Annotated in this window: 73 protein-coding genes, 2 tRNA genes and 1 rRNA gene; 43 read left to right on the plus strand and 33 right to left on the minus strand. The window is 50.8% G+C overall.

Features of this window, described 5'->3' with window-relative positions; genetic code table 11:
* Nucleotides 1-394 precede the first annotated feature (394 nt).
* From T433_RS14810 to T433_RS0106050, 12 genes are all read left to right on the plus strand, one after another.
* On the plus strand, nt 395-2,266 hold the full coding sequence (locus tag T433_RS14810; protein ID WP_044109343.1) for an ELWxxDGT repeat protein: 1,872 nt from the start codon (nt 395-397) through the stop codon (nt 2,264-2,266).
* Nucleotides 2,263-5,358, plus strand: a complete 3,096-nt coding sequence (locus tag T433_RS0106000) for a SusC/RagA family TonB-linked outer membrane protein (protein WP_027455220.1) — start codon at nt 2,263-2,265, stop codon at nt 5,356-5,358. The genes T433_RS14810 and T433_RS0106000 overlap by 4 nt, the downstream gene beginning before the upstream one ends.
* A gap of 47 nt (nt 5,359-5,405) precedes the next feature.
* Nucleotides 5,406-7,091, plus strand: a complete 1,686-nt coding sequence (locus T433_RS0106005; RefSeq protein ID WP_081778390.1) for a RagB/SusD family nutrient uptake outer membrane protein — start codon at nt 5,406-5,408, stop codon at nt 7,089-7,091.
* Between the two features lie 13 nt (nt 7,092-7,104).
* Nucleotides 7,105-8,085, plus strand: a complete 981-nt coding sequence (locus T433_RS0106010) for a DUF5017 domain-containing protein (protein ID WP_027455222.1) — start codon at nt 7,105-7,107, stop codon at nt 8,083-8,085.
* An 80-nt stretch (nt 8,086-8,165) separates the two neighbouring features.
* Nucleotides 8,166-12,158, plus strand: coding sequence for a hybrid sensor histidine kinase/response regulator transcription factor (locus T433_RS0106015; RefSeq protein ID WP_027455223.1), 3,993 nt, complete (start codon nt 8,166-8,168; stop codon nt 12,156-12,158).
* A 156-nt stretch (nt 12,159-12,314) separates the two neighbouring features.
* On the plus strand, nt 12,315-15,539 hold the full coding sequence (locus T433_RS15875) for a family 43 glycosylhydrolase (RefSeq protein WP_162164179.1): 3,225 nt from the start codon (nt 12,315-12,317) through the stop codon (nt 15,537-15,539).
* A complete protein-coding gene (locus T433_RS14820; protein ID WP_052357016.1) occupies nt 15,536-16,702 on the plus strand; it encodes a family 43 glycosylhydrolase in 1,167 nt (388 codons plus the stop codon). The genes T433_RS15875 and T433_RS14820 overlap by 4 nt, the downstream gene beginning before the upstream one ends.
* A gap of 1 nt (nt 16,703) precedes the next feature.
* Entirely contained in the window at nt 16,704-18,737 is a 2,034-nt protein-coding gene (locus T433_RS0106030) for an alpha-L-arabinofuranosidase C-terminal domain-containing protein (RefSeq protein WP_027455225.1), read from the plus strand.
* Entirely contained in the window at nt 18,734-20,266 is a 1,533-nt protein-coding gene (locus T433_RS0106035) for a sulfatase-like hydrolase/transferase (protein WP_052357018.1), read from the plus strand. Before T433_RS0106030 ends, T433_RS0106035 begins: the two co-directional genes overlap by 4 nt.
* A 73-nt stretch (nt 20,267-20,339) precedes the next feature.
* Nucleotides 20,340-20,528 carry a hypothetical protein gene (locus T433_RS0106040; protein ID WP_027455227.1) on the plus strand — a complete coding sequence of 63 codons (189 nt, stop codon included), beginning with the start codon at nt 20,340-20,342 and terminating at the stop codon, nt 20,526-20,528.
* Nucleotides 20,529-20,658: 130 nt separating this feature from the next.
* The gene (locus tag T433_RS15880) at nt 20,659-22,506 is read left to right on the plus strand and encodes a hypothetical protein (protein WP_155808407.1); all 1,848 of its coding nucleotides are present in this window, start codon (nt 20,659-20,661) and stop codon (nt 22,504-22,506) included.
* A gap of 18 nt (nt 22,507-22,524) precedes the next feature.
* The gene (locus T433_RS0106050; RefSeq protein WP_027455229.1) at nt 22,525-22,722 is read left to right on the plus strand and encodes a hypothetical protein; all 198 of its coding nucleotides are present in this window, start codon (nt 22,525-22,527) and stop codon (nt 22,720-22,722) included.
* A gap of 574 nt (nt 22,723-23,296) precedes the next feature.
* On the opposite strand, the gene T433_RS0106055 is transcribed toward T433_RS0106050, so the two are convergent.
* The 9 genes from T433_RS0106055 to T433_RS0106095 all read right to left on the minus strand — a co-directional run bounded on the left by T433_RS0106055 (nt 23,297) and on the right by T433_RS0106095 (nt 36,584).
* Nucleotides 23,297-24,028 carry a hypothetical protein gene (locus T433_RS0106055; protein ID WP_211249744.1) on the minus strand — a complete coding sequence of 244 codons (732 nt, stop codon included), beginning with the start codon at nt 24,026-24,028 and terminating at the stop codon, nt 23,297-23,299.
* Between the two features lie 183 nt (nt 24,029-24,211).
* The gene (locus T433_RS0106060) at nt 24,212-24,460 is read right to left on the minus strand and encodes a hypothetical protein (RefSeq protein ID WP_027455231.1); all 249 of its coding nucleotides are present in this window, start codon (nt 24,458-24,460) and stop codon (nt 24,212-24,214) included.
* Nucleotides 24,461-24,467: 7 nt separating this feature from the next.
* The gene (locus T433_RS16195) at nt 24,468-25,199 is read right to left on the minus strand and encodes a tail fiber domain-containing protein (RefSeq protein ID WP_081778391.1); all 732 of its coding nucleotides are present in this window, start codon (nt 25,197-25,199) and stop codon (nt 24,468-24,470) included.
* Between the two features lie 201 nt (nt 25,200-25,400).
* Nucleotides 25,401-27,296: an alpha-amylase family glycosyl hydrolase gene (locus T433_RS0106070; protein WP_027455233.1), complete on the minus strand. Its 1,896-nt coding sequence runs from the start codon at nt 27,294-27,296 to the stop codon at nt 25,401-25,403.
* Nucleotides 27,297-27,300: 4 nt separating this feature from the next.
* On the minus strand, nt 27,301-29,184 hold the full coding sequence (gene pulA, locus T433_RS0106075; RefSeq protein WP_027455234.1) for a type I pullulanase: 1,884 nt from the start codon (nt 29,182-29,184) through the stop codon (nt 27,301-27,303).
* Nucleotides 29,185-29,188: 4 nt separating this feature from the next.
* Nucleotides 29,189-31,405, minus strand: a complete 2,217-nt coding sequence (locus tag T433_RS0106080) for a glycoside hydrolase family 97 protein (protein WP_027455235.1) — start codon at nt 31,403-31,405, stop codon at nt 29,189-29,191.
* 43 nt (nt 31,406-31,448) lie between these two features.
* The gene (locus tag T433_RS0106085) at nt 31,449-34,061 is read right to left on the minus strand and encodes a 4-alpha-glucanotransferase (protein ID WP_027455236.1); all 2,613 of its coding nucleotides are present in this window, start codon (nt 34,059-34,061) and stop codon (nt 31,449-31,451) included.
* Between the two features lie 113 nt (nt 34,062-34,174).
* A complete protein-coding gene (locus T433_RS0106090; protein WP_027455237.1) occupies nt 34,175-35,482 on the minus strand; it encodes an MFS transporter in 1,308 nt (435 codons plus the stop codon).
* A 76-nt stretch (nt 35,483-35,558) separates the two neighbouring features.
* On the minus strand, nt 35,559-36,584 hold the full coding sequence (locus T433_RS0106095; RefSeq protein ID WP_027451097.1) for a LacI family DNA-binding transcriptional regulator: 1,026 nt from the start codon (nt 36,582-36,584) through the stop codon (nt 35,559-35,561).
* A 291-nt stretch (nt 36,585-36,875) separates the two neighbouring features.
* Here T433_RS0106095 and T433_RS0106100 point away from each other — a divergent pair, with 291 nt between their 5' ends.
* The 7 genes from T433_RS0106100 (at nt 36,876) to T433_RS14830 (ending at nt 49,977) form a co-directional block, all read left to right on the plus strand.
* On the plus strand, nt 36,876-39,935 hold the full coding sequence (locus T433_RS0106100; RefSeq protein WP_027455238.1) for a SusC/RagA family TonB-linked outer membrane protein: 3,060 nt from the start codon (nt 36,876-36,878) through the stop codon (nt 39,933-39,935).
* Nucleotides 39,936-39,973: 38 nt separating this feature from the next.
* Nucleotides 39,974-41,659 carry a RagB/SusD family nutrient uptake outer membrane protein gene (locus T433_RS0106105; RefSeq protein WP_027455239.1) on the plus strand — a complete coding sequence of 562 codons (1,686 nt, stop codon included), beginning with the start codon at nt 39,974-39,976 and terminating at the stop codon, nt 41,657-41,659.
* A 25-nt stretch (nt 41,660-41,684) separates the two neighbouring features.
* Nucleotides 41,685-42,902: a SusF/SusE family carbohydrate-binding protein gene (locus T433_RS0106110; RefSeq protein WP_081778392.1), complete on the plus strand. Its 1,218-nt coding sequence runs from the start codon at nt 41,685-41,687 to the stop codon at nt 42,900-42,902.
* Nucleotides 42,903-42,926: 24 nt separating this feature from the next.
* Nucleotides 42,927-44,096: an Outer membrane protein SusF domain-containing protein gene (locus tag T433_RS0106115; RefSeq protein WP_155808409.1), complete on the plus strand. Its 1,170-nt coding sequence runs from the start codon at nt 42,927-42,929 to the stop codon at nt 44,094-44,096.
* A 231-nt stretch (nt 44,097-44,327) separates the two neighbouring features.
* Entirely contained in the window at nt 44,328-45,509 is a 1,182-nt protein-coding gene (locus T433_RS0106120; RefSeq protein ID WP_155808410.1) for a pullulanase X25 domain-containing protein, read from the plus strand.
* Nucleotides 45,510-45,709: 200 nt separating this feature from the next.
* Complete coding sequence (locus T433_RS0106125; protein ID WP_027455243.1) at nt 45,710-47,728, plus strand: chitobiase/beta-hexosaminidase C-terminal domain-containing protein; 2,019 nt, start codon at nt 45,710-45,712, stop codon at nt 47,726-47,728.
* Between the two features lie 179 nt (nt 47,729-47,907).
* Nucleotides 47,908-49,977 (plus strand): starch-binding protein, encoded by a 2,070-nt coding sequence (locus T433_RS14830; RefSeq protein ID WP_052357020.1) that lies wholly within the window; start codon nt 47,908-47,910, stop codon nt 49,975-49,977.
* Nucleotides 49,978-50,030: 53 nt separating this feature from the next.
* On the opposite strand, the gene T433_RS0106135 is transcribed toward T433_RS14830, so the two are convergent.
* Nucleotides 50,031-50,819 (minus strand): glycosyltransferase family 2 protein, encoded by a 789-nt coding sequence (locus T433_RS0106135; protein ID WP_027455244.1) that lies wholly within the window; start codon nt 50,817-50,819, stop codon nt 50,031-50,033.
* Nucleotides 50,816-52,090, minus strand: coding sequence for a glycosyltransferase family 4 protein (locus T433_RS0106140; RefSeq protein WP_027455245.1), 1,275 nt, complete (start codon nt 52,088-52,090; stop codon nt 50,816-50,818). The genes T433_RS0106135 and T433_RS0106140 overlap by 4 nt, the downstream gene beginning before the upstream one ends.
* A 529-nt stretch (nt 52,091-52,619) precedes the next feature.
* Between T433_RS0106140 and T433_RS0106145 the strand changes: the two genes are divergently transcribed.
* Complete coding sequence (locus T433_RS0106145) at nt 52,620-53,045, plus strand: hypothetical protein (protein ID WP_027455246.1); 426 nt, start codon at nt 52,620-52,622, stop codon at nt 53,043-53,045.
* Between the two features lie 87 nt (nt 53,046-53,132).
* Here T433_RS0106145 and T433_RS0106150 read toward each other — a convergent pair whose 3' ends face one another.
* From T433_RS0106150 to rplM, 10 genes are all read right to left on the minus strand, one after another.
* Entirely contained in the window at nt 53,133-55,913 is a 2,781-nt protein-coding gene (locus tag T433_RS0106150; RefSeq protein WP_027455247.1) for an insulinase family protein, read from the minus strand.
* Nucleotides 55,914-56,421: 508 nt separating this feature from the next.
* Nucleotides 56,422-61,620: a CotH kinase family protein gene (locus T433_RS0106155; RefSeq protein WP_081778394.1), complete on the minus strand. Its 5,199-nt coding sequence runs from the start codon at nt 61,618-61,620 to the stop codon at nt 56,422-56,424.
* Between the two features lie 93 nt (nt 61,621-61,713).
* Nucleotides 61,714-62,190 (minus strand): 2-C-methyl-D-erythritol 2,4-cyclodiphosphate synthase, encoded by a 477-nt coding sequence (gene ispF, locus T433_RS0106160; protein WP_027451107.1) that lies wholly within the window; start codon nt 62,188-62,190, stop codon nt 61,714-61,716.
* A 20-nt stretch (nt 62,191-62,210) separates the two neighbouring features.
* Nucleotides 62,211-63,386: a type IX secretion system outer membrane channel protein PorV gene (gene porV, locus T433_RS0106165; protein WP_027451108.1), complete on the minus strand. Its 1,176-nt coding sequence runs from the start codon at nt 63,384-63,386 to the stop codon at nt 62,211-62,213.
* Between the two features lie 30 nt (nt 63,387-63,416).
* Entirely contained in the window at nt 63,417-66,944 is a 3,528-nt protein-coding gene (gene porU / locus T433_RS0106170; protein WP_027455249.1) for a type IX secretion system sortase PorU, read from the minus strand.
* A 6-nt stretch (nt 66,945-66,950) separates the two neighbouring features.
* On the minus strand, nt 66,951-67,568 hold the full coding sequence (locus T433_RS0106175) for a fumarylacetoacetate hydrolase family protein (protein ID WP_027451110.1): 618 nt from the start codon (nt 67,566-67,568) through the stop codon (nt 66,951-66,953).
* A gap of 82 nt (nt 67,569-67,650) precedes the next feature.
* Nucleotides 67,651-68,649: a translation elongation factor Ts gene (gene tsf / locus T433_RS0106180; protein ID WP_027455250.1), complete on the minus strand. Its 999-nt coding sequence runs from the start codon at nt 68,647-68,649 to the stop codon at nt 67,651-67,653.
* Nucleotides 68,650-68,688: 39 nt separating this feature from the next.
* Complete coding sequence (gene rpsB / locus T433_RS0106185; protein WP_027455251.1) at nt 68,689-69,516, minus strand: 30S ribosomal protein S2; 828 nt, start codon at nt 69,514-69,516, stop codon at nt 68,689-68,691.
* 235 nt (nt 69,517-69,751) lie between these two features.
* Nucleotides 69,752-70,138: a 30S ribosomal protein S9 gene (gene rpsI, locus T433_RS0106190; protein ID WP_027451113.1), complete on the minus strand. Its 387-nt coding sequence runs from the start codon at nt 70,136-70,138 to the stop codon at nt 69,752-69,754.
* A 9-nt stretch (nt 70,139-70,147) separates the two neighbouring features.
* Entirely contained in the window at nt 70,148-70,609 is a 462-nt protein-coding gene (gene rplM / locus T433_RS0106195; RefSeq protein WP_027455252.1) for a 50S ribosomal protein L13, read from the minus strand.
* 444 nt (nt 70,610-71,053) lie between these two features.
* Here rplM and argS point away from each other — a divergent pair, with 444 nt between their 5' ends.
* Together argS and T433_RS0106205 are read left to right on the plus strand one after the other, a co-directional pair.
* On the plus strand, nt 71,054-72,838 hold the full coding sequence (gene argS / locus T433_RS0106200; RefSeq protein ID WP_027451115.1) for an arginine--tRNA ligase: 1,785 nt from the start codon (nt 71,054-71,056) through the stop codon (nt 72,836-72,838).
* 1 nt (nt 72,839) lies between these two features.
* Nucleotides 72,840-73,298 carry an RNase H family protein gene (locus T433_RS0106205; RefSeq protein ID WP_044109349.1) on the plus strand — a complete coding sequence of 153 codons (459 nt, stop codon included), beginning with the start codon at nt 72,840-72,842 and terminating at the stop codon, nt 73,296-73,298.
* A 396-nt stretch (nt 73,299-73,694) separates the two neighbouring features.
* On the opposite strand, the gene ribD is transcribed toward T433_RS0106205, so the two are convergent.
* Nucleotides 73,695-74,615, minus strand: a complete 921-nt coding sequence (gene ribD, locus T433_RS0106210; RefSeq protein ID WP_044109352.1) for a bifunctional diaminohydroxyphosphoribosylaminopyrimidine deaminase/5-amino-6-(5-phosphoribosylamino)uracil reductase RibD — start codon at nt 74,613-74,615, stop codon at nt 73,695-73,697.
* Nucleotides 74,616-74,808: 193 nt separating this feature from the next.
* On the opposite strand from ribD, the gene prmC reads away from it, so the two are divergent.
* The 20 genes from prmC to glmM all read left to right on the plus strand — a co-directional run bounded on the left by prmC (nt 74,809) and on the right by glmM (nt 93,076).
* On the plus strand, nt 74,809-75,642 hold the full coding sequence (gene prmC / locus T433_RS0106215) for a peptide chain release factor N(5)-glutamine methyltransferase (RefSeq protein WP_027455255.1): 834 nt from the start codon (nt 74,809-74,811) through the stop codon (nt 75,640-75,642).
* Entirely contained in the window at nt 75,633-76,121 is a 489-nt protein-coding gene (locus T433_RS0106220) for a regulatory protein RecX (RefSeq protein WP_027455256.1), read from the plus strand. Before prmC ends, T433_RS0106220 begins: the two co-directional genes overlap by 10 nt.
* A complete protein-coding gene (locus tag T433_RS0106225; protein ID WP_027455257.1) occupies nt 76,099-76,797 on the plus strand; it encodes a ComF family protein in 699 nt (232 codons plus the stop codon). Before T433_RS0106220 ends, T433_RS0106225 begins: the two co-directional genes overlap by 23 nt.
* 79 nt (nt 76,798-76,876) lie before the next feature.
* On the plus strand, nt 76,877-77,506 hold the full coding sequence (gene pyrE / locus T433_RS0106230; RefSeq protein WP_027451122.1) for an orotate phosphoribosyltransferase: 630 nt from the start codon (nt 76,877-76,879) through the stop codon (nt 77,504-77,506).
* Between the two features lie 6 nt (nt 77,507-77,512).
* On the plus strand, nt 77,513-77,926 hold the full coding sequence (locus tag T433_RS0106235; protein ID WP_027451123.1) for an SRPBCC family protein: 414 nt from the start codon (nt 77,513-77,515) through the stop codon (nt 77,924-77,926).
* A 55-nt stretch (nt 77,927-77,981) separates the two neighbouring features.
* A complete protein-coding gene (gene argH, locus T433_RS0106240; RefSeq protein ID WP_027451124.1) occupies nt 77,982-79,325 on the plus strand; it encodes an argininosuccinate lyase in 1,344 nt (447 codons plus the stop codon).
* A complete protein-coding gene (locus tag T433_RS0106245) occupies nt 79,313-79,876 on the plus strand; it encodes a hypothetical protein (protein ID WP_027451125.1) in 564 nt (187 codons plus the stop codon). The genes argH and T433_RS0106245 overlap by 13 nt, the downstream gene beginning before the upstream one ends.
* A gap of 92 nt (nt 79,877-79,968) precedes the next feature.
* Nucleotides 79,969-80,053 (plus strand) — tRNA-Leu (locus tag T433_RS0106250).
* Between the two features lie 88 nt (nt 80,054-80,141).
* Nucleotides 80,142-81,833, plus strand: coding sequence for a tetratricopeptide repeat protein (locus tag T433_RS0106255; RefSeq protein ID WP_027455258.1), 1,692 nt, complete (start codon nt 80,142-80,144; stop codon nt 81,831-81,833).
* Nucleotides 81,830-82,831, plus strand: coding sequence for a DUF4369 domain-containing protein (locus tag T433_RS0106260; protein WP_027455259.1), 1,002 nt, complete (start codon nt 81,830-81,832; stop codon nt 82,829-82,831). Before T433_RS0106255 ends, T433_RS0106260 begins: the two co-directional genes overlap by 4 nt.
* 29 nt (nt 82,832-82,860) lie before the next feature.
* Entirely contained in the window at nt 82,861-84,432 is a 1,572-nt protein-coding gene (locus T433_RS0106265) for a YifB family Mg chelatase-like AAA ATPase (protein ID WP_027451128.1), read from the plus strand.
* Nucleotides 84,433-84,540: 108 nt separating this feature from the next.
* Nucleotides 84,541-84,915, plus strand: coding sequence for a RidA family protein (locus T433_RS0106270; protein WP_027455260.1), 375 nt, complete (start codon nt 84,541-84,543; stop codon nt 84,913-84,915).
* Between the two features lie 9 nt (nt 84,916-84,924).
* Nucleotides 84,925-86,061, plus strand: coding sequence for a sensor histidine kinase (locus T433_RS0106275; RefSeq protein ID WP_027451130.1), 1,137 nt, complete (start codon nt 84,925-84,927; stop codon nt 86,059-86,061).
* Nucleotides 86,062-86,118: 57 nt separating this feature from the next.
* Nucleotides 86,119-86,643, plus strand: coding sequence for a YceD family protein (locus tag T433_RS0106280; protein ID WP_027455261.1), 525 nt, complete (start codon nt 86,119-86,121; stop codon nt 86,641-86,643).
* Between the two features lie 21 nt (nt 86,644-86,664).
* Nucleotides 86,665-86,856 (plus strand): 50S ribosomal protein L32, encoded by a 192-nt coding sequence (gene rpmF / locus T433_RS16200; protein ID WP_081778395.1) that lies wholly within the window; start codon nt 86,665-86,667, stop codon nt 86,854-86,856.
* Nucleotides 86,857-86,858: 2 nt separating this feature from the next.
* Nucleotides 86,859-87,860, plus strand: coding sequence for a beta-ketoacyl-ACP synthase III (locus tag T433_RS0106285; protein ID WP_027451132.1), 1,002 nt, complete (start codon nt 86,859-86,861; stop codon nt 87,858-87,860).
* Nucleotides 87,861-88,022: 162 nt separating this feature from the next.
* The gene (locus T433_RS14835) at nt 88,023-89,690 is read left to right on the plus strand and encodes a hypothetical protein (protein ID WP_052357021.1); all 1,668 of its coding nucleotides are present in this window, start codon (nt 88,023-88,025) and stop codon (nt 89,688-89,690) included.
* 233 nt (nt 89,691-89,923) lie between these two features.
* Nucleotides 89,924-90,961, plus strand: coding sequence for a DHH family phosphoesterase (locus T433_RS0106295; RefSeq protein WP_027455262.1), 1,038 nt, complete (start codon nt 89,924-89,926; stop codon nt 90,959-90,961).
* Nucleotides 90,962-91,073: 112 nt separating this feature from the next.
* A complete protein-coding gene (gene bamK / locus T433_RS0106300; protein WP_027451134.1) occupies nt 91,074-91,706 on the plus strand; it encodes a BamK family beta-barrel-assembly machinery protein in 633 nt (210 codons plus the stop codon).
* Nucleotides 91,703-93,076, plus strand: a complete 1,374-nt coding sequence (glmM, locus tag T433_RS0106305; RefSeq protein ID WP_027455263.1) for a phosphoglucosamine mutase — start codon at nt 91,703-91,705, stop codon at nt 93,074-93,076. The genes bamK and glmM overlap by 4 nt, the downstream gene beginning before the upstream one ends.
* A gap of 111 nt (nt 93,077-93,187) precedes the next feature.
* On the opposite strand, the gene T433_RS0106310 is transcribed toward glmM, so the two are convergent.
* From T433_RS0106310 to T433_RS0106335, 6 genes are read right to left on the minus strand one after another with little or no spacing between them, the layout of a single operon-like run.
* Nucleotides 93,188-93,850 (minus strand): Crp/Fnr family transcriptional regulator, encoded by a 663-nt coding sequence (locus T433_RS0106310; protein ID WP_044109356.1) that lies wholly within the window; start codon nt 93,848-93,850, stop codon nt 93,188-93,190.
* Between the two features lie 8 nt (nt 93,851-93,858).
* On the minus strand, nt 93,859-94,797 hold the full coding sequence (locus T433_RS0106315; protein ID WP_027455265.1) for an FAD:protein FMN transferase: 939 nt from the start codon (nt 94,795-94,797) through the stop codon (nt 93,859-93,861).
* A 2-nt stretch (nt 94,798-94,799) separates the two neighbouring features.
* Nucleotides 94,800-95,489 carry a DUF6048 family protein gene (locus T433_RS0106320; protein ID WP_027451138.1) on the minus strand — a complete coding sequence of 230 codons (690 nt, stop codon included), beginning with the start codon at nt 95,487-95,489 and terminating at the stop codon, nt 94,800-94,802.
* On the minus strand, nt 95,440-95,916 hold the full coding sequence (locus T433_RS0106325) for a DUF6452 family protein (RefSeq protein ID WP_248616494.1): 477 nt from the start codon (nt 95,914-95,916) through the stop codon (nt 95,440-95,442). The genes T433_RS0106320 and T433_RS0106325 overlap by 50 nt, the downstream gene beginning before the upstream one ends.
* Nucleotides 95,913-96,866 (minus strand): glycosyltransferase family 2 protein, encoded by a 954-nt coding sequence (locus T433_RS0106330; protein WP_027455267.1) that lies wholly within the window; start codon nt 96,864-96,866, stop codon nt 95,913-95,915. Before T433_RS0106330 ends, T433_RS0106325 begins: the two co-directional genes overlap by 4 nt.
* Before the next feature lie 28 nt (nt 96,867-96,894).
* Entirely contained in the window at nt 96,895-97,434 is a 540-nt protein-coding gene (locus T433_RS0106335; RefSeq protein ID WP_027451141.1) for a DUF4199 domain-containing protein, read from the minus strand.
* Between the two features lie 270 nt (nt 97,435-97,704).
* On the opposite strand from T433_RS0106335, the gene T433_RS0106340 reads away from it, so the two are divergent.
* Nucleotides 97,705-97,778: transfer RNA gene (locus tag T433_RS0106340), tRNA-Thr, on the plus strand.
* Between the two features lie 48 nt (nt 97,779-97,826).
* Here the strand turns inward: T433_RS0106340 and hemG are convergent.
* From hemG to rrf, 5 genes are all read right to left on the minus strand, one after another.
* On the minus strand, nt 97,827-99,182 hold the full coding sequence (gene hemG, locus T433_RS0106345; RefSeq protein WP_027455268.1) for a protoporphyrinogen oxidase: 1,356 nt from the start codon (nt 99,180-99,182) through the stop codon (nt 97,827-97,829).
* Nucleotides 99,183-100,547: an oxygen-independent coproporphyrinogen III oxidase gene (gene hemN / locus T433_RS0106350; protein ID WP_027455269.1), complete on the minus strand. Its 1,365-nt coding sequence runs from the start codon at nt 100,545-100,547 to the stop codon at nt 99,183-99,185. It abuts the gene before it with no gap.
* Between the two features lie 2 nt (nt 100,548-100,549).
* A complete protein-coding gene (locus T433_RS0106355; protein WP_027455270.1) occupies nt 100,550-101,758 on the minus strand; it encodes an MFS transporter in 1,209 nt (402 codons plus the stop codon).
* 32 nt (nt 101,759-101,790) lie between these two features.
* Entirely contained in the window at nt 101,791-103,866 is a 2,076-nt protein-coding gene (locus T433_RS0106360; protein ID WP_081778396.1) for a TonB-dependent receptor, read from the minus strand.
* A 207-nt stretch (nt 103,867-104,073) separates the two neighbouring features.
* Nucleotides 104,074-104,186 (minus strand): 5S ribosomal RNA (gene rrf / locus T433_RS0106365).
* Between the last annotated feature and the right edge of the window lie 187 nt (nt 104,187-104,373).

A 104,373-nucleotide genomic window follows, 5' to 3' on the forward strand; every position in this document is an offset into this window, starting at 1 on the left:
GTAAGTTGAGCAAAAACGTATTTGTCCTGGAACATAGCAGTCAAATGTATTTGACTTCAAAATCACAAAATCAAGTCCGTTTCATTTCAAAAAAAACTACATAATAGACTGAATTTCAATCATTTCAAAGAGCGATTAGTCCACTTTAACGGGACAGTAGTGAAATAAGTTAGTTCCTCAGGAAAGAGGAACTTTTTTTTGCCCGTTAACTATAAGGATTAGTAATGTTTTTCAGTTCGGTCTGTTTTTCCTTTTTTTCAGAACAATATTACTGAGGACATCTAGAAAATATGCCTAACTTAGCAGCGGAAAAGTCAATAACCCCTAGGCTAAGGGGCTGCGAAGGAAATATTACCAGACTAACTGTATAGTATTAACTAAAAACTTTGTAATTATGAGAAAGACATTTCTACTTTTAGCAATGGGTCTTGCCGCCAGTACCGGCATGAAAGCCCAGACACTGCCTGAAGGCATGGAGATGCTTACACCTGAGGGTGTGACAGTAACCACAATGACCGACCGTTCCTTTGACAAGTCGAAGAATATTGTCATTTCCGGCAGTGCACAAGCTGGATGGAAGGTATTCTTCACTGCCAAGGAAGATACTCACGGCGAAGAACTATGGGTGTCGGACGGAACGCCTGCCGGCACGAAGATGGTGAAAGACATCTACCCTGGCGCCATCAGCTCGAACGTGCAGTACATCACCCGTTTCAACGACAAAGTGGTGTTCCAGGCCACGGGCAACGACGAGGACGGTTGTGAGCTGTGGATATCGGACGGCACAGAGGCCGGCACCTACATGCTGATGGACATCAACGAGATAGGCGGCTCCGACCCTGCCGGTTTCACGCAGGTGAACGAGACACAGTTCATCTTCGGTGCCATCGACTTCGAGAGTATGATGTACGGTGACGAGCCACAGCACTGGCTGTGGGTGAGTGACGGTACCCCTGAGGGCACTAAGCTGCTGAAGGACTGTTGGGTGAAATATCCTGGCACGCACACGGCTAACGACCAGTATCACTTCTGCCGCGTAGGCCGCAAGGTGTTCTTCAAGGGCGACACGAAGGACGGTGAGTTCACCGAGACGCTGTGGGTGACCGACGGTACCGAGGCTGGCACCATCATGCTGGGCGACATCAATACGACCATCGTCGATGAGAGCACGAGCAAGACCAACAGTGCCCAGATAGACTGGATGACGAACGTGAACAACAAGTGGCTCTTCTTCAAGGCTGTGTCGGAAGAATACGGTTCGGAGCCCTGGTACTCTGACGGCACGCTCGATGGCACACGCATGATAGGCGACTTCACCGAGGGCGAGAATGCCAATGGCATTAAGAACGGCGACGGTGTGTTTACCACCTGTGTGATGGGCGACTATGTCTATTACCGCGGTATGTCGCCCGACAACTCGTATGGTATAGAGCTGATTCGTACCGACGGCACCAAGGAAGGCACCTCGCTGGTGCTCGACATCAACAAGGTGCCCAACGAAACCGGTACCAATAGTGGTACGCCCGACGTGTTCCCCTACTGCGTCTTCGACGGCTATGTATGGGGTAAGGGCCAGTGGGGAGTAAACACCTCCTATGACTTCTGCCGTGGCCTGGAGATTTTCTATACCGACGGTACTCCCGAAGGCTCGGCCATGCACAGCGACCTGAACCCCGGAACGGGTGCCGGCGCCCAGTGGGAGGGCACCGTATGCGGCGGTTCGATGTATTTCCGCGGACAGAACCAAGTACCTGCCGGTACACAGACCTGGGAGCTGTTCCGTCTGGACAACAAAGCCGACGAGATGCCTGTGCTGGTGATGGATCTGGCCGAGGGCATCGACTATGTGCACACGTTGCGCAACTTCAACAACGACCTCGTGTTCACCTCCGTGGCCTATCCGCGCCTGTTTAAGTACCACTATCGCAAGCCTGGCTTCAATGCCGATAAGGACATGCCCTCCATGGAGCTCGACTTCGACGGTATGTCGAACGTCTATAATGGTCATGCCACGGCTATCCAGGCCGTCAAGGACAACGGCAAGGCCCTCGTCACCGTCAAGCGTGGCAGCGGTGCGCTGACACTTCAGACCACCGAGGGTGTCAACGGCTATCAGTTGTGTGATGTCTCCGGCCGTACCCTTGCCCGTGTGAAGCACGTAGGCACAGAGGTCGTCGTTCCTACCATCGGCATGACTCATGGTGTCTATGTCGTCAAGGTTGCTACACAGACAGGACGTGAAATCACCGTTAAGATAACGTTATGAAAAGACTTCTCAGCTTATGCTCATTGCTATGCATTGCCATGATAGCAATGGGACAGGGCCTGAAAGGTGTCGTCGTCGACGAGGCGACACAGGAGCCCCTGATGGGTGTCACCGTGGCGACCGAGAAAGGTCACACTGGCGTCATTACCAACATTGACGGTGAGTTCACCATCGCCGTCAGTGTTGGCACACCCCTGAAGGTGAGCTATATGGGCTATGCCACGCAGAGCGTGAAGGCCTCGGCCAACATGCGTATTGTCCTCAAGGAGACATCGCAGGAGCTGTCCGACGTGGTGGTCATCGGCTATGGTGTGCAGCGCAAGAGCGACATCACCGGTGCCATCTCCTCGGTCAGTGCCAAGGACCTCACCGCAGCCCCCGTTGCCAATACCGTGCAGGCCCTGGCAGGACGTGCTGCCGGCGTGCAGGTAATGACCAACACCGGTGCCCCTGGCGGCAGTACCACCATCAAGATCCGTGGTACAGGAACTGTCAACGACTCTGACCCGCTGTACGTCGTCGACGGATTCATCGTGAACAACATCGACCACCTGAACCCCTACGACATCCAGAACGTAGAGGTGTTGAAGGATGCTGCCTCCAGCTCCATCTATGGTGCACGAAGTGCCAACGGTGTGGTGCTCATCACCACCAAGGGCGGTCAGTCGGGCAAGATGAAGATCACCCTCGACACCTACTGGGGCATATCCAACCCCTGGAAGGAAATCAAGGTGATGGGTGTGGAGGACTTCGCACTAATGCGCGACTACAATACTGGTCTGAGCAATTACTCCTCCGACGGCCAGCTCTACTACAGCAAGGACGCCGAGGGCAACTACTATTTTGACGAAGGCAAGAAGCACCGTCTGGACTCCATCTCGGCCAACAGCCCCGACAGCTGGTGGAATGCCGTCACCCGCACTGGCTTCAAGCACCAGTACAACCTCTCGGTGAGCGGTGGTACCGACAAGACCAAGTTCATGGTCAGCGGCAACTACTACGGCGAGAACGGTGTGGTGCGCACCTCCGACTATGAGCGTGTCTCGCTCCGCATGAACCTCACCAACAAGCTGACACGCTGGCTGTCGCTGCGCACTTCGCTGCTCTACACCTCCGACGACCGCTCGCTCGTTCCCGAGGGCCAGAACTCGGTGCTGAAGCGGGCCCTCAACCAGAGTCCCCTCGTCTGCACGTACAATACCAAGGGCTACTGGACTGAGGACCATCCGCTGGCACAGTTGGCCAGGAACCACAACCAGGCCAAGTCCAACCGTATCGATGCCAACATCGATCTCACAGCCAATATCAACAAGTACCTCACCTACCAGTTCAAGTTCTCCGACTACGCCAATTTCTACAACACCTATGGCTTTGGCGAGGTGGGCAAGCTGGAGGAGGAATTTGTCATTCCCGGCGATATGACATCGGTGAATCGCGTGTCGAGAAAGACCAACAAGTGGGAAGTCAACAACCTGCTGACATTCCAGATGAAGACAGGTGCACACAATATCGGCATCACTGTCGGTCAGACAGCCGAGCAGCAGAGCATTGAGAATATCTCGGCCTCGAAGCAGGGCACCTCGTCGAACGAGGAGAACCTGCGCTACCTCTCGGCCGCCTTCTTCGGCGACCGCACTTCGGGAGGACTCACCGAGTGGTCGGCCCTGGGATACCTGGGACGTGTGAACTACAGCTTCAATGACACCTATCTGCTACAGGTCAACTTCCGTGCCGACGCCTCGTCGAAGTTCCACAAGAACGAGCGCTGGGGCTATTTCCCCTCGGCATCCGTAGGATGGCGCTTCTTCAACGAGCCCTTCATGGAGTCGCTCAAGTGGCTCAGCAACGGTAAGCTGCGTCTCGGATGGGGTATTCTGGGTAACAACCGCATTGGCGACTATGCCCGCTACACCATACTGAACAACGACCTGAACTATTCCTATGGCACCGGTGCCCACGTCACCCAGTCGGGTGTCGCTGCCACCTCGATGGGCAACGACCATATCAAGTGGGAGAAGACCAAGTCGTACAACATCGGTCTCGACCTCGGCTTCCTCGGCAACCGGCTGACAGCCAGCCTCGAGCTCTATACCAAGCGCACCGACGACATGCTGCTCAATGTTCCCGTCACCAATGCCGCAGGCCTGGTGACAGCACCAATGGTCAATGCCGGTTCGGTAGATAACAAGGGACTCGAGATTCAGATGGCCTGGAAAGACCAGGTGGGCAAGGACTTCCGTTACGATGTGGGCTTTAACATTTCGTTCAATAAGAACAAAGTGGTGTCCCTGGGCACAGGCAACGAGCCCGTCTATGGTGCCTACATCAGTGAGAACAGCATTCTGAACTATGTCACCAAGACCGAGGTGGGCCGACCCATCGCCTGTTTCTTTGGCTATGTCACCGACGGCATCTTCCAGAATATGGACGAGATTGAGCACTCTGCCCAGAACGACGGTGTCACCAAGCCTGGCGACTTCCGTTTCAAGGACCTGAACAACGACGGAAAGATTGACTCCGAAGACCGCACCTATCTGGGTTCGCCCCATCCCGACTTCACCTTCGGCGTGCCCATGACCTTCGGCTACAAGGACTTGGAACTCACCGTGTTCCTACAGGGACAGGTAGGCAACGACATCTTCAATGTCATGGAGTACTACCTCAACTCCAATCACGGCACAGGCAACGTCTATGCCGAGTTGCGACAGAACCACTGGGCTGGCGACTACGTGGCCAACCGCTTCTTCTGGCCCGCCAACCCCACGGCCTCCGTGCCCGACCTGCGCCAGGCCGACAACTCCAAGAACTACCGTGCCAGCGACTTCTATGTCAAGAACGGCTCCTACATACGTCTGAAGGATGTGCGACTCAGCTACAACGTACCACAGCATCTGGTCAGCAAACTCCATCTGCAGGGGCTGCAGGCCTACATCTCGGCCTACAACCTGCTGACCTTCACCAAGTACAACGGACTGGATCCCGAGGTAGGCCGCAACAGCGGTTCGGAGTCCAACAACCTCTACATGGGAGTCGATCACGGTAACTATCCTCAGGCACGCAACTTCACCTTCGGTCTGAACCTGACGTTCTGAGAAATGTAAAAATTTTAAATACCAATAATGTAAATGACTCGACGATTATGAAAAGAATAAAACCATTTATATTTTGTAATTTTTACATTGTAGTGGCAGCACTGTTGTTCACCTCCTGTAGCGACTTCCTCGAGAAGGAGGTGCAGGGAGCCTCTACCCCCGACAGCTTCTATAAGACGAAATACGAGCTGCAGGAAGGGCTCAATGCCGTCTATGACATATTGCAGAGCAACCAGTTCACCAACTGCGCATGGATTTTCGGCGAGGCCTGCGGCGATGATGTCGTAGGAACCGACGAGAACGGCACGTCGCAGATAGCCGAACTGGTGAACTTCCGCTTCGATACCTCCAACGATTGGCTGTTGCGTCGCTATCAGATCATGTATCGTGGCATCAACCGTGCCAACCAGCTCATCTCACATATCAACAGTGTGAAGTTCTCCAGCGACGATGCCAGCAACTACACCACGGTGCAGGCCATCCTCGGTCAGGCCAAGTTCCTGCGTGCCTACTTCTACTTCGAGCTCGTCCGCACCTTCGGCGGTGTGCCCATCCGTCCTGAGACCGAGGACATCAACCACCTCACCATTCCCCGCTCCAGCAAGGAGGAAGTCTATGCCTATATAGAAAAGGATTTGCGCGAGGCTGCCTGTATGCTCGATGCCAAATATACCGATGCCTCCAGTGGCAAGGTGGGCTGCGGAGCCTGTGTGGCCCTGCTGATGAAGGTGCTGATGTACGAGGCTACGCCTGGCGAGCATTCCAACAAATGGGAGGAGATGGCCCTGCTCGGCGACTATTTCATCACCGGACGTACGCTCACCTACCGTGACATCCTGCACCTCGACCAGTACGACGAGACCTGGGACCAGCTGATGCGCCGCTTGTGGTTCAAGCCACGCGAGAAACTGCTCTCAGGCGAGGTCTATACCACCGAGGACACCGCCCTGCCTGCCCTAGCCAACATCTATTCGCTGGTGTCGAAGTCCAGCTACGACGGCTCCACGCTCCATTACCGTGACCTGTATTATCAGGCTGGCGAGTTCTGCTCGCGCTCGGTCTTTGAGATCGTCTTCAAGGAGAGTGCCACAGGCAAGAGCGACGATGACAACGAGGGTATGGGCATCATGAACGACCTGTTCTGGAACCGCCTCTGGGCCTCCACCTCGTTCCGCAATGCCGTGGCCAACGACCCGCGCCGCGATGTTATCATCCTGCTCCATGCCAGTGCCACCTTCGACAACGAGCGTCTGGAGGTGCCCGCCACACGCTATGGGTGCATGAAATGGTACACGCCCAAGAACGAGCGTCCGCTGGACGAGAACGACAATGCCAAGAACCGCCGTGTCATCATCTACTCTGATGTGGTGCTGATGTATGCCGAGGCCCTCAACGAGGTTGGTCGCCGCGAGGAGGCCCTCACCCAGCTGAACAGAGTGAAGGCAGTAGCCAACGAGATCACCAATGTCTCCACGCTCTACACTGCCGGCACCTATCTCGAGATGCGTTCACAGATATGGACCGAGCGTCGCATAGAGCTCTGCCATCTGTGGGACCGCTATTTTGACATCGTGCGTCAGGGACGTGCTGCCACCATCCTCCACAACCTGGCTTCCGAGCAGGTGTGGGGACGTGGAAAGAACTACATCGAGGGCATACACGAGCTGTTCCCTATCCCTCAGACCGAGGTCGATGTCACCAATGGTGTCGTTGAACAAAATCCAGGTTACTAACATTTACACATCTATGAAGAAATATCTAAATATCGTCTGTTTGACACTTGTCGCTGCCCTGTTTGCTGCCTGCAGCGACGAGGAGGTGCTGATGCCCACAGCCGACTTCACTGTTTCGGCCACCGACGTAAGCATTAACCAGACCGTCACTTTCGCCTTTACAGGCAGCAATGCCGTTCAGGCAGTGGTGTTCCCGGGTGATGCAGGCCACGACTGGGACCTGGTCAACCAGGGCAGCACTGGTCTTGTCATGAGCAAGGGCGTAGCCACTTATGCCTATCCCACTGCAGGTGTCTATACCGCCACTATCGTAGCCACCAACTACGACAAGGAAGGGCGCGAGAGCAAGATGGCTGTTGCCAAGGTCACCATCACCGTGACCGATGATAACAACCAGCTCAGGTCGGTCATCCTGCAGAAGGATCTTTACAACAAGGAAATGGCAGCCGAGATAGGCGACGACTACGTGCTGGTGACCATGCCCTACAAGGTGAGGGTCAACAACCGCGATGTTGCCGTCAAGGCCAATGCACAGCGTCTGGGCATTACGGCCATGTCGCCCAATGCCACTATCGACATCAGTGGTGAGCCCTATTCCGACAAGACGAAGTACGACCTCACCGCCTCACCGACCATTGGCGTCACAGCAGCCTCCGGTCTGGTAAAGACCTATCAGGTCTATACACTCAGCTATCCTGTGTTCGAGACGTTCTCCATTGACGGTGTCGCAGGTACGACGACCTATTCAGCCTATAGCTACGACAAGACCTTTGTCAGCGTGACACTGCCCTCAGGCACCGACCTGACCCGCCTGAAGCCAGTCTTCAGTTCGGCTGATGCCCTAAGTGTGAGCATCGATGGCCAACCGCAGACTTCGGGCATGTCTGAGGTGGATTTCTCCCAGACCGTCACCTACACACTGACCAACCAACTGGCAGACCATCCCGAATGCAGATGCGAGAGCCAGGTAGTGGTGGAAGTGACTGTTAAATAAACACAAATCTTTGTCATGCCGTGGCCTTTAGTGCCATGGCATGACTATTTTTGCATTCAAAACTAAACAACTATTGCTCTATGCGACGACTGATCCTTCTGCTTACCATAGCCTCAGTGGCTGTATGTGCCCAACCCTTAGTTCCGCGTGCAGCCTACAATCAGCCCATTCTGTTTTCGCATCTCACCACGGGCAACGGACTGCTGCAAAGCCATATCACCTGCATCCTGCAAGACAGCCGCGGACTCATCTGGTTTGGCACCCGCAACGGACTCTACCGTTACAACGGCTACGACTTCCAGCCATTCCTGCGCAGCATCAACGACAGCACGTCGCTGCCCGACAACTTCATCCGCTCACTCTGTCAGGACCGTCAGGGCCGCATCTGGATAGGCACCGACAAGGGCGTGTGCCGCTACCGTACCGAAAGCAACGATTTCCTGCGCTATGGCGGCATGACAGGACAGGTACAATCCATCGTTCAGCATGCCGACGGCAATATCTACTGTTCGTCGGGAATTCTCTACGTCATCGACACCAGCCGACAGCAGCTCGTAGCAGTCACCATGCCCGACGGGCAGACAGTCATCAAAGGAGCTAATGTGCTGGCTGCCGACCGCAACGCACTGCTATGGGTAGGGGGGCGCCAGGGACTGCATGCCTACAGGCCGCAAGGCAAGAGCCGGCTGACCGAGGTGTCGCTCAGGAATGCCGAGGAAAGACTCGACACCGACTTCATCACCGCACTCTACTGCGATGACCACGATCATATATGGGCAGGAAAGAACGGACGCGACCTGATAAGCTACGACCAGACCACTGGAGCCGTCAGCCACTACGAGACAGGTACGCCCATGACCAACAATGTAGTGCGTGCCATAGATGCCGACCGTCAGGGACGCATCTGGGTGGGCACCGAGCGCGGCCTTGTCATCATCAGTCCCGACGGACATACCGAGGCCCTCAGACAAGACTATGCCAACCCCTTCTCGCTGAGCGACAACGCCGTCTACTCCATTCTGTGCGACAACGATGACAACGTGTGGATAGGCACCTACTTCGGAGGCGTAAACCTTTATAGCAGTGCATCGACACGCATCAAGTACTATGCTCCGGGTAACCAACCTGGACAGCTGGGAGGAAAAGCCGTCAGACAAATGGCCGAAGAACCACCCCAACGGCTGTGGATAGCCACCGAGGACGGCGGACTCAACCTGCTGGACCGCACCAGCGACAATATCAGCCGCGTCAACATCAGTGGCATGTCGTCGGACAACATCCACTCGCTGATTATCGACAACCACCGCAACCTATGGATAGGAACGTTCATGGGCGGACTGACACGCTACAATCTTGACACCCATGATGCTTATACCTACGACAGGCACAACTCACCACTGGCAGAGAACAACATCTTTGCCCTCTGCACCGATCGCGACAGCGACCTGTGGATAGGAACCACCAACGGACTCTATCATTACGACAACGCATCGCAGCAGATAGAACCCATACACCAGCAGCCCCTCGACCATGCCTTCGTCTTCCACCTGGACAGCGACAAGGACGGCATCGTATGGGTTGGCACGCGATACAACGGACTCATCAGCTACGACAAGACGACGGGAACAACCCACCACTACAAGGCAGGATCTGCCCCGGGACAGATCACCGACGGCTACATCACCACACTTCTCGTCACACGTAGCGGACAGCTCTGGGTAGGTACCAACAACGGCGGACTCTTTCTCAAAAAGGAGAACGCCTCCTTCGAGTCCATGATACGCAGCGGCGTGCTGGCCGAACTGTGCATCTACGGCCTCACCGAATCGGCTGACGGGAGCCTGTGGATAACGGCTGGTAAGAGCATCTATCGGCTCGATCCCGAAAGTCGGACGGCAACCATGCTCAGCGAAGGCGACGACCTGCCCACAGGCCATTTCAACTACATCTCCGCGCTCTGTGACTCACAGGGCACGCTCTGGTTTGGAGCGGTTGACGGACTCGTGTCCTTCCGGCCAGAGCAAGTGATGTCCGAGCCTACCTTTCCACCAGTACAGTTCCTGCCACTGACACTCGACGCCGACAAGGAGTGCGACATAGATGCGCTCGATTGCATCACGCTCAGTTACGACGAGGCCGCCACCATCGGCATAGCTTTCGCGGCCATACAGCCTGCCCATACGCAGGGAATTGTCTATGAAGTGAAGATGGAAGGCCTGGGCAGCGAATGGCAGTATGTAGGCACCCAACGTAAGCTATACTATTCGCACCTCCCCTCGGGGCGTTATGTCTTTTCTGTTCGCGCCTCTTCTACACGCGGCGTCTTCTCTGATAGTAACATACGCTCTATTACCATCATCATCCGTCCGCCGTTCTATGCAACATGGTGGGCTTACACGGCCTACGCCCTCCTCCTCGGTGTCTTCCTCTGGTGGCTCTTCCGACACTATCGCCGCCGACAGCATGAAAAACGCATGGCCTATGAGATGCGTATCGAAAAAGAAAAACTGGAAAAGCTGGATCAGATGAAGCAGGCTTTCTTCACCGATATCTCGCACGAGTTCAAGACACCTCTCTCGCTCATTATTGCCCCTGCCCGCAAGCTGCTCCATGAAGTGAAAAGCGGAAAGTCAAAAGAGAACATTGAAACCATTCTGAAAGGCGCCGGCACCATGCAGTCGCTGCTCGACGAGCTGGTCGAGGCAGGAGGGCTGCGCGACATCCACCAACAGCTGAAGATGGTGTATGGCAATCCCCTTGCCCTTGTCAACGATGTGTCGGGCCGTTTCCAACCCCTGGCCGACGAAAAAGATATGGTTTACAACATTGAGATAGAGGATTGGGAGGCAGAAGGTTCCTATTCGCCCGAGGCAGTAGAGAAAATCGTAGCCAACCTGCTGTCCAATGCCTTCAAGTTCACACCACAGGGCGGTACTGTAGAGCTGTCTGCCACACTGAGTCCTCATGGCGAACTATGTATCACTGTCAGCGATACAGGCATAGGAATGGACGAGGAAACCGTGACACATATTTTCGAGAAATTCTACCAGGCCAATGCCGACGGCAACAAGTCACAGGGATGGGGCGTCGGCCTGGCCGTAACCAAAGGTCTGGTTGAAGCCCATGGAGGTATGATAACCGTGGAATCGGAACCTGGACGCGGGTCCGTATTCACCGCTACGTTGCAGATGCAACCTGCAGCCTCAGCCCTAAAGAATGCTGATGACGAGAAAACTGTGGTAGCGACAACTGGTGACGAGGTAGAGCCTCAGCACACTGATGAGGGACTCAGCACCGTGCTCTTGGTCGAGGACAACCCTGACATGCTGCGGTTCCTGACCAGCATCTTTGAAGAGGAATTTCAGTTATTCACAGCCAACGACGGGCAGCAGGCTCTCGACCAGATCAGGGCCGCTCATCTGCCGGATATCATCGTCAGTGATGTGATGATGCCTCGTCTCAGCGGTACAGAGTTGTGCCGTGCCGTAAAAAGCGATATACTGACGGCCCACATTCCCGTCATACTGCTGACGGCCAAGGGCGGCACCCTGGCCACACGCGAAGGCTATGAGCTGGGGGCCGATGCCTACATAGAGAAGCCCTTCGACCCCGCCGTCCTACTGCTGCAGGTGAAGAACACCCTGAAGACGCGCGACAACAACCGCCGACTGTTCAACGAGTCGTCGACACTCGACATCAGCGTGATGGCCAACAACCGCTATGACGAGAAGCTGCTGCGCGATATCCGCAGTATCGTTGAGGAGAATATCGGTAACAGCGACTTCTGTGTGAACGATGTGTGCATGGGGGTGGGTGTGAGCCGTACGAAGCTGCATGTGAAACTGAAGAGTCTGATCAATATGTCTATTGGCGAATATATCCGTGAGACGCGTGTCAGGAAGGCGAAGGAGCTGCTACTTGCAGGACATACGCCCACCGACACTGCCTATGCCACGGGATTCTCAGACCCCAACTACTTTGCCAAGTGTTTCAAGAAGTCGACGGGACAGCTTCCACGTGAGTTCGTGGCCCAGCAACAGGCGAAAAAAAATGAAGATACAGACGAAAAGTAGCGTTTCTGTCCACTCCCTAACATTATTCCCTGTATTAAGAACATTTTTCCCTGTGTATAGGGTATCATTATCCTAACTTTGCAAGCGAAAAGTATTTTAAAAAGGATCAGCACCATGAACTTGCGAACAATTATCCGGCCAGTGGTCGCGGCTGGCATGACAATACTGACCGCGACTGCCCAGCAGGGCTTTGTCAATCCCGTGCATAACATGCGTGACGGCTGCGTAGAACGTCATCGTGGCTATTTCTATATCATGGGTGAAGAGACGAAGGGCACCATCTCCAGATCAAAGGACATGGTGTCGTGGTCCAATCCTGTGAAAGCGGTAACCACCGACGGTGCCACATGGCTGAACGACCCGCAGTGGACGCAGGCATATACTTATAAACAGGTGCAGGCGGGCGACCTGATCTACCGTAATGGTGTATGGCACAGCTACTTCAACGGCATTGGCCATTGCTACTGCGACGAACCGCAGGGCAACTATAAAGAGCAAACGCTGACGGAGCCCTTCGACGACTACGGCATTGATGTGCAGGTATTCCAGGACGAAGACGGTGAGATATACTGGGTGAAGAAGCGCAACCCTACCGACCCGCATCCCATGACACGTGCTGCCAGCAATATTGACGGGCCTGAGGTGTGGGCTTTCCGCATGAACTCGCCTTTCTCGCGCTGGGACATCACCGAGGGCAGAGTGCAGATGACTCACCAGCGCGGACACCCCACCAGCCTGAATCATATCAACTTCGAGGGTCCGGAGTTAGCGCGCTACCATGACAAATACTATATATTCTATGCTGTGAACCGCATGGGACCACGCTCGGGCATGTACCAGGTGGGGTGCGCCATCAGCGACCAGCCCATGAACTTCAACAACTCGAAGAAGCTGCCACATCCGGTGATCACCCGCAACACCGAACAGCAGCTCATTGACTATAAGCCCATCGCCCCTACGGCCGAGCATGGCGGTTGGGATGCACGGTACACCATGAGCCAGCCTTCGGGCAGCTGGACATCCGCCGACTATGACGACTCGTCATGGAAGCAAGGTCAGGGCGGTTTCGGTTATCAGGAGTTTGATTTGTTTTCCGGAACGACGATGACCAATGCCAGGGTGCGTGCCCGCAAGACTTTCTGGAAGACCACCAATATCTACATACGGCGCACGTTCACACTCGATGAGGTGCCCTCGCACATGGGCATGAAACTGTGGGTGAACGGTACGGCGACCTTCTATATCAACGGTCACGACTTCAAGGTGACATCATCCAACAATACCTATTCCGTACGTATGATAGACCCGTCGTGGCTGAAGCCAGGAGAGAATATCGTGGCAGTGGCAGGTGTGAGTTCCAACACATCAAATACCAGCCAACAGCTCATCGACTTCGGCTTCTACGACACGGGCGACGAGGATATGTATCCCGTGATGATCGGTCCGGCACAGCCCAACTTCACTGCCGGTCCCAACGGCTTTGAGCGGTGGATGGTTTACAAGTCTTATATCGAAGGGCAGCAGAAACAGAGTATCGATCGCATACACTTCTACGGCCAGGAACCCGTGGTGGAGTCTACAGTGAAAGGGTCGGCAGGCTACCATCCTGCACCGGCACAGCCCACCATGATCAACTATCTCGACTATGCGCTGTACTATCCGTTCCGTTTCCTGGGCGGATCGGAATGGAAGGTGGTCGATAAGGTGATGGCACCAACGGCTGCCACGGGCGGCGAGCTGCTGCTGCGAAAACCCGCCGAGGCCAACTACCGCTTCGAAGTGCCTCTGCGACTGCAGGGCAGCAACGACTGGGGCGGTGCCTATGCCTACTATAAGGATGAACAGAACTGGGTGCGCGTGGAGATAGGACGTGAAGGCAAGTGGCGACTGACCAACAGCATAGATGGAACAGTCACCACGACTGAGAAGCCCCTGCCCGCCAAGTTCCGCTTCCTGGAAGACCACCCGTTGGTGGCCGACTATGCTGAGCCATGGCACACACTGACCATATATAAGAACGTGGACCGGCTTCACGTGATGCTCGACGAATTCAACCTGACCATTGACGGTGATGCCGTGATAGGACACAGCGGCGCTGGAACAGTAGGACTGGTGGCCTCGTCGCCGACGGTGAGTTTTGATGCCATACAATATACCGCGGGCTGGGACGAATGGAACAGTCATGTGCTGGGCTGGACGCCCCAGGGTGGCACGTGGACAGTGGATGACGGCGGACTGTCGCAGCAGTCGACGGAAGCTGTCGAGGCCCTCGCACTGAAGGGCGACCCAGCATGGAACTATGAGTTCTCTGCCTATATGACTACCGACGGTCTGGCTACGGCTGGCGAGGCAGGCTTCTATCCTGTCTATGTCGATGGACAGAACTATGTGCGTGCTACCATCAATTACGGCAAGAAGGCACTGGACATCACATCGTGCGAACAGGGCATCGTGACCAGCCAGCAGACGGTTCCATTGAACCATAAGACCATGCGGCAGTATTCGTTCTCGACATCATCGGCCTATCCCACCAACTCGTACATCTACGAACTGCGTAATGAGACGGAGGTGTCGGGTATCGACGTGCTGTGGCTGGAAGGACCCTATCCCTACCTGAACCAGACATTCGACCTGCCCACAAAAGTGATTGTGATGGCAAGGGAAGGCAGTTCGTGGAAGCAAGTGGAGGCAACGCTGCAGGGCGAGCCGAAGCTGGGTGTGATGAACACCTACACGTTTGCACCGGTGAAGACCTCGGCAGTAAGACTGTACCTGACGCCCAAGTCGGGAACGCATGCACGTCCGTTCTGCATCTATGTACACGAAGACGTGGCGGCGGGCTATCACCTGAGGGCACGGCGTGAGCGCGACGGCGTGAGGATCATGGTTGACGGCCAGCTCATGGCCACGGTACAGGGCAACTGGCAGCCGTCGGTGCCCGCACTGGCAACGAAGGGCCTGACCGCTCACTTCAACAACATGCTCTGCTACCAGACAGGGGGTGTCAGGGTGGAAAGCATCAGCATAGCCGAGACGGGGTGCACTGTAGGCAAAAGCCAGCAGCTGAAGGCCACCATCCTGCCTGCCGATGCCACTAACACGATGCTAAGCTGGGTGAGCAGCACCCCCGACGTGCTGTCAGTCGATGACAACGGCATCATCACCCGCCATGCCGAGGGGGCAGTTACCATCACTGCCTATGCTGCCGACGGTGGTTCGGCCAAGGGCAGCGTGGTCGTCGGCGATGCCACGAAGGTGGAGAGCGTGATGACTGTCCCCACCTGGCACAAGAGGGCACTGATCTACAATCTGGCAGGGCAGCGTACGGCGAAAAGAAAAGGGTTATTCATCGTTGACGGGAAAAAAAACATTATAAAATGACAAGCAAAAAGACAACGCTATTCTTCAAGACTGGCATGCTGGCCGCCATGCTCATGGCATGGCCTGCGGCCTCGGCACCGACCATCGGCGACGCCCCCTACGGACAGGCACGCACCGCCGACCGCCATACGCGCCTGCCACTGGCCACGGAGCCCGTGATGGACTACTGGATGCGCGACACATGGATGACGCTGGGCCCCGACGGCTACTACTACATGACGGGCACGACGGCCGACCCCACAAGGGCATTTCCCGGTCAGACTCACTGCTGGGACTGGAACGACGGCATCTACGTGTTCCGCTCTAAGGACATGAAGGAGTGGACACCATTGGGCCGCGTGTGGTCGCTCGACGACGACGGCACCTGGCAGCGTGAAGCCAAGGTGTTTGGGGAGGACGAACACTACCCAAAACGCTCGCTCAACGGCGACGTGATGGACAACCGCTTCCGAGCTGTGTGGGCACCCGAGCTGCACTACCTGAAAAGTCAGAAGTGCTGGTTCATCGTGGCCTGCATGAACAACTCGAAGACGGGCGGCAAGGGCTCGTTTGTGCTCAGGAGCACGACGGGCGGCCCCGAGGGTCCCTACGTGAACATCAAGGCCAACGAGGAGGAACCGCTGTTCGACAATATCGACGGCTCGCTGTTTGAAGATGAAGACGGAACGGTCTATTTCATAGGCCACAACCACTATATAGCCAGGATGAAAGCCGACATGTCGGGGCTGGACGAACCGCTGCGCAGGATGCAGGAGATAGCCTATCATCCTGAACCCTACATCGAAGGGGCCTTCATCTGCAAGGAAGGGGGACGCTATCACCTGGTGCAGGCTATATGGTCGCACCGTCTCGACGACGGGACGGCCACCTACTGCCCCGCAGTAGATGACAACCGCACCCGCTACAGCTACGACTGCATCATCGCATCGGCCGACAATATCTATGGTCCATACGGGCCCCGCTATAACGCCATCACCGGCGGCGGGCACAACAACCTGTTCCGCGACAAGCAGGGGCAGTGGTGGGCCACCATCTTCTTCAATCCACGGGGCGCTCAGGCCAAGGAGTACAAACAGACATGCCGACCGGGCGTGGTGCCTATGAAGTTCAGGAAGGGACGCTTCGCCATCGACTATAAGAGAGTAACGAAAAAAACACAATGATATGAAGACAAACAAATGTTTTACCGCCGTAGTGCTGACAGCACTAATGGCCACAGGCATCCAGGCCCAGAACCATAGTGTGACCATCACCACGGCAAAGGCAAAGAAGGTGTCGCGCATGATCTATGGCTGGCACTATGAGGAGATAGGCAACATCGGCGATGGCGGACTCTATGCCGAGATGGTACGCAACCGTGGTTTCGAGGAAGCCAACCTCCCCGGAGGACTTGTCATCGAGAACGGACAGTATAAGGACGTGCCCAATCCTGGGCACCCCAACAAGCGCGTCTATCAGATAGACCCGCTGGTGGGATGGGTTACCACACCGCTGTCCAACAGTCCCATACGCATCACCTGCACCGACCGACACCCGCTGAACGACCAGAACCCGCACTCGATGGCTGTCAACGTCATCAGCAACGACCTGGGGCGTGCCGCCATCCACAACCAGGGCTACAACGGCATGGCTTTCAAGCAGGGCGTGGCCTGCCGCCTGTCGTTCTATGCCCGTAGCGAGGGCTACGAGGGTACCGTCGCCTTCCGACTCTCCGACGAGGAGGGACGGGCCGTGTCGGAAGCTAAGTCGTTCACCATCGGGAAAGGCCAATGGACGAAATACGAGTGTGAACTCGTGCCGACAAAGAACATTGCTGCCGGCATGCTCACCATCGTTCCCTCGCAGCGCGGACGCTTCCAGTTAGACATGGTGTCGATGTTCCCGTCGGACACCTACGACGGCGGACGCTCAGTGTTCCGTGCCGACGTGCTGCAGAACCTCATCGACTACCGTCCCCACTTCCTGCGCTTCCCTGGCGGCTGCATCGTCCATGGCGTTAACGAGGAGACGATGTACCACTGGAAGAAGACCATCGGCGACATAGCCCAGAGGCCTGGACAGTGGTGCAAGTGGGAGCCCCACTACCGTACCGACGGACTGGGCTACCATGAGTTCTACGAGCTGTGCGAATACATGGGCTGCGATGCCATGTATGTCACCCCGACGGGCATGGCCTGCACGGAATGGGTGCACCGCGACGACCAGGGTCATTTCTTCCACAAGGAGACCGACGTGAACTATTATATCAACGACCTGCTCGACGCCATCGAATATGCCATAGGGCCTGTCGACAGCCGATGGGGAGCCGAGCGCGCCAAGAACGGACATCCCGAACCCTTCCCGCTGAAGTATGTCGAGATAGGCAACGAGGACTTCGGTCCTGTCTATTACGAGAAGTACCACCAGATCTACTCGGCAGTGAAGCAGCGCTATCCCCAGCTGCGCTTCATCGCCAACAGCCCGCTGGGCACCGAGGGCGAGAAAGAGCGTTTCATGGATGAGTTCATAGACAAGAGCGAGGTGGAAATCTATGACGAGCACTACTACAAGGACATTCCCTGGGCTGTGAAAAATTTCCATAAGTACGATGTATACAAGCGGCGCGGCATTGACATCTTCATCGGTGAGCTGGGCATACAGAGCAACGGCGTGGGCGGACCGTCGGGCCGCTACCCGGGCAGCATCCTGGCCGAGGGCATCTTCAAGATGGGACTGGAGCGCAACGGTGACATGAACCCCATCATGGCCGACCGCCCACTGATGCGCAACTGGGAATCCATAGACCGCAACGACATGCAGCCGCTGATACTCAACAGCAGCACGGTGAGCGCCCGCACGTTCAATTACTATCTGTGCAAGATGCTGCGTGACAACCCCGTGGACCAGGTATTCGACGTGGCCAACAGTGAGGGCGAACAGACGCTCTTCGTCACCGCAGGTCGCGACCTGCAGCGCAAGCAGATGGTGGTGAAGATCATCAATCTGAGCGAACAGCCTCAGGCGTTTGAACTGAAAACCGACAAGAACTTCAAGAATCGCCAGACGGAAGTTCTGACCCTCACTGCCACACCCGACCAGCGGGTGACACCGCTGACGCCCGATGCTGTCAGCACAGTCACTACAACAACTACTGTCAGCAAGGGTGATAAGATTACCCTGCCCGGCAACGCATTCGTCATCTACAGAATAAGCCTATGAGAAAGAACACCACAACGGTGCTGGCGGCACTCGCGGCAGCAGTGCCCGCACTGGCACAGCAGGAGAAGCCTAACGTCATCGTCATCATGGCCGACGACCTGGGATGGGGCGACGTGAGTGCCTATGGCAACACTACCATCCACACACCCAACATCGACCGCCTGGCCACTGAGGGTGTCTGTCTGAGTGACGGCCATGCCTCCTCGGCCACCTCTACACCATCGCGCTACGGTCTGTTTACGGGCATGTATCCGTGGAAGAACGAACAGGCGAAGATTCTGCCTGGCGATGCGCCGCTGCTCATCTCACCCCAGCAGTTCACCATGCCCCGCATGTTCCAGCAGGCAGGCTATGCCACGGCTGCCGTGGGCAAATGGCACCTCGGCATGGGCACCGGCAAGATTGACTGGAACAGCCACATAGCCCCGGGGGCACGCGAGATAGGTTTTGACTACTCGTGCATCATCGCTGCTACTGTCGATCGTGTGCCGACGGTCTATGTGGAGAACGGCGACGTGGTGGGACGCGATGCCAACGATCCTATCTACGTGGACTACGACACGCCCTTCCCTGGCGAACCCACAGCGCTGACCAACCCCGAGCTGGTGAAGATGCAGTGGAGCCACGGTCACCAGAATACCGTCGTCAACGGCATTCCCCGCATCGGCTATATGAAAGGGGGCGAGCGGGCACGGTGGAAGGACGACGAGATGGCCCAGTATTTCCTTGACCGTTCCTGCTGGTTCATCGACTCGGTAAGCAGGCTGAACGAGCCCTTCTTCCTCTACTACGGCCTGCACCAGCCTCATGTGCCCCGCACGGCTGATCCACGCTTTGTAGGCTCCACGCAACTCGGTCCCCGAGGCGATGTGGTGGTCGAGGCCGACTGGTGCGTGGGACAGATTATCAAGAAGCTGGAAGAGAGCCATTTGCTGGATAACACGCTCATCGTCTTCACCTCCGACAACGGACCAGTGCTCGACGACGGCTATGAGGACGGCTCGCGCGATACCCGTTTCATGCACGACCCCAACGGCTCGCTGCGAGGGGGCAAGTACAGCCTCTTCGATGCCGGCACACGCGTTCCTTTCTTCGTCTATTGGAAAGGGCACACACGTCATGTCAACAGTCCGGTGCTCGTGTCACAGCAGGACCTGCTGGCATCGTTCGGACGACTGATCAACCAGCCCGTCCCCGACTCGCTCGACTCGAAGGACATGCTCGACACCTTCCTCGGACAGCGCATGAAGCACCGCGACGACCTCGTGGTGGAAGCCAGCGGACGACTGGCCTACCGCTGGCGTCAGTATGCACTGGTGCCGCCCTATCGTGGCCCTGAGACCAACGAGACGGGCAACGAGCTGGGTGTGGTCAGCGACTGGGCCCTCTACGACCTGCAGGCCGACCCTACGCAGCACACCGATCTCGCCCGCCAGAAGCCTGCCCTGCTCAGGCGGCTGAAGAAGAAATTCCTCCGGCAGGTCAGCGGCTACTATAATCCCGACCGCGAACAAGAAACGCTAAAGTAATGACAAACAGAACTCTCTTCTCACTCTTGGGGGGCGTCACTCTCATGCCTATGATGGGAGCAAAGGGGTGCTGATGGATACCCAGAACCCTGAGCAAACCATCCAAAACATCCGACAGCCCGTCAGCCATTACGGCAGGGGAGCAGGAGGCATGCATGACCAGTGCGGTAGCGGTCTCTACGATATGCAGGGGCGTCTACTGAGCACTGCCCCACTGTCGGGCCTGTACATCACAGGAGGGAAAAAAGTGGGCATAAAATGACTTTTGCCCATACGGTCTGAAGAATGAAACAATTTTCTTGAAAATAAAAACAAATTTACCATGACAGCCCTGTGAAATCACCTAAATTTGGAGCAGGAATTATTACTATACTAACAAACAAAAAAAGCCTATGAAGAAAATGATTTTATTAGCGGGAGTGATGATGGTCTCCCTGGATATGACGGCTCAGACATCGCCATACACCGGTACGACACCACAGAAAGGTGTCTTCTATCTCTACAATGTGCAGAGCGGACTATGGCTGCAGAACAACGACAGCAAGTGCAACTTCTTCCAGCCCTTAGGCAACCTGGGCACACGTGGCCTTGATATTAATATGGTGGCCAGCGGCGAAGGGTACTTCTTGGGCGGCGGCTTCGGCAAGAACTCCCTGAACTCCGCCCCCCAAACCTATTTCGACAGTGAAAAGGCAGCTAACAGGGTATGGATATTCGAAGCTGGCGATGCCTCCGTATCCAATGGCTACACCATCCACTGTGGCAGCACTTATCTGAGGGCCGTGAAATATGCGCATAGCTTTTCAGCCAACAATCTTTTTACACAACCTTTAGACAACGGGCAGCGCTTCTATCTGGAGCTTCCCGATAACTCAAACATCAGCACACCGACGCTGCTGAACACATGGCAGATAGTCAGCAAGGAGGAACGACTGGCAAAGATGGTGGCCGATGCCTCGAGAACTACACCACAGGATGCCTCCTGGCTGGTGCCTAATGCCGATTTTGCCAATAAAAACGAGCGCGCTACTCTGTGGACCAATGACGGATTCACGCTCAAAGGTGAAGGTGAGAATGGTCAATCCTGGCGTATGGGCAACAGCATCATGCAGAACTTAAACCCAGGTACAGGTATTCCCGATAAGAAAGAACTCTCCATCCAACTCACCGGTCTGCCCAACGGCATCTACCACTTCAACCTCCAGGGCTTCTACCTCGGTGGATTCTACGATGCTGTGGCTGATTTAATAAACAATGGTTCCAATGAGCAGCGGGTGTTCTATTTTGCCAACAACGAGAAGAAAGCCCTCATGTCGCCCTTCGACGAGCCCATGTGCAAGGGACATACCTCTGGTGACGGCACCTACCCCCTGACCGTCCAGAAGACCTACGATATAGGAAAATACACCTTCCCCCCTCATAACGATGCTGTGCTGGCATCGGTGGTGGTCAACCGCTACTGTGGCTATGTGAACGAGGAAATCGAGGTCGTGGTGACCGACGGCACTCTGAAGCTCGGCATCATCAAGGAAGGCGATGCCGTGGCCAACGAATGGACAGTGGTCGACAACTTCCACCTCACCTATCTGGGCACCGACCAGACCATCGACGAGAACACAACCTGCAGCGTGGCACCTGCCAGCGATATCACCGTGAAACTGAACCGCACACTGTCGGCCGACTACTGGAACACGTTCTGCGTGCCCTTCTCGATGACGGCCACACAGGTGACTAAAGCCTTCGGCAGCGATACCAAGATCACAAAGATGAAGAGTGTTGAGGGCGACGTGATGTATTTCGAGGAGGCAACCACCATCGAGGCTGGCATGCCCTGTCTCATCAAGCCTGCCACGACCACCGGTCCTTACATCACCCTCAGCGGCATCACCATGACCGACACCGAGGCGCAGAGCATGGGCAACGGCGACTACAAGTTCACGGGTACCTACAGCCCCGTTGAGCTGAAGACCAACGGCACCAACCTCTTCCTGCAGACCAATGGCAACCTGGCCGCTCCTGCCGATGCCACCAAGACCATGAAGGGCATGCGCGCCTACTTCAAGGTGCCTGCCAGTGCTACTGCTGCCCGCATCGTCTTCGACGACGGTACGACAACGGGCATCGACCTCACTGCTCCCGCTCATCGGTCTGCGGAAAGCATCTACACCCTCGACGGACGGAAAGTCGGCGACAGCAAGGGCATCGTCGTCAGCAAGGGCAAAAAGTATATCAGAAAGTAATCATGGAAGGAGGTTATTATGAAAAAACAATATCAGAAACCGCAGACAGAGATGGTTCTGCTACAGTCAGAACCCTTTATGAACCTCTCGGCAAGTGGACGTACCGTCACCTTCGACACGCCCGAAACCGATGGCGATGCCAGCAATGCCGCCTCGCGCACCTACAACGTCTGGGACGATGACGAGGACAGCGAGCGGGACGAGAACGAAGTATGATGAATAAGTATAGTTTAAAAGTTATTTAGTTTAGGTAGTAATTGATTTAATTTCAAATGCTGCGGTAAGTCTTGCCTATGTACTTACCGCAGCTCTGTTTGATAGCACCAACCAGAAGCTCACCGACTTTATCTTTGCCAGCGACCTGCTGAAAGATATGCGTGCAGCCATTCTTAAGAACGAATAAAGGGTATCTGCCCCACCCGTTCAGCAGCTATTAGCACGCAAAAGTTACGCTTTTAAACGCTTATACCGTAACTATTGCAAGCCAAGAGTGCCCCTTTTAGCTTGCAATAGTTATACTTTTGGTGTTCATCTAAAGTCTAGAAAGGTCATTTCTAGAGTCTAGAAACGGTCATTCTAAAGTCTAGAAGTTACTATTCTAAAGTCTAGAAATGACATTTTCAGACTCTAGAACAAAAGCAATAGCAAAAGAATCATATCGCAATAGCAAAAGAATAGCGGCACTATTCGGTGTGAATAGCGCCGCCAAATGATATGAATTCAGGCCCCAAACTTTGGGGTTCACTTCAGACCTGTCCCGATAATCTATTGTTTTAGGACCAAAACCCTATTATTTCGAAACAAACTTCTTCCCGTTCTTAATGTACAGGCCTTTAGCTGGAACAGCATTCAGACGACGGCCTTGGAGGTCGAAGACAGCTCCTTCTCCTTTGGAGAGGGCTGGGGAGAGGTCCTCAATCCGGTCAACACCAGGCTCAGAACGGAAGTCCTTTTGGGTGAAGATGCACTTACCATCCTCATAGCAAGAAAGGAGTTCATAAGATCTGCCATCATTTAGCACAGACATAGTTGACACAAAGGGACCTCCAATGTGCCCAACGCCTTCTACCCAGATAGGCTCATAGCCACCAAAAGGTTCAAGCTCAAATCGACGAAACTGCTGACCGTTTGCCGTAACGGTATCAATACTATGGACAAAAGTATTCTCAATGGGGAAGTCTTTCGACAATTTCTCACCTGCATTCACAGAAAAATCATAGAGCACATATTCCTTTTCGCAATCTTCTCTGAGTGCATAAACCTTTCTATCAGATTCTCTGAGGAATTGTGGATATAAAGCAGATTCAAATACATCTATATGTATCTGCTTTTCCATGTTCTCTGAGGCTTCTGATGGATATGTTAGTATAAGTTCTTTATCAATTGAAAGTGTTTCTTTCAATATCTTTTTGTAAACTTGCTCTGATATAATGGTATCACCTGTTATACACAGATTAAATGTTGTTGTCTGATCATAGAAAGCGTCTATCTCGCCAACCTGTTCAAATATCCGTTCTGCCATTTGACATTTCCAATACTTGCCATCCTTCAAAAATGGCCTATACAAAATATCTGATTGTGCCACAGCCAATGTCGTACAACACAAGAGACACATAAGTGTAAATAATGATTTTATTTTCACCATTGTTTGTTCGATTTGGTTTTTATAAAAACAAAAATAATATATTGACTCATAATGCATGACTTATTTAATTTCAAATTCAGCACCCAACTTACAATCAAAACCATTTTTAATCACAACACCATTATTGCTGAATATTGTCACTTTCGCATCTGGCTCGATGACAACATTTCCATATGGTATAGTATCCGTAACGTCATAGCCGATTCGCAATGAATCCCCTATATAATTCGCATCTTGGGTTATCAATTCATTTTGAATGACATTTACTCCACAATGAAGCACTAAAGGTATGTAATCATGCTTGTTCAAAGCAATGTCACATTTTGATGGTGGAAGTGGAATTGTAATAATTGATGCCGAGATAGCCGCCTTGGTCCTTGACTACCAGATTGGGATAGATCTCCTGCAGTTCCTGGGCTATAAGGCCGAAATGTAGATTCTTCTCTGCCTCTATCTTGTCGGTATAGTTATATCTTACGACATTCATCGCCATGACATTGTCAAGGGCGCTCATACCTCTCTTTGTACTCTCCAGTGGAGCGATGTTTTCTTTAAGGGCAATGTCTGAGGAGGATACAACAGAGGTTGCAGACAAAGTTCCGTATATAGATACTGGCCCAGAGAAAAGACCTGCGTAAGAGCCATAAACTGGAGGAGCATATGAGTTAGCACATATTCCATAAATAGCAGCACCTTTACTGTTATCTATTTGTCCCCAAACGCCAAAGTTGTCATTAGTTCCAGGACAACCGCCTACACGACCAAGCACGCCAATGTTTGATGTGCTGGAAGAAACGGATTCCGTAGCATCGCCATAGATGGCAATACGACTGCCGTAAACCGAGGTGTTACCCCTTAACGTTGATACAAAGTTGCAATGCCTATAAAAGCTATTGTTATTGGGTGTACCTATCGCTACCCTGTTCTTAAGAGAAGACACACCACCTGGCATATACACACCACCAAGGCTGTCAACAGATAGCTGAGCATTTACAACAGAAACAATTCCAAATAGGCAGGTCATGATTAACAGAACTCTTGTTTTCATTATTACTTATTTTTAGGTTTATGTTATTTAATTATTGTATTGATGCTGCAAATATATAAAACAATGTGATTGGTTATAAAAGAAATGCAAGAAATTGTAAAAATATTACAATTAATTAACAAAAATAGCAGATAAGATTTCCGTTAATCAAAGCGCCGCTTTTCGATGGGAAAAGCGGCGCTTTGATTAACGGAAATGGAACTAATCTCCTAAGAATTCCAGAACCAACGTTTGGCGAGGCTTCAGCTTCAAGTCCTTCGACAAATCGTAGATGCGTCCTGTGAGTACATCTTGCACTTTGGTGGCCGAACCGATGACCTCGGCATAACGCTTCACTGGCATCACTGCAGGACGAGACGTGCCGTTCATGATGGTCATCACCGTGTTGCGGTGCCAACTGCGACTGATGACATAGATACCATTATATGGTATGAACTGCTTCTGCATGCCACGGATAATCGTCTCGTTGCCATTGCGCCAATGCAACAGGTTGCTCAACCATGAGAACATCTGATTCTCTTTGGCCGTGCGCCCCTCCTTGGTGAATGCGCTGTGCTGGTCGCCAGGGAAACCTCCGGGGAAGTCCTTGCGCACATACCCATCGCTGCGGTCCATGGTGCCCGTCATCATGATCTCGGTGCCATAGTACAACTGCGGAATGCGTCGCACGGTGAGCAACAGCGCCAGGGCTTGCTTCAAGGCCAACGAGTCTTCGCCATTAGCCAAGAAACGATGGGTGTCGTGGTTGTCAAGGAAGGCCATCACCGACGAAGGGTTGGGATACAGATAGTCGTAGGCAAACGAGTTGTAAAGGCGGTTCATGCCTCTCCACCAGCCATCGGTCTCCTCGCGCTTGGCAGAGTCCATAGCCTCCTGGAACGAGAAATCCATCACGGTTTTCAGATAGCTATTGGTATCGGACAATTTTGAGTCTTTTTGCCATGAGGCGGTATAGGCTGGCTTAGTGACCCACGTCTCGCCGACGGTATTGAAGTTAGGATACTCGTCGTCCAGTTCTTTCATCCACTGCGCCATGGGCTCGCGGAAGGCATAGGGATAGGTATCCATGCGGATGCCGTCGATGTCGGCTGTCTCTATCCACCAGATGGAGTTCTGGATGAGATAGCGCATCAGGTGGGGGTTGTGCTGATTCAGGTCGGGCATCGTGGAGACGAACCATGCGTTCTGCGTCTCCTGCTTATCAACCTCGGCAGCATAAGGATCGACCACGGGTGTCAGCTTATAACTGGTCTGCTGGAAACTGGTGCCACGGGAATCGCTGGTGCCTCCCGACTCCTTCAACCATTCTGACTGGTTGAACCAATCTTTCGAAGGCATGTCGCTGACCCACGGATGTTCGAAACCGCAGTGATTGAAAATCATGTCCATCACGACCTTCAAGCCGCGCTGATGGCAATCGGCAATCAGACGACAATAGTCATCGTTGGTGCCAAAGCGAGGATCCACACGGTAGTAGTTGGTACAGGCATAACCATGATAGGTGGACCATGTTTCCATCATGTCGGGTGAGTCATTCTCCAAAATGGGCGTAAACCAAAGGGCTGTGACACCCAGTTCGTTGAAATAGTCCAGATGTTCACGCAAGCCTTCCAAGTCGCCACCATGACGCAGTGATGGTGCCTGGCGGTCTTCACGATACTGACGCAGGCCTTTCACCTGCGATTGATGGTGAGTGCCCTGAGCAAAGCGGTCGGGCATCAACAGATAGAGCACATCGCTGATATCGAAACCACGATGGTCTTCACCTTTCATCTTGCGGGCTTTCAACTGGTACTGCACTTTCTTCTTGTCGAAGTTCAGCGTCAGCATGCCAGGCTTGGCATCACCCACGTTCATATAGACTAACAGGTAGTTGGGCGAGTCGAGGCGCACCAAGCTATCGATACGCACACCAGGATAGTCGGTGGTGACAGAGGCAACATCGCGTATGCCCTTGCCATAGACCATCAGCTGAACCTGTGGATTCTTTAATCCCACGTACCAATCGGTAGGTTCGATACGGTCAACAGAAACCTTTGCCGCATGAGAGGCGGTGAACTGTGCCACAAGGGCCAGCATCAATATGATTCGTTTCATTTGCTTAGTTATGAATGATTAATGCAGATTGAGGATCTACCAACACGCGGTTGCTGTGCACCTCGCCCAGTCCTTTCTCGCAGATCTGGCCATCGCAGCACACCACCTGATAACGGCCTTTGGGGATATCCACCATTTTTGCCTCGCGGTTGGCATTGAGGACGACGATGATGTCGTTCCACTCGTCGCCACCGGCATGGCCTTTCAGTGCATAAGCCACCACGCAGTCGTCGTTGGTATCGAGGAACGTGAGATGCTTGTTGACCAGCGCTGCATCGCCCAGACGGAAAGCCGGATGATTCTTTCTGAGTGCGATGAGGTTCTTATAGTAGTTGAACACCTGCGGGTATTGCTGCTTACGGTGCCAGTCTATCTGGTTGACACTGTCGGGCGACTCAAAAGAGTTGTGCACGCCCTTTTTGTCGCGCAACAGTTCTTCGCCGCTCAACATAAAGGGGATGCCCTGAGAGGTAAACACGGCAGTCTGTGCCAGCAGGTCGAGACGCACCAGTTCGTCGTCCTTGATGCCTGGTATGCTGGAACGCAAGCGGTCGGTGAGACACATGTCGTCATGACAGCTCACATACGCCATCATCTGTGTAGGCTCAAGAGCATAAGGAGCGTCAGAGTAGTTCACCTTGGTATAGTCCACCTGTGGATGAACGATCATGCCAGCAATGCCGGCCTTTAAGCTTTCCTCCATGCCAGGGATGCCGGCAAGGAAAGCACCCTTACTATCATCGGAGAAGGGGCCGCGCAATGCATCGCGCATGTCATCGGAGAAAGCAGCAATGCCAGGCAGCTGACGGATGTTGGCCTTCATGCCCAACTGCTCGTTGGGGATGGCACATGCACCGGCACTCCATCCTTCGCCATACATGAAGATGGCAGGGTCTATCTTGTCGAGGGCAGCACGTATCTGCTTCATGGTCTCAATATCGTGAACACCCATCAGGTCGAAACGGAAACCATCGATGTGGTACTCGTTGACCCAGTATTTCACACTCTCGATCATGAACCGGCGCATCATGGGGCGCTCGCTGGCCGTCTCGTTGCCACAACCAGAGCCATTGGAATACTGGCCGTCGGTGGTCTTACGATAGAAATAGTCGGGATAGGTCTTCTGGAAATTGCTGTTGTCGATGTTGTACGTATGGTTATACACCACATCCAGAATCACGGCGATGCCGGCCTGATGGAGCGCCTGCACCATCTGCTTAAACTCGGTGATGCGTGTGGTGGGGGTGTAGGGGTCGGTGGAATAGCCGCCCTCGGGCACGTTGTAGTTCACCGGGTCGTAGCCCCAGTTGTACTGAGGCTCGTCGAGACGGGTCTCGTCCACCGAACCATAGTCGTAGGAAGGCAGGATGTGCACCGCATTGATGCCCAACTCCTTGAGATAATCGATGGCCCACAGCTCTGTTAGTGCCAGATATTTGCCGGGATATTTAGCCGACTCGTTGGCCACCGAGAAGTCGCGGTGGTGCATCTCATAGACGATGATATCCTTGAAAGGACGACGCACGGGGATATCCGCATCCCAGTCTTTGGGATTGGTTTCGGCCATATCCACGACAACGCCCTTCTGGCCGTTGACAGTGACGGCCTTGGCAAAGACACCTGGCGAGGCCTGGCCGTTGACCAGGAACTCGTAGGTCTTGCCTTTCTGGTCGCCCACAGCAGTAGCAGTCCAAATGGTGTCGGCCAATTGCTCCATCTGAAGGGTATCCTCCCCTATCACCACCTGACAGGTGGCGTTAGAAGGTGCAAAAAGTTTGAATACCGTCTGACGGGGGGTATAGGTCACCTCATCGAACGTGAAACACTCTTTCACTGGTTCACACGCAACAATCAACGCTGCCATTCCTGCTAATACTGCTTTTTTCATAGGCTTATCTTGCTATGAGCGATACGGCAAAGCCACCTCCAGGAGCTTCGGTGAGCTTCAGCACATCACCCTGTTTAACAACTTTCTTGGTAATTACATATGCTTTTGGATTTGTCTCGTAATGGGCATTCTTGGCGTCGGCATAGATGGTACAGTCGTACTTGCGTCCCTTGTCGAGGAAGTCGAGCTTGATGACTGACTTATGACCGTTTTCATCGCACTTGCCACCAACGAACCAGTTGTTGGTGCCTTTTGCCTTACGAGCCACTGTGATATAGTCGGCAGGCTCGGCCTCGAGATATTTTGACTCGTCCCAGTCCACGGCCACGTCCTTGATAAACTGGAAGGCATCCATATACTTGGCGTAGTTCTCGGGCAGGTCGGCAGCCATCTGCAGCGGACTGTAGAAGGTGACGTAGAGTGCCAGCTGACCTACCAGCGTGGTGTGAACATAGTTGGGGTTGTCGCTCCAGGTCTTCAGCTGGGTCTCGAGCACACCGGGGGTGTAGTCCATCGGACCACCCTGCAGACGGGTGAAGGGCAGAATGACGGTGTGGTCGGGACGAGAACCGCCGAAGGCCTCATACTCGGTACCACGGGCAGCCTCGTTGCCCACCAGGTTTGGATAGGTACGACACAAACCTGTAGGACGTACGGCCTCGTGAGCATTGACCATGACATGATGCTTGGCAGCCTCCTTGATGCACAACAGGTAGTGGTCGTTCATGGACTGGCTATAGTGATGGTCGCCACGTGGGATGATGTCGCCCACATAACCACTCTTCACGGCATCGTAGCCATACTTGTTCATCAGGCTATAGGCCTTCTCCATGTGGCGCTCGTAGTTCTGCGTAGAAGAACTGGTCTCGTGGTGCATCATCAGTTTCACGCCCTTAGAATGCGCATAGTCGTTCAGCATCTTGATATCGAAGTCGGGATAAGGGGTCACGAAGTCGAAGACATCACGCTTCCACATGTTGGCCCAATCTTCCCAACCGATGTTCCAACCTTCTACCAGCACCTGGTCCAGTCCGTTCTCGGCAGCGAAGTCGATATAGCGCTTCACCTTCTCATTGTTGGCTGCATGGCGACCATTGGGCTTCACGCTGTTCCAATCCACCTTATCTATATATACAGAGGGATAGTCGTCAGTGTAGTTCCATGAGCTCTTGCCCACAATCATCTCCCACCACACACCGCAGTATTTCGTGGGGTGAATCCAAGAGGTATCATCAAGCGCGCAAGGCTCGTTGAGGTTCAGGATGAGGTTTGACGACAGCATATCGCGGGCATCATCGCTGACCATCACCGTGCGCCAGGGCGACTGACAAGGTGTCTGCATGCAACCCTTCAGGCCAGTGGCATCGGGTGTGAGGTGGCTGACGAAGGTGAAGGGCTTTGGCAACGGACAAACAGAGGGCTTTGGCCAGGGTGTGTATGCGTTGCTGTTGCCTTCGAGCTTGGTAGAGAAGGCCTTGGTCTGCTCATCAATCAGTTCCAGATGCATAGTGGCATAATTCACACAGGCAGCCTCGTGGATGTTGATATACAAGCCATCGGCCGACTTCATCTGCAGGGACGTCTGCACACCAGTCTCAGAGAACACTGCTACCGACGAGTTGCCCCAGTTCACGGCCTGCTTCAGACGACCTCTGATCTCAGAGAGCTTTGTCTCCTGAGTCTCTGTCTCCTGAGTGTCATAGTCGCCAGCCAACCACCAGGCGGTGTGGTCGCCAGTCATGGCAAACTCGGTCTTCTCTTCTTGAATCAGGAAATAGTTCAGGTTCTTCTGCTGTGGGAACTCATAACGGAAACCGATACCGTCGTTATAGACGCGGAAGCGAACCACGATCTCGCGCTGTTCCTTTTCCTGCAGCAACGTTGCGGCATACTCATTATAATGGTTCAGAATGGCACTGGTCTCGCCCCATACCGGGCGCCAAGTCTCGCTGAATTCTGAAGTTTCCTCTTTCTTGATCTTGAAACCATCCAAGAGGTTGGTCTCATCCATACCTTTGGATGCATGCTTGTCCTTGGCCAGTTCGAGTCCCAAGTGCGAGGGGGCTACAACGGTTTTCCCCTTGTAGCTCATCTCATAGACAGGACGGCCATTGCCATCTACAGAGAAGTTTACTACCACATTGCCGTTAGGCGATTTTACCTCAGCGGCTATCGCCATCACGGGCACAGCCAACACTGCGAAGAGTGCTTTAATTTTCATACTTACAATCTAGCTTTTTGATATATTATTAAAAAGAGTTATTTCATCTTCCTCCACGGCGTATCAACATGGCCACCTCGCGGTTGAAGGCGTCGGCCTGCATCAACTGTTCGATGGTGAGATGCATGCGATAGCGCCAGTAGTGACGTGGATTAGCGGGGATGTTGATACGCTCGGCATCGGCATCGGGCAGGCGCAACTGCTCGTTGATGCTCAGCCAGTCTTGAAGTGACAACAGGCAAAGCATGGATGGCGACATGAGGTGCATGGACACAATCTCCTCGGCGAGATAGCCTGTCAGGGGATGTGGTGCCGGACCATCATGGTGCAGCATCTGGTTGTAATAGGCCTGCGTCTGCTCGTAGTCTTCATCCCACCACTGGCGCAGTGTGGCCATGTCGTGTGTGGAAATGGTGGCCACCGAGCGATAGGGATTATGCTGCAGATGACCGAAACGCACGGTGGGGTTCTTTGGCATGGACTGTATCTCGAGCGAGAGTATGCGCAACTCGTCCATCACCCAGGGTACGCAGTCGGGCACCATGCCCAGGTCTTCTGCACAAACCAGCATGCGAGTGGCTTGGGTCAGCAGGGGCAACTTCTTCATGGCCTCGGTATACCAGAACTGGTTGTTGCGACGATAGAAGTAATCGTTGTAAAGACGATTGAAAGCATCCTTGTCGTTGTCCCACAGGGCCTCGTAGATAAAATCGTTTTGAACGCCAATGCGGGGATGGAACTTATGCGCATCCTTGCGGTCGCGCACAAAGAGTACGTCGCTAATGAGGGCATACAGTCCGTCGCGCAGGGCATCCTCGTTCTTATCCTTTGCCCATGCTTCCACCTTGCGCTGGGTGTCAAATTCGGGTTTCATCTCCCAGATGTCATCGTGCAGGTGGTTCAGGAAGTGTTCCTTCACGTAGGAAGCTCGTTCGCCAAAGGTGCGCTGCAGTGTCCAGTCGGCAATGAAGGGGCGTGTGAAGAACTCTTCCTGGAAGTGTAGGCCGTAGGCTTCTATCTCTTCTTTAGTCATGCCCAGCGCTGGCGAGAACTGACCCAACAAGCCATGAACGGCATCGATGGGTATCTCCCAGATACGGAAGAAGCCCAGCACGTGGTCAATGCGATAAGCATCGAAATACTCCTGCATCTTGCGGAAGCGGCGCACCCACCACTGACAACCATCACTGAGCATCTCGTCCCAGTTGTAGGTGGGGAAGCCCCAGTTCTGTCCGTTGACAGAGAAGGCATCGGGCGGAGCACCTGCCTGTCCGTTCAGATTGAAATAGCGTGGCTCTACCCAAGCCTCAACGCCATAGCGCGAGATGCCGATGGGGATGTCACCCTTCAGGATAACGCCCTGTTGGCGGGCATGATCGTGAGCGGCACGCATCTGTTGGTCGAGATTATACTGAACGAAATACCAGAACTCTACGGTTTTCTGGTCGGCCTTAGGCAACTTAGCTGGCCACTCTGAGAACTGGGCCGTGGCGTATTTATCACGATAATAGCAGAACCGGGCATAGGGTTCCAGCCAGTCTTTATTGTTTTCAAAGAAGGTCTTATAGGTGGCACGGCGCTTGATGCCGGTCCACTCTTGTGCAAAAACAGCCTGCAGATAGTCCATCTTCGCCTTGTTCACACGCTCATAGTCTATCTGTGGCAGTGCGTTCAACTCCTGACGAAGTTGTTCGAACGAAGCACGCTGGGCCTCGTCTTTCAGCGCTGGCAACTGTCGCAGATCGGTGTATTGCGGATGAAGCGCATAGATGCTGATGGAGTTATAGGGATAGGAGTCCTGCCAAGTGTGCGTAATCGTGGTATCGTTGATGGGCAGCACCTGCAGGATGCGCTGCTGCGTTTTGGCACACCAGTCAACCATCAGCTTCAGATCGCCGAAGTCGCCCACGCCAAAACTGCCTTCTGAGCGCAAAGAGAAGACGGGCACAACCGTACCGGCACCCTTCCACGAAGGAATAGAGAACCAGGCTTGGTTCAACTCATAGACCACCACTTCGCCATGTGACATTTCTGAATTCAACAACACACGATTGCTACCATTCTCCCAAACCACGGGCTCGCCCATGATGATAAACTTGAACTCGAACATCTCGGGCAGCCTGTCGGCATCCAGACTGATGACCCACTCGTGGTATGCATGCTCTGTCATCGGACGTGCCTTGGCACAATCCCAATAACCCAGATAGGATGCATTGCCCACAATGGCCAGTTGAGAACCGGTTTGCAACTGGGGTGCACGCACCTTTAAGCGTATCGTATGCGCATACTCGGTGTTGGTGCTCGGTTTGCACTCACGAGCCATCACACAGTCTGTAAAGGCTGATGAATAGAGGAAGCTATCCTCTGGGATATCAATCCAGTGGTCAAAGACTCTGTAGCAAGCGCCTTTCACGGACGTCAACTCCAGTCTATGAGGCTCAACAAGCCACTCATGGCGCATCACCTTGTTTCCGCGACATACACTATAGTAGTAGTCAAAACAACCTTTCTCTGAGCAAGAGATCTCAGCCGTCCAGTGCAATCCGTCGCTCGTTGACATGGTATGAACTTCCGTCTGGTTGTCATCTACTATGATATTCATCACCAATTGTTCGCCAAATGATGTCTGATAATCAAGGTTGAATAGTAATTTCATACGCTTATTTAGTTATAATTGCTACAAAAATAGCAATTTTATGGATTACTATTTTGCTTCTATGGATATATTTCGAATTTTGTTGCACGTAAACGTTTGCACAATGCCAAATATTAGTCGGAAGATTTACCCCTAATAATAGTTACACAGAGTGCACCCACTGCCAGCATAGCGCCTGCAATGAACATCATGTTGTACTGATGACTGCCCACCAGCGAGAGGATGACACCACCCAACAGGGCTGCCGCAATCTGAGGCAAACAGATGGTGCAGTTGAACAAGCCAAGATAGGCGCCCATGTGTCCGTAGCCCTGAAGGGCATTGGTGACCAGTGCAAACGGCATGGCCAACATGGCTGCCCATGCGCAACCGATTAGCAAGAAGGGGACAAAGAGCACATACTGATCGTGTACAAAGGGGACTAGCGCGAAGCCCAGGCCACCCAGCAGCAGACTGAAGGCATAGGCAAATTTCACATTTTTGAACTGAGGCAGTACCATGGCCCACAATACTGCGCCTAACGTTTGCACACCAAAGACAATACCTGTCCAGTTGCCTGCCTCCTGATAGCCTGCCGAAGCGACATCCGTTGTGCCCCATACGGTATCAGAGATAGTGCCCGTGGTATAGTTCCACATATACAGGAAGGCGGCCCATGAGAAGAACTGCACCAGTCCTACCTGCCAGAATGCAGCTGGCGCCTTGCGCAACAGCGCAATCCAGTTGGCACTTTCTTCCTTCTGTTCAGAAGGTGCGTTATACTCTACATATTCCTGTGGCGTCCACTCCTTCACCTTGAGGGTCGTATAGATCACACAGAGGATCAGGATAAGTGCACCTATATAAAAGGAATAGATAACCGAATCGGGCACCACACCCGTAGGAGCGGTGTTGGCGATACCTACAGCCGTGAAGATGAAAGGAAAAGCAAAGCCGATGAGTCCGCCGGCATTACACAAGAACGACTGGATGGAATAAGCCTTCGTCTTCTGTTTCTCATTGACCATATCGCCCACCAACATCTTGAAAGGCTGCATAGCCATATTAATAGAGGTGTCGAGAAACATCAGGGCACAGGCGCCAAACCACAAGGCGGCACCCACCGAAAGACCGAAAGAACCCGCATTGGGCAGTAGCAACATGACGAGAACAGCCATTGCTGCACCGACGAACAGATAAGGAATACGACGACCGAAACGCGTCCAGGTATTGTCGCTAAGCGTGCCGACAATGGGTTGCACAAGCATGCCCATCAATGGAGGCAGCACCCAGAAGAAACTGAGTGAATGAGGATCAGCACCTAGCGTGGCAAAGATGCGAGAGATGTTTGCACTCTGCAGCGAATAAGCTATTTGTACGCCAAAGAAACCAAAGCTCAGGTTCCAGAGCTTCCAAAAGTTTAAATTAGGTTTTTGTTTCATATTGTTTTGTTTCTTAGTCATCAGTACTTCGTTTGGTTCCCTCAGGAACGCTCGTTGGCCAACATCCCGTCAGTGTTCACCTCGTGGTGCCCCTGACAATCAGGCGTGTTCTGACCAGTCGCCTCTCTACATGATCTCTTGGGATAGTGCCTTCTACATAACCAATGAGGATATTGGCAGCCTCCTCGCCCACCATCTCGCCGCGCTGCTCTACCGTGGTAAGCATCGGGTCGCAAGACGTGGCCCTGATGCCATTGGTAAAGCCACAGATAGACACATCTTCGGGCACACGCATACCCATATGTTTCACCGTGTAGAGTATGCCTAAAGCTGTATCATCGTTGATGGCAAAGAAGGCATCGGGATAGACGTCACCATCGAAAAGCGTCGGTGTCATCAACTCGGCATCGTGACGTGTGTCACAGATGCGTGTCATCGATTCGTCAAACGGGATCTTATTCTTCAACAGCGCATCCTTATAGCCATTGAAACGGTTCTTGGACGTTTCCAGGTTCAGCGGTGAACCGAAATAGGCAATGCGACGACAACCTGTGCGGATGAGATAGCTCACGGCATTGAAGGCACCCATATAGTCATCTACCACTACCCGACTGGCGTTGATGCCCGTACATATTCTATCATAGAAAACCAGGGGCACACCAGCTTCTATCAACCTGTTGAAGTGATCGTAATTATGAGTATCCTTCGATTGAGACACAATGACACCACAAACTTTCATCTCAATGAACGACTGACACAGCTTGGTCTCCGTCTCGTAGTGCTCGTTGCTCACTGCCACCACGATATGGTAGCCATGGGCTGCCGCCTCCTCCTCGATACCTTTCAGGACAGAAGAGAAATAATAGTGTACCAGTTCTGGCAGAATCACACCGATCAGTTTCTGAGGTTTAACCTTTGACAAACGCAACATCTCTGCCAAATGGTTGGGAACGAAATTATGCTCGCGTGCAAACTGTTGTATGCGCAAGCGCTGCTCCTTTGATATGCGGGGAGAATCTTTCAAGGCTCGCGACACCGTAGCAACGGAGATGCCCAGTTCCCTTGCTATGTCTTTCATTGTCAACGAAGTATTCTCTTTCATGTCGTTTTGGATATTCATAGTTTTATGATGTTGCAAAATTATTAAATAATTAAATCGGGTGTTCTCCTATGAACTTATTTCGTTAGCAAATAAAATTGCAAACGTTTGCACCACTTACTATAACGATTTTAATCATTAAAAAGTATCAACGGATTGAAAAAAATCTATCTTTGCAACGGATTTCTAACTATAACAGCTAAAACGATAAAGACAAACAAAGGCCCATTTGAACAACAATAAACAATAACATATTATACTAATAACTAACTTTTAATTAATTAAACTATTGTAATGATGAAGCAGGTAAACATTAAATTACCATTCAGGATGTTAGCCCTTGTTGTGGGCCTTTTCCTGGCTATGGGAGCCTTTGCACAGAACATTACGGTGAAAGGTCATGTGAAAGATGCTACAGGTGAAGCTATCATCGGCGCAACTGTACGCGTGGCTGGCACACAAAATGCCACCATTACCGACTTCGACGGTAACTTCACGCTGCAAGCCAAGCAGGGAGCCGACATCCAGATTTCCTATGTAGGTTATCAGATGGCCACCGTGAAAGCTGCTGCAAACTTAGAGGTAGTCCTTAAGGACGACACCGCAGTTCTTGAAAACGTCGTAGTTATTGGTTACGGACGCGCAAAGAAAAGCGACCTGACCGGCTCTGTTACAGCCATCAAACCTGATGAAAAGAACCACGGCCTGAACGTCAATGCACAAGACATGATCAGTGGTAAGATTGCCGGTGTGAGTGTCATCTCTGGTGACGGTCGTCCCGGCGGTGGCGCCCAGATTCGTATTCGTGGCGGTTCTTCTCTGAACGCCTCTAACGACCCTTTGATAGTTATCGATGGTTTGGCCATGGACAACTATGGTGTACAGGGTTTGTCCAACCCCCTCTCTATGGTAAACCCGAACGATATCGAGTCGTTCACCGTGCTGAAGGACGCTTCAGCTACCGCAATTTATGGTAGCCGTGCATCAAATGGTGTCATCATTATTACTACCAAGAAAGGACGCTCTGGACAGAAGCCCACGTTCAATTATAACAGCAACGTATCTATCGCTAGCGTGAAGAAGACTACTGATGTCCTTGATGGTCCTGGTTTGATGAGCTATATCAAAAAACTCTATGGAGAGGACAGCGATGCATATGCCGAGCTTGGCTATTATGATGCAAACGGAAACAAGCAGTATGCCAACACTGATTGGCAAGATGAGATTTTCCGGACAGCTCTCTCTACAGACCACAACTTAACGATGTCTGGTGGCATGAAGAACATGCCCTATCGTGTCTCTATAGGTTATACCAATCAATCAGGTGTAGTCAAGACCGACAAATTTGAGCGCTTTACAGGTAGTTTCAACCTCTCTCCCAGTCTACTGAAATTGAACATCAACGGTAAGGGTATGATAGCAAAAAATCATTATGCGCCTGGTGTAGTAGGAGCAGCTATAGCTATGGATCCTACGAAGGCCGTTAAGAGCGATTATCCTGTTTATCGTGACTATTTTGGTGGCTATGTTCAGAACTTTACTGGTGCAAGCTATGATGGCGCAGCAAACTGGAAATACACCAACAAGGGAACAGGAAACCCTGTTGCTGCATTAAATCAGACTAACGACCGTGCTACCTCAAAGTCTTTGATTGGTAATATTGAAGCCGACTATTCTATTCATGGCTTCGAAGACCTGCATTTGCACATGAATGCCGCCATGGATCTTTCAACTGGTAAGCAGGATACAGACAGGCAGCCAAACTCTGCCGTTGCCAACTACTATGGTTGGACAAACTGGAGCACGATGGACACGTATAACCTGCAGCTATCATTATACGCACAATACATGAAGGATTTTGCTGATGTACATCACTTTGACGCAATGGCCGGTTATGAGTGGCAGCATTTCCACAAGCAGACAGACTGGTTCGGCCATGGAACCTACCCTGCTGGCAACACAAAATATGCAGAGGGTACTTATTACGATGCTCCTAAGGCAGACCAGATTACAATGTATAAGACAGAGAACTTCCTTGTATCTTTCTTCGGCCGTTTGAATTACTCATTGATGGACCGCTACATGCTGACCTTCACACTTCGTGCTGACGGTTCTTCACGTTTCAATTGGATGAAGGGAAATCCAAACCAGCAATGGGGTTACTTCCCTGCCATGGCCTTGGCATGGAAGATGAAGGAAGAGTCTTTCCTCAAGAACATTGACGTGCTCACCGATGCCAAGCTCCGCTTAGGTTGGGGTATCACCGGTCAGCAGGAAGGTATTGGAGATTACACCTACATTCCTGTATTCAAGCCAAACACAAACTCACATGCCTTATATCCTGTACTGGATAATGGTACGACTTACCGTCCTGAGGCCTTCAACGCCCATCTGACATGGGAGAAAACAACAACATGGAATGCCGGTATTGACTTATCATTCTTGAACAACCGACTTGAATTTAATTTAGACTGGTACTACCGTAAGACTACCGATCTGATTAACACCGTATTTGTAGCAGCCGGTTCTAACTTCCGCAACAAGGTGACTAGCAATATCGGTTCACTACACAACACCGGTTTCGAGTTCATGACAACCGTACGCCCTATTCAGACCAAGGACTGGCAGTGGGAAGTTAGTTACAACTTCACCTATAACCACAACGAGATTGACGAGTTGATAGATGGTGTCGGCGCGGATTACTTCGTTGAGACTGGTGGTGGACTGACTGGTACGGGTGGTAACATCCAGGCCCATACCGTAGGTAAGCCAGTCAGTGCCTTCCACGTTTACCAGCAGGTTTACGACCAAAATGGCAAGCCAATCCCCAACGCATTTGTTGACCGCAATGGTAATGGCTATCTGGATAGTGGCGACCGCTACTATTACTACAAGCCTGCAGCTGATGTGCTGATGGGTCTGTCTTCAAAAGTACAATACAAGAATTGGGACCTTGGTTTCTCTATGCGTGCAAGCTTGGGCAACTACGTGTTTAACAGCACAGCTTCAGGTTCCAGCAATGTCGGCGCTGGTTCAGTTTACACCAATGGTAACCTGAACAACCTGCGCACTGTAGCGGTAGAACGAGGCTTTACTAATGTTTCGCAGCAGCAGTATGCTTCAGACTACTTTGTAGAGAATGCTTCGTTCTTGAAGCTGGATAACATAACTTTAGGTTATAGCTTTAACAAGCTGTTTGGTACTTCGATAAACGGACGTGCATATGCAACTGTGCAAAATGTTATGACGATTACCAACTATACAGGAATTGATCCTGAGGTAGCCAGTGGCGTTGATGGCGACATTTACCCACGTCCTATCACGACGATTCTTGGTGTCAGCTTGAACTTCTAACACAGTATTAAGGTAAAACAGTAAAAAGAATAAAAGTTATGAAACTGAAATATATAACAACTGTGGTCGCTATTGCCTGCGGAATGTTTTTCACGTCATGCGTGAAAGACTTGGAGGTTGAAAATATTAATCCCCAAGATCTGTCAGACTTCAACCAAGACTATATCTTCAACAAAATCTATAGTAATCTTGTTCTCACTGGACAGACAGGTCCTAATGGTAGTTCCGACTTGGACGACATCGATGAAGGTACTTCAAATATGACACGTCTTATTTGGTATCTTAATGTGCTCACTACAGACGAAGGACACTGCTGGTGGAACGACCCTGGTATTCCTGAGTTGAATCATAACTCATGGACAAACTCGAATGTGCTGACTAAGGCACTATATTACCGACTCATGTTTGGTGTGACACTATGTAATTTCTATCTGGACAGTGCCACGGGATCTGACGCAGCGACTCTTCAGAAGCGTGCCGAAGCTCGTTTCATGCGCGCATTCCATTATTTCTATCTGATGGACCTCTATGCCAATCCACCGTTCCTGACTAAATTGTCGAGCGAAAAAGCGCCTCAGATTCAGCGCGCAGACCTCTTCAAATATTTGGAAGGCGAACTGTTAGACATTATTGGAGAAGGCTCTGGCAATGAGGTATTAGCAGACGCGAAGGCTACCGACTATGGCCGTGCCGACAAGGCTGCAGGCTATCTGCTGCTGGCTCGCATGTATCTAAACGCAGAAGTATATACAGGTACTGCTCGTTGGAACGATGCGAAGACCTATGCAGACAAAGCGATAAACACCAGCTATAAGCTTTGTACGACTCCGAAGAATGGTTTCAGCGCTTACCAATTACTCTTCATGGGCGATAACGACACCAACGGTGCTCAAGACGAAATCATTCTCCCTGCCCTTCATGATGGTGACAAAACCCAGACATGGGGTGGTTCACTCTACATGATAGCAAGCAACATGTCAGACAAGATGCGTGAAATGGATCTTTATGGTGCTACTGATGAAAATGGTGATGCCATCAAGGGTTACGGCACCAATCAGGCATGGGACCGTGGCGTACGCGCACGCAAACAGTTCTCTCAGGTATTCTTTGGCAGCAAATCATCCTCTGCCCCCAGTGGTCTTCCCAAGGACATCGTAACGAGTGCTGGAGACGACCGTGCTATTTTCTACACCACTGGTCAGACCATGAGTATCGAGACTGAATCATCTACAAGCAATGGTCTCGTCTATATGAAATACAACAACCTCCATGCTGATGGCACATCGGGACACGACCCCAGCGGTCGTTTTGTCGACACCGACTATCCCATGTTGCGTCTTGCTGAGGCATACCTCATTTCTGCTGAAGCCGATGCTCGTCTGAATGATGGAACATGTACATCGGCAGGCATAGAGCGTATCAAGGATTTGCGTAAGCGTGCCAATGTTAAGAGTTCCAACAAGTACGATGGAACAAGCCCGGAGGCTTTAACCAGTGTTACACTGGAGAACATCTTCCAGGAATGGTCACGCGAGTTTGGCTTTGAAGGAATGCGCCGTATGGTACTTGTTCGCTGGAACCGCTTTGCAGGTCAGAGCGACTATACTTGGGAATGGATGGGCGGAACAAAGGCCGGAACACAGTTCGACAAGCGCTTCAATATCTTCCCCATTCCTGACAGCGAATTGAATGCGAACCCCAACATTAAGCCTAATTACAATTAAGCAAACCTAATAATACTATACAGATATGAAAAAGTTAAGCATTATATTTTCATTGATGGTAAGTGTTTTCTTTATGGTAGCTTGTGATGCTGATCGCGATGACAATCCCGTCATAGACCTGTCAAAGACACAAGAGCCCATTACATTAAACACGCCGACGTTTGCCAATAGTACATACGACTTGGCAAACACAGACTCAGTGACGTTGACCTGTACGGCACCCAGCTACGGATTTCCAGCAACGGTGACATATGTTATACAGATATCAATAGATAGCGACATGTCTGATCCCAGTGAGCTGACAACAACCTATTATCAGAATAAGATGATTGTTCCTGGCAAAGAGATTGCCATGGCAACCACCAAGCAGATGATTAAAAAGAAAGGACTGAAACAGGAAGACTTCCCTGTTGAGACACCAGCTTACATACGTATCCGTGCTTACATTGCCGGAACTCCTGAAACAGAGACTACGTCAAACATCGTTAAACTGAACAAGGTCAAACTTAATTTCGCTCTGCCTGATGTTGTGATGCCTGACTCATTATTCGTCATTGGTACATTTAACGATAACGATTGGGAGAAAGCAGTCAAGACCATACAGGTCAACAACTCTACCCAGAACCATTGGCGTATGGTTTGGCTTGACAAGAGGGGTGTTCGCCTCAGTCCAATTAAGGGAGAGCCAAACTTTGACGACAATATGATCACTCCAGTCTACAAATGTAATACACTTGGCTTCTATGTATCTAACGACGGACTTGTAACGACAGATACTCCAGGTTGGTACATTATGCTGGTTGAAGGCGTCGGCAATAATGAGAAACGTCAGTTAACCCTGACCTACAGATTCTACGAAGCTAATGTATGGCTCATCGGTCCTGCATTAGAAGATGTTCTTGGTGATGACATTAAGGACTTCTGGGTGGAAAAGACATTGAGAACCAACTATACAGACTATGTTAAGTTTACGGTTCCTACAACAATGAATGGCCAGTTCGTATCTCCCCCACTGCCAGGAGACACCGAGGCTGACGATGGCGGTGTACGTGCATATGTAAGCATCAAGTGGGATTGGTGGCAAACAGAGTTCATGGCATATCCCAAAGACCGCACCAGCAGTTCATGTGTTATTAAGTACCGTGGTAATGGTGATGAGGTGAAACCGTTTGTCAGCGCAAGCAAAGGACAGCGTATCTATCTGAATTTCTGCGACGATACGGGTGAGATAAAAAATGAGTAGTAATATAATAACATAGAAATGATTATGAAAAAGATATTATCATTATTGATGCTCGTCATCGCAGGCTGGTCACTGACCGCCTGTGATGAAAGCCACAATGACTATCCGATGCCACCTGTTTACCCGCAGGAGCCCGTAATAACAGTTGACGGTTTCCAGGCCGCAGTTTCTGCCGCAGCCACAACCCCTATTGACTTAGGTGTCATGACGGAAGATGCTGTCAAGATGTTTACCCTTACCACAGGAACTCTACCCAGTGGAATAACTTTTGAGAATTTACGCATCGAAGCAAGACCTGTGGACAAACCTAAGTCACAGCCTCATGATGTTATGGCAACAGAAGACGGAAATGTCACTAAGGAGGAGCTTACTAATCTGGTGTATGCTTTCTATGGCAAAAAAGCTACAGAACGTACATTCACAGCTCAGGTACTGGCAAATGCAGTTCATGACAAAGAAGCGCAATTAATCTACCTGTCCGACCCCTTCACAATCAGGATTACACCTGAGAAGCTTGAAGATCCGTACTACTATCTGTTTGGTAAGGCAACAGGAAATGTGACGGCCGACAATGCTTACAAGTACGTCATGACTCCTATTGAAGGTAACGACATGGCATTCTCGTACACCACAAAGTATACCGCACGTACGGCTGGTGACATATTGGTATGGAATATCAGCTACTGGAAGAACGACTATCCTAAGAAGGACTTCTCTAAAGTCTATGCAACTGAAACCAAAAACGACAAGTCTATAAACGGAAATGTTGTTCAGGGCAACAAGGACAACTTCTTCATTGCTCCAACAGCTGAGTACTACACATTCACCATTGATCTGGAGGCACTTACCTTTAAGTGGGAAAAACTTGAGAACCAGAATCCTACCACTTATACCAGTATTGCCATGTTACTTGCCAGCGACAACAGCGAGATTGAACTCACTGCTGTTGATCCTACCAAGCATAATTGGTACTATCGTCATACATTCGCCAGCGACACTGACCTGAAGTTCCGTGCTAATCATAGCGATGACATGGTTTGGGGCTATGGCGAAAACGACAAGGAATGGAATGCCGGTATTGATTGGGCAAAGATTTGCACAAAGGACAAGAAGAACATTACTGTACCAGCAGGTACCTATGATGTTTACTTCTGTGACATCACTGGTGCAGCCCACTTTGTCCCCGTAGAATAGCAATCATCTGATTATCAATTAAAAGAAGTGAGGTGTGGTTAATGCAACCCACCCACTTCCTTACAACCTTAGAAACGCGAAAACGTTTGCATCTCGCTAATTACATTTTTTTTCAAGAACGTGAACACACATTCCAAAAAATATTTAATTTTGCCACAGAAAGGACATGACGCGTTAAAACAACAGAACATTAATTCTTACTATAATTATTAACTTTAAAACGAAACAATTATGAAGAAAATTTTTACGCTATTAGTAATGCTGGCAGCAGCCCTTGGCATGCAGGCACAAGACACATGGACCATTGCTGGTGATGCAGCTTTGATGGGTGATGGTTGGAATCCTGCTTCAGAGACTAACGTCATGACCACGACTGACAACATCCACTATACTTTGGTCAAGGAGAACGTGATGTTGAAGAAAAACACCTATTACTTCAAAGCTTGTGTCAATGGAGGTTGGCCTAATGCTATCGGTAAAGATGGAGTGAGCGGTGATGACGCTCAGAACGTACCCATTGAAATTGCAGAAAATGGTGCATACAGAATCACATTCTCACTTGATCTTACTGAGGGGAAAGTTGCGTTAAATGCAGCAGCCGAAAAAACCGGTGAATACGATGGGCCAACGGAAAGCACCGTAGTCCTCGCTGGTGCTACCGCAATTTTTGGTGAAAGCTGGAAAGCAGATGCTGAAGCTAATACAATGATTACAAAGGATGGTATTCACTATACTTTGCAAAAAACTGATGTCATTCTGGAAGCATATGTTAATTATGAATTCAAAATTGTAGTTGACGGACAATGGAATGGTAATGCTGGCGAAGGCAAATTTGCTTCAAAAGACGAAGAGGGAAAAGATTATCCCAACATTACGATTGCAGTTGTAGAGAATGGTAAATACACCATTAGCTTTAGCGTAGACCTTGAGAACAGAGAATTTACCGTGGAAACCACAAAGACAGGTGATGTTATCATTGCTGAAAAGACTTGGACAATTGCAGGTAGCAGCGAACCTATCTTCGGTACAACTTGGGATCCTACAAATACAAAAAACGACATGGTTAAGTTGGAAGACGGCTCATTCGAACTGATTAAGCCTAACATCGAACTTGATGCAACAGAATTCCAATTCAAAGTATGTGCAAACCATAGTTGGGACGAGTCATATGGTGATGGTGGTGAAAACATGAATTTCACAGTTGAGCTTGCTGGCACCTATGACGTCATCTTCACATTCATTCCTGACTCTAAGTTCCTCTCAGTTGAATTGACGGAACCAGATCCAGCAGGAATTAGCACTGTAAAGACCATCAAAGCCAACAATGCTATCTACAACATGCAAGGTCAGCGCATCAATAAAGCATTCCGCGGTATCGCTATCCAGAATGGTCGTAAGATGCTGATGAAGTAATATACTAATAATCGTAAATCGATACAACTCGATTTACAACAATACATGAAGAGGCGGACATCCATGATGAGATGTCCGCCTCTTCTATATTACAGGACAACCGATTGCATATACACAATTAAGTTTTTACACTAAAAGAGATATAACCAATCATTAATATTCGTATATTTGCAAGACAATAACTATAAAGCGCGAAAACGATGAAAAAGCTACTACTTTCACTGCTAACGCTTCTTGTATCTTCACCAATGATGGCACAGGGTTGGCCATCAGAATACAAGGGAGTCATGTTGCAAGCCTTTTATTGGGACTCCTATAACAAGGCTTCAAAATGGACAAATCTACAAGCACAGGTTGACGAGTTATCACAGTATTTCCAACTGGTATGGATACCACAGAGCGGTAACTGCAATGGAAAATCCATGGGTTACGACCCATACTATTTGTTTCCAGGTACTGACCACTATACCAGTTCTTTTGGAAGCGAAAAGCAATTACGCTCAATGATTAGCACCTTTAAAGAAAAAAAAATAGAAACAATTGCTGATGTAGTCATCAACCACCGAAAAAGCGGAAGCGGATGGTTTGGGTTTCCCACAGAAACATATAACAACATCACCTACACGATGACCTCGACAGATGTCTGCAGCGACGATGACAACGGCAAGGCACAAACAGAAGCCACACGTCTGAAAGTGGCCCTCGGCGCTGCAGACACAGGCGAAGGTTGGGATGGCATGCGCGACCTTGATCACAAGAGCGAGAATGTTCAAAATATAGTCAAAGCCTATCTCCATGCGTTACTGGAGGATTTAGGCTATGCAGGCTTCCGCTATGACATGGTAAAGGGTTATAGTGGCACATTCACAGGCCTCTATAATAAAGACTCTAGCCCCAAATACTCGGTGGGAGAATACTGGGATGGAAATGCGTCAAATGTAAAATCATGGATTAACAGCACTAAGGTTGATAATGTCATTCAAAGTGCAGCTTTCGATTTTCCATTCAGATATACTGTCCGTGATGCATGCAATAATGGAAACTGGGCAAAACTAGCCAATAGTAGTCTTGCATCAGATGGCAACTACAGACGATATGGTGTCACCTTCATTGAGAACCACGACACGGAATTCCGTTCTGCAAATGCGCCACAAGATCCCATCAAAAAAGACACATTGGCAGGTAACGCACACATGCTGGCAATGCCAGGAACACCTTGTGTATTCTTAAAGCACTGGATTGACTGCAAGGAATTCATCAAGCCAATGATTGAGGCCAGAAGACTAGCAGGCATTAGCAACACCAGTAGTATCACACGACTAAAGAACAGCACCGCTTGTTATGCGTTCTCTACAGACGACCGTCTGATAGCCGTGCTTGGAAACGTATCAAACTATGCACCAACCGACAATGGATGGGTAAAGATTTTGGATGGCTACCATTACGCTTATTACATCCGCAATACAGTTGGAAATACAGCATGGATCAGTCATGCATCAGGCAAGTATCAAGGAGAGCAGAAGGTAATACTTGCTGCAATAACTACTCAGAATGCCCGCATAGTTTATACTACAGACGGTTCAACTCCTACGGCTTCGAGTCCTAGTGTAGCTAGCGGTGAGAAGATTACCATTCCTATTGGCACAACAACCTTGAAGGCTGCCATGCTTGTCAATGGAAACATCACAGGCGACATCATCACACGTGAGTATGAAGTGGAATATGTAGAGCCTTTCTCTATTCCGAGTTTCTGTACCGTAGCTGATGGTGAGGTGTGCGCCTTCTTCGAAGCTCCTATAACATGGACGAATACCATCAAGTGCTGGGCGTGGAACGCCAACAATAGCAACGCCAACTATACGGGGGGCACATGGCCAGGCGTTGAATGCACCAAGTTAGGAACGAACAACGGGAAGGATGTATGGAAGTGGACATTCAAAGCTACCGATTACAAGGGTAGCGGTAATGCCACCCAACCTACTCTTATCATTTTTAGTAGCAATGGTGACCCACAGACAGACAACCTGACATTCAAGAACGGAGGATACTACAATCAAGATGGCTTACGCGACATTGTCACAGGTATCGGTAACGTCGTTAATAAGCAACAAAACAGATTGCAACGATATTATACCATAGACGGTCGCTATGCGGGAAACGACAAATCCACACTGCCGCACGGTATCTTTATCACCAACGGGAAAAAGTTCGTACGATAAAAAACTGCAACCAGCCTGAATGATTTTGCATTCAGGCTGGTTGCTTTCATATTCCTCACTCGCGCAAACGTTTTCATTTTATCCTAGTCTCTTTTTGCACACACGACACATGTACTATCACAAAAAAAACTATTTTTGCTAAATAAAACTATAAGTACAACTAACGATTAAATTTTATCATGAAGAAATTCTACGCATTTATCGTTGCTTTACTATTTGCACAGTTTTCTTTCGCCCAATGGCCCGATAACTATGGTGGTGTGATGCTACAAGGTTTCTATTGGGACTCGTACGAAGATACAAAATGGACTAACTTGACAGCCCAGGCAGACCAAATAGCTCCTTACATAGACTTGATTTGGATTCCAAATTCCGGCAACTGCGGTTCCGGCAACAAGATGGGATACATGCCTATCTATTGGCTCAACCACATCAGCTCCTTTGGTGCAAAAGAGTCATACCTCACCACTATGATTAACACCTATAAGGAAAAAGGTGTAGGTTTCATCAGTGATGTAGTCATTAACCATAAGTCACCCCGAGGAGAAAATGGTTCATGGATTGACTTTGTTAATGAGGAAAGAGCGGGAATAGTGAATTCTGACGTAACCTACAAATTAACATGGAGCGGTGCTGACATTTGTAATAATGATGACGGAGGGTATGTCAAAGAGAGGGGATGGCCAGTGACTGGTGCTGATGATACGGGTACAGATTTCAGTGGCGGTCGAGACTTGGACCACACGTCTGCCAACGTACAAAAGAACTGTAAAACCTATCTGGACTTCCTCCTCAAGGAGTTAGGCTATGTTGGTTTCCGCCTTGACATGGTGAAGGGCTACGCCCCCCAATATACCAAGATGTACAACGAACATGCCAAGCCTCAGTTCTGCGTAGGTGAATATTGGGACGGCATTGACGCCATTAAGTGGTGGATATCAGAAACAGGATGGACCTCGGCAGCATTCGATTTCCCATTAAAATACCAAATCAAAGAAGCCTTTGGCGACGGCAATTGGAATAAGTTGCAAGAAGCAGCCCTATCTAAAGATGATAGTTATAAACGCTATAGCGTATCCTTCATCGACAACCATGACACATTCCGCGATGAGGATGGTAACCGTTTACGTAAAAACGTGATTGCCGCCAATGCATATATTCTGGCATTACCTGGAACGCCATGTATTTTTCTTAAGCACTGGAAGCGCTATCCCATTGCTATTGGCAACATGATTCTTGCTCGTAAAGCTGCCGGTGTAACAAACCAAAGTGGCATAAAACAGCTAGAAGTTGTTGATGGTGGTGTTATTCTGAAAACACAAGGTTCCGTAGGAACAGTTGCAGCCTATTGTGGTTCAGCTGCCAGTTATGGTACTCCCGACGGTTATCAACTGATTAGTAAAGGCGAAAACTATGCTTTCTATGTCAGCAATAATGTTACCGTCAACGGACTTCGTTCTGGAGTGGACTCCAATGGTGAGGATGTCTCAGGTCCTGCCACAGCCTATGTTGCCTGCGACGAGGCTCCCTACCTCTATGCATGGGACAACAACAACCAGCCTATCAACGCCAGTTGGCCCGGCACTCTGATGAGCGAGACAACAACTGTCAAAGGTCGAACTTTCTGGAAGCACACCTTTACAGAAAGTCCTGTTAATATTATCTTTAACAATGGAGCCGCTGTTCAGACGAACGACCTGGTGCTACAGCACGACAAATATTTCACTTTCGACCTCGACAACGATGACAAGAACACAAACTATACAGATATTACTAGCGAATACTACACGCCAGAGCCTGTTGTTCTGCCAAGTTGTGCAAAGGTAATCAACAATAAAACGTACGTTTACTTCCGCGGTAATATGGACTATGACGAGCCATACGTTTGGGCTTGGTCGGAAGACAAGAATTTCTGCACGAATACTGATTGGCCTGGAGACCGTATGACCAGAGTAGGACGAGACGACCAGAAACGTGACGTATGGTGCTGGGAAGTGAAGTTAGGAGAAAAGATGCCGACTAAGATTCTATTTAGCAATCACGGCTACCCACAAACTTCAGACTTTGCATTTGAGAATGGTGGTTACTACACCGTCTTTGGCATTCAAGGTGTATTAAATGATATTCAACAAGTCAAAGCCACAAATGTTTCAAAGCATGGAGCGATCTACAACCTCGCAGGTCAGCGCATCAATGCTAACTTCCGCGGCATAGCTATTCAGAATGGCAAGAAGGTTATCTTGAAATAAAGTAGTATAGAACAATTGTAAAACAAGAAAAAGTAGTGATTCCTATCGAATCACTACTTTTTTATGATGGCCCTCACAACAAACCAGCAATGCATCAGGAATGTGCTGACGTGTCCGTAATGTTGCGCCATGACGCGATATCGTTCCTTCAATGATTCACGATGATGCTGTGTTGTGGCTCCTTCCTCTGTATAATTAGCTACTACCATATTTATATTATATAGAGGAAGTCCCATTCGGTCTGCCTCGCGCATCACGCGGATGCACCAGTCCACGTCGGCCGAGAAGCGATAGTGCGTATCATACTGCATGTTCTTGGCAATGTCCGTGCGCACATAAAAAGCCTGATGACACACCAGCATGCCCTTTCTGAACGAGCGCCATGTGAGGTGGGCAGGTGGTTGCAGACGTCGCGGATACAGATAGTGGCCCTCGCCATCCACGATGTCCGTGTTGCCATAGAGCACAGCGGGCAGTTCGGCCGTGGCACACTCGCTCAGTCGGCAGCGACGCACAATCTGCTCGATGGTGTCGGCCTGCGGGAAGAAGTCGCCCGCATTCATAAACACGATATAGTCGCCCGAGGCTTGCGTCAGTCCCTTGTTCATGGCATCGTAGATGCCGTGGTCGGGCTCCGACTGGATGATCACCTTATGGTGATTGCCCGAGGCATCGCTCACTTCCTTGTAGCGCTGCGCCATGCCGACGGTGCCATCCTTGGATTTGCCATCTACAATAAGATGCTCCACTCCCTCGTAGGTCTGGTGCAGCACACTTTGCAGCGTTCGCTCCAGCACCTGCTCGGCATTATAGGTGATGGTGACAACTGTGAAACGTATCATATCATTAAGTGTTTCTGAGCCAGCACTTGCTGATAAACCTCAATATAGCGCACCATCACCTGCTGCGTGGCATAGTGATGACGCACCTTCTTCACAGCCTCAGCACTCAGCGCTGCACGATCGGCTTTGTTCAGTATCCAGTCTATGCCCTTGGCCAGGTCTTCCACCGACCGATAGTCGGCCACGTAGCCATTCTTCAGGTGGTCTATCTCCTCGGGGATACCGCCTACGCGGAAGCCCAGACAGGGCACGCCGCAGGCCATGGCCTCCATGATGGTGTTGGGCAGGTTCTCGCTGAGCGATGGCAGCACAAACATGCTGGCTGCCCTGTAAAGGCGCACTATGCGCTGGCGATCGCTGACATAGCCCATGGGATAGGCAGCGAAAGGCAACTGCTGCGCCACCTCGTCGGCATGGCCGCCCAGGATGACAACGCCCGTATTCTCTTTCATCTCGGGATGCTCGTCGGCCAGTTTCCGGCAGGCGTCTATCAAGTACTGCATGCCCTTGTTGGGGTTGGTGGCACGCTGACAGACAAACAAGATGAGGCGCTGGTCGGTGGGCAAACCCTCAGCCTGGCAAGCCTCCTCGCGCGAACCTGGACAAAACAGGTTTACATCGATGGGGTTCGGGATGCTGGTGATGCTTTGTCCCTGCAGCAGGTCACTGCTCTTAGCCTCCTGCTCCAGCCACTTGCTGCAGGCCACAAACGTGATGCTGCCCTGTTCCAGCATGGCTTCCTTGCGTTTCCACACCCGTGCCGAAAGGTCATGTTCGCCTCCGCCGCCAGGCAGATACTTGCAGTTCTTACAGCCCGTGCGGAAGTTGTTGCATCCCAGCGTCAGGTGGCAGATGGCCGTTGCGGGCCACATGTCGTGCATGGTCCACACCACTGGTTTACCGCTGCGCAGGATCTTGCCGATGGTCTTCAGCGACAGGAAACCCTGATTAATCCAGTGCAGGTGAATGATGTCGGCCTCGGCAAACTCAGGCAGTCGAGTGATATCGGTGCCGGCATTGGCCAAGTCTATCTCGAAAAGATGGTCGCGCTGGAAGTGCAACTTACAGAACACCACAAAGCGTTCCCAAAGGAAATACCATCGTTTCTGCAGTTTTCCTTCCAGTCCCACCACGCTGATGTCCTGCGTCTGTTTGTCGCGCACCAGCATCTTGGCTTTTACACCATAATTATTTAGAGAAGCCATCAAACGGTTGGCTGCAACGGCTGCCCCACCCGTCTGTTCGCTCGTGTTCACAATCAATACTTTCATAAGCAAAGACAAAGGTAATTACTTTTTTGCAACATCCATTCAAAAACAGTGTATTTTTCGCTGTTATCGCACACAATTGGTTGATTTACGTCAAGAACACTGCATTTTTTTCGAAAAATGATGCAATACTTGCTTGATGATTCCCAAAAAGTGCGTACCTTTGCATCATCAAAAGGTTAATAGATTGTTTTAGGTTAGTAGTAATATTTATAGTTTTAGGTTTTTAGTTATTGGTAAAAAAGAAAGTTTTCAACTGTAGGATAACAGGAGGTCGCTGTGAAGCTCCCTTTTAAACTTTCAAATTTTTAGTCCTTTGTGGATTGAAAATTTCTTTTAGAGAAAAAGGATTTTTAGTTAAACATAGGCTTGTTCCGCTGTTGCTCGAGAGAGTTGCAGCGGACTTTTTTTATATATATTCCAAGAACTTTTGGCTATATCGCAGAAAAGCAATAACTTTTGCAGTGCAAACTAATCGACTAATATTAAATCTAAAACCATTCTAACAATTACATTCCTTCTTTGCGCCACCATGACTATGGCCCAACAGTTGGCTTTTCCTGGTGCCGAAGGTTTTGCTGCCTTCCTCACCGACATGCCCCTTTCCGTGCGTCCCTACTATGCCAAGACGGACAACGACAAGCTGGCCTTCTTCATCGATGTCAGCAGCACTTCCAACAAGTGTCTGAACGTGGGAACAGCCGATGCCAATGGCACAGGTGGTCCGCTGGAATTCTTTAATGGTCATGCCGACCGCACCCGTCTGCGCTGGGTAATAGAGCCCACTGCTTTCGACCCCACGGCAGGCATTCTCCCTATGCAACATCCCGTAGTCAAGTCACGGTTCTACAACCTGCAAGGCACAGTCCTACAGAGCCGTCCATCTCACGGCATCTACATAGAAAGCTGCACAGGAAGCGATGGCACCCCCATCTTCCGCAAGTGTTTTCGCAAGTAAAAAAGAATAGCGCCCCCAAACGACCCGTTTGGAGGCGCTATTCAAGTCGTTTGGCGGCCCCAAACCATCCGTTTGGAGCCGCCAAACTTATTCCGTTGTAATGTACCCTATATGACAACTGCCTTTCTTGAGCATTTTTCTCAGATATGCTTTAAGTGAAGCTGGTGTAACCTGCCTTACACAAGTCAAATCAAAAGGATCGTCAAGCTCATCGCCAAACTCACGATTCAGATAAGTATTACATGGATCCTGCTTATTTGCTTTTAAGAATTCCATCACCTGCTTATTAGAAGTTTCTATCTCCTTCACCGAGCTGTCTATGAGTTCTTGCGTTATCAAACCGCCTTCTACCATATCATTGACCATATCTCTCACGTCTTGAGCAATGCGCTCACGCTGACTGGGGTCACATGTATAAATAATAGGACAGTACAGACGAGGAATGGGTTGTACTATGGTATTCACACTACAAAAAGGTGAATACACATCACTATGCTGCTTACGTAGCACATTGAAAAGAAGTTTTCCAAGAACTCTCTGCAGCACATTATTATGAGCATTTGTCTGTGGCGTATATTTGTATCCTTTCTCCCAAACATACATTATATAGGTCTCGCAATAAGGCTTATCCATTTCCACTTTTTCTACCAGCGTAGAATTACTAGTTTTATAGTGGTCTGAAGGCCATACCATTCGCTTCACGGGCTTTTTCTCCGATGGAAGAGTTGCAATATATTTCATAATAGATGGCATGATGCTGTCTATTTCGTAGTTTCCATGAACCAACAGCACAGAGCCATTATAATTAGATTTATACTTTTTCACTATCTGGCAGAAATGGTCTAAAGAGAATGCAGAGAGTTGATCAGCTGTCAGTGCATTGATTCTGTCAAGCGATGCACTTGGCAGATTTTTAATTTTATTTCTTGCCGTTATTAATGGGTTGTCACTTGTTGCGGTTTTTTCCTGAAGTTGTTTCAGGCTTTTGTAAAACTTAACAGAGTCCACATCAGTACAGGTCAGGTTTAAGTAAAATCCCTTTAGACTATTCTCTACAGCACTTTGCTCGAAAATCTCCACCTCGATCTTATCTGAATAATCATCGAAAGAAAGAATCGGGCCGTTTTTATATTTTACGACACATTTGTCCAGCAAACTGCGATAGCCATACTCCTCGTTATTTAACACAGAGAGACCTGACGGACGATAAAAGACGAACTTCGTTAAGACACTGCCCTTATCCTTCCATAGCACAACCTTGACACCATTCGGCAAAAAAGCTTCGCTGATACTATCATTCAGCACTTTAAACTTTTTCAACGATGGAGGAACGAGGACTACATCCGTGCTATCAATATCTCTATCATCTTGTTCACTCTCCATTAGCTTTTCAACGCTCAAAAGTTCGTCGTCGCACATTTGCTTTACGCGCTTGACCACCGCCAAAGCCTCTTCCTCCGTAGGCACATTCGCCTTTTCGGGAAACATCATCGTGATGAGCAGGTTTCGGTCGTCGGTCAGCTTGAGGAATTCTTGGTGCATCTGCTCTTGTGTCATCGTGGATACAATGTAACTATGCGCCACTTCACTTGCCATTGGCTGCTTAATCGTCTTTCCTTTTAGGAAGTCGTTTGTACAAGCTTTCATCAAATCTACGCTTGTGCGTTGTTTCGGTGTGCGTTCCACAAAGGTTGTGTCAACCAGTATGAGGGCTGTCGTGTCAGCATTGAATTCAGGCATACTGACAGTATAAGTCTCCTTCCATTCTTGATGAGTGAATCCCTTGCGGCGAATCAATTCCACTTGCTTCATGAGTGTTTCCAACGTTGACTGCCACTGGTCAGGAGCACTCGAGAGTTTGAAAGAGAGAAACTCCTCTCCCCCGCCAACCAGTTCGAACTTAAGAGAGTTGTCAAAAGCAAGACCTGGCGAACCGGTAAGTTCTTGTTGCAAGTCCATCATTTTGGATCGCATTATTTTCGTAATCTTATCACGCATGAAGTCTGTGCGCAGACCGCCTATTGAATGACGTGATTCGGCTTTCTGATCAGGAACCTTCATCAGAAACGTCACATCAAAAGCGTTTTGCACTTTACTCTGATAGCAACGTAAGCGCAAGCCATCAGCATCGGGAATCTTGGGAGCTGGTGCAACGACGTGCTTGCCACGCACCCTGTCACCAAAGCGCGCCTTCAGTTTCTCCACCATCACGTCTGGGTTGACATCGCCCACAATGATGACGGTTTGGTTCTGTGGTTCGTACCAACGGTGATAGAAGTCACGCAGCAGTTGTGGCGAACAGTTCTTGATAATGTCCATATCGCCAATGGGACTACGTTTCGTATAGGCAGAGTGGTTCAGCATTTCATTTAAAGCCTGCTCTTCAGAAGGCGCTTCTTTGCGCATTCTCCACTCCTCGACAATGACGTTACGCTCGCTCTCAGCATCTTCATCTGCCATCACGATATCACTAGACCAATCGCGCAACAACAGCAGACATGAATCCACCAACAGAGCGTTGTCCGAAGGAATATAGTGAAGCAAATAGCGCACCGTGTTGTATTCCGTAAAGGCATTACTGTGATGTCCGAACACAATGCCATTGTGTCGCATAAAATCAATAACACGATTGTTGGGGAAATGTTTCGTTCCCTTAAATGCCATGTGCTCTACGAAGTGCGCAATACCAAGCTCGTTGTCCTGCTCCACCATCGAACCGCCCCTGACAAGCAATTCGAAATAGACACGTTTTTCAGGATTATCACACCGACACACATAATAGGTCATACCATTTGCCAACACGCCCTTGCGCACAGTGGAGTCTGCTGGTATCATCTGCTGGTCAATCTTGTCCTGATGTGCAAACAACGTACACTCTTCTTGGGAAAATGCAACAATACTTACTAAAGTGAAAACAATACTTAAAAAAGATTTCATGATAGTTATTGGGTTTATATAAGATGATTTTAGTTTTTCTGTCTTTTGGGACGCAAAGGTAACATTATTCCCTAAACAGACAAACGATTTAATACAATTTAATATATAAAGGCATCTCGTCATTTGACTTAAAGCAGCAGTTTTATAGTTTAAAAGCAGCAGTTCTACAATCTAGAAATGGCTGTTTTAAAGTCTAAAACCAAAACAACTGTTTTACGTTTAGCCCCTAGAAAGGTCATTTCTAGCCCCTGGAAGCATCATTTCTAGGGGCTAGAATGACCTCGTCCAGGGGCTAGAATCGACTCGTCTAGGGGCTAGATGGGAACCAAAACCTAAACTATTGCAATGCGAAAGTGCCACAATAGCGGTGCCAAAGCAAAAGAATAGCGGCACCATTCCGTGCGAATAGTGCCGCCATATCTTATCAATGAGATTACTCTTACTTCATGAACTTACAGCTGACGCGTGCGTTCTGACTGTTGGTAGCACGTGCCACATAGAAGCCGGAAGGCAGATGAGAGACATTGATGCGAGCGGTACCACCAACGACGTTGACGGCTGTGCGCTCTATCAGTCGGCCATCGGTGGTGAAGATATCCACAACGGCGTTGTCAGCCTCATCGCTCTTCACAAACAAGGTCTGTGCTCCATAGCGGATGCGGAAGCCATTGGCCGAAGCAACCAAAGCTGGCTGAACGCCCGAGATGATGTCGTGCTGCGGCTCTTTTACCAGATAACTGGTGAGCATATTGGCCTTCTCGATGGTGGGCACATTCATCTGGTAGATAGCCGAAGTTCCATCGGGATAGCGACCCACCGTGGTGTTGCCGTCGTGAGCACTATAGACGAACTTGTCGGTCCAGGTGCGGCCACGGTCTGAGAGTATCAGATAACCACCCTCGCCACTGATCTTGAACGAAGCATGAAGGGCCTGGTCGGTGGTGGCGAGCTTGTCGCACCAGATGAGCAGATGACCGTGGGCAGGAATGATGGTGTTGACCTTGGTACCGCTCTTCGAAATCTGATACTTCATGGGCTGGTCGATATCGTCGGTGAGGAACATTCCCTCCACATCGATGTCGGCATCGGTGGTGTTGTAGAGTTCCACCCAGTCGTTCTTCTTGGCATATTCGTTGATATAGATGCTGTTGGAACCACTCACCTCGTTGATGCAAACAGGATTAACGCGATAGCCCATTCGTTCGATGGTGTTCATCGGACGGAAACTTGCCACCAGTTCTACCTCGCCCTCGGGCAGGGTGATCTCCTCCTTCGTAGAATAGTAAACAGGGGAGCTGTTGTTTTCGCTCAGCATACCGAGCGAGGCATCCCAAAGGATATCTGACGAGTTGGCCTGATTGTTGTGCAGTTCCACGGCAATGACGTTGGAGCCACGCTGGAACAGAGAGGCGTCGAGCGTGAAGAACACACGGTCGGGATTGTCGTTAGCATAGGTTGTGGCAAACGTGTTGTAGTTCACATTGCCAGAAGGCATGTTATAACGACCAGCCTCATGACCGTTGACATAGACCACTGCGCCATCATCGATGGTACAGTAGAGACGGAACTCGGCATCGGCAGCAGGTGCTGCGGTCAGCATCACATTCTTGCGGAAGTAGTATGTGGGGCGCTTATCGTTTGTATTGTCGCCGTAGTCCAGACGGGTAGATGTAGAGACATTGGGATTGTCGTAGCCCAGAGGTGCACGGCCCGTATTCCATCCTGTGGTCTGATAGGTGGGCGAGGTCCAGTCGGCATTGTCTAACGAGCCTTGGTCATAGTAAGACCAGGTGGTGCCGTTGTCAAAGAGCATCGTCTCGCTCTTCTGCGACGGCTGTTTCCAGCCTTGGAATATATAGCCGGCTGGAGCCACGGCACGAAGTGTGGCTGGTGCAAAGAGGTAACCCGAGAAGCGGTTGGTGGGTACCTGTAGGCCATCTATCAGCAACTGGGCATTGGCAATATCGGTACTGAGCGTTACATACTGACGATTGTCATAGTCTAACTGCATGGGCTGATAATTGCACAAGTCGCGGATAGACGTCAGCAGACGATTGCTGAGATTGTTCTTCAGCTGATTGGCGGTATTGTTGGCGGAACGTCCCTCCAGTGCCAATGCCGGGTTGGTGATATCGATGATGCTATTGATGATGGCTTTAGAGCGCTGAGCCTCGAACACGCTGCCGCCCATCATGCAATAGACATCGGTGAAACGGCGGCGGAAGTCGCTGTTGGCAAGCATATTTCGGAAAAGCGTGACAAAGCGTATCTGATCAGAGATACGTCCCAACTCAACAGGATAGAGCTGGTCGAAGGTGTAGTACTCCTTACCCATGAAGCCATTGAAGGGATCGTTAGAGCTGAACACGCCATCGAGGTCGAAGGCTACGAAGCGGAACTTTCCATTGTCCTGATGGCGGAAACCCTTGACATTGTTCTGAGGCCAGTCCCAGTTGGCCAGATAGAGCTGCAGCGCCATATAGTTGGCATAGGCATCGATGTCGAGCTGGTTGCAAATCTCAGCATAGGTCTCGGGATTGGCTGCCGACTCAGAGAGGCTGACCAAATCGAGGAAGGCGTCTTTCGTACCACACTTCTGAACATAGCCTGAGTCGGGCGACATTTCAAACTGGTCAATCTCGTCGTCGTCCCATCCATAGTTAGCATACACAAAATGCTTATTGTTGGGCTCACGCACATTCAGCATGCCCATATACTGACCGTTCACGAACTCGTGCACGGGCTGATACTCCTGATAATCTAGGTTTAGATGGGCTGAGCTGGCTATCATCTGAAGTGCCGGGTCGCGCAGTCGGCAGACGTTATCGTTACCGCCATTACGGATTTGCAGGGTGCGGTTGCGGTTGTAGGGCTTTGCCGAGAAGAAGGGATAGAGCAGGTTCTTATTGCCTCCCATCTCCTTATTACCTTTCAGTTTGAAAGCCTTAGGATCCCAGGCACGGCTCCATCCGCCACACATCTCAAGATCGACATCCTGGTTGAATACCATGTCGCCCTGTGCCGAGAGATACGAGAAGTTGACAGGTCGCTCCCAGTCCATGTTCCAGTTGCACTTTTCAGACTGGCCGTTGCCGGGACGTCCGTTGGGACCCTTGGCAAAGACGCCCATCTCGTTGCTGTAGATAAAGCGGTCGTCGGCAACAACAGAGACTACGGGCAACATGAAGTCGCGGATGCGATAGATATAAGAACGTGTGGTCACGGGCGAAGCAAGCTTGTCGTTGGCAAACAGGCGCAGACGCAGGTTGGTGGTCTCTGAGATGCGGAAGGTGCCATTGGTAGAAGTGCTGCCATTGTCTAACGTGGGCAGCGAACCATCGGTGGTATAGCGCAAGGTGGTGCCAGCAGGGATGGTGACCGTGGCGGTGAAAGGACCATCGAAGAGGCGTGAGTCCTGATCAACGGCAGGCGCAGCCAACTGTTCGGTGGCAAAGCGGCTCGTGGTATTAGAGGCTTCAAGCGTAGGCATGGAGGTCTGTCCCCAGGTGCTGCCGCCATCGGTGGTGCGGGCATAGCTGACACGCTCCAGGGCTTGTGGGTAGGTCTGACTGGCAATCAGTTTGCCAGTGGCATCGCTGAGGTAGATGGTGCCACCATCCACATCGAGTTTGAATGGAGCGTTCTGCGGTGCAATGTTATTGCTATCGAACCAGACTACCTTATAGCCGCGAGCGGGGATGGTGCCCACGGTGGCAGGCATGCGCCACTTCTTGAGATTGTTGGCATCATCACTGAAGTAGAGGCCGGTCAGGTCGAGTGTCTTGCCAGAGGTGTTATAGAGCTCTACCCATCCGTCGAAGTTGAAGGCGGGGCTCACGAACTGATCGACATTGGCTGCCATCACCTCGTTGATGACCACCGAGCCTGTCACGTCGCCGCTGTTTTTCACCGTGATGGTCACACTGCGAGAGACGCCTGAGCCATCGGTGGCCTGAGCCGTGATGACAGCTGTGCCGGGGGCAACAGCCCTGACAACACCTTGCTGACTGACCACAGCCACTTGCTCGTTGTTGGACGACCATTTGAGTTGTCTGATCATGGCATTGGCAGGCAGCACGGTGGCCGAAATCTGGGCGGTCTCGTTGACCACCAGTTCTGTATTAGGTGTAGAAAGTTGGATATTGTTCACCTTCACCATGTCGCCACAGAACTCCAAGCGGAAATGGCTGAAGATACACCAGTTGCCTGAGCGATAGACCTGGTCGTCGAGTGTCACACCGATGTTTACGTCGTTAGAAGCATCGTTCAAGGTAAATTCAAGCGATGTCTTATAGTTGTCTTCGTCATAAACCACCGAGGTGGTCTCCATGGTGTTAGGGAAGGCATAGTTCTGATACGCCATGTCGTCTGTCCATATATAATAATGTTGCCAGCCATTGTTATCATTAGTCTGATAGCGCAGGTCGTAATAAGAAGGCATCAGCACACGTTCGTTGCCCGCAAAAAGACAGGCGAAGCGGTCCTGCTGACTGTTGGTATAGGCCGTATAGGTGGGATTGAGGTCGTAGCCACGATGGAAGCCCAGCACACTGAGGCGATAAGTACCCTTGGGCAGACCAGATATCTGTTGCTGAGCAGTGAACATATAGGCATTCCAGAACTCCATCGACCCAGCACGCACGGTGTTCGTACCGTTGTTGCGCGACACGTCCCAGCCTTCGAACGGTTCGCTGGAGGTGAAATCGGGGTTGGTGAGATAGGAAGAGGTGATGTCCACCCACTGACGACCGTCGGGTGTTACCGTTGCTTTGTTCACCTTGAAGGTCAGCGTGCGAGCCAGGTCGGAACCGTCGATGGTCCTGACCGTGACATGGGCAGTACCTTCGCCACGGGCAATCAAATGGCCACCGGGGCCTACAGTGACGATGAAAGGATTGTCAACGCCCCATGTCAGTTCGGGATTGGTGGCGTTGGTAGGCAGCGCACGGGCGGAAATGTCGATGGTCTCGCCTACCTGAAGTGTGGTCTTCGGTACACTCACCTCAATCTGGCTGACCATCACCTGATTGAACTCGCCCTGGTACTCAAGTTTGAAATTGTCAAACATGCACCAGTTGTCACTATAGTCGCGGATAAAATTGCGCAGTCCTAGCTGCGTCTGGCCGTTGGCATCGAACTCCAACTGATTGACATAGCCTCCATTGTTGAAAGCCTCATTGGCAGACTCCATGCCGTTTGGAAAGTAGGTAAAACCATCATCGGGCGACCAACAGTTGTTTCTGTAAGAATCAAAGGAATAGTCGAAAACGCTTTTCAGGGTCGTGGCATTATTACCGGCATACAACTCGGCCGTAATAGCTTCATTGCTATTCTGGCGCGCGTCCCACGTCGTCTGATTAGACGACATACGGAAATAAGCCTGCACTGACAGGCGATAATGACCTTGGGGGAGGGTTGGGGTCTGGTTGAGATCGAAGGTGCCATTGAAGAACTCGGCACTCTCCAGTCTGACGTTGAAGGACTGAGCGTTGTGACTGACGACCCATCCCTCACTAGAATTGTTATCGAACGACGGACTCTTCAAGAAAATGCTAGTTACATCAGTCCACTTTTGAGCCTGTATGGTAACAGCAAGGCATAAGAAAAGACCCAATATCGAAATACTTTTCCTTTTCATGATTTTTTGATTGCAGTAATAAGTTAGTTTATTTACTGCGCAAAGTTAGGAAAAATAATTCGAAATTGGGTGTTATTCTACAACTTTTTTTATTTACACACGTTCAATCAGGGCAACGGCATAAGCGGAGATGCCTTCCTGACGTCCCGTAAAACCAAGTTTCTCGGTGGTCGTGGCCTTAATGGAAATCATATCAGGATCGCAGCCAATGACCTGGGCCATGCACTGCTGCATGGCAGGGATATGTGGATTCATCTTGGGTTTCTCGGCACAGATGGTGGCATCGATATTGCCCAGGCGGTAGCCTTTGGAAGCAATCAGTTCGATGGTCTTCTTCAGGATGATCTTACTGTCCATACCTTCGGTCTCGGCCGATGTGTCGGGGAAGTGATAGCCAATGTCGCGCATATTGGCGGCACCAAGGATGGCATCGCAAATGGCATGAATGAGGACATCGGCATCACTGTGGCCCAACAAGCCCATCTCATAATCCAACTTGATGCCTCCCATCCACAGGTCGCGACCGGCAACCAGTCGGTGGACATCATATCCCATTCCAACTCTTATCATAGCAATCGTGATTTTCTTTTTTACTTAAACAAATCCTTGAGGCCATCCATGTCGAAGGCCAGGGTGAAACGAAGGGTCTGGTCGAGGGGGTTCGACTGGGCGGTAGAGATGACGTAGCCCACATCGAGCGAGAAGACGTTCATGCGGAAACCGCCACCCACGGTAAAGTATTTGCGGTTGCCCTTCGACTCTGACTCATGGTGATAACCGGCACGCAGCGCAAACTGGTCGTGATAGACATACTCGGCACCGACACTCCACTGCACCTCCTCCAGCTCTTCCTTGAATCCACCGGGGGCGTCGCTGAAGCTCTGGAACATGCCCTTAATGGCACCTACATCAGAATACTCCTTGCGCACGCGGTCCTGATAGGTGGAGTTGTCTTCTCCAACCATCTGGCGGGGCACCGTGGGAACCATCAGCTTGTTGGCATCAGCAGCAATAGAGAAGCGATTATACTCGTCGAAAGGTATCATCAAAGAGGCACCCAGACGGAGATTGGCGGGGATGAACTGACTCTCATCATCACCATAATAGGAAATCTTGGAACCGATGTTGCTGGCCACGAGACCTAAGCCCAACTGACACTCACGGTTGCCCAGCATCAAGTAGTTGTTGTAGTACATGGCAATGTCGGCAGCAAAGGCTGACGCGGGCTTGGAGTCGTCGCTATAGTCATAGCGCAGGTCGCTGTAGATCCAACGCAGGCCAACACCCAGTGAGAACGTCTCGCTCAGCATCTGTGAGTAGGCGACATCGAGCGACATCTCGTAGGGCTTCACAGTCATGGCATTCTCAATGTCGTAGTCGGTATAGACCTCACCCAAAGAGAAGTAGCGCAGCGAACCTGACAGCGCACCATATTCGCCCACACGGTAGTAACCAGCCACGTAGGCCAGGTCGATATCGTTGACCAACTGGCGCAACCAAGGGGTGTAGTTCAAGGCGATGCCTGAACGACTGATACAGAATGGATACTTAGCCAGGTTCCAATACTGGGAGTTGACGTCAGGGTCGGTAGCGGCACCAACGTCACCCATACCTGCAGCACGAGCATCGGGCGCGATGGTCTGCGAGATGACGGCATGTTCAACGGGGTTGAACGTCGTGGTCTTATAGTCTTCTGCCTGCATAGCAGCAGCAGACATCAGTGCGCAGAAGACTGTCAATAGGGTTTTCTTCATATTCTTGTTCATTGCATAAATAATAACGCAGGCCATGGCGTATTATTGCCTAAGGATAATCAATTTCTTTGCCTGAGAGGCCTTACGGCTGCCATCGGTGGCAATAAGCACACGATAGAGATAGACGCCAGTCTGCAACTTGCTGCCACCTTCCACCGTCAGGTTCCAGTTGACGGTATAGGTATTGTCGGTAGAAACGCCGCTCTCGCTGTGTGACCACAGCTGACGGCCAGACATATCGAATACCTCGACGACCACATCCATATTGCTGCCGGTGCGGTCGTGATTGATAATAAACGAGGTAGAGGTGGTGGCAGGGTTCTTCGTACACATGACACTGAAGCAGTGAGGCGTGAGGCCCTTGACCACATTGAACTTCAACTCGGCCGTAGAGGCATTATTGAGCACGTCCCATGCACGGAACAACAGTGTGTGAGGACCCTCGCTGAGCGTGGGTATGCTGTAACCTACTGTGCCGCTGGTGTACTGACCAAAGGCATACTGGAAATAGTCGTTCAGGCGATAGGTCATCATGGGGTCGTTGTCGATAATCAGTTCCAAGTCATGACCCAGGCCACTGCCCGACGCATTGATACCATCTTTATCAGTCAACTCGGCAAAGAAATAGGGCGTGGTGTTGACGGCATCGCCATTGGTAAACGAACTGCTGTTCAGGTAGCAATAAATAGAGGGGCCGATACCGTCGTTGGCCAGTTGGGCATTGCCCGCCATCACAAACGACTCATTGCGGCCTTGCGCCTCCTGACCATTGTCGCTAACGGCATAGAGGTGGATCAAGCCACTGCTTGCACCATAGCTGATATCGCTGGGCATCGCAAAGGTGACGGTGAAACGGCCATTGCTAACACTGTCGGAACCTACATACAACACATTTGGACGATCTTTATAGACAAAAGCTGAGTAGGTCTCGACATCGTCGTTCTGGCGACAAACAATGGTTTCCTCGACGTCCTTGACCGTCATGCTGACAATGCCATTGAACTGATCATCGACGCCTTGGCTTGATGCGGCATTCACCACATGACCTTTGACAACCACGCGTTCGCCGGCTTTCAGCGTGACCACGCCATCGGCAACGGCCTTACCATTGATGCTATCCACAACCATCTCGCCGGTGGGCGCTGCCAGACTCAATGCGGGGTCGCCCAGCAGGACGTAGTGCAACTTGTTATAGGGATAGGCTGTGTTCCACACTTGATTCTTGGTCAGACGCACGGCGTCGCCAAGGGTATTCTTTCTTCCATCGGTCGATGAAAGGACATGATTCAGGAAGGTTCTGTTCACTTCGCGGTTGGCATAAGACCACACCGTGCGGGTGGTGCCGAAAAAGGCGATGGCTCCACCTTTCGGATTGAGCATAGCCGTTTCGCCTATATTCTCTTCTTGAGAATCGAAAGGCATGATATCACACGAGGCGGTGATCCAAAGTGGCAAGCGCAGGGAGGTCTGCTCACTGAAATCGGCACGTTGCAGCACCATCTCGTGAGACAGACAATAGGCGGCACCATGGCCACAGTAGTCCATGATCAAGGCACCATCCTTCATCTGCTGCTTCACCACGTTTTCCACCTCCGGATAACTATAGCCCGTAGAGGACACTACACGTGGATAGGCATCCCAATAGATGCGCCTAAGCTGGTAGTTGGGGAAGGCTTTCTCGATGGCGGAAGCAGCCGACTCGGCAGCTCTCATATGGTCATTATCGTTGCCATCGTCGCCCAGAAAGCAAAGCGTGTTCTGCCAGGAACCAGCCTGCTCGTTGTTGCGATAGCTCACAATCTTATCCACCATCACGCGGGCCTCTTCCTCGGTGCGGGCCGTCAGTCGGCCTACTCCCACATCCAGCTTATCACTGATGGTGAGCTTTGCGCCCTCACCGTCGTCGAGCAAACAGAAGTAGTCGTCTGCCACATAACTGTCTGTCTCGCTGAATGAATTCTCAGCTTCATGACACAACAGGAAATCATCGGGAGAATAGGTGCGCCAGCTCAAGGTACGCATACGGTTGTCCCAAGCGCCATCGCCGAAAAGCAACAGATAGCGGGGAGCGTCTGCCTCGCTTTCGGCGCGGTCGTACAACATCTTCAGATAGCGACGATAGGCGTTGGCATCGGGGGTTCCGCTCGAGAACTCATTATACAGTTCGTCGGCAGGTACAATCGTGACGCGCATGTCGTCCTTTGACTCATGCAACTCCTTCAAACGCAATGCCTGCGACAGTACTTGCTGACTGGTAGGTATGATGATAACCATATCGGCCGGCTGGTCGGCATGGTGGTCTTGATTCGTGATTCGATAAACAAAAGTAGGAGACTTAAAACTAGTCTGGCTGAGGCTGGGCATCGCCGCTGGCGTGGGATGCGTCAGACAGAGATAGTCCAGACGCACTGCCGAACCAGACTTCAGCCGCAGCGTGACGTTGTTGGTCTCCGTCAACAAGCCATCGATGGCAAACGTATTAGAGCGTTCGATGGCCTTACTATACGAGGGGAGACCAGAAGTGTTTGACATCGTACCGAGTGAGGTGCCGTTGAGCAACACCTCCACTTCAAAGTTGTTGTCGGAGGTCAACTTAACGGTCAGTTTCGCACTGGTGGTATGCGAGGGCAGTTGATAACTGATGCCTGAAGCCGTCAGGAGTGTGCTTTCTGACAGGTTGCGCCCACTATGATACCATGCGAAGTCATCCACCTCATGAAGGGTGTGATAGTCGTTGTTGGTGGGATAGAAGCTATCGGCAAAGGTGAGACTATCCACGGTGAGCGGTTCGCCGTCACTCTCTGTCAGGAAATAGCAACCATAGTCAGCATAGAAATTGCGAGTGCGCTCAGTGGCAGTGGCACTTTCCCACCCCACAGGACCTACGGCATGAAACAGGTGCTTGCCACCGACCACACATTGTGGCACTTCCTTCAAGTCATCCGTAGAAGCAAGATAACTGCCTGTCAACACGTCTGGCTGCAGCGCACCGCCATAGCCATAGACCTTGACCTTATTGATATTACTGAACCCTGCTTGACGTATCAGGGCCTCGGTGATTTGATAGATACCTGTCTCGGGAATACTGATCTTGGCCCACTGACCAGAGGCTAAGACAGAATGATCGACATAGCGCTTTTCACCAGCTCGGTGCATCAGCGCCTGACGCTTACCCAGGGGAGTGGCCTGCACCTTCAGTTTGAAGCTGACCAGCTTTTGGTACTTTCCATCGCGATAGACCAAAGGCACAAAACCTACATGCAGCGAAGCCTGCTTGCGCGAGACACCAATATGCTGTTCTACAACAGGCAATGCTGGCAGAGGAGATGATGTAATCTGATGATAACGCTCGATATCTGCCTCAGACATATCGATAAATTCAGGATAAGCGATCGTCACGCTATAGGCAGAATCGGCATAATGAGCATCTAAGTCATAGATGCGAGAAAAAAAAGGAAGAACCGAGTCTATCTTGACCTCAGATGCAGTCAGGTTAAAGAATTCCTGTGCAGAGATGTTGACCACACCTGCCAGCATTCCAAAAAGAATCAAGACGAATCGTTTCTTCATTATGTCTTATTTACATGTAAAGTCTAACACTTTGCGATCTTCCAGAAAACCTTCCAGATGATCGTCGATCTTAACAGGTCCCACACCTACAGGAGTTCCTGTATAGAGCAGGTCGCCCGTCTTCAGCGTAAAGAACTGCGAGATATAGGCAATCAACTCGTCAATCTTATAGAGCATCTCGCAGGTGTTTCCACTCTGCACGGTCTGTCCGTTGATGTCCAGATGAAAATCCAGAGCCTGCACATCGCGGAACTTCTCTTTCTCGATCCATTCGCCAATAGCTGCACTGCCATCAAACCCCTTACAGATAGTCCACGGGTTACCTTTCTTGCGAGCCTCTTCCTGCATATCACGTGCCGTAAAGTCGATACCCACCGTAACGGCATCATAATAGCGATGGGCAAAACGTGCGGGAATACCCTTTCCCAGCCTACAGATGCGCACCACCACCTCGGCCTCGTAATCCACCCGCTGACACCAGTCTGGAATAAAGAAGGGCTTTCTGTCCTTCAGTAAAGCAGAATCAGCCTTGGTGAAAATCACAGGACGCTCTGGTTTATATAACGTTCCATCCAGTTCTTTATTGTGCTGGATGTAGTTCATTCCTACTCCAAAAATCTTCATAATACCACAAACTACGTTTCAGGTAAAAAGAAAGGCGGATGCACGATACATCCGCCTTATCCATTATTTTATTTGTCGTTGATTACTCAGCAACGAGTGTGAAGCGACGGAAAGCAACAATCTCGAGTTCCTTATCCTGAGCCTTCAGCCACTGTGCAACAGAAGCCTTGTCGCCGTCACCGAACTGGAACTCCTGGTCAACCAGGCAGTTCTCCTTCAGGAACTTCTGCACACGACCCTTGGCGATGTTCTCGATCATGTTAGGATTCAGCGAAGCAGCCTTCTCAGCAGCAGCCTTCTCCTTCAACTCGCGAGCTTCCTTAGCCTGCTCCTCAGTGAGCCAGCCCTTGTTGATATTGCTTGCGATGTGATCTTCGCTATCAACGAGGTTGGGGTTGATACCGGCCTTCTTCAGAACAACCTCTACGTACTTCTCAACCTGCTCCAGCTTGGTCTTCTCAACGGCAGTGTTGTACTCCTCGTCGAGAACCTTCTGGTCAACCTGCTCTGCATTCAGAGCAACAGGCTTCATAGCTGCAACCTGCATAGCTACCTTGTGGCCAGCCTCTGCATTCTCCTTGTTGGTCTGAACCATGGTGCACAGAGTGTGCTTACCCATGTGGTCATAAACCTCGATGTTGTTACCCTCGAGAGTCAGGTAGCCATCGAGCTCCATCTTCTCACCAGTGATACCAGAACGCTGTGTTACAGCATCCTGAACCTTCTGACCGTCGGCCAGGGTCAGCTCCTTCACCTCGTCCAGAGTCTTAGCCTGAGCAGCGATAGCTGCGTCGAGGACAGCCTGGGTCAGAGCGATGAAGTCAGCACCGTTAGCTACGAAGTCAGTCTCACACTTCAGGGCGATAGTAGCAGCGAAGTTACCAACCTTCTTCACGAGTACGCAACCATTAGAGGTCTCACGATCTGAACGCTTAGCAGCGATAGCCAGACCACGCTCACGAAGCAGCTCCTTAGCACGATCGAAATCACCTTCAGCCTCGGTCAGAGCCTTCTTTACGTCAGCCAGACCAGCGCCAGTCATAGCGCGAAGCTTCTTGATATCGTCAATTGAAATTGCCATAATTAAATTCTTCGATTTTAAAATTTTCAATTCATGAAATTACTCTGCAGCGGGAGCCTCTTCTGCGGCGGGAGCCTCAGCAGCCTCATCCTTGCGAGCACGACGGGTGCGCTTGGGCTTAGCCTCATCAGCAGCAGCCTCTGCCTGAGCATCAGCAGCCTTCTCGTCGGCCTTCTCTACCTTACGCTCTTCAACACCCTCGGCGATAGCAGCGCAGCAAGCGTTGAGGATTACCTCTACGCTGTCCTTAGCGTCATCGTTAGCAGGGATAACGAAGTCGATGTTCTTAGGATCGCTGTTGGTATCAACGATACCGAATACGGGGATACCCAGACGGTTAGCCTCGGCAACAGCAATGTGCTCCTTCATAACGTCAACAACGAACAGGGCGCTTGGCAGACGAGTCAGGTCAGCGATAGAACCGAGGTTCTTCTCCAGCTTAGCGCGCTGACGAGTAATCTGCAGCAGCTCGCGCTTAGACAGGTTACCATAGGTACCATCCTGCATGAGCTTATCAATATTAGCCATCTTCTTCACAGCCTTGCGGATGGTGGGGAAGTTGGTCAGCATACCACCGGGCCAGCGCTCGATAACATAAGGCATGTTAACGCTTGCTGCCTTCTCGGCGATCACTTCTTTAGTCTGTTTTTTAGTACCTACGAAGAGGATTTTCTTACCACCGCGAGCGATGTTCTTCAGTGCCTCTGCAGCCTCGTCAACCTTAACAACAGTCTTGTGGAGGTCGATGATGTGAATACCATTACGCTCAGTGTAGATGTAGGGAGCCATGGCGGGGTTCCACTTACGCTTCAGGTGACCGAAGTGACAGCCAGCCTGCAACAGCATATCAAAATTTGTTCTTGCCATTTTTTCTTAAATGCTTTAATTGTTTGTTTACTTTCTTTTTAATCTTGTTAGATCAACCCGGGAGTAATTGAGAACTGTGGTGAGAACGGAGCGAGGCATCGCCTCATTCATTCTCGGAGCAGACCAAGTCCCCCGGATTTAGATACTAAACCGTTCAGTTTCTTGTGGCGAGTCTCATGCAGCGCAGCAGGTCATACAACCTTTCCATACGCTCATCATGACTCTCGGTCCAAGATTAACGCTTACTGAACTGGAAGCGACGACGTGCCTTGGGACGACCTGGCTTCTTACGCTCAACCTCACGGCTATCACGTGTCAGGAAGCCCTGACTGCGCAGTGTCTTCTTATCCTCAGCATTAACCTTAACGAGTGCGCGGGCAATAGCGAGACGCAGAGCCTGGCTCTGGCCAGTGAAACCACCACCGTCGAGGTTTGCCTTGATGTCATACTTCTCAGCAACTTCCAGCAGGTTCAGGGGCTGCTTAACAACGTACTGCAGGATAGCTGAGGGGAAATATTCTGTTAAGTCCTTCTTGTTGATCGTGATCTTGCCAGTACCCTCTGACAGATAAACGCGAGCTACTGAGCTCTTGCGACGACCTATAGCGTTAATTACTTCCATCTCCTTTTATTATTTATACTGGTTAATATCAATAGCCTTTGGCTGCTGAGCCTCGTGCTTATGCTCTGTTCCCTCGTATACATAGAGGTTGTTCAGCAGGCTGCGACCGAGGGGACCCTTGGGCAGCATACCCTTTACTGCATGACGGATGATGCGATCAACACCATTGGGGCGCTTGCGCAGCTCAGCGGGTGTGTTGAAACGCTGACCACCAGGATAGCCAGTATAACGAGTGTAAACCTTATCGGTTTCCTTCTTGCCGGTGAAACGCACCTTGGCAGCATTGATAATAATAACGTTGTCGCCACAATCTACGTGTGGGGTGAAGCTGGGCTTATACTTGCCACGAATCAGCTTTGCGACCTTAGAAGCGAGACGACCTACTACCTGATCAGTAGCGTCGATAACTACCCACTCCTTCTTGGCAGTCTCTTTATTGATAGAGACGGTCTTGTAACTTAAAGTGTTCATTCTTAAATAAATTTACTAAAAAACAGTTTTTTACTTTATAAAGTTGATTGTGTGAACGCCGATTCCCAAACCGTGCCATCCGGCCAAAGACAGTCACTATTTACACGACGCCCGTGGGGATTCTAAGACTCTCCCCCAATAATCGGACTGCAAAGGTACTCACATTAATTGAAATTAAGAAGCATACATCCATGCAGTAACCATAAAATTATAGTTATTTAACATAAATAAGTATTATTAACCAATCCAAAAGGCGCTTATAAACCAAAACAGCACTTCAAGCATGATGCTAATTGACTTCATAACAGGGCATTAAATGCCGCAGTGGAACAAGCACGAAAGTTGCCACTTTTCCGATAATCCTTGAAAAAGGAACATCTTTATTTGCGTGTTTAATAAAAATATAGTACCTTTGCACACCATATTATTATATATATAGGAAGTATGAATATCGAGACACTGATAAGTCAAGCCGCAGGTCAGGCCGTCAAGGCGCTCTACGGCATGGAGGCAAGCGAAAAGATGTTGCAGCTGCAGAAGACACGCAGCGAGTTTGAGGGTAACCTGACACTGGTGGTTTTCCCATTTGTGAAAGCCGCTAAAAAATCACCTGAGCAGACCGCCCAAGAGATTGGACAGTATCTGGTTGACAACTGTTCGGCCGTTGAGAAGTTCAACGTTGTTAAGGGTTTCTTAAACCTGAGCATTGGCGAGGGTGCATGGCTGCAACTGCTGCAAGCTATGGACAGCGACGAGCACTACGGTATGAAGCAAGCCGACGAGAATGCGCCTCTGGTTATGATTGAATACTCTTCACCCAACACCAACAAGCCCCTTCACTTGGGTCACGTGCGCAACAACCTGCTGGGTTGGTCATTGGCTCAGATTATGGAGGCCAACGGCAACAAGGTGGTGAAGACCAACATCGTCAACGACCGCGGTATTCATATCTGTAAATCTATGCTCGCTTGGCTGAAGTACGGCAATGGCGAGACTCCCGAATCATCTGGCAAGAAGGGCGACCACCTCATTGGCGACTACTACGTGGCTTTCGACAAGCACTATCGCGAAGAGGTGAAGGAGCTCGTGGCACAGGGCATGGACGAGGAGAAAGCCAAGCAGGAAGCTCCCCTTATCAAGGAGGCTCACGAGATGCTGGTGAAATGGGAAAACAACGATCCCGAGGTTCGCGCTCTGTGGGAGAAGATGAACAACTGGGTATATGCCGGTTTCGATGAGACCTACAAGAAGATGGGCGTGGGCTTCGACAAGATATACTATGAGTCTCAGACCTACCTTAAAGGTAAGGCCAAGGTGGAAGAAGGACTCGCCAAAGGACTCTTCGAGCGCCACGAGGACAACTCCGTATGGGCTGACCTGACTAACGAGGGACTGGACCAGAAGCTGTTGCTCCGTTCTGACGGCACCAGCGTCTATATGACACAGGACATCGGTACGGCCGAGATGCGCTTCAAGGACTTCCCCATCGACAAGATGATCTACGTGGTTGGCAACGAGCAGAACTATCACTTCCAGGTGCTCTCTATCCTGCTCGACCGTCTGGGCTTCAAGTGGGGTAAGGAACTGGTTCACTTCTCTTACGGCATGGTGGAACTGCCCAACGGTAAGATGAAGAGCCGCGAGGGTACCGTTGTAGATGCCGACGACCTGATGCAGCTGATGGTTGACGACGCCTACAAGACCTCTATGGAACTGGGTAAGTTTGACGATATGACCGAAGAGGAGCGCCGCGAGATTGCCCGCATCGTGGGTATGGGCGCGCTGAAATACTTCATCCTGAAGGTTGACGCCCGCAAGAACATGCTGTTCAACCCCGAGGAGAGTATCGACTTCAATGGCAATACGGGTCCTTTCATCCAATATACATACGCTCGTATCCGCAGCATTCTGCGTAAGGCAGAGGCTGAAGGCTTAAAGCCAGCATGTGCTGCCGCACAACTGGCAGAGAAAGAGGTTGAGCTCATCCAGAAGATGTCTGAGTTTGGCGCTGCCGTAGAGCAGGCTGGCAAGGACTACAGCCCCTCTGGCATTGCCAACTACTGCTACGAGCTGACCAAGGTATTCAACCAGTTCTACCATGACTTCAGCATTTTGAACGAGGCCGACGAGCAGAAGAAGGCCGTGCGCCTGATGTTGGCTAAGAATGTTGCCAAGATTATCAAGAACGGCATGAGCCTGCTGGGTATTGAAGTTCCTGAAAGAATGTAACATGCAGAACCCTCCCGACTATAGACACGACACCGTACTGCCCTTACCCATGGAGGTAAAGGCAGACGCGTGGGCTGTGGACGCGGCCTGTAGCGGCAATCCCGGTCCTATGGAATATCAATGCATCGACTTACAAACAGGTGCACAGGTGTTTCACTACGGCCCCGTCAAAGGCACAAACAACATCGGAGAGTTTCTAGCCATCGTTCACGCTTTGGCACTCTGCTGGCAGAAGGGACTTCACGACAAGACCATCTATAGCGACAGCAACAATGCCATTTTATGGGTGAAAAAGCGTCAATGCAAGACCAAACTAGAGCGCACCCCCGAAACGGAGCCGCTCTATCAAGTTATCCTACGTGCCGAAAACTGGCTGCGCACGCACAACTACCGCAATCCTATCGTGAAATGGGAAACCAAGAAATGGGGTGAGGTGCCAGCTGATTTTGGGAGAAAGTAGCCCACCACCCGACCTCCCCAAGGAGATGACCCCCACCCGACCTCCCCAAGGGGGAGGAGATGGTTGGGCGCGTTTTTCACTTTGATTTAAACTGAAATGCTAGCTTATTTTGGGCGTTTGGCAGGGATAGAGAGGCACTTTTAGCAGGCAACAGTTTTTACTGTTGCTCCCGGGCTAGAGTCTAGATTGAGCGCATCTAAAGTCTAGATTGGATGAATCTAGAGTCTACATTGTACATTTCTAAACTCTAGATGCGACACAAAACTTACCGAATTACAACGCAATAGCGCCACTTTTACTTTATAAAAGCGGCGCTATTGCATTTCAAAACCTATCATTTCCTCCCCTTGGGGAGGTCAAGAGGGGGGCCTTTCCCCTTTGGGAAGTCAGGTGAGGTCACTTCTCATACCTCACAATCACATTATCACCAAAGAACTGCTGCGACACCACTTTCACATTGGCGGGCAACTGCGGTGCGCGGGTGCCGCCAGAGACCGTCAGTCCGAGGTTTGTCTCCACCCTGATTTCGTCCCATAAGCCCTGCACCAAGAACGACTCCAGCGTTTTTCTGCCACCCTCTACAATCAGCGACTGCACATTATGTGCATGCAGCGCTTCCAGGTTCAAAGGGTGCTGATTGTCCACCACCAGACGATTGGGATTGGGTCCCACCCACTCTCGCACGGTGAGCTGCGGATGCTCGCGTTCGTCTGTGACACGTCCCACCAGAATAGCATCTTCTTCGGCACGCAGCTTATGGCTCAGCATCTTAGTAAAAGACGACGATATGGCAATGGCCTTGCCATTGTCATCAATGAACCCGTTGGCCGTCTGCGCCCATTTCAATATAATGTACGGGCGATGCAAGCGATGAAAAGTAAAGAAACGACGGTTCAGCGCCTTGCACGCCTGTTCCAGTACGCCCACAGTCACCTCGATACCAGCATCGCGCAACTTCTGGATACCGCGGCCTTTCACCTCGGCAAACTCATCGATGCATCCCACAACGGCCCGCTTCACCCCTTTTCTGACAATCAGATCGGCACAAGGTGGTGTCTTGCCATAATGAGAACAAGGTTCAAGCGACACATAAATCGTGGACTCTGGCAACAGAGCCTCATCCACAGGACGTACAGAAGCAAACGCGTTTACCTCGGCATGTCCCTGTCCGCAGCGTACGTGGTAACCCTCGCCAATGATACGTCCGTTGGCCACAATCACCGCCCCCACCATCGGGTTAGGCTTCGCATTCAGTCGTCCGTTCTGTGCCAATTGCAGACAGCGCTGCATATACATCTCATCTATTGTCATCGTCATTCACGTCATTATTTACAGCTGCAAAGTTACAATTATTATTTTAATTGAGCAATGCGTCAGGAGTTTTTCCCACCATATCCTTGTCTGTTTCAAGAGAAAAACTTAACTTTGCAGAAGAAATTAAAAATCAACGTGTCGATATCTCGATATAACGATATATCGAGACAACAAAATAACGACACAACGAAAAAAAATGACATACGAAGAATTCTGGAAACCACTGACGGCCGTTTACGAGGCTGGCGAGGCAAAGGCCATCGCCCGCATGGTGATGGAGGTGCGCTTCGGACTCTCCATGACAGACATCATCTGCGGTAAGACTGGCGATGAGGGCGAGATGCTGACCTTACGACAACACCTGCTGACGGGCGAGCCCGTACAGTACGTGCTGGGGCAGGCAGACTTCGGCGGCAGAACTTTCCACGTGGAGCCGGGCGTGCTGATACCACGACCGGAGACCTACGAGCTGTGCCAGTGGAGCCTCCCCCCGACCCCCTCCAAATGGAAGGGGCACATCCTCGACATCGGCACAGGCAGCGGTTGTATAGCCTGCACACTGGCAGCAGAGATTCCTCATGCAGAGGTGACGGCATGGGACGTCAGCGACGATGCCCTACGCATAGCCGCAGAGAACGCCAAACGTGCCAATGTTCACGTGTCGTTCGAGAAGGTGGATATACTAAATTCCCCCCTCCTTTACAGGGAGGGGCTGGGGGTGGGTCTTGATATCATCGTCAGCAACCCGCCCTATATATGTAATAAGGAACGCGCGGAGATGGAACGCAACGTGCTGGAACACGAACCATCACTGGCTCTCTTCGTGCCCGACGACGACCCTCTGCTGTTCTATCGCGCCATCGCACGCTTTGCGCAACAGGCGCTCGACACAGACGGAAGCCTCTACTTTGAAATCAACCCGTTGTATGTCGACGAGATGAAACAGATGCTCAGCGACGAAGGGTTCCTGCATACAGAAGTGAGAAAAGACCAGTTTGACAAACAAAGATTCACGAAATCATGGCGATAAAAAAAGAGACCACAGGCCAACAGGCCTATCAGAAGCTCACGGCACTCTGTGCCCGCAGCGAACACTGTCAGCAGGAGATGATAGACAAGATGCGCCAGTGGGGCGTTTCACCAGAAGAACAGGCACAGGTGATGGAACGCCTTGTGAAAGAGCGCTATGTGGACGATGAGCGCTTTACACGGGCTTTCGTCAACGACAAGATACGCTACAACAAATGGGGACGCCGCAAGGTGGAACAGGCTCTATGGATGAAGCGCATCGACGAACATATTGCCAAGGCCGTGCTCGATGAAGTAGATGACGAGGAGTACACGGCTATCCTCACGCCGATGCTCAAACAGAAGCGACGCTCAACGAAGGCCAACAGCGACTACGAGCTCAACATGAAACTCATCAAGTATGCCCTGTCGCGCGGCTTCACGATGGACATCATCAAACAATGCATCAACGTAGAAGATGAGAGCGAATTTCTGGACTGACCTGTTCGACTTCATAGCGCCACGCACCTGCGCCATCTGCGGAAGACGTCTGTCGTCCACCGAGGAATGTATCTGCATTAAATGTCTCTGCGACATTCCCTTCGCCTCGTTTCATCATCATCCGCTCGACAATCCCATGGCGCGCCTCTTCTGGGGCTTGTTTCCCGTAGAACGGGTGGCTGCCCTGTTTTACTACCAGCCACAATCGCCACCCTACCGACTTATTCATGACCTGAAATACCATTACGCGCCCGAAACGGGTCAGTACTTAGGGCGCCTCACAGCCACGCGCATGGTCCCACACGGATTCTTTGACGGCATCGATGCCATTATCCCGATGCCCATCACCTGGCTGAGACGCCTGCAGCGCGGCTACAACCAAAGCGAAGAGATCGCCAAAGGCATCCACGAGATCACGGGCATACCGGTATATGATAAGGTGGTAAAACGCACCAAATTCAAAGGCAGTCAGACACAACTGAACACCCGCGAACGCCGAGAAAACGTGCAGAATGCCTTCTTCCTGAAACAACCCGAGAAGATACGCGGCAAGCACCTGCTACTCATCGACGACGTCATCACTACAGGGGCCACCGTTACGGCCTGCGCCGAAGAACTGGCCAAGGCCGGAGACACACGAATCAGCGTACTTTCCATCGGTCTCACCAAAGGGTAAATAATTAAAAATATCATTCATAATTGATTAGTTTTCAATTAAATTATGTACCTTTGCACGCAAAACTAAATAGAACACAATGGATATCAAAAAACAATTCGCCCAGAAGCTGATGGATATTCAGGCCATCAAGTTGCAACCCAACGACCCATTCACATGGGCAAGTGGATGGAAATCACCTATTTATACTGACAACCGCAAGACGCTTTCGTTCCCACAACTGCGCTCGTTCGTGAAGTTGGAACTGTGTCATGCCATTCAGGAGAACTTCCCCGAGGCCGAGGCTGTGGCAGGTGTTGCCACTGGCGCCATTGCACAGGGTGCACTGGTAGCCGACCAGCTGGGTCTTCCCTATAGCTACGTGCGTCCGAAGCCAAAAGATCACGGCATGGGCAACCAGGTAGAGGGTGAGATCAAGAAAGGTGCTAAGGTAGTGGTCGTAGAAGACCTGATTTCTACCGGCGGTAGCTCACTGAAAGCCGTTGCTGCACTGCGCGAGTATGGCGTAGAGGTGATCGGTATGGTAGCTTCGTTCACCTATGGTTTCCCCGTGGCTGAAGAGGCCTTCCGCGAGGCTGGCGTCAAGCTCATCACACTGAGCAACTACGATGCTGTGCTGGAGCAGGCTGCCGAGACCGGCTACATCAAGGAAGAAGACAAGGCCGTACTGGCAGAGTGGAGAAAGAACCCCGGTGAGTGGAAGAAATAATTGCGTATGTCAAAATTTGAAAGTAGCGTCAAGCAAATACCCTACTCGCAAGAGGCGGTATATAACCTGATCAGCGACCTGAGCAATCTGGAACGCGTGCGTGGCAGAATACCTGAAGATAAGATCAAGGACTTCTCGTTTGACAAAGACTCTGTGACGGTGAATGCGCCTATGGTGGGCAGTATCACCCTGCAGATTGTAGAGCGTGACGAGCCGAAATGCGTGAAGTTCGAGAGTACGCAGTCGCCCATAGCCTTCAACCTCTGGATTCAGGTATTGCCAGTCAGCGAGACCACATCCAAGATGAAGGTCACCGTCAAGGCCGACATTCCCTTCATGCTGAAAGCAATGGTAAGCGGACCTCTGCAGGACGGCGTAGAGAAGATTGCCGACGCGCTGGCCATGGTACCATATGTTTAACTCGTAGCAACGAGACAACGACACAACAACAAACAAAAACGACAGGAGAACAATCATGAAGCTCTGGGAAAAAGACTTTGAGATTAATAGCGAGATAGAACGCTTCACCGTGGGGCGCGATCGTGAGATGGACCTTTACCTGGCACCATACGATGTGCTGGGTTCGATGGCTCACATCACCATGCTCGAAAGCATTGGCTTGCTGGGTAAGGACGAACTGCCCGTACTGCTGGCAGAGTTGAAGAACATCTACGACCAGGCACAGCGCGGCGAGTTCAAAATTGAGGATGGCATCGAGGATGTCCACTCACAGGTGGAACTGATGCTCACTCGCAAGTTGGGCGACATGGGTAAGAAGATTCACTCGGGCCGTTCACGCAACGACCAGGTATTGGTGGATCTCAAGCTTTTCACCCGTCATCAGCTGCAGCTGGTGGCAGAAGCTGTCAAAGACCTGTTCGACCAGCTCATAGCCAAGAGCAATCAGTATAAGAACGTGCTGATGCCAGGCTACACCCATCTGCAGGTGGCCATGCCTTCTTCGTTTGGTCTGTGGTTTGGTGCTTACGCCGAGAGCCTGGCCGACGACATGCTGTTTCTGCAGGCGGCCTATAAGATGACCAACCGCAACCCCTTGGGTTCGGCTGCAGGCTATGGCAGCTCTTTTCCCCTGAACCGACAGATGACCACCGACCTGCTGGGCTTCGACTCGATGGACTACAACGTGGTTTATGCGCAGATGGGGCGTGGCAAGATGGAGCGTAACGTGGGCTTCGCCATTGCAACCATCGCTGGCACCATGGCTAAGTTGGCCTTCGATGCCTGCATGTTCAACTGTCAGAATTTTGGTTTTGTGAAACTGCCGAAGGAGTGTACCACGGGTTCGAGCATCATGCCGCATAAAAAGAACCCCGACGTCTTCGAACTGATTCGTTCTAAGTCTAACAAGCTGCAGAGTCTGCCTCAGCAGATCACACTGATGATGAACAACCTGCCCGTGGGCTATTTCCGCGACCTGCAGATCATCAAAGAGGTGTTCCTGCCTGCCTTCGACGAACTGCTCGACTGCCTGCGCATGACAGCCTACATCATCAACCGCATCGAGGTGAACGACCATATTCTCGACGATCCTCGCTACGACCCGATGTTCTCTGTAGAAGAGGTCAATCGCCTGGCTGCCGAGGGCATGCCTTTCCGCGATGCCTACAAGAAGGTGGGACTCGACATCGAAGCTGGTAAATTCACGCCTTGCAAGGATATACACCACACGCACGAAGGTAGCATTGGCAACCTGATGAACGACCAGATCAGCGAACTGATGCAGCAGGTACTGGATGGATTTGGCTTTGAGCGTGTAAGCAAGGCCGAGAAGCAACTTCTGAGTTCATGCGAAGACTGAAACCATTAGTTATAAGCTTATTATGCCTACTGTGTGCCTGCGAAGAAGACCCACAGTATAGCAACACCTATTGTAACTTCCTGTTTCAGGCCTTCCTTTTTCCCAGCAGTGCCCTGACAAAGGCTGTCAGCAGTGATGGTGGTGATTTCTGCATCGTGAAGGCAACAGGAACCAGCCCAGTTCACCTGAAATGCACCCCCAATCAGGGTTCTTACAACCAAGCAGACCTTGACCTGCCCATGACCACGGCCATCGGCAACGAACGACTGAACTACAATGCCATGGGACATAAGCGTGGACTCGTCATCGGACGTACGTACGAAGGCGTTTTGTGCGCCTACGACCTGCAGTGTCCTAACTGCGACTTCAACTCGGAACTCGTGTGGGGAGCGAAGCCTCATCTCCTGAAATGCAACAAGTGTCAACGTGTTTATAATATCTATAGCAGCATTAGCTATGTAGAAAGTGGACCAGAAGGAAGACCTCTGGAACAGTACAGACGAGTAAACTACGACAGAAATCAAGGTATCCTCCAAGTACGCAATCCCTGAAAAAGTGTGAAAACATTTGGTGTTTACGAATAATAAATGTACCTTTGCACCGATTTTTAAGAAAATCACTACATATAATGTAAAAAAAGGCTGCCGCGATGGTGGAATGGTAGACACGAGGGACTTAAAATCCCTTGGCCCGAAAAGGCTGTGCGGGTTCGAGTCCCGCTCGCGGCACGGACAAAGGATTCGAAGCATATCGAATCCTTTAACGTTTTAAATTAGATAGATCAAAACTTAACATCAAAACATTATTTAAGAGAAAATGAAGAATAAAGGAACTATTTTATTGTCAGCTGTTGCTGTTGCAATGCTGACATCATGTTCGGGAAAGCTTGGTGCACTCTCGGCCGACAATTTCAATGTAACACCAAATCCATTGGAAACACAAGCTGGCGAGGTTTCTGCAACCATCAATGGCATGTTCCCCGAGAAATACATGAAGAAGAAGGCTGTTGTTACTGTTACTCCTCAGCTGCGCTTCCAAACCGTAGATGGTGTGAAGCAGGTGGCTGGCGAGAGCGCTACCTTCCAGGGTGAGAAAGTGCTGGGCAACGACCAGACCATCTCATACCGTCTGGGTGGACGCTACGCTATGAAGAGCACATTTGCTTATCAGCCCGAGATGCAGCAGAGCGAGCTGTACCTCACCTTCGACGCTAAGGTTGGCAAGAAGACTGTAAAGGTGCCCGAAGTGAAGGTTGCAAATGGCGTGATCGCTACCTCTGAGCTCTACAAGCGTGCACTCACTTCTGCACAGGCTGCTGTTGCTCAGGATGCTTTCCAGCGCATCATCGAGAAGAAGCAGGAAGCTAACATCAAGTTCCTCATCGGTCAGGCACAGCTGCGCAAGAGCGAGCTTCAGAACAACTCAGTAAAAGAGTTCGTTCGTCTGCTGAGCACCATCGTTAAGGATCAGGAGGGTATGCTCCTCGATGGCGTTGAGGTTTCTGCATACGCATCACCCGATGGTGGTTACAAGGTGAACGAGCGTCTGGCTGGCAAGCGTCAGGACGTTGCTGAGAAATATGTAGCAAGGGAGATGAAGAAAGCTAAGTTGGATGCAACTGTTGACACTAAATACACTGCAGAGGACTGGGAAGGTTTCCAGGAGCTGGTTGCTGCCAGCGACATCCAGGACAAGGATGTTATCCTGCGCGTGCTTTCTATGTATCAGGATCCTGAGGAGCGCGAGCAGCAGATCAAGAACATCTCTTCTGCTTTCCGCGAGCTGGCAGACGGTATCCTGCCTCAGCTGCGCCGCGCTCGTCTGACCATCAACTACGAGCTGATCGGTCGTGACGACGAGCAGATTCAGGAACAGTTCAAGAGCGATGCTACCAAGCTGAGCATCGAGGAGCTGCTCTATGGTGCTACTCTCGACGAGGACAATGCCGCTGCTGCCGAGGCTTACTACAAGAAGGCTGTAGAGCTCTATCCCAACGATGCTCGTGCCTACAACAACCTGGCCGTACTTGCTTATGCTAAGGGCAACGACAAGGAGGCTAGCCAGTGGGTAGCTAAGGCCCAGAAGCAGAACAACAACCTGGCCGAGGCTAACGCAAACCTGGGTCTGCTGGCACTGAAGCAGGGCGACATGCTGAACGCTGAGAGCTATATTGCAAAGGCTTCAAGCGCTAACGGTCTGCAGGAGGTATTGGGCAATCTGCACCTGGCACAGGGCAAGTATGCACAGGCTGAGCAGGACTTCGGTAACCTGAAGACCAACTCTGCTGCTCTGGCACAGATCCTGAACAAGAACTATCAGGCTGCTGCTAACACTCTGAAGGGCGTTAAGAACGCTGATGCAACAACCTTCTACCTTGCAGCTATCCTCAATGCCCGTACAGGCAACAACGCCGAGGCTGCACAGGCTCTTCAGAAGGCCATCGCTAAGGATCCCACACTGGCAGAATATGCTGCTAAGGATCTCGAACTCGTAAACATTAAGAAATGAGAACCAGAAACTGGTTGTTAATAACGATCATCGGTTGCCTACTCGCTGCTTGCGGCGGGTCAGGCAACCGTTTTCGCCTTGAAGGACAGTTCAAGAACCTGAATCAAGGTGAGTTCTATCTTTATAATCTGGAGCAAGGCACCAAAGACACCATCAAAGTGAACGACGGACGATTCGTTTACGATGTCTATCTCAACGACACCATCACCTATGCCCTGCTCTTCCCCAACTACTCCGAGTTGCCCATTTTCGCCATGCCTGGTGCTACCGTTAAGATGGATGGTGATGTTTCCCATTTGAAAGAAACAAAGATACTGGGCACTCCCGACAACAAGAAGATGACAGACTTCAGACTGCGTATCAACAACATGACACCCCCTGAAGTCAAAAAACACGCACAGCAATTTATTGAAGAGAACCCTGCATCGCCACTCAGCATCTATATGTTGCGACGCTATTTCATCCAAGATACAGATCCTGACTATGCACTGACAGCACGTCTGGCTGCGGCCATTGCTAAAGCGCAACCGGAAAACATCACCATGCAACGTCTAAGTCATCAGCTGGATGCCTTGCGTGGCATTGGACCGAAAGCAAAACTGCCACAGTTCTCGGCGATAGACACAAAAGGAAGAACAGCCACTCAGCAACAGTTGCAAGCCACCGCCAACGTGGTCATCGCATGGGCGGCATGGAGCTATGAATCACAAAACATACTTCATCAGATGCAACGGTTACAGAATGAATATGGCAGTGACCTTGCCATCATGTCTGTCTGCCTAGACGCCACTGCTGAGGAAGGACGCTACGCCCTGGACCGAGACAGTATCAAATGGCCTAACATCTGCGATGGCAAACTGTGGGATTCACCGCTCGTTGCAACCTTAGGAATCACTTCTGTTCCCGGAAATATCATAGCCGACAAACAAGGCAACATTATAGCACGCAACCTATCGGCCTCAGAACTGGAAGAGAAGATCAGAGCCATGATCAAATAACACAAAAAACAAAATAACTAAAACAACCTATGCTCGTCAGAACCTATTGCGCAGCCGTCAATGGACTGGAAGCTACAACCGTAACCAACGAAGTAAACATTGTACGTGGTGTAAACATCCACATGTCGGGTCTTGCTGACACTGCCGTACGCGAGAGTATCGACCGTATTCGTGCAGCACTCAACAACTCTGGCTTTCGTTTTCCCAATGCCGATATCACCATTAACATGGCGCCTGCCGACATTAAGAAGGAAGGCAGTAGTTATGACTTGCCGCTGGCCATCGGCATCCTGGCTGCCGACAATAAGATAGACTGCAGTCAATTGGAACAATTTATGATGGTGGGCGAACTGGGACTTGACGGCCGTCTGAATCCTATTCGCGGTGCTCTGCCCATCGCCATCAAAGCTCGTGCAGACAAATACAAAGGTCTGATTGTGCCTAGTCAGAACGTACGCGAGGCTGCCGTGGTCAACAACCTCGATGTTTATGGCATGGACTCCTTGATGGACGTGGTCAACTTCTTCAATGGCTCATCCATCTATGAACCCCTGAAAATAGATACCCGCAAAGAATTCTACGAGCAACAATGTCATTTTGAATACGATTTCAGCGACGTTCGAGGACAGGAAAGCGTGAAACGTGCGCTCGAGATAGCGGCAGCCGGCGGTCATAACCTGATTATGATTGGCCCTCCAGGCTCAGGTAAATCGATGATGGCCAAGCGTCTGCCCAGCATTCTACCACCATTATCACTGTCAGAGAGCCTTGAGACCACTCAGATTCACAGCATTGCAGGCAAACTGCCACGCGACACCAGCCTCATCAGTCAGCGCCCTTTCCGCGCACCCCATCACACCATCTCGCAAGTAGCACTCGTGGGTGGTGGCAACAATCCCCAACCAGGCGAGATCTCACTGGCACATAATGGTGTGTTATTCATAGACGAGATGCCAGAGCTCTCGAGAACAGTACTGGAAGTTCTGCGCCAGCCACTGGAAGATCGCAAGATAACCATTAGCCGTGCAAAATATAACGTTGACTACCCTTGTTCGTTCATGCTTATTGCATCCATGAATCCCTGTCCATGCGGATACTACGGAGACCCACTCCATAAATGTGTTTGCACGCCAGGACAGATACAACGCTACATGAACAAGATATCGGGTCCACTGCTCGACCGCATTGACATCCATTGCGAAATACAGGCCGTACCCTTTGCCGAACTCAGCAAGATGCAGCCCGGAGAACCTTCTGCATCCATTCGCGAGCGCGTCATTCGGGCTCGCAACATCCAAACAGAGCGCTTCAGTTCCCTTCCCCAGGGAAAAGGCGGAGCGACGAGCCGCCCCCACTGCAACGCCCAGATGACGGAGCGGATGCTCCACGAGTTTGCCGAGCCCGATGCAGAAAGCCTCGACATGCTGCGCATGGCCATGGAACGCCTGAAACTATCAGCCCGTGCCTACAGCCGCATCCTCAAGGTGGCCCGCACCATTGCCGACCTTGCCGGCTCCGAGAAGGTACAGTCCATGCACATCGCCGAAGCCATCGGCTACAGAAACTTGGATAGAGGCGACTGGGCAGAGAGAGGTGTATAAGCCCCAGCCGCCAACATGGAATAGAAAGAAAATGGAGGCTTTTCTATTGTTCTTTTGAAGATTATTATTATCTTTGCGCCAATATACCATATTAATATAAATAAGAAGATGAAAGCAATCAGCACTTCAAAGGCTCCCGGAGCCATCGGTCCTTATAGTCAGGCCATCAGAGTCGGAAACCTCGTTTACACCTCAGGTCAGCTTCCCCTGAACCCTGCCACTGGTGCTTTTCCCGAAGGCGACATTAAAGAACAGACGCAGCAGTCTCTAAACAACGTCAAAGCCATTCTGGAAGAAGCAGGTCTGACGATGAAGAACGTTGTAAAGACCACCGTATTCCTGGCAGACATGAACGACTTTGCCGCCATGAATGAGGTCTATGCCCAGTTCTTCTGCGAGCCCTTCCCTGCCCGCTCAGCCGTAGCGGTGAAGACATTACCAAAGAATGCACTGGTAGAGATTGAGGTGGTGGCTGCTGAATAAGGAGTTGCCATGCAGTGGACCGACAGAATCAGGCAAGTAAAGATTTGGTTGGTAGCGGCAGCAATCATCATAGCCGTTACCTCACTCTTGGTGTCACACCTCCTTGTGCGCGACCTTCAGAAAGAGGAACAACGCAAAATGGATGTGTGGGCACAGGCCATGAATTTTGTCAACCAAGCCGATGAGAACACCGACCTGTCATTGGCCACAGCCGTCATAGAGGGCAACAACACCATCCCCGTCATTGTGCTAAGTGCAGAAGACGAGGTGATGGACTATCGTAACATTGAAGAAGACGTCGATGTGCAGAAGTACGCCCTGCGCATGAAAGCCGCTGGTGATACTATCCGCATCGAAGTCTTTGACACCTACCAATTGGTGTGCTACGACGAGTCAACGATGCTGAAACGACTGACCCAGTATCCCTATTGGGCACTGGGCATCGTCATGATCTTTGTGGTGGTGGCCATCTTTGCCCTCCTCTCATCTAAACGGGCAGAGCAGAACAAGGTATGGGTAGGACTTTCGAAAGAGACAGCCCACCAACTGGGTACTCCCATCTCGAGTCTGATGGCATGGGTGGAAGTGCTCAAAGAAACTTATCCACAAGACGAGCTGATACCCGAACTGGAAAACGACGTCAAACGACTGGAGCGCATCGCCGAACGTTTCTCAAAGATTGGTTCACTACCCGAGCCCGTTGACGATTCTGTGAACGAACTTCTGGATCGCGTGATAGCCTATATGGACAAACGCACCTCACAGAAAGTGATCATCAAAGGGCACTACCCCAACCACGACGTCGTAGTGAAGATGAATGCTTCGCTATTCGAGTGGGTTGTAGAGAACCTCTGCAAGAATGCCGTGGACGCCATGGAAGGCGGCAGTGGAAAGATAGACTTGTGGCTTCTGGAGGAAGACGACATCGTGGCTATCGAAGTAGCCGACACAGGCAAGGGTATTAAAAAGAAAGACATCAAAAACGTATTCCGACCGGGCTTCACCACCAAACAGCGCGGATGGGGCTTAGGCCTGTCTTTGGCAAAAAGAATTGTGGAACAATATCACCACGGACACATCTATGTCAAAGATTCAGAGGTAGGTAGAGGCACAACCTTCCGCATCGAAATGCGAAAAAAATCATAATAAATTATTCGTATTTGAAAAAAAGTTTGTAACTTTGCAGCCCGAAATAGTGTGATTATGTGTGGTTTAGAGCGTTTTCTGATTGATTTAAAGGCACTTACCGAGGACGAAACATCCTTGGAATACAGCCTTGATAACCAATTTTTCGAGGCGCTTGAAGGTGCACAGGTGCAAGAAGGCTCGTTGCATGTGTCGGGGTCTATACGCAAGGCCGTCGGCTTTTTTGAGCTTCAACTTCACACCACTGGCACCATTCGCATCCCCTGCGACCGCTGTCTGGACCTGATGGACCAGCCTATAGAGGCCGACTTGCGCTTAGTAATTAAGCTGGGCGACACATACGCCGAGGATGATGACATCATCACAGTGGAGGAGCACGACGCCGTGCTCAACATTGCATGGTTCATCTACGAGTCAATCATACTGGCGGTACCCATCCAGCACGTTCATCAACCTGGCGATTGTAACGATGCTATGATGCGAGTGCTAGAACAGCATTCGGCTGCCCGAAGCAGTGATGCGGACGCACAAGAGATAGACCCGCGGTGGAGTGCACTACTTAAATTAAAAGAAAAAAGTTAAATTTTAAAATAGTAATTCATTATGGCACATCCTAAAAGAAGACAATCAAACACTCGTACCGCCAAGCGTCGTACCCACGACAAGGCTGTAGCTCCTACACTGGCAGTATGCCCTAACTGTGGCGCTTACTATGTTTACCACACAGTATGCCCAACTTGCGGATACTATCGCGGTAAGGTTGCTATCAAGATGGACGAAGAAGTAGCTGAATAAGAATGGGAAAAATTAACGCGATCATCACCGGCGTCGGAGGCTACGTGCCCGACTATGTCCTCACCAACGAGGAATTGTCACGCATGGTCGACACCAACGATGAATGGATTATGACGCGTGTCGGAATCAAGGAGCGCCGAATCCTCACTGAAGAGGGTCTCGGCACTTCTTATATGGCGCGCAAGGCTGCCAAGCAGCTCATGAAGAAGACGGGCGCCGATCCCGATTCTATTGATGCTCTGATTGTAGCCACCTCTACATCCGACTATCACTTTCCATCTACCGCCAGCATCGTCATCGGCAAACTGGGGTTGAAGAACGCCATGGCGTTCGATTTCTCTGCAGCCTGCTGCGGATTCCTCTATTCGCTGAACGTTGCTTCAAGCATGATTCAAAGCGGTCGCTACAAGCGCATCATTCTGATTGGTGCCGACAAGATGTCGTCGGCTACCGACTATAAGGACCGCAACACATGTCCTCTTTTTGGCGATGGTGCTGCCGCAGTGATGCTTGAAGGCACAGAAGAAGAGAATATTGGACTTATAGACTCTTACCTTCGCACCGATGGTATGGGTCTGCCATTCCTTCACATGAAGGCTGGTGGCTCTGTAAGTCCTGCCAGTCATTTCACTGTAGACCACCGCATGCACTACACCTATCAGGAGGGTCGCACGGTGTTCCGCTATGCCGTAACCAACATGAGTGACGACTGTGCACTTATCGCTGAGCGCAACGGTCTGAACAAGGACAACATCAACTGGGTGATTCCTCATCAGGCAAACATGCGCATCATCGAGGCAGTGGCTAAACGCTTGGAACTGCCCATGGATCAGGTGATGGTCAACATCGAACACTATGGAAACACTTCTGCAGCCACTATTCCCCTGGCTATTTGGGAATATGAGTCTAAACTGAAGAAGGGTGACAATATCATCATGACTGCCTTCGGAGCAGGTTTCGTTCATGGAGCCAACTATCTCCGCTGGGCATATGATGGCAAGTAAACATAACCATTTACAGTATAAAAAGAGGCGAAATATCACAAAGATAGGTCGCCTCTTTTTTTGCATACAGCAATCAGGTGTAAAGCAATGTATTCCGTTTGGATTATTATAAGAAAATGCGTACCTTTGCATCATCATAGCAAAACTAAATTGATTTAAACAATGAAAATCATTATATGTCTCCTCTTCACTTTTCTCTGCACGACAGTACATGCCCAAGACGGCTGCACCCTTGCCGGTGCTCACGCGTGGGGCGGAGAACAACGCATCAAACAAGGAAAAAACAGTTTTGAACTGCGTCTGCTGAACCATTGGGACAATCTGGATGGCAGCGTAGAGCGCGGCTATGCAGGACAAAGTCTATGGAAATGGGACGAGCTACCAACACATGTAAACGACAGAGTACGGGAATATGCGCGTCTAAATGCCAGTATCGGCATAAACGGCATTGTACTTAACAATGTGAATGCCGATCCACGCATCTTACGTAGAGACTACCTTGAGAAGGTGAAAGCATTGGCCGATGTGTTTCGCAAATATGGGATTAAAGTATATCTGACAGCCAACTTTGCCGCTTGTCTAAAGCCATCAAAGACCCCAAACGAATGGAAAAGATGGGGCGGTGTAGGCACTCTAGATACCGCCGACCCATTAGTGCCCGAAGTAGAAGCTTGGTGGAAACAAAAGGTGTCAGAGATATACCAGCTAATTCCCGACTTCGGAGGTTTCCTTGTTAAAGCCGACTCGGAGGGAATGCCTGGTCCGCAGACCTATGGTCGTTCGCACGCTGACGGTGCCAACATGCTGGCACGGGCACTCAAGCCTTATAACGGAGTGGTGATGTGGCGCACCTTCGTTTACGATCCCGATGTTGACAAAGATCGTATTAAGCGCTGCTATAAGGAGTTCATGAAGCTGGATGGACAGTTCATGGACAACGTGATACTGCAAGTGAAAAACGGCGGCCTCGACTTTCAGGCTTCCGAGCCCGTACAACCCCTCTTCTTTGCCATGAAGAAGACACGTCTGATGCCGGAACTCCAGATCACACAAGAGTACACAGGTCAATCGACCTATCTTGTAAACCTGCTTCCGATGTGGCGTAACTTTCTAAACGACCTGGGCAAGAAGAACCTCAAAAAGATGGCGGGCATAGCCGGTGTAGCTAACGTTGGCAGCGATATCAACTGGACTGGTCATCTGTTTGCTCAATTCAACTGGTACGCCTTCGGACGCTTAGCCATAAATCCCGATATCACCGATGATGAACTTTACCATGAATGGATATCTCAAACATTCTGTGTTGACAGCGAAACAGAGCGAGTCATCCGACGTATCATGGAACCAACATGGTGGGACTACACCCAGAGTCACAGTCCTTATGGATTAGGATTCGCTCTGAAACGCGAGGATCACCTTAGTGCCGGTTTCGAAGAACGCGTGGGCACGGAATGGCAGTGCAGCACGTGGGGCATTGGCTACGACAGAACGGCCACCGGCTCTGACTATATCAGTCAGTTCCCCACCAAGAAACAGCAGCTATACGCTAATCCGCAAACCTGTCCTGACGCTTACCTGCTCTGCTTTCACAGGCTACCCTGGTCTTTTGTTATGAAAGATGGTAGGACACTACGCGAAGCCTTTATGGACGGACTACAACAAGGCGAACGTCGTGCAAGGGAAAACAAAGAGCTCTGGAAATCCATCAGAAACAAACTTCCAGAGGATGTATATACTCAGGTGCTTCAAGCCTTAGAGCACGAGGTTGAAGCATCAAAGGCGTTCAGCATATGCGCAACGAACTTCTTCACACCATATGCCTTGCCGTAACAAGCGTGGCACGCAAAAACGAGAGTGAAAGTCTTCCGTAACCAAAGCGCCAGTTTACCGTAACCAAAGCGCTAGTTTACCGTAACCAAAGTACTAGTTTACCGTAACCAAAGTGGCCGTTTGCCATCAGTAAAGCGATACTTTCGTTACGCAAAAGCCGTGCTTCTATATCAGAAAGAACTCCCATAAAAATTTGGTTCTTTTATGGCTTCTTAGTAACTTTGCACCCAATTATGCTAAATAATATACTTACACAAGAGGAATGTCAGCAGATGACAGCCCTCATCAAACAAAGTGAAACGATTGTCATCACCTGCCACCAGAACCCCGATGGCGATGCTTTAGGTTCTAGTTTAGGTTGGGCAGAATACCTGCGCGTGGTCTTTGGAAAGGAAGCACAAATCATCATTCCCGACCAATATCCCGACTATCTGCAGTGGATGCCTAACACACAAAAGATTGTACGCTATGACAAGTTCCAACAGGGCTGCGAATGGACCTTGAAGAACTGTGACCTGATATTCTGCTTAGACTTCAACACAGCCTCGCGCGTGGATCAGATGCAACAGGCATTGAGTTCTTCGCCAGCCAGGAAGGTGCTGATAGATCACCATCCCAACCCCGATGTTGACACGGTATTGACCGTATCACACCCCAAGGCTTCTTCCACCTGCGAACTGGTGTTCCGCCTGGTATGGCAGATGGGAGGCTTCGAACAGTTGGATAAAAACTTTGCCATCCCCGTCTATTGCGGCATGATGACAGACACTGGCGGTTTCACCTACAACTCGAGCGACCCAGACATCTTCTTCATCATCGGCGAATTGTTGACTAAGCATATCAACAAAGACAAGATCTATCGCAACGTGTTCCACAACTTCTCCGAGGATCGAATCCGCCTGATGGGCTACGTGATGTATCAGAGTCTGGTTGTTGACAGCGAGAGACATGCCAGTTTCTTCACGCTAACACGCGATGTACTGAAGAAGTTCAACTTCGTAAAGGGCGATGCTGAAGGCCTGGTCAACATGCCTCTCCAGATAAAAGGTCATAAGTTGAGCATCTCTTTGCGCGAAGATACCGAGAAGGAGAACACCATCTGGGTGAGCCTGCGCAGTGTTGACCAGTTCCCCTGCAACGAGATGGCAGCTCAATTCTTCAACGGTGGTGGCCATCTGAATGCCTCTGGCGGACGACTTCTCTGTTCGATGGACGAAGCCGTCAACATCACCAAGAGTGCTATTCTGGCCTTCGAGAAGCAACTGAAGTAAAAATGATAACCGTTAAATAAACACAAGCGGTAACAAATTCTTCACATATTCCAAGCCCTATTCACTTTTATTTCGTATCTTTGCAGTTGATTTTTAGAACAAAAAAAGAAACATGAAGCATACCATCATAGCACTGCTGTCGCTGTTTTGCCTGGCCACCACATTTGTAGCTTGCAACGACTACGAGACCTATGGCGACAAGAAAAATAAAGAGCGCGCTGCTATCAAACAATTTCTGGCTGACTCTGCCATCAACGTGATTAGCGAGGATGTCTTCCACAAGCAGGGCGACATGACCGACAATAGCAAGAACGAGTTCGTGTATATGAACAACACCGGCGTCTATATGCAGATTGTGCATAAAGGCTGCGGTGAGCCCTTGCGCGATGGCGAGAATAGCGACCTGATGGTCAGATTCCTCGAACTGTGTCTGCTGGACTCTACAGCTATCTACAACGACACCGCTCCCTATGATGTTGACGTGATGAACGTGCGTCGTCAAGGCAACGTGTTCACCGCCTCGCTGACAGACGGTGTTATGATGTCGGCATATAACACAGAGTCTGTACCCACAGGTTGGCTGGTGCCACTGAAGTACGTGAATGTAGGCCGTCCACGTACCGAAGACGATCACATTGCAAAAGTACGACTCATCGTGCCCCACACCCAAGGTCACAGCGTAGCCAGCAGCTATGTTTACCCCTATTATTACGAAATTAGTTTTGTACGTTCTATTGATATATGACACTGATTAAATCCATTTCAGGTATCCGCGGAACAATCGGCGGACATACGGGCGACACGCTCAACCCACTTGACATTGTTAAGTTCACAACAGCCTACGCCACCTTTATTGGCGGCAAGCGCATCGTAGTAGGTCGCGACGGCCGTATCTCTGGCCCCATGGTTCGCGACGTGGTCTGCGGCACATTGGTAGGAATGGGCTACGAAGTGATTGACATTGGCTTGGCCACCACACCAACCACCGAGTTGGCCGTACGCTGGCACAAGGCTGATGGCGGTATTATCATCACTGCCAGCCACAACCCCACTCAGTGGAACGCGCTGAAGTTGCTGAACCGCGAGGGTGAGTTCCTGACAGCTGCCGACGGTGCCGAGGTGCTGCGCATTGCTGAAGCCGAAGACTTCAACTACGCCCCTGTAGAGAAGTTGGGACGCGTCATCACCGACGACACCATGAACCAGCAGCACATCCAGTCAGTGCTCAACCTGCGACTGGTTGATGTAGAAGCTATCAAACAGCGCAAGTTCCGTGTCTGTGCAGATACAATCAATTCGGTTGGCGGCATCATCCTGCCCGAGCTCTTCAAGGCCCTTGGCGTGGAGTTCGAGATTCTGAATGGAGAATGCACCGGTCAGTTTGCTCATAATCCCGAGCCATTGGAGAAGAACCTGCAGGGTATCATGGACAAGATGCGTCAGGGAGGCTTTGATCTCGGTATCGTGGTCGATCCCGATGTTGACCGTTTGGCTTTCATCTGTGAGGACGGCAAGATGTTTGGTGAAGAATACACACTGGTCAGCGTAGCCGACTACGTGCTGTCACACGACAAGGGCAACACCGTCAGCAACCTGTCTTCTACCCGTGCTCTGCGCGATGTCACCGAGAAACACGGAGGCAAATACACCGCTGCAGCTGTCGGCGAGGTCAACGTCACCACAAAGATGAAAGAGGTGGGTGCCGTTATCGGTGGCGAAGGCAATGGCGGTGTCATCTATCCCGAGAGCCACTACGGTCGCGATGCACTGGTAGGCATCGGCCTGTTCCTGAGCAGTCTGGCTCAGAAAGGCATGAAGGCCAGCGAGCTGCGCAAGACCTTCCCCGACTATCAGATAGCCAAGAACCGCATTGACCTGACTCCCGAGACCGACGTAGATGCCATTCTGGTGAAGGTGAAGGAGATGTTTGCCGGTGATCCCGAGGCCACGGTCAACGACATCGATGGTGTAAAGATTGACTTCCCCACCATGTGGGTTCATCTGCGCAAGTCAAATACAGAGCCCATCATCCGCGTTTACAGCGAGGCTCAAACCATGGAAGAGGCCGACGCCATCGGCAAGAAGCTGATGCAGGTGGTCTATGACATGCAATAATGCTCACAACACATACAATTAGAAAGACAGCTGCTTTGCTATTCACAAAGCAGCTGTCTTTTTTCTATGCTGTTCTTTTTCTATGCTCTTCTTTTTATCACTCTTCATTTTCTACATAAACAAGCGTTCCAACGAGGGGATGATAATTCGTCCGCGAGCCAGTTGAAGCAGTCCTTCGTCCTGCATAGCGTTCAGTTCGCGCGACACGTCCAACCGGCTATCGCCTACCTCCTGCGCCAGGTGGCGCATCAGGATATGGAACTCCTTTTGTCCGGCAGGATAGGTACAGTGGTCCAACATAAAACGAACGATGCGTTCACGCAGACTCTTCGGCGCGCGCCGCCAAGGCAGATGTGCACGTCGTTGCGACTGTGTGGACAGGAGGTTAAGCATGTTCAATCGGAATATCAGGAAGTCATCGAGCAAACGCAGCACCTCGTCTTTCGATAGAAGGATAAAGTGGGCTTCGGTCAGTGTGTTCACCGTATAGAGATACTGCGGTTGTGCACCAAACAGCACCTCGGGCTGCACCAACCAAGGCGCGTGCACCTGTTCTGTAACCATATAAGTATGATCATCGCTCTGGCGTTCAAACTCAAGTTTTCCACTTATCAAGAAAAGCAGTTGACTGCAAGTATCACCTTCACGAATAATCGTCTTTCGTGGCGGTTGCTTTTGAAACCCGAACTTAGTATTACCGGCCAGCTGCAACAGTTCCGCACGGCTCATGCCTTGGAACAACGGGAATTGTAGCAGTTGGTCGTAGATGCGCATAACGAGAACTATTCAACGATCATATCCTTCACAGCATCAGAACACCACACCACAGGATGGCCCTCTTCATCGTTGTATATGAGATAGGCAGCCAACTCAGGATGACGGGCCAACAGCTCTTTAGCCTTGTCAACCCCCATCACCATGAACGACGTAGCATAAGCATCGGCCATAGCACACTCGTCGGCAAATACCGTGGCCGACAACAGCGTCAGTTGAACGGGATAGCCCGTACGAGGATCAATGGTATGTGCATACTTCTTTCCATCCTTGTAATAGAAGTTGCGATAATTGCCACTGGTCGCCATAGCCTTGTCTGTGATGCTCAGTACGGCCTGCATCTCGCCGTCAATACTCAGCGAGTCGTCCACAGGCTTCATCACGCCAATGCGCCAAGGCAGGTCATTGGGGCTCTTTCCTTTGACAACCACCTCGCCACCGATCTCCACCATATAGTCTGTAATACCCTTAGCATCGAGCAGACGAGCCACCTCGTCGCAACCAAAGCCCTTGGCTATGGCGCTGAAGTCCAACTGGTCGCGCACCTTCAGCAGGCTGTCCACCTGCTCTTTGGTGGGCAACTGCTCATGTTTGAAACCAAAGCCCCAGGCATTGACCAGCGGTGCCACAGTAATGTCGAAGGCACCCTCTGTCTCTTTATTGACAGTCTGAGCCAACTGGTAGAGCGACTTATACATCTCACTCTGAGGCCACTGCTCGCCTCTGTTCAGATGAGAGACCGTCGATTCCTCGTTAAACATCGAGAACTCGCCGTCAACAGCCATCAGTGTTTTTTCAATTTCTTCCTGCAAGTCTTTGTCGTAGGCATAGGTCACGTGATAAACCGTTCCAAAGATCATGCCATTGTTTTTCTGATACTCGTGCGACCGACAGGCCGACAACAGAACGACACAGAGTGCAGCCAGTAAAACAGTTGTCTGTTTCATCTTTAAATATCAATACTTACGTTAAACGTTGCTCCCAGATTGCCCGTGTCCTGTAGGCCATAACCAGGCACATACCAAGCCTGACCAATCTGATTATCATTGTGCGACATGCGCATGCGATAGCGAACGCTCCACCCCAGATGCAGCGGACCAGCCACCTTGGCATCGATGCCGAACAGCACCTCGGCCCAGTGCTGATAGAGTCGCAGCCCTTTCACGTCGGTGGCAGCATCCCATTGCCATACAGGATCCTGCGTAGCGGGTTCCGAGATGTCCACCTTATAATTCGTATAGGCATAGCGCACACCTGCAAAGATACGATTGCCCGTATGCTTCTTCTTCATGATGTTCACATCGACGCCCACTCGAAAATAGGGTGCCTTCGTACGGTAGGTGATATGCGTCACAGCATCATTCTCATGACTGGCCTTGCCATAGCCCACCTCTACAATTGGGAAATACTGGTCATGCAGATTCAGTCGCAACGCACCCTCGTACTGTCCGTAGTCGCCCAACATCATCTGTGCAGCACCCACCAAGTCGGCCGACACTGCAAAGCCGCGAAAGAGGGGCACGCTATCGCGCTCCAACTTCAAGAAGCCCTGTGCGAATACCGTCTGCTGCCCCATCAGCAGCAACAGACTAATGGCTATTCTTGAAATGTATCTCGATATGTTTCGCTGATATGTCATAGGTCACAGATGGATTGAGAATAAACAAAGTATCGATGGCTACATGCGTGGCGCTGACCTGAGTGATATGATGGAAGAAATGTGTAGCACAGTCAACCGACTCAAAGTGTGGGATATCATCTTTCTTGATCCACACCGTATCAACAGTCATTGCCTTCTGCTTATTGACGATCTGGAACACAAGAGTATCTACAGGCTGACCACTGCTCATGGGCAAAGCAAACTTGGTGAGCCCCACCCCACGGTTCAGCAAGATGGTGTCCTGTCGGTCGGCCCTCTTTGTCAGCACGGTCAACGTGTCTTTGAGCGTATCGTTCAGCACATAGTTCACTTCTACCGTGGTCTGTATAGGACAATCGATGCTAGAGCAAGCTGCGAAGCCCACTGCAGCCATCATCCACAAAGCCACCCGTCTCAGTTGCATCATATCTTCGTCTCTATCTGATAGTCATTACGATTGTTCGACGTGCGGCTCACCAAATCACCCAAGAAGCCCGTCAGGAAGAACTGTGTTCCCATCATCATCATGGTCAAAGAGATGTAGAAGAAGGGAGACTCCGTGACCAGACGCTCAGGTATTCCTGCAGCCAGACAGTATAGCTTGTTGGCACCGATGATGACAGCAGACAAGAAGCCTACTAAGAACATCAGTGTGCCGAGGAAGCCGAACACATGCATTGGCTTCTTGCCAAACGTAGAGAGGAACCACAGTGTGAGCAGATCCAGATAGCCATTGACAAAGCGGTTCCACCCCATAAACTTAGAGGTGCCATACTTACGCGCCTGGTGATGCACCACCTTCTCGCCGATCTTGTTAAAACCAGCCTGCTTGGCCAGATAAGGGATATAGCGATGCATCTCGCCATACACCTCAATATTTTTCACCACATCCCGGCGATAGGCCTTCAGACCGCAGTTGAAGTCATGCAGGTTGCGGATGCCACTCACCTTGCGGGCAGTGGCATTAAAGAGCTTGGTGGGCAGCGTTTTCGACAGTGGGTCGTAGCGCTTCTGCTTATAACCGCTCACCAGGTCGTACTTCTCCTCGGTAATCATCCGGTAGAGTGCCGGAATCTCATCGGGTGAGTCCTGCAGATCGGCATCCATCGTGATCACCACATCACCTTGTGCCTCGGCAAAACCACAGTAGAGTGCGGGGCTCTTGCCGTAGTTGCGGCGAAACTTGATACCCTTCACCTGAGGCGAACGAGCCTGCAGCTGTTTGATAATCTCCCATGAACCATCGGTAGAGCCATCGCTGATGAAGATCACCTCGTAAGAGAAATTGTTCTCCTGCATCACGCGCTCAATCCAACCGTAAAGTTCGCCAATTGATTCTTCCTCGTTATAAAGAGGTATTACAACTGATATATCCATGCTATTCTTTTGATTATTCAAGAAAACGTTAGCTATTCACACTGGCCTTTCGCTGCAAAAGTCCGGCAATGGGCAATCCCATCACCACGCCCATCATCAAATGAGTGGTGAGCAGGTTCAGCGACAGATCTATCGGGCGCAACGAGCCCAGTGAGTTCAAAGCATCGTCAACCATCTGTTGCATGCCTGCCTGCTTGATAACCTCAGCATTCTCAGGCAGCTCCATCATCTTGGCATACATCGCCAACAGGTAGCCCTGATCCAGGAAGTTGAAGTAGCAGAACTGAGCAATGGCAAAAAGCACTGAGCCATAGAAGAACGACATGATGACGTATGCCCAGGCACGCAGAAACGAGATGTTGCCTTCCAACCCGTAGTCACGGAAGTGTTTCAAGCGCTTCCATACGAGTATTGGCGTGGCAAAAGCCAATAATAAAGCCACAAGACTTAAGGTCGGTGTGGCCAGTCCTAAAAGGTAAAAGGCAAAGCTGGCAATCCAGAGAAGTGCCAACCAGAACCCGTCTGAACGGGCAAAGGCCTTTAACTGTATATAGTCCGTTGGGGTCAATTAATTAACTATTTTGAATTATAACATGAAAAACGATGCAAATATACGCATTTTCCGCCACATAACACGGACGTTGTCTTAAAAAATAGTTAAAACAATAAAAATCCCAACTATTCATTCTTAATTCTTAATTTTATTATGTACCTTTGCACCCGCTTAAAAGCAACCACGGGTAAGTCCTGTACGGCCAGCTCCCTTGGAATCCCCCAGGACGGGAACGTAGCAAGGGTACTTGGTTGTAGCGGCGCGATATAGATCGCTTACCCACCCGCCTCTTTAGCTCAGTTGGCCAGAGCACGTGATTTGTAATCTCGGGGTCGTTGGTTCGAATCCGACAAGAGGCTCACCCAAATGAAAAAGGACAGACGCAACGTCTGTCCTTTTTTTGTTTTCTATAGGTCGTTGGCCACCATCGCTGCTTGATGAATGCGGTTGCCCATGCCGATGCCATCGCGCATATTTCCTGCCAATATCAAACCAGGATATTGCTTTTCGATACAGGTTATAGCTTCAAATCGCTTACCGCTATCCTCACCATACTGAGGTATGGCGCGCTCATGACGGAAGATGCGTATCATGTCGGGCGTCATCGTCTCTGGATATTTCAGCATTGAATGGAATGCCTCGATCACCATCTCACGTATCTCGCCATCGCTCTTCTTCAGATAGTCAGCATGGCGGACGCCACCCATGAAGTAGGAAAAGAGCGCACCGCCCTCTGGAGCTCGCTCTACGAAGCATGCCGAGGGGAAGAGTATGCCCAGCAACTTCTGTTGTTCTTTGCTGGGAACCAGACCGCCAAAGGCGGGATAGTCCAGTCCTTGCGTATCGCGAACACCCACACTTACCTGAATCACGGGGGCATAATAGAGGTTGCTGATAGGTTTCATGAGGGTATCAGGGATAAAGGGCAGCAACTCTGGCAGCGCATAAGCACCTACCGCGGTGATCACGCGGCGGCACACCACCTCATCCTGACCGTCGTTATAGCTCACGCGCCAGGTGCCTCCTTCGTTTGGCTGCACCTTGATATGCTGAGCGCCCGTCACGATGTCGGCACCCTGTGCCAGGGCATCCACCATTTTCTGCAGACCACCATGAGCGGAGAACACCTTCTTCGTGACCAGTCGGTCGCGATCGGTCTTAGGTTCCTTTCGCTTGGCAATGGCGCCACGCACAAAACTACCATAGTTGGCTTCCAGATTATAGAGTTTGGGCAGGGCAAAGCGTGTGGTCAACTTCATCGGGTCGCCGGCATAGACGCCCGACACGAATGGGTCAACAGCATATTCAAAGAACGAGCGTCCCAGTCGTCGCTGAGCCAGAGAGCCTACCGACTCGTTGGGGTCGGTACCTTTCTTGCGCCATGGTTCTCCCAGAATGCGGAACTTATCCTTCAGCGTGAACAGTGGTGTGGTGACTGCCGACACGAGGCCCGAGGGGAGCGCATGAAACTTACGTCCCTTCCATATCAGGCGTCGCTTAGACGACTCGCGGGCGGTCTCCAGCTCACAGCGTCCTGCCAGGTCCTGAAACAGTTCTGTCACCTCTGGAAACGAAACCACACCGGTGTTAGGACCACTTTCAAACGTAAAGCCATCCTCAGTAAAGGTGCGTATCTGTCCGCCCACGCGGTTCTCCTTCTCTAATACGAGGACATCACGCCCTTTCTTACGCAGGTTGAAAGCCGTAGCAAGACCGGTCAGTCCTGCACCAATAACTACGATATCACGTTCTTGCTTCATCATTTATATCGGGTTAGAAAAATGTTTGTCTGTATGTTGTACCAACGGATCCAGCGCTGCTGCCACACATCTCACCAGCGGTCGGCCTTCGCTATGCACCAGGATGTGCTGGTCGTCGAAGTCCAGAATGCCGTCATGGGCCATCTCCTTCAGGCGCGCCTCGTCATAACAGCAGGCACTGCGCAGGGCATCTACCGTGACACCCAGGCGTTCGGCCACATCCTCCCAGTTCAGAGTGTAGTTGCACATCAGCGTCTCAACCACCTCGCGCACCATCTTCTGGGCGTTGGTGAGCTGACATCCACGACGGATGTATAACTGCTGACGTCCGATAGTTTCTATATACTCCTTGATATCACGTCCGTTTTGTGCATAGGCATCGTCCAACTGGCTGATGGCTGTCACGCCAAAGGCATAGACCTGTGCGGTGGTGCGGCGCGTGCAATAGCCTTGGAAGTTGCGGTGCAGCGCGCCCGACTGCAATGCCGTGAAGAGTTCATCTTCGGGCAACACGAAGTGGTCCAGTCCGATACGTTGATAGCCCGCCTGTGTCAAGACACTGGTTGCCACCTCAAACATGCGGTTCTTCTCTTCGGCAGAAGGCAGACCGATGCGGTCCAGTATCTGCTGACGTGGGAAGAGCTTGGGCAGATGCGCATACGAGAACGTGACCAGACGGTCGGGACGCAAGGCGGCAGCCTGCTCAATGGTCTGCTGGAAAGAGTCGGCCGACTGATGTGGCAGGCCATAGATAAAGTCGAAATTAACCGTCGCACCCGATGCGCGCAGAATGTCGAGCACCGCCTTCATCGGCAGTAGCGATGGCCTGCGGTTGACGGCCTTCAGCACCTCTTCCTTCAGGTCCTGCATGCCAATGCTATAACGTGTGAATCCACAGGTGGTCAACTGCTGCCAAGCTTGTTCGTCCAGATAGCCGGGGTGGCACTCAATGGCAATCTCGGGGCGGTCGATGACGGGAGCGATACTGAGCAGATGCTCGTTCAGTTCCTTGATCATCTCAATGGGAATCGACGTCGGACTGCCACCACCATAGTGTATCTGCGCAATCTTTCGGTTGCGGTCAATATGCTTTGCCACCAGGTCAATCTCCTGATGCAAGGCATCCACGTATGCTTTCACCGTCTCAGGTGCTGCTGCGGGGTAAGAGTTACAACCGCAGTAGTGACACAGATGGCGACAGAAGGGAATATGCAGATAGAACGAGATCTGGTTCTGTCGGGCTTTGTCTGATGCCTCCACCGCACGCAGATAGTCAGCCTCAGAGAAATCTCCGAAGTAGTTGGCTGGTGGATAGCTGGTGTATCGGGGCACCGGCTTATTGTATTTTTGTATAATCTCTGGTTGCATGATTATTTTCTAAAGAATACGAGGATATATAATAGTGAGACGACGGCGATGACACATTCGGTGAAGAAAAGACCGTGATAGCCAAAATGATCTGCCACGCCGCCACTCAGAGAAGCAATGAGGATACCACTCAGGTGGGTCAGCACGGTTTGAATGGTAAAGTCAGTACCTTCGCGTCCTTTTCGCACGCACTCCATGGCCGAGGTATAAACCACGATGGTGGCCATGCCATAGCTGGACCACATCAGGACGATACCAAAGTAGAGCAGCCATGCTGAGGGCTGTGACACGTATGACATCGCGAGGAAATAAAGAGTGGTCAGCACGATAAACAGGGCAAAAAGCACGCGCGAAGCATGCACGCCGATGCGGCGCACCAGAAAACCGGCGCCAAACGAGGCGCAGAATGCTGCCGATGTACCCACCATGCCGCTCATCACACCAATCTCTTTCATCGTGTAGCCCAAATCTACCAGCCATGGGCGCATCATCGACAGGATACCGATAATGCTGGCGTAGTAGAGCAAGAGGAAACCTATCTGGCGCCAGATGCCGCGCTGTGCAAAGAACGAGGCGAAGTCGCTCCACTTGGCACGTTCCTTCGTCGTCTTAGCCACAATCTCGGGTTCACGGCGCATGATCAGCGGAACCAGCATCAGCAGCACGAAAGCACCCAGACACAGGGTGACGCTACGCCAACCGAAGGCGTGCAGTATCAGCAGCAAGAGGCCACTGCCTATCAGGGCACCACCAAAGCTGCCCATCGACTGCATGCTGTTCACCATGCTCTTATCCTTACCGCCGTGCATCAGGATGGCCAGCGCATCGGTGGCAATATCTTGTGTGGCAGATGCCACCAGCGACAGACAAACCAGTGCTATGATCAGATAGAGGTTGTTGTTCACATCCAGCAGACCTGCCAAAACGATGAACAGTGCATACACACACTCGCTGCCAATGATGCAGCGACGGAAGTCGCGACCCGTCAGACAGTGGCGGTCCACCACTGGCGACCATAAGAACTTCAACACCCAAGGCAACTTCACCAACTGCAGCAGTCCGATGGTGGCCAACGAGTAGTGAGCCTCGCGCATCATCACCTGCAGCGCCGTAGCAAAGAAGCTGGATGGAATACTCTGGGCAATGTAAAGGCAGAAGAACATCGTTAAGCCGATGCCTCCTCTGCCCTCTTTATTTATTATGTGGTTAATCTTTGTTTGAACTTCTGATTGCATATATGTATTTAGATATCAAAAAACAGCGATGTGCCGAAAGACACTGGGCGGCCCTGCTGCCCGTAGCCCTGACTGGTCTTGAAGTAGTAAGTCAGGTAGTCTGTATTCGTCAGGTTCTTACCCCACGCCTCCCAAGTCAGTCGGCCTGAGGTTACGCTCACCTTGGCATCGAGCAGTGCATAGAAGCGCTGGCTTACCAGATTGTCTTCATTCCAATAGATCTTACCCATGCCGTTCACACCTGCACTCAGCACGATGCGGTCGATTGCCGAACAGTCTGGCAGGATGGTATAGGCACCTCGGAAAGCGAGGGTCTGACGTGGCACAAGGGGCAACATCTTGCCAGTGTAGCTGACGGTCTCGCTCTTCTTGTAGTCCAGGAAGCGCGCATACGTATAACCATAGGTCAGGCGGAAGGTCAGCGGCTGCCAGGGGCGAATCGTCATGCCAAGCTCCACGCCCTTGCTGTCCGAGTGACCAGCATTGCGGGTGATGTTACCCACACCGGGAACGGTCTGTGTGATCTGCTGATGGCGCCAGTCCACATAGAACAGGGTCAGGTCGGCCTGCAGCGCATGATTGAAGAAGGTTGTCTTAGCACCCACTTCATAGTTCCAGTTGTACTCGGGGTCATAGGTACGCTCATTGTCCTCGATGAAGGTAGAGTTGAAGCCACCGGTCTTATAACCTCTGGTCAGCGAACCATAGATCATATAGTCATCATTAAACTGATACTCGAGTGTAAATTTCGGTGTCAGCTGTGTGAAGTTCAACTTACTATTGTAGGAATCTGCAGGTGTGCCCAGCACGCGGTCCCATGCCGAGGCTGTCCTGTAGGCCTGATAGTCTTCCTTGGCATGCTCATAGTCGAAGCGCAAGCCCAACTTGGCTTTCAGTCCGGCAAGGAGCTTCAACGCAGACTGATGATATACAGACACGCCCGTTGTAGGACTGTCATAATACTTTGGTGTGCAGTAGTTCTGCGCAATATAGGTGGTATAGAGTGCTTTCTTATAGCTGTCGCTAAAGAAGAATGCACCAAACATCCACTGATAGGCACTCTTGGTGGTCGATTTGATGGTCAGCTCTTCGCTGAAGATATTCTGGCGAACACTCTGGTTCACCCAGTAATTATCTTTGGGTGTAAAGTCTTGGTCGATGCCCTGCTGGTCGTCAATATACTGATAGGCCGTCTGACTGTTGAAGCTGAAACCATTGCCATCGTAGCGGGCATTCAGGCCTACCGTGGTCAACTGGCGCAGATAGGAACTGTAACGATTATAGTTAATTTCGCCCGACTCTCTCGTCTCGGGATCATAAGTGGCATAGGGATAGCCACCCTGATCACTATTTCTGTAGCTCACGTCGGCCACCAGTGTCCAGCGCTCGGTGGGCTTCAGGAACACACGACCGCGCAGATAGCCCTCATTAAACTTGTCTATCTTACTACCATCAAACGCATTGCGGAAGTATCCATCGTTGTGATGATAGCTGCCATTCACGGCAAAGGCCACCTTTTCGCTCACCTTGTTATAGTGACTGGCGTTCACCACGGCATCGTTGTGCCGGCCATAACCCACTTTGATGCGGGTACCTTGATAGTCAAAGGGCGAACGGGTGTAGGCATTGATAATACCACCAATGCAGTTGCGACCATAGAGCGTGCCTTGTGGGCCACGCAGCACCTCCAGCGACGACAGGTCAAAGAGGTCATCATCAAAGGCCGAGCGCTCCATGTGGGGCACACCGTCAATATAGAAGCCCACAGTAGGGCCATTGGTCTTTGAACCCACGCCACGCACAAAGACGGGTGAGTTCTGGCGTGTGCCATAGTCTGGAATAAAGAAATTAGGCACGATATAGCCCAGATCCTTCACACTGGTCATCTCCGACTGACGGATCACAGAACTTGATAGCGACGTGATGGACAGGGCCTCCTTACTGGTGGGATCCTGTTTAAAGCCAACCACAGTCAGCTCGTTCATGTTCAACTGTCGAGCCACCATCGTATCGCCAACCTCTTCGATTCCCTCTGCTACAGCACTGACGGGGAATAACAACGCACATAAAAACCTTATATTCATATAACTCGATATGTTCGTATTAATTGCGGGTGCAAAGTTACACATTTCTCGACACCTGCGCAATCCCCATTTATATGGATTTTTGGTTGTTACCGTACGAATCACACCAACCAAACCATGATAAATCATCAACAAAAAAACACCTAAGCATAACAAACGAAATAAAAAAAGAGCCCTGACTCAGTGTTGAATCAGGGCTCTCTGTAAAGATGGCGGCCTCCTACTCTCCCGCATTGCATTGCAGTACCATCGGCGCAAGCGGGCTTAACTTCTCTGTTCGGAATGGGAAGAGGTGGGACCCCGCCGCAATAACCACCTAATGTTCGTTTCGTATTGACAATTGACAATTGATAATTGACAATTACGTCAACCGTATAGGTAGACATCTTGCACACAAGAACTGATAGTATAACCATAAGGCAAAACCATACAGTTGAAAGTAAAAGCGCGTTTAAGCGAAAGCTTTCGGGCAATTAGTACAGCTCGGCTTTGACGTCACCGTCTTTA

It is taken from the genome of Xylanibacter brevis ATCC 19188, from assembly GCF_000621725.1.
GTDB lineage: Bacteria > Bacteroidota > Bacteroidia > Bacteroidales > Bacteroidaceae > Prevotella > Prevotella brevis.

What these genes read in the sequence shown, in the direction of transcription:
- T433_RS14810 (WP_044109343.1), top strand. Translation starts at nt 395, where the DNA reads ATGAGAAAGACATTTCTACTTTTAGCAATGGGTCTTGCCGCCAGTACC.
- T433_RS0106000 (WP_027455220.1), top strand. Translation starts at nt 2,263, where the DNA reads ATGAAAAGACTTCTCAGCTTATGCTCATTGCTATGCATTGCCATGATA.
- T433_RS0106005 (WP_081778390.1), top strand. Translation starts at nt 5,406, where the DNA reads ATGAAAAGAATAAAACCATTTATATTTTGTAATTTTTACATTGTAGTG.
- T433_RS0106010 (WP_027455222.1), top strand. Translation starts at nt 7,105, where the DNA reads ATGAAGAAATATCTAAATATCGTCTGTTTGACACTTGTCGCTGCCCTG.
- T433_RS0106015 (WP_027455223.1), top strand. Translation starts at nt 8,166, where the DNA reads ATGCGACGACTGATCCTTCTGCTTACCATAGCCTCAGTGGCTGTATGT.
- T433_RS15875 (WP_162164179.1), top strand. Translation starts at nt 12,315, where the DNA reads ATGACAATACTGACCGCGACTGCCCAGCAGGGCTTTGTCAATCCCGTG.
- T433_RS14820 (WP_052357016.1), top strand. Translation starts at nt 15,536, where the DNA reads ATGACAAGCAAAAAGACAACGCTATTCTTCAAGACTGGCATGCTGGCC.
- T433_RS0106030 (WP_027455225.1), top strand. Translation starts at nt 16,704, where the DNA reads ATGAAGACAAACAAATGTTTTACCGCCGTAGTGCTGACAGCACTAATG.
- T433_RS0106035 (WP_052357018.1), top strand. Translation starts at nt 18,734, where the DNA reads ATGAGAAAGAACACCACAACGGTGCTGGCGGCACTCGCGGCAGCAGTG.
- T433_RS0106040 (WP_027455227.1), top strand. Translation starts at nt 20,340, where the DNA reads ATGGATACCCAGAACCCTGAGCAAACCATCCAAAACATCCGACAGCCC.
- T433_RS15880 (WP_155808407.1), top strand. Translation starts at nt 20,659, where the DNA reads ATGAAGAAAATGATTTTATTAGCGGGAGTGATGATGGTCTCCCTGGAT.
- T433_RS0106050 (WP_027455229.1), top strand. Translation starts at nt 22,525, where the DNA reads ATGAAAAAACAATATCAGAAACCGCAGACAGAGATGGTTCTGCTACAG.
- T433_RS0106055 (WP_211249744.1), bottom strand. Translation starts at nt 24,028, where the DNA reads ATGGCAGAACGGATATTTGAACAGGTTGGCGAGATAGACGCTTTCTAT.
- T433_RS16195 (WP_081778391.1), bottom strand. Translation starts at nt 25,199, where the DNA reads ATGAAAACAAGAGTTCTGTTAATCATGACCTGCCTATTTGGAATTGTT.
- T433_RS0106070 (WP_027455233.1), bottom strand. Translation starts at nt 27,296, where the DNA reads ATGAAACGAATCATATTGATGCTGGCCCTTGTGGCACAGTTCACCGCC.
- pulA (WP_027455234.1), bottom strand. Translation starts at nt 29,184, where the DNA reads ATGAAAAAAGCAGTATTAGCAGGAATGGCAGCGTTGATTGTTGCGTGT.
- T433_RS0106080 (WP_027455235.1), bottom strand. Translation starts at nt 31,405, where the DNA reads ATGAAAATTAAAGCACTCTTCGCAGTGTTGGCTGTGCCCGTGATGGCG.
- T433_RS0106085 (WP_027455236.1), bottom strand. Translation starts at nt 34,061, where the DNA reads ATGAAATTACTATTCAACCTTGATTATCAGACATCATTTGGCGAACAA.
- T433_RS0106090 (WP_027455237.1), bottom strand. Translation starts at nt 35,482, where the DNA reads ATGAAACAAAAACCTAATTTAAACTTTTGGAAGCTCTGGAACCTGAGC.
- T433_RS0106095 (WP_027451097.1), bottom strand. Translation starts at nt 36,584, where the DNA reads ATGAAAGAGAATACTTCGTTGACAATGAAAGACATAGCAAGGGAACTG.
- T433_RS0106100 (WP_027455238.1), top strand. Translation starts at nt 36,876, where the DNA reads ATGATGAAGCAGGTAAACATTAAATTACCATTCAGGATGTTAGCCCTT.
- T433_RS0106105 (WP_027455239.1), top strand. Translation starts at nt 39,974, where the DNA reads ATGAAACTGAAATATATAACAACTGTGGTCGCTATTGCCTGCGGAATG.
- T433_RS0106110 (WP_081778392.1), top strand. Translation starts at nt 41,685, where the DNA reads ATGAAAAAGTTAAGCATTATATTTTCATTGATGGTAAGTGTTTTCTTT.
- T433_RS0106115 (WP_155808409.1), top strand. Translation starts at nt 42,927, where the DNA reads ATGAAAAAGATATTATCATTATTGATGCTCGTCATCGCAGGCTGGTCA.
- T433_RS0106120 (WP_155808410.1), top strand. Translation starts at nt 44,328, where the DNA reads ATGAAGAAAATTTTTACGCTATTAGTAATGCTGGCAGCAGCCCTTGGC.
- T433_RS0106125 (WP_027455243.1), top strand. Translation starts at nt 45,710, where the DNA reads ATGAAAAAGCTACTACTTTCACTGCTAACGCTTCTTGTATCTTCACCA.
- T433_RS14830 (WP_052357020.1), top strand. Translation starts at nt 47,908, where the DNA reads ATGAAGAAATTCTACGCATTTATCGTTGCTTTACTATTTGCACAGTTT.
- T433_RS0106135 (WP_027455244.1), bottom strand. Translation starts at nt 50,819, where the DNA reads ATGATACGTTTCACAGTTGTCACCATCACCTATAATGCCGAGCAGGTG.
- T433_RS0106140 (WP_027455245.1), bottom strand. Translation starts at nt 52,090, where the DNA reads ATGAAAGTATTGATTGTGAACACGAGCGAACAGACGGGTGGGGCAGCC.
- T433_RS0106145 (WP_027455246.1), top strand. Translation starts at nt 52,620, where the DNA reads ATGACTATGGCCCAACAGTTGGCTTTTCCTGGTGCCGAAGGTTTTGCT.
- T433_RS0106155 (WP_081778394.1), bottom strand. Translation starts at nt 61,620, where the DNA reads ATGAAAAGGAAAAGTATTTCGATATTGGGTCTTTTCTTATGCCTTGCT.
- ispF (WP_027451107.1), bottom strand. Translation starts at nt 62,190, where the DNA reads ATGATAAGAGTTGGAATGGGATATGATGTCCACCGACTGGTTGCCGGT.
- porV (WP_027451108.1), bottom strand. Translation starts at nt 63,386, where the DNA reads ATGAACAAGAATATGAAGAAAACCCTATTGACAGTCTTCTGCGCACTG.
- porU (WP_027455249.1), bottom strand. Translation starts at nt 66,944, where the DNA reads ATGAAGAAACGATTCGTCTTGATTCTTTTTGGAATGCTGGCAGGTGTG.
- T433_RS0106175 (WP_027451110.1), bottom strand. Translation starts at nt 67,568, where the DNA reads ATGAAGATTTTTGGAGTAGGAATGAACTACATCCAGCACAATAAAGAA.
- tsf (WP_027455250.1), bottom strand. Translation starts at nt 68,649, where the DNA reads ATGGCAATTTCAATTGACGATATCAAGAAGCTTCGCGCTATGACTGGC.
- rpsB (WP_027455251.1), bottom strand. Translation starts at nt 69,516, where the DNA reads ATGGCAAGAACAAATTTTGATATGCTGTTGCAGGCTGGCTGTCACTTC.
- rpsI (WP_027451113.1), bottom strand. Translation starts at nt 70,138, where the DNA reads ATGGAAGTAATTAACGCTATAGGTCGTCGCAAGAGCTCAGTAGCTCGC.
- rplM (WP_027455252.1), bottom strand. Translation starts at nt 70,609, where the DNA reads ATGAACACTTTAAGTTACAAGACCGTCTCTATCAATAAAGAGACTGCC.
- argS (WP_027451115.1), top strand. Translation starts at nt 71,054, where the DNA reads ATGAATATCGAGACACTGATAAGTCAAGCCGCAGGTCAGGCCGTCAAG.
- T433_RS0106205 (WP_044109349.1), top strand. Translation starts at nt 72,840, where the DNA reads ATGCAGAACCCTCCCGACTATAGACACGACACCGTACTGCCCTTACCC.
- ribD (WP_044109352.1), bottom strand. Translation starts at nt 74,615, where the DNA reads ATGACGATGACAATAGATGAGATGTATATGCAGCGCTGTCTGCAATTG.
- prmC (WP_027455255.1), top strand. Translation starts at nt 74,809, where the DNA reads ATGACATACGAAGAATTCTGGAAACCACTGACGGCCGTTTACGAGGCT.
- T433_RS0106220 (WP_027455256.1), top strand. Translation starts at nt 75,633, where the DNA reads ATGGCGATAAAAAAAGAGACCACAGGCCAACAGGCCTATCAGAAGCTC.
- T433_RS0106225 (WP_027455257.1), top strand. Translation starts at nt 76,099, where the DNA reads ATGAGAGCGAATTTCTGGACTGACCTGTTCGACTTCATAGCGCCACGC.
- pyrE (WP_027451122.1), top strand. Translation starts at nt 76,877, where the DNA reads ATGGATATCAAAAAACAATTCGCCCAGAAGCTGATGGATATTCAGGCC.
- T433_RS0106235 (WP_027451123.1), top strand. Translation starts at nt 77,513, where the DNA reads ATGTCAAAATTTGAAAGTAGCGTCAAGCAAATACCCTACTCGCAAGAG.
- argH (WP_027451124.1), top strand. Translation starts at nt 77,982, where the DNA reads ATGAAGCTCTGGGAAAAAGACTTTGAGATTAATAGCGAGATAGAACGC.
- T433_RS0106245 (WP_027451125.1), top strand. Translation starts at nt 79,313, where the DNA reads ATGCGAAGACTGAAACCATTAGTTATAAGCTTATTATGCCTACTGTGT.
- T433_RS0106255 (WP_027455258.1), top strand. Translation starts at nt 80,142, where the DNA reads ATGAAGAATAAAGGAACTATTTTATTGTCAGCTGTTGCTGTTGCAATG.
- T433_RS0106260 (WP_027455259.1), top strand. Translation starts at nt 81,830, where the DNA reads ATGAGAACCAGAAACTGGTTGTTAATAACGATCATCGGTTGCCTACTC.
- T433_RS0106265 (WP_027451128.1), top strand. Translation starts at nt 82,861, where the DNA reads ATGCTCGTCAGAACCTATTGCGCAGCCGTCAATGGACTGGAAGCTACA.
- T433_RS0106270 (WP_027455260.1), top strand. Translation starts at nt 84,541, where the DNA reads ATGAAAGCAATCAGCACTTCAAAGGCTCCCGGAGCCATCGGTCCTTAT.
- T433_RS0106275 (WP_027451130.1), top strand. Translation starts at nt 84,925, where the DNA reads ATGCAGTGGACCGACAGAATCAGGCAAGTAAAGATTTGGTTGGTAGCG.
- T433_RS0106280 (WP_027455261.1), top strand. Translation starts at nt 86,119, where the DNA reads ATGTGTGGTTTAGAGCGTTTTCTGATTGATTTAAAGGCACTTACCGAG.
- rpmF (WP_081778395.1), top strand. Translation starts at nt 86,665, where the DNA reads ATGGCACATCCTAAAAGAAGACAATCAAACACTCGTACCGCCAAGCGT.
- T433_RS0106285 (WP_027451132.1), top strand. Translation starts at nt 86,859, where the DNA reads ATGGGAAAAATTAACGCGATCATCACCGGCGTCGGAGGCTACGTGCCC.
- T433_RS14835 (WP_052357021.1), top strand. Translation starts at nt 88,023, where the DNA reads ATGAAAATCATTATATGTCTCCTCTTCACTTTTCTCTGCACGACAGTA.
- T433_RS0106295 (WP_027455262.1), top strand. Translation starts at nt 89,924, where the DNA reads ATGCTAAATAATATACTTACACAAGAGGAATGTCAGCAGATGACAGCC.
- bamK (WP_027451134.1), top strand. Translation starts at nt 91,074, where the DNA reads ATGAAGCATACCATCATAGCACTGCTGTCGCTGTTTTGCCTGGCCACC.
- glmM (WP_027455263.1), top strand. Translation starts at nt 91,703, where the DNA reads ATGACACTGATTAAATCCATTTCAGGTATCCGCGGAACAATCGGCGGA.
- T433_RS0106310 (WP_044109356.1), bottom strand. Translation starts at nt 93,850, where the DNA reads ATGCGCATCTACGACCAACTGCTACAATTCCCGTTGTTCCAAGGCATG.
- T433_RS0106315 (WP_027455265.1), bottom strand. Translation starts at nt 94,797, where the DNA reads ATGAAACAGACAACTGTTTTACTGGCTGCACTCTGTGTCGTTCTGTTG.
- T433_RS0106320 (WP_027451138.1), bottom strand. Translation starts at nt 95,489, where the DNA reads ATGACATATCAGCGAAACATATCGAGATACATTTCAAGAATAGCCATT.
- T433_RS0106325 (WP_248616494.1), bottom strand. Translation starts at nt 95,916, where the DNA reads ATGATGCAACTGAGACGGGTGGCTTTGTGGATGATGGCTGCAGTGGGC.
- T433_RS0106330 (WP_027455267.1), bottom strand. Translation starts at nt 96,866, where the DNA reads ATGGATATATCAGTTGTAATACCTCTTTATAACGAGGAAGAATCAATT.
- hemG (WP_027455268.1), bottom strand. Translation starts at nt 99,182, where the DNA reads ATGATGAAGCAAGAACGTGATATCGTAGTTATTGGTGCAGGACTGACC.
- hemN (WP_027455269.1), bottom strand. Translation starts at nt 100,547, where the DNA reads ATGCAACCAGAGATTATACAAAAATACAATAAGCCGGTGCCCCGATAC.
- T433_RS0106360 (WP_081778396.1), bottom strand. Translation starts at nt 103,866, where the DNA reads ATGAATATAAGGTTTTTATGTGCGTTGTTATTCCCCGTCAGTGCTGTA.